The organism is uncultured Lutibacter sp. (assembly GCF_947495725.1).
In the GTDB taxonomy this organism is placed as follows: Bacteria; Bacteroidota; Bacteroidia; order Flavobacteriales; family Flavobacteriaceae; genus Lutibacter.
The window spans coordinates 402505-517847 of record NZ_CANLZZ010000004.1 but is presented as its reverse complement, the minus strand read 5'-3'; the positions used below and the strand labels follow the sequence as shown (position 1 = coordinate 517847).

General features: G+C 31.0%; 83 protein-coding genes and 1 tRNA gene (2 of these 84 only partly in view). 54 read left to right on the top strand and 30 right to left on the bottom strand.

Annotation, left to right across the window (positions count from 1 at the left end):
- The 3 genes from Q0776_RS11840 to Q0776_RS11830 form a co-directional block, all read right to left on the bottom strand.
- Window positions 1-483: the 5' portion of a bifunctional nuclease family protein gene (locus tag Q0776_RS11840; protein ID WP_298368450.1), read on the bottom strand. It extends 129 nt beyond the left edge of the window; only the first 483 of its 612 coding nucleotides appear in the window; it begins with the start codon at window positions 481-483; the stop codon falls past the left edge of the window.
- An 89-nt stretch (window positions 484-572) separates the two neighbouring features.
- Window positions 573-1538: an electron transfer flavoprotein subunit alpha/FixB family protein gene (locus Q0776_RS11835; protein ID WP_298368449.1), complete on the bottom strand. Its 966-nt coding sequence runs from the start codon at window positions 1536-1538 to the stop codon at window positions 573-575.
- Window positions 1539-1621: 83 nt separating this feature from the next.
- Window positions 1622-2362, bottom strand: a complete 741-nt coding sequence (locus tag Q0776_RS11830) for an electron transfer flavoprotein subunit beta/FixA family protein (RefSeq protein WP_298368447.1) — start codon at window positions 2360-2362, stop codon at window positions 1622-1624.
- 174 nt (window positions 2363-2536) lie between these two features.
- Here Q0776_RS11830 and Q0776_RS11825 point away from each other — a divergent pair, with 174 nt between their 5' ends.
- From Q0776_RS11825 to Q0776_RS11810, 4 genes are all read left to right on the top strand, one after another.
- Entirely contained in the window at window positions 2537-3517 is a 981-nt protein-coding gene (locus Q0776_RS11825; RefSeq protein ID WP_298368445.1) for a pyruvate dehydrogenase complex E1 component subunit beta, read from the top strand.
- Between the two features lie 61 nt (window positions 3518-3578).
- Window positions 3579-6065 (top strand): DUF5686 and carboxypeptidase-like regulatory domain-containing protein, encoded by a 2487-nt coding sequence (locus tag Q0776_RS11820; RefSeq protein ID WP_298368442.1) that lies wholly within the window; start codon window positions 3579-3581, stop codon window positions 6063-6065.
- 70 nt (window positions 6066-6135) lie between these two features.
- Entirely contained in the window at window positions 6136-6669 is a 534-nt protein-coding gene (locus Q0776_RS11815) for an inorganic diphosphatase (protein ID WP_298368441.1), read from the top strand.
- A gap of 124 nt (window positions 6670-6793) precedes the next feature.
- Window positions 6794-9175, top strand: coding sequence for a sodium-translocating pyrophosphatase (locus tag Q0776_RS11810; protein WP_298368440.1), 2382 nt, complete (start codon window positions 6794-6796; stop codon window positions 9173-9175).
- A 58-nt stretch (window positions 9176-9233) separates the two neighbouring features.
- Here Q0776_RS11810 and Q0776_RS11805 read toward each other — a convergent pair whose 3' ends face one another.
- The gene (locus Q0776_RS11805; protein WP_298368439.1) at window positions 9234-9653 is read right to left on the bottom strand and encodes a DUF6146 family protein; all 420 of its coding nucleotides are present in this window, start codon (window positions 9651-9653) and stop codon (window positions 9234-9236) included.
- Between the two features lie 117 nt (window positions 9654-9770).
- On the opposite strand from Q0776_RS11805, the gene ggt reads away from it, so the two are divergent.
- Window positions 9771-11450 carry a gamma-glutamyltransferase gene (gene ggt / locus Q0776_RS11800; protein WP_298368437.1) on the top strand — a complete coding sequence of 560 codons (1680 nt, stop codon included), beginning with the start codon at window positions 9771-9773 and terminating at the stop codon, window positions 11448-11450.
- Window positions 11451-11461: 11 nt separating this feature from the next.
- Window positions 11462-12025, top strand: a complete 564-nt coding sequence (locus Q0776_RS11795) for a DNA-3-methyladenine glycosylase I (protein WP_298368436.1) — start codon at window positions 11462-11464, stop codon at window positions 12023-12025.
- Window positions 12026-12061: 36 nt separating this feature from the next.
- Here the strand turns inward: Q0776_RS11795 and Q0776_RS11790 are convergent, their stop codons facing one another.
- Window positions 12062-13072 carry a GyrI-like domain-containing protein gene (locus Q0776_RS11790; protein WP_298368434.1) on the bottom strand — a complete coding sequence of 337 codons (1011 nt, stop codon included), beginning with the start codon at window positions 13070-13072 and terminating at the stop codon, window positions 12062-12064.
- A 66-nt stretch (window positions 13073-13138) separates the two neighbouring features.
- On the opposite strand from Q0776_RS11790, the gene Q0776_RS11785 reads away from it, so the two are divergent.
- Entirely contained in the window at window positions 13139-14056 is a 918-nt protein-coding gene (locus Q0776_RS11785) for an ion channel (protein WP_298368431.1), read from the top strand.
- Between the two features lie 226 nt (window positions 14057-14282).
- Complete coding sequence (locus Q0776_RS11775) at window positions 14283-14675, top strand: nucleoside triphosphate pyrophosphohydrolase family protein (protein ID WP_298368426.1); 393 nt, start codon at window positions 14283-14285, stop codon at window positions 14673-14675.
- Between the two features lie 43 nt (window positions 14676-14718).
- Here the strand turns inward: Q0776_RS11775 and Q0776_RS11770 are convergent, their stop codons facing one another.
- The 4 genes from Q0776_RS11770 to Q0776_RS11755 form a co-directional block, all read right to left on the bottom strand.
- Window positions 14719-17169 carry a hypothetical protein gene (locus Q0776_RS11770; RefSeq protein ID WP_298368423.1) on the bottom strand — a complete coding sequence of 817 codons (2451 nt, stop codon included), beginning with the start codon at window positions 17167-17169 and terminating at the stop codon, window positions 14719-14721.
- Between the two features lie 166 nt (window positions 17170-17335).
- The gene (gene nadB, locus Q0776_RS11765) at window positions 17336-18937 is read right to left on the bottom strand and encodes an L-aspartate oxidase (protein ID WP_298368420.1); all 1602 of its coding nucleotides are present in this window, start codon (window positions 18935-18937) and stop codon (window positions 17336-17338) included.
- A 10-nt stretch (window positions 18938-18947) separates the two neighbouring features.
- On the bottom strand, window positions 18948-19943 hold the full coding sequence (gene nadA / locus Q0776_RS11760) for a quinolinate synthase NadA (protein WP_298368418.1): 996 nt from the start codon (window positions 19941-19943) through the stop codon (window positions 18948-18950).
- A gap of 123 nt (window positions 19944-20066) precedes the next feature.
- Window positions 20067-21119: a branched-chain amino acid aminotransferase gene (locus tag Q0776_RS11755; protein WP_298368416.1), complete on the bottom strand. Its 1053-nt coding sequence runs from the start codon at window positions 21117-21119 to the stop codon at window positions 20067-20069.
- 278 nt (window positions 21120-21397) lie between these two features.
- Between Q0776_RS11755 and mnmD the strand changes: the two genes are divergently transcribed.
- Entirely contained in the window at window positions 21398-22060 is a 663-nt protein-coding gene (gene mnmD, locus Q0776_RS11750) for a tRNA (5-methylaminomethyl-2-thiouridine)(34)-methyltransferase MnmD (RefSeq protein ID WP_298368413.1), read from the top strand.
- Window positions 22061-22203: 143 nt separating this feature from the next.
- On the opposite strand, the gene Q0776_RS11745 is transcribed toward mnmD, so the two are convergent.
- Both Q0776_RS11745 and Q0776_RS11740 read right to left on the bottom strand, forming a co-directional pair.
- Window positions 22204-23331, bottom strand: a complete 1128-nt coding sequence (locus Q0776_RS11745; RefSeq protein ID WP_298368410.1) for a glycosyltransferase — start codon at window positions 23329-23331, stop codon at window positions 22204-22206.
- Window positions 23328-24266, bottom strand: a complete 939-nt coding sequence (locus Q0776_RS11740; RefSeq protein WP_298368408.1) for a lysylphosphatidylglycerol synthase domain-containing protein — start codon at window positions 24264-24266, stop codon at window positions 23328-23330. Before Q0776_RS11740 ends, Q0776_RS11745 begins: the two co-directional genes overlap by 4 nt.
- Window positions 24267-24290: 24 nt before the next feature.
- Between Q0776_RS11740 and ruvC the strand changes: the two genes are divergently transcribed.
- A complete protein-coding gene (gene ruvC, locus Q0776_RS11735) occupies window positions 24291-24845 on the top strand; it encodes a crossover junction endodeoxyribonuclease RuvC (RefSeq protein WP_298368406.1) in 555 nt (184 codons plus the stop codon).
- A 1-nt stretch (window position 24846) separates the two neighbouring features.
- Here the strand turns inward: ruvC and Q0776_RS11730 are convergent, their stop codons facing one another.
- Window positions 24847-25134: an antibiotic biosynthesis monooxygenase gene (locus Q0776_RS11730; RefSeq protein WP_298368403.1), complete on the bottom strand. Its 288-nt coding sequence runs from the start codon at window positions 25132-25134 to the stop codon at window positions 24847-24849.
- A gap of 114 nt (window positions 25135-25248) precedes the next feature.
- On the opposite strand from Q0776_RS11730, the gene hemW reads away from it, so the two are divergent.
- The 3 genes from hemW to Q0776_RS11715 all read left to right on the top strand — a co-directional run bounded on the left by hemW (window position 25249) and on the right by Q0776_RS11715 (window position 31435).
- Window positions 25249-26379, top strand: a complete 1131-nt coding sequence (gene hemW / locus Q0776_RS11725; protein WP_298368401.1) for a radical SAM family heme chaperone HemW — start codon at window positions 25249-25251, stop codon at window positions 26377-26379.
- A gap of 34 nt (window positions 26380-26413) precedes the next feature.
- Window positions 26414-27034 carry a DUF4230 domain-containing protein gene (locus Q0776_RS11720; RefSeq protein WP_298368399.1) on the top strand — a complete coding sequence of 207 codons (621 nt, stop codon included), beginning with the start codon at window positions 26414-26416 and terminating at the stop codon, window positions 27032-27034.
- Window positions 27035-27136: 102 nt separating this feature from the next.
- On the top strand, window positions 27137-31435 hold the full coding sequence (locus Q0776_RS11715; protein ID WP_298368396.1) for a hybrid sensor histidine kinase/response regulator transcription factor: 4299 nt from the start codon (window positions 27137-27139) through the stop codon (window positions 31433-31435).
- Window positions 31436-31491: 56 nt separating this feature from the next.
- On the opposite strand, the gene Q0776_RS11710 is transcribed toward Q0776_RS11715, so the two are convergent.
- Window positions 31492-32256 carry a hypothetical protein gene (locus Q0776_RS11710; RefSeq protein ID WP_298368394.1) on the bottom strand — a complete coding sequence of 255 codons (765 nt, stop codon included), beginning with the start codon at window positions 32254-32256 and terminating at the stop codon, window positions 31492-31494.
- A gap of 233 nt (window positions 32257-32489) precedes the next feature.
- Window positions 32490-33056: an alkylphosphonate utilization protein gene (locus Q0776_RS11705; protein WP_298368392.1), complete on the bottom strand. Its 567-nt coding sequence runs from the start codon at window positions 33054-33056 to the stop codon at window positions 32490-32492.
- Window positions 33057-33301: 245 nt separating this feature from the next.
- Between Q0776_RS11705 and Q0776_RS11700 the strand changes: the two genes are divergently transcribed.
- Entirely contained in the window at window positions 33302-34405 is a 1104-nt protein-coding gene (locus Q0776_RS11700; protein ID WP_298368389.1) for a DUF4407 domain-containing protein, read from the top strand.
- 9 nt (window positions 34406-34414) lie between these two features.
- Here the strand turns inward: Q0776_RS11700 and Q0776_RS11695 are convergent, their stop codons facing one another.
- Genes Q0776_RS11695 through Q0776_RS11680 form a run of 4 tightly spaced genes read right to left on the bottom strand, consistent with a single transcriptional unit; the run spans window position 34415 to window position 39286 of the window.
- A complete protein-coding gene (locus tag Q0776_RS11695) occupies window positions 34415-34633 on the bottom strand; it encodes a DUF6500 family protein (RefSeq protein WP_298368386.1) in 219 nt (72 codons plus the stop codon).
- 20 nt (window positions 34634-34653) lie between these two features.
- Window positions 34654-35973 carry a S28 family serine protease gene (locus tag Q0776_RS11690; protein WP_298368384.1) on the bottom strand — a complete coding sequence of 440 codons (1320 nt, stop codon included), beginning with the start codon at window positions 35971-35973 and terminating at the stop codon, window positions 34654-34656.
- Between the two features lie 5 nt (window positions 35974-35978).
- Window positions 35979-37697: a DUF885 domain-containing protein gene (locus Q0776_RS11685; RefSeq protein ID WP_298368381.1), complete on the bottom strand. Its 1719-nt coding sequence runs from the start codon at window positions 37695-37697 to the stop codon at window positions 35979-35981.
- A gap of 2 nt (window positions 37698-37699) precedes the next feature.
- A complete protein-coding gene (locus tag Q0776_RS11680) occupies window positions 37700-39286 on the bottom strand; it encodes an aldehyde dehydrogenase (NADP(+)) (RefSeq protein ID WP_298368379.1) in 1587 nt (528 codons plus the stop codon).
- A gap of 235 nt (window positions 39287-39521) precedes the next feature.
- On the opposite strand from Q0776_RS11680, the gene Q0776_RS11675 reads away from it, so the two are divergent.
- Window positions 39522-40364, top strand: coding sequence for a helix-turn-helix transcriptional regulator (locus Q0776_RS11675; protein WP_298368376.1), 843 nt, complete (start codon window positions 39522-39524; stop codon window positions 40362-40364).
- A gap of 9 nt (window positions 40365-40373) precedes the next feature.
- Here the strand turns inward: Q0776_RS11675 and Q0776_RS11670 are convergent, their stop codons facing one another.
- Window positions 40374-40730 (bottom strand): MmcQ/YjbR family DNA-binding protein, encoded by a 357-nt coding sequence (locus tag Q0776_RS11670; RefSeq protein WP_298368374.1) that lies wholly within the window; start codon window positions 40728-40730, stop codon window positions 40374-40376.
- Window positions 40731-40990: 260 nt separating this feature from the next.
- On the opposite strand from Q0776_RS11670, the gene Q0776_RS11665 reads away from it, so the two are divergent.
- The 10 genes from Q0776_RS11665 to Q0776_RS11620 all read left to right on the top strand — a co-directional run bounded on the left by Q0776_RS11665 (window position 40991) and on the right by Q0776_RS11620 (window position 59681).
- Window positions 40991-44125: a TonB-dependent receptor gene (locus tag Q0776_RS11665; protein ID WP_298368372.1), complete on the top strand. Its 3135-nt coding sequence runs from the start codon at window positions 40991-40993 to the stop codon at window positions 44123-44125.
- Between the two features lie 56 nt (window positions 44126-44181).
- Window positions 44182-45960 (top strand): RagB/SusD family nutrient uptake outer membrane protein, encoded by a 1779-nt coding sequence (locus Q0776_RS11660; RefSeq protein ID WP_298368369.1) that lies wholly within the window; start codon window positions 44182-44184, stop codon window positions 45958-45960.
- 53 nt (window positions 45961-46013) lie between these two features.
- On the top strand, window positions 46014-47642 hold the full coding sequence (locus tag Q0776_RS11655; RefSeq protein WP_298368366.1) for a hypothetical protein: 1629 nt from the start codon (window positions 46014-46016) through the stop codon (window positions 47640-47642).
- A 170-nt stretch (window positions 47643-47812) separates the two neighbouring features.
- The gene (locus tag Q0776_RS11650) at window positions 47813-48640 is read left to right on the top strand and encodes a T9SS type A sorting domain-containing protein (protein ID WP_298368364.1); all 828 of its coding nucleotides are present in this window, start codon (window positions 47813-47815) and stop codon (window positions 48638-48640) included.
- Window positions 48641-48843: 203 nt separating this feature from the next.
- Window positions 48844-50397, top strand: a complete 1554-nt coding sequence (locus tag Q0776_RS11645; protein WP_298368362.1) for an alpha-L-fucosidase — start codon at window positions 48844-48846, stop codon at window positions 50395-50397.
- 83 nt (window positions 50398-50480) lie between these two features.
- The gene (locus tag Q0776_RS11640) at window positions 50481-52712 is read left to right on the top strand and encodes a glycoside hydrolase family 3 C-terminal domain-containing protein (protein ID WP_298368359.1); all 2232 of its coding nucleotides are present in this window, start codon (window positions 50481-50483) and stop codon (window positions 52710-52712) included.
- Window positions 52713-52879: 167 nt separating this feature from the next.
- Window positions 52880-55801: a glycoside hydrolase family 2 TIM barrel-domain containing protein gene (locus Q0776_RS11635; protein ID WP_298368356.1), complete on the top strand. Its 2922-nt coding sequence runs from the start codon at window positions 52880-52882 to the stop codon at window positions 55799-55801.
- Window positions 55802-55910: 109 nt separating this feature from the next.
- Window positions 55911-57491: an alpha-L-fucosidase gene (locus tag Q0776_RS11630; protein ID WP_298368354.1), complete on the top strand. Its 1581-nt coding sequence runs from the start codon at window positions 55911-55913 to the stop codon at window positions 57489-57491.
- A 242-nt stretch (window positions 57492-57733) separates the two neighbouring features.
- On the top strand, window positions 57734-58849 hold the full coding sequence (locus Q0776_RS11625; protein ID WP_298368352.1) for a glycoside hydrolase family 88 protein: 1116 nt from the start codon (window positions 57734-57736) through the stop codon (window positions 58847-58849).
- A gap of 37 nt (window positions 58850-58886) precedes the next feature.
- The gene (locus Q0776_RS11620; RefSeq protein WP_298368350.1) at window positions 58887-59681 is read left to right on the top strand and encodes a carbohydrate-binding family 9-like protein; all 795 of its coding nucleotides are present in this window, start codon (window positions 58887-58889) and stop codon (window positions 59679-59681) included.
- 19 nt (window positions 59682-59700) lie between these two features.
- Here the strand turns inward: Q0776_RS11620 and Q0776_RS11615 are convergent, their stop codons facing one another.
- Window positions 59701-60561, bottom strand: coding sequence for an AraC family transcriptional regulator (locus Q0776_RS11615; protein ID WP_298368346.1), 861 nt, complete (start codon window positions 60559-60561; stop codon window positions 59701-59703).
- Window positions 60562-60716: 155 nt separating this feature from the next.
- Here Q0776_RS11615 and Q0776_RS11610 point away from each other — a divergent pair, with 155 nt between their 5' ends.
- The 12 genes from Q0776_RS11610 (at window position 60717) to Q0776_RS11555 (ending at window position 75434) form a co-directional block, all read left to right on the top strand.
- Window positions 60717-61736 carry a uroporphyrinogen decarboxylase family protein gene (locus Q0776_RS11610; protein WP_298368343.1) on the top strand — a complete coding sequence of 340 codons (1020 nt, stop codon included), beginning with the start codon at window positions 60717-60719 and terminating at the stop codon, window positions 61734-61736.
- On the top strand, window positions 61736-62410 hold the full coding sequence (locus tag Q0776_RS11605) for a cobalamin-dependent protein (protein WP_298368340.1): 675 nt from the start codon (window positions 61736-61738) through the stop codon (window positions 62408-62410). Before Q0776_RS11610 ends, Q0776_RS11605 begins: the two co-directional genes overlap by 1 nt.
- Window positions 62410-63783 carry a uroporphyrinogen decarboxylase family protein gene (locus Q0776_RS11600; RefSeq protein WP_298368338.1) on the top strand — a complete coding sequence of 458 codons (1374 nt, stop codon included), beginning with the start codon at window positions 62410-62412 and terminating at the stop codon, window positions 63781-63783. Before Q0776_RS11605 ends, Q0776_RS11600 begins: the two co-directional genes overlap by 1 nt.
- Before the next feature lie 91 nt (window positions 63784-63874).
- Complete coding sequence (locus Q0776_RS11595; protein WP_298368335.1) at window positions 63875-64768, top strand: GTP-binding protein; 894 nt, start codon at window positions 63875-63877, stop codon at window positions 64766-64768.
- 5 nt (window positions 64769-64773) lie between these two features.
- Window positions 64774-65478, top strand: coding sequence for a vitamin B12 dependent-methionine synthase activation domain-containing protein (locus Q0776_RS11590; RefSeq protein ID WP_298368333.1), 705 nt, complete (start codon window positions 64774-64776; stop codon window positions 65476-65478).
- A gap of 163 nt (window positions 65479-65641) precedes the next feature.
- Entirely contained in the window at window positions 65642-66793 is a 1152-nt protein-coding gene (locus Q0776_RS11585) for a cytochrome P450 (protein ID WP_298368331.1), read from the top strand.
- A 46-nt stretch (window positions 66794-66839) separates the two neighbouring features.
- The gene (locus Q0776_RS11580; protein WP_298368330.1) at window positions 66840-67148 is read left to right on the top strand and encodes a 2Fe-2S iron-sulfur cluster-binding protein; all 309 of its coding nucleotides are present in this window, start codon (window positions 66840-66842) and stop codon (window positions 67146-67148) included.
- Window positions 67149-67154: 6 nt separating this feature from the next.
- The gene (locus tag Q0776_RS11575) at window positions 67155-68411 is read left to right on the top strand and encodes an FAD/NAD(P)-binding oxidoreductase (RefSeq protein WP_298368329.1); all 1257 of its coding nucleotides are present in this window, start codon (window positions 67155-67157) and stop codon (window positions 68409-68411) included.
- Window positions 68412-68416: 5 nt separating this feature from the next.
- The gene (locus Q0776_RS11570) at window positions 68417-69535 is read left to right on the top strand and encodes a Zn-dependent alcohol dehydrogenase (RefSeq protein WP_298368326.1); all 1119 of its coding nucleotides are present in this window, start codon (window positions 68417-68419) and stop codon (window positions 69533-69535) included.
- A gap of 24 nt (window positions 69536-69559) precedes the next feature.
- Window positions 69560-72049 (top strand): glycoside hydrolase family 2 TIM barrel-domain containing protein, encoded by a 2490-nt coding sequence (locus Q0776_RS11565; RefSeq protein ID WP_298368325.1) that lies wholly within the window; start codon window positions 69560-69562, stop codon window positions 72047-72049.
- Window positions 72050-72054: 5 nt separating this feature from the next.
- Window positions 72055-72855 carry an alpha/beta hydrolase-fold protein gene (locus tag Q0776_RS11560; protein WP_298368322.1) on the top strand — a complete coding sequence of 267 codons (801 nt, stop codon included), beginning with the start codon at window positions 72055-72057 and terminating at the stop codon, window positions 72853-72855.
- A gap of 32 nt (window positions 72856-72887) precedes the next feature.
- Window positions 72888-75434, top strand: a complete 2547-nt coding sequence (locus tag Q0776_RS11555; protein ID WP_298368320.1) for a sugar-binding domain-containing protein — start codon at window positions 72888-72890, stop codon at window positions 75432-75434.
- Window positions 75435-75495: 61 nt separating this feature from the next.
- On the opposite strand, the gene Q0776_RS11550 is transcribed toward Q0776_RS11555, so the two are convergent.
- The 9 genes from Q0776_RS11550 to Q0776_RS11510 all read right to left on the bottom strand — a co-directional run bounded on the left by Q0776_RS11550 (window position 75496) and on the right by Q0776_RS11510 (window position 90410).
- A complete protein-coding gene (locus Q0776_RS11550; protein WP_298368318.1) occupies window positions 75496-78009 on the bottom strand; it encodes a sugar-binding domain-containing protein in 2514 nt (837 codons plus the stop codon).
- A gap of 16 nt (window positions 78010-78025) precedes the next feature.
- A complete protein-coding gene (locus Q0776_RS11545) occupies window positions 78026-79054 on the bottom strand; it encodes an L-rhamnose/proton symporter RhaT (RefSeq protein ID WP_298368315.1) in 1029 nt (342 codons plus the stop codon).
- A 9-nt stretch (window positions 79055-79063) separates the two neighbouring features.
- On the bottom strand, window positions 79064-80521 hold the full coding sequence (locus Q0776_RS11540; RefSeq protein ID WP_298368313.1) for an aldehyde dehydrogenase family protein: 1458 nt from the start codon (window positions 80519-80521) through the stop codon (window positions 79064-79066).
- A gap of 16 nt (window positions 80522-80537) precedes the next feature.
- On the bottom strand, window positions 80538-81302 hold the full coding sequence (locus Q0776_RS11535; RefSeq protein WP_298368310.1) for an enoyl-CoA hydratase/isomerase family protein: 765 nt from the start codon (window positions 81300-81302) through the stop codon (window positions 80538-80540).
- 168 nt (window positions 81303-81470) lie between these two features.
- Window positions 81471-83954: a sugar-binding domain-containing protein gene (locus Q0776_RS11530; RefSeq protein ID WP_298368308.1), complete on the bottom strand. Its 2484-nt coding sequence runs from the start codon at window positions 83952-83954 to the stop codon at window positions 81471-81473.
- Window positions 83955-83973: 19 nt separating this feature from the next.
- Window positions 83974-86076 carry a beta-galactosidase gene (locus tag Q0776_RS11525; protein WP_298368306.1) on the bottom strand — a complete coding sequence of 701 codons (2103 nt, stop codon included), beginning with the start codon at window positions 86074-86076 and terminating at the stop codon, window positions 83974-83976.
- 1 nt (window position 86077) lies between these two features.
- Window positions 86078-87913, bottom strand: a complete 1836-nt coding sequence (locus Q0776_RS11520; RefSeq protein WP_298368303.1) for a metallophosphoesterase family protein — start codon at window positions 87911-87913, stop codon at window positions 86078-86080.
- A 9-nt stretch (window positions 87914-87922) separates the two neighbouring features.
- Window positions 87923-89482, bottom strand: coding sequence for a sugar porter family MFS transporter (locus tag Q0776_RS11515; protein WP_298368300.1), 1560 nt, complete (start codon window positions 89480-89482; stop codon window positions 87923-87925).
- Between the two features lie 157 nt (window positions 89483-89639).
- On the bottom strand, window positions 89640-90410 hold the full coding sequence (locus Q0776_RS11510; RefSeq protein ID WP_298368298.1) for an IclR family transcriptional regulator: 771 nt from the start codon (window positions 90408-90410) through the stop codon (window positions 89640-89642).
- A gap of 100 nt (window positions 90411-90510) precedes the next feature.
- On the opposite strand from Q0776_RS11510, the gene Q0776_RS11505 reads away from it, so the two are divergent.
- From Q0776_RS11505 to Q0776_RS11455, 11 genes are all read left to right on the top strand, one after another.
- Complete coding sequence (locus Q0776_RS11505; RefSeq protein WP_298368295.1) at window positions 90511-91581, top strand: L-rhamnose/proton symporter RhaT; 1071 nt, start codon at window positions 90511-90513, stop codon at window positions 91579-91581.
- Between the two features lie 22 nt (window positions 91582-91603).
- Entirely contained in the window at window positions 91604-92755 is a 1152-nt protein-coding gene (locus tag Q0776_RS11500; protein ID WP_298368293.1) for an ABC transporter substrate-binding protein, read from the top strand.
- 4 nt (window positions 92756-92759) lie between these two features.
- Window positions 92760-93902: a CoA transferase gene (locus Q0776_RS11495; protein ID WP_298368290.1), complete on the top strand. Its 1143-nt coding sequence runs from the start codon at window positions 92760-92762 to the stop codon at window positions 93900-93902.
- 4 nt (window positions 93903-93906) lie between these two features.
- Window positions 93907-95052 carry a CaiB/BaiF CoA-transferase family protein gene (locus tag Q0776_RS11490; protein WP_298368288.1) on the top strand — a complete coding sequence of 382 codons (1146 nt, stop codon included), beginning with the start codon at window positions 93907-93909 and terminating at the stop codon, window positions 95050-95052.
- Window positions 95052-96287 carry a sugar ABC transporter substrate-binding protein gene (locus tag Q0776_RS11485; protein WP_298368287.1) on the top strand — a complete coding sequence of 412 codons (1236 nt, stop codon included), beginning with the start codon at window positions 95052-95054 and terminating at the stop codon, window positions 96285-96287. Before Q0776_RS11490 ends, Q0776_RS11485 begins: the two co-directional genes overlap by 1 nt.
- Window positions 96287-97360: a Gfo/Idh/MocA family oxidoreductase gene (locus Q0776_RS11480; RefSeq protein WP_298368284.1), complete on the top strand. Its 1074-nt coding sequence runs from the start codon at window positions 96287-96289 to the stop codon at window positions 97358-97360. Before Q0776_RS11485 ends, Q0776_RS11480 begins: the two co-directional genes overlap by 1 nt.
- A gap of 422 nt (window positions 97361-97782) precedes the next feature.
- On the top strand, window positions 97783-100794 hold the full coding sequence (locus Q0776_RS11475) for a TonB-dependent receptor (protein WP_298368282.1): 3012 nt from the start codon (window positions 97783-97785) through the stop codon (window positions 100792-100794).
- Between the two features lie 14 nt (window positions 100795-100808).
- A complete protein-coding gene (locus tag Q0776_RS11470) occupies window positions 100809-102338 on the top strand; it encodes a RagB/SusD family nutrient uptake outer membrane protein (RefSeq protein ID WP_298368280.1) in 1530 nt (509 codons plus the stop codon).
- A 146-nt stretch (window positions 102339-102484) separates the two neighbouring features.
- Window positions 102485-105850, top strand: a complete 3366-nt coding sequence (locus Q0776_RS11465) for a VCBS repeat-containing protein (protein ID WP_298368278.1) — start codon at window positions 102485-102487, stop codon at window positions 105848-105850.
- Between the two features lie 161 nt (window positions 105851-106011).
- Window positions 106012-107610 (top strand): hypothetical protein, encoded by a 1599-nt coding sequence (locus tag Q0776_RS11460; RefSeq protein WP_298368277.1) that lies wholly within the window; start codon window positions 106012-106014, stop codon window positions 107608-107610.
- Window positions 107611-107717: 107 nt separating this feature from the next.
- Complete coding sequence (locus Q0776_RS11455) at window positions 107718-108161, top strand: MaoC/PaaZ C-terminal domain-containing protein (RefSeq protein ID WP_298368274.1); 444 nt, start codon at window positions 107718-107720, stop codon at window positions 108159-108161.
- A gap of 50 nt (window positions 108162-108211) precedes the next feature.
- Here the strand turns inward: Q0776_RS11455 and Q0776_RS11450 are convergent, their stop codons facing one another.
- Window positions 108212-109612 (bottom strand): dipeptidase, encoded by a 1401-nt coding sequence (locus tag Q0776_RS11450; RefSeq protein ID WP_298368271.1) that lies wholly within the window; start codon window positions 109610-109612, stop codon window positions 108212-108214.
- A 125-nt stretch (window positions 109613-109737) separates the two neighbouring features.
- On the opposite strand from Q0776_RS11450, the gene Q0776_RS11445 reads away from it, so the two are divergent.
- The 6 genes from Q0776_RS11445 to hypD form a co-directional block, all read left to right on the top strand.
- Window positions 109738-109819 (top strand) — tRNA-Leu (locus Q0776_RS11445).
- A gap of 169 nt (window positions 109820-109988) precedes the next feature.
- Window positions 109989-110693: an NUDIX domain-containing protein gene (locus Q0776_RS11440; protein ID WP_298368269.1), complete on the top strand. Its 705-nt coding sequence runs from the start codon at window positions 109989-109991 to the stop codon at window positions 110691-110693.
- A 180-nt stretch (window positions 110694-110873) separates the two neighbouring features.
- Window positions 110874-111890 (top strand): UDP-glucose--hexose-1-phosphate uridylyltransferase, encoded by a 1017-nt coding sequence (locus Q0776_RS11435; protein WP_298368267.1) that lies wholly within the window; start codon window positions 110874-110876, stop codon window positions 111888-111890.
- 40 nt (window positions 111891-111930) lie between these two features.
- Complete coding sequence (gene galK, locus Q0776_RS11430; RefSeq protein ID WP_298368266.1) at window positions 111931-113055, top strand: galactokinase; 1125 nt, start codon at window positions 111931-111933, stop codon at window positions 113053-113055.
- Between the two features lie 136 nt (window positions 113056-113191).
- Entirely contained in the window at window positions 113192-114811 is a 1620-nt protein-coding gene (locus tag Q0776_RS11425) for a sodium/sugar symporter (RefSeq protein ID WP_298368265.1), read from the top strand.
- A 220-nt stretch (window positions 114812-115031) separates the two neighbouring features.
- Window positions 115032-115343, top strand: partial view of a trans-4-hydroxy-L-proline dehydratase gene (hypD, locus tag Q0776_RS11420; protein ID WP_298368263.1) — the 5' end (the start) only. It continues 2148 nt past the right edge of the window; the window shows 312 of its 2460 coding nt (coding positions 1-312); the start codon lies at window positions 115032-115034; its stop codon lies beyond the right edge, outside the window.

Here is a 115343-nt window from a genome sequence, read left to right as displayed (position 1 = left end):
AGTTTCTGGTTTTTCAATTATTTTTTCAATTTCAAGCTCATCCTCAACCGCAGGATTTAATTCATCTTTCATTTTAAGATAAATACCCGCCTTATCTAAAATGTTTTCATAAGTAAAAATTGGGGCGTTAAATCTTGTTGCAAGAGCAATGGCATCTGAAGTTCGAGTATCTATAATTTCTTCAATTTCATCGCTTTCACAAATTAAGCTTGAATAAAAAACACCATCAACTAATTTATGAATAATAACTTGTTTAATAGTAATTTTAAATCTATCCGCAAATGTTTTAAAAAGATCGTGGGTTAATGGACGTGGAGGTTTTATTTCTTTTTCTAATGCAATTGCAATAGATTGTGCTTCAAAAGCACCTATAACTATTGGTAATGTTCTATTACCATTTACTTCACTTAAAACCAAAGCATAAGCACCACTTTGTGTTTGACTATAAGATATTCCCTTTATATTTAGACGAACTAAACTCATAAGTTAAAATTAGCAAAAAAGGCTGTCTAATCAAAGGACAATTATGCCAATAATTAGACAGCCTTGTTAAGAGGCACAATTTAATAAAATTATGCGTTATTTGCTTTAAATTCTTTTAACTTTTCTATTAAATTAGGTATCACTTCAAAAGCATCTCCAACAATACCATAATCTGCGGCCTTAAAAAATGGAGCTTCGGCATCTGTATTAATAACAACCTTAACTTTAGAAGAATTTATACCTGCTAAATGTTGAATAGCTCCTGATATTCCTATTGCAATATATAAATTTGAAGCAACGGGTTTACCTGTTTGTCCAACGTGTTCACTATGAGGTCTCCATCCCAAATCAGAAACCGGTTTTGAACATGCAGTTGCAGCTCCTAATATAGTTGCTAATTCTTCAACCATTCCCCAGTTTTCAGGTCCTTTTAAACCTCTACCACCAGAAACAACAATATCGGCATCTGCAATAGTTACTTTTCCAGTTGTTTGTTCAACCGATTCAACTTTTATATTGCTTTCAGCTATTTCAGGAGAAAAATCTTCAGTTGTTCCTGAAACCAAATTTTCAACAACTCCGTAAGAATTTTTGGCCAACCCAACTATTTTAATTTCTGTAGAAATTGTACAATTGTTAAAGGCTTTATTTGAAAATGCTTTTCGTTTAACTGTAAAAGGCGAAACCGAACTTGGAATTTCCACCGCATTACTCGCATAACCTGCATTTAATTTTACAGCCACAATAGGCGCTAAATAAAGTCCATTAATGTTAGAATCAATTATTACTACCTTAGCGTTTTCTTTTATTGCGGCTTGTTTAATAATGGATGCATATGTTTTTGCATTAAAAGAAGTTAAATTGGTTTTAGAGACATTCAAAACTTTTTCTGCTCCATAGTTATATAATGAATCGTTTTCAGTGGCATTGATAGTTAAAACCACTAAGTTTGTTGATAATTGTTCTGCTATTTTTTTTCCGTAAGAAGTAACTTCAAACGAAGATTTTTTGAATTTTCCTTCCGAAGTTGATTCGGCAAAAACTAAAACTGACATATTTTTTTGTTTTAATTGTTTAATTGTTCAATTGTTGATTTTATTAAAGTTGATTAATTATTCAACCAATTAGACATAATATTTTATATTACTTTTGCTTCGTTATGCAATAAATTAACTAATTCATCTACATTATCTACAATTTTACACGCAGATTTTGCTGCTGGTTTTTCAAATGAATTTGTTGACGTTTTTAATTCGTTGTTTACTGGTTCAACTACTGTAAGTGGTTTTTTACGAGCCATCATAATACCTCTCATATTCGGAATTTTTAAATCTTTTTCTTCAACAAGTCCCTTTTGACCTGCAATAACAATTGGTAAATTGCATGATAAAAGTTCTTTTCCTCCATCTATTTCTCTTGAAATTGTTGCTTTATTTCCTTCAATTTCTAGTCCTATACAGGCATTTACAAAATTATAATTGAGTAACGTGGCGACCATTCCAGGAACCATTCCTCCGTTGTAATCAATAGATTCTTTTCCAGCTAAAATTATATCGAAACCTCCATTTTTTGCAACTTCAGAAATTTCTTTTGCAACTGCAAATCCATCAATTGCTTCAGTATTTACTCTAATAGCCTCATCAGCACCAATGGCCAATGCTTTGCGTAATGTGGGTTCGGTTGTAGCATTTCCAATATTTACAACTGTAACTGTAGCTCCTTGTTTTTCTTTAAACCACATTGCTCGTGTTAAGGCAAATTCGTCATATGGATTTATTACATATTGAACGCCGTTACTATCGAATTTTGTGTTGTTTTCCGAAAAATTTATTTTTGATGTAGTATCCGGAACATGACTAATACAAACTAATATTTTCATTTTGATATTTTTTTAGATTTTGAATATAAAATTAATGACTTACACATTTAATTTTTACGAATATACTACTTTTTTTAAAAAATACTATGCGCGCATAGTATTTTTTAAAAACAATTATTTTTTTGACAGTAATTATAGAATTGCTTACTTTTGCAATTCCTTAAAAATTATATAATGAAGACATTACAATTTAGAGAAGCTATTTGTGAAGCAATGAGTGAAGAAATGAGAAGAGATGAATCCATCTTTTTAATTGGAGAAGAAGTTGCGGAATATAATGGTGCATATAAAGCTTCAAAGGGAATGCTAGATGAATTTGGCGCAAAGAGAGTTATTGATTCTCCAATTGCCGAATTAGGTTTTGCAGGAATTTCTGTTGGAGCTGCTATGAATGGAAATAGACCTATTGTTGAGTTTATGACATTTAACTTTGCATTAGTTGGTATTGACCAAATTATTAATAATGCGGCAAAAATTAGACAAATGTCAGGTGGGCAATTAAATTGTCCTATTGTATTTAGAGGTCCAACAGGATCGGCAGGTCAATTAGGAGCTACTCATTCTCAAGCATTTGAAAATTGGTTTGCAAATACACCAGGATTAAAGGTTATTGTGCCGTCCAACCCATATGATGCAAAAGGTTTATTAAAATCTGCTATAAGAGATAATGATCCTGTTATTTTTATGGAGTCGGAGCAGATGTACGGAGATAAAATGGAGGTACCAGAAGGTGAATATTTAATTCCAATTGGAGTGGCAGATATTAAAAGAGAAGGTACTGATGTAACTATTGTTTCTTTTGGTAAAATTATAAAAGAAGCTTATAAAGCAGCAGATGTTCTAGAAAAAGAAGGAATTTCTTGTGAAATTATTGATATGCGTACAGTAAGACCAATGGATTTTGAAGCTATCTTTACTTCAGTTAAAAAAACAAATAGATTAGTTGTTTTGGAAGAAGCTTGGCCATTTGCTAGTGTTTCATCTGAAATTACTTTCCAAGTACAGGAAAATATATTTGATTATTTAGATGCACCAGTTAGAAGAATAACAACAGCTGATACTCCTGCAGCATATTCTCCAGTTTTAATGGAAGAATGGTTGCCAAACTTTAACGATGTTGTTAAAGCTGTTAAAGATGTAATGTACATAAAATAAAGGTATAAAAATTGCGTTAGTAATTCCTTTCAGGTTTCAATCTGAAAGGAATTTTTTATTTATGAGAAAAATTATATACACATTGGTTTTAATGTTTAGCACTGTTGTTTATTCACAGGTTAAAATAAGCGGAGTTGTTTTAGATTCTGAGAACCAGTCAATTCCTTTTGCAAATATTTTATTTGTTGGGTCTACTACAGGTACGGTTTCAGATGAAAATGGAAAATTTTATCTTGAATCTGATAAAAATTACAATGAAATAGAAGTGTCATTTTTAGGTTACGAGACTAAAACTATTGTAGTTAAAAGTCGCGATTTTAATTTAAAAATTGTTTTAAATGAATCCGCATCACAGTTAAAGGAGGTTTTTATTTATACTGGAAAGGTTAAGAAAAAAGGAAATCCGGCAATTGAGATATTGAAAAAGGTTTGGGAGAAAAAACGTAGAAATGGAATACACCTATTTGATCAATATCAGTACGAAAAGTATGAAAAGTTGGAGTTTGATATGAATAATGTGGATAGTGTTTTAATGAAAAATAAACTTTTTAAAGGAATGGAGTTTGTTTTTAATAGTATAGATACTTCTAGAATTACAGGAAAAGCTTTTTTACCAATTTTTATTAATGAATCTGTATATAATTCTTATGGTAAAAATAAGGATGGACATAAACTTCGAGAAGATTTAGTTGCAAATAAAAATTCAGGATTTAATTCAAATCAAAATGTAATTGCATTTATTAAAGATTTATATGTAGACTATGATATTTATGATAGTTATATTAAAATTTTCGACAAGAGTTTTGTTAGTCCAATATCAAAAGCATCAGGAGTTTCTACCTATAATTACGTGTTAACCGATAGTGCTTATATTGATAATAAATGGTGCTACAATATTTTATATTATCCGCGTAGAAAAAGCGAATTAACTTTTAAAGGAGATTTTTGGGTAAATGACTCAACTTTCGCCATAAAAGAAATTAATATGCAAGCCACTCGAAGCGCTAATATTAACTGGGTAAAAGATATTTATATTGAACAAGAATTTGATGTTTTGAATGACTCTGTTTTTTTATTAAAAAGAGATTATATGTTATCCGATTTTAGTTTGAATAAAAAAGATAAATCAAAAGGAGTATATGGAAGAAGAACAACTATGTACAAGGATTATAAATTTGACGAAGAGAAACCATCAAAATTTTATACAAAAAGTATAAATGTTTATGACGATAAAATTTATAATAAAAAGGATGAATTTTGGAAAGAAAGTAGGCAAGAGAAATTGAATAAAAATGAATTAGGTATCTACAAAATGTTAGATACTCTAACAACGGTGCCAAAGTTCAAAAAGATTTACAATGCGATTTCAATTTTAGGTTCCGGATATATTGAGTTTAACAAGTTCGATTTTGGATCCATTTATTCTACAATTGGAAAAAATGATGTTGAAGGATTGCGTTTAAGAGTTGGAGGAAGAACTTATTTAGGAGGTAACGAACCTTGGAGGTTACAAGGTTATACAGCATATGGATTTGATGACGACAAGTTTAAATATGGATTATCCGGTAAATGGATGCTAAACCCCAAAAGTAGGTTTATAATTGGTGGAGGAAATAGAAGAGATGTAGAGCAAATAGGAGTAAGTTTAACAACTACAAATGATGTATTAGGAAGGAGTTTTGCTTCTTCTTCGTTTTTTGCAAGTGGAGACAATAGTAAATTAACTTCTATTAATTTATCTAATTTTTATATGTCTATTGAACCTTGGAAAAACCTTGAGTTTAAATTAGGCGCATCATATAGAACATTAGAATCTGCATCTCCAGAAACATTTAATTTAGATTATTGGGTTGATAAAGCAAATACTATAAGTAAATCAGATGTTATACAATCCGAAGTTAATTTTTCAATTAAATATACGCCAAATAGAAAAACTATAGGTTATGGAGTTGAGCGTAACGAGGTAACAGATACATACTCAACATTATTTTTAAATTATTCTCAAGGAATAAAAGGGGTTATAAATAGTGATTTTGATTATCAAAGGATACAATTTTATTATAGACAGCCAATATTAATTGGTGGTTTTGGTAGAATGTTTACAACATTTGAAGTAGGTAAAACATTTGGAGAAGTTCCATTAGGGTTATTAAATGTAGTACCTGGAAATCAATCGTATTTTACTATTGAAAACACGTATTCATTACTTGATTATTATGAATTTGTAACGGATACTTATGCATCACTCCATATTGAACATAGTTTTAATGGAAGATTTTTGTCGAGAATTCCATTAATTCGAAAATTAAATTTAAGAGAAATTGTTGGTGTTAAGGGTGTTATTGGTGAAATTTCAGATAAAAATAGAGCTTTAAATGCTTCAAATATAAATTATGTAGCGCCAACAAAAGGATATTATGAATATAGTGTGGGAATAGGGAATATTTTTAAGGTCTTTAGAATTGATTTTAGCTGGAGAGGGAACCATAGAAATGTTCCAAATGCAAATAATTTTGCCGTAAAGGGTGCTTTTGGATTCCACTTTTAAAAATCGTTACAAAAATAAGTGGCAAAGAATATGATTTTTGTATTTTTGCACAAATTAAAAAATAAAAAAAATGACTGCTAAAGCAAAAAAAACAATAACATTTGATGTGTTAATTGAAATACCGAAAGGAAGTAGAAATAAATATGAATATGATTTTACACTTCACAAAATTAGATTCGATAGAATGTTATTTTCATCTATGATGTACCCTGGAGATTATGGATTTATACCAGAAACCTTAGCTTTAGATTCGGATCCATTAGATGTTTTAGTTTTAGGTCACCAACCAACATACCCAATGGTTGTTATGGAAGTTAGACCAATTGGTGTTTTTTACATGACGGATGAAAAAGGACCTGATGAGAAAATTATTTGTGTTCCTGTGTCCGATCCAATTTGGAGTAAGAGAGCAGATATTTCAGATTTAAATCCTCACAGACTTATGGAAATTGAACATTTTTTCCAAGTATATAAGGATTTAGAGAAGAAAAAAGTTGATACTGGTGGATGGGGAAATGCAGAAGCTGCAATTAAGATTTACAATGAATGTGTAGAAAGGTACGATAATAGTGAACATAAAAAGAAAAGAACCTTTACGATATAATATTCATAAGATTTTTTTAATAATATTGAACCATCTTTAATTTTTAAAGGTGGTTTTTTTTATAAGGTTCATTTTACTATTTTTAGCGAAATCAAATATTTAATTAAAACTAACAAATATTCAAATGGAATTATTAGTAAAATTTTTGCCCGTTTTCGGGTTAGTTGCTTTAGCTTTTGTTTTTATAAAAAATGCTTGGGTATCAAAACAAAATGAAGGAGATGCAAAAATGGCAAGAATAGCCAAAAATATTGCAACAGGTGCAATGGCCTTTTTAAAAGCAGAATATAAGGTTCTAGCTATTTTTGTTGTAGCAGTTGCAATCTTACTATTTTTTAAAGGAACAAATGAAACAGGTTCTAATGGAATGGTAGCAGTATCATTTATAGTTGGTGCTATTTGTTCGGCATTAGCAGGTTTTATAGGAATGAGGGTAGCCACAAAAGCAAATGTTAGAACAACAGAAGCAGCAAGGACTTCATTAGGTAAAGCTTTAGAAGTTGCTTTTGCTGGTGGTGCTGTAATGGGCTTAGGTGTTGTAGGTTTAGGTATTTTAGGATTGAGTAGTTTATTTATGTTATATCAATCAATGTGGTCTGGAGCCGAAAATTTATCAATGGTATTAAATGTACTTTCAGGATTTTCATTAGGGGCTTCATCAATTGCGTTATTTGCTCGTGTTGGTGGTGGTATTTATACCAAAGCAGCCGATGTTGGAGCTGACCTAGTTGGTAAAGTTGAAGCTGGTATTCCAGAAGATCATCCTTTAAATCCAGCCACTATTGCAGATAACGTTGGTGATAATGTTGGAGACGTTGCAGGTATGGGAGCCGATTTATTCGAATCTTATGTAGGTTCTATTATTGGTACAATGGTGTTGGGAGCTTTTATTTTAACACCTAATTTTGATGGTTTAGGGGCTGTTTACTTGCCCTTAGTTCTTGGAGCTGTTGGTATTGTAATGTCTATATTGGGAACATTTTTTGTAAAGGTAAAAGATGGAGGAAACCCACAGACAGCATTAAATATTGGGGAGTTTGGTTCCGCAGGATTAATGATTGTAGCATCTTATTTTATAATTAATGCATTAATACCACAAACTGTAGAAGGTTTACCTTTTGGAGCTATGGGTGTATTTTGGGCAACAATTGCTGGTTTAATTGCTGGTTTAGGTGTTGGTAAAATTACAGAATATTATACAGGAACTGGTAAAAAACCTGTAATGTCTATAGTAAAACAATCAGAAACCGGAGCAGCAACAAATATTATTGCTGGTTTAGGAGTTGGAATGATGTCTACAATGATTCCTATTCTTTTAATTGCAGCTGCTATTATGGTTTCTCATTATTTTGCGGGTTTATATGGTATTGCAATTGCAGCAGTAGGAATGTTAGCAAATACAGGAATCCAATTAGCAGTTGATGCATACGGACCAATTTGTGATAATGCTGGTGGTATTGCTGAAATGGCAGAATTACCAAGCGAAGTTAGAGAACGTACAGATAAATTAGATGCTGTTGGAAATACTACAGCAGCTGTAGGTAAAGGATTTGCAATTGCTTCTGCTGCGTTAACTGCTTTAGCTTTATTTGCCGCTTTTATGAAAACAGCAAATGTAAAAACTATTGATGTTTCTAGACCTGATATTATGGCCGGTTTATTAATTGGAGGAATGTTGCCATTTGTTTTTTCTGCTTTATCTATGAACGCTGTAGGTCGTGCTGCTATGGCAATGATTGAAGAAGTTCGTCGCCAATTTAGAGATATTCCTGAATTAAAGGCGGCCTTAGGAGTTATGCGTAAGTATGACTCAGATATGTCCAAAGCTTCTGCTGAAGATAGAAAAATATTTGATGCTGCCGATGGAGTTGCAGATTACGGAAAATGTATTGATATTTCAACAAAAGCATCAATTAAAGAAATGGTTTTACCAGGTTTATTAGCAATTGCAGTTCCAGTTGCAATTGGTTTTCTTGGAGGAGCAGAAATGCTTGGAGGATTATTAGCGGGTGTTACTACTTGTGGTGTGTTAATGGCAATTTTTCAATCAAATGCTGGTGGAGCTTGGGATAACGCCAAAAAAATGATTGAAGAAGATGGTAGAAAAGGAACAGATGCTCATAAAGCTGCAGTTGTTGGAGATACTGTTGGTGATCCTTTTAAAGATACTTCTGGGCCTTCATTAAATATTTTATTAAAGTTAATGTCGGTTGTTGCTTTGGTAATTGCACCAAGTATTGCTTTAGATTCAGTTAAATTAGCAGATTATTCATCTCAAAGTGATGCTACTGAATTAGTAGCCGAGCAAGTAACAAAAGAAGTAAAAGTTGAAATGGAATCTAATGATGATGGAACGGTAAAAGCTACTGTAGTTACAACTACTTCTGAAAATGGAAAATCTTTAGTTGAAGAGGTTGTTTTTGAAGGAACAGAAGAATCTGTGAAAAAACAAATAGAAGCTTTAAAAGATGTAAAAGTTAACATTAAGAAAGTAACAAAAGGGTAGTTACAAGAAATAATGCATAAAAGGAAAGCCAGCAATTTGCTGGCTTTTCTTTTTATATCTAAAAATTTCTAGAAATAGGGAAACGCTGTTTGTATTTGTATTCAACAAACTTAAAGTAATTATATAATTTGTAATTTACTTCTAAGCCATAGTCTGTAAAAAAATTATAGTCTATTTCATTTTCATAGATAGATGGATTGAATCGTTGAGGATTTCTAACTCTTATGTTCCATTCGGTTACATAAAATTTGTTTTTTGTTTCATAGAAATTTTGAGAATAAAAATTCATTGGTTTGGCAACAGAATTTAAATAAGTATCAAATCCTATATCAATAATTATAATTTCATATTCTAAACTATCGTTTGCAATTCTTACTGCATGTTCTGGTAGTTCTTTATCATTTTTAATGTTTTTTTTACTAGTTCCGCAAGCAAAAAGTAACATTCCTAAAGCGATGGTAAATACTATTCTTTTCATAATTAGTCAGTTATATATTTAAAGGTACAAATAGTGTTCCATTTTAAATAAACTTGAATTCAATTTTTTAAGTATTTTAACTTAAATTTGGGTAAATTCAATCAAAATTAATTCAAAATGAGATATTTACTAACTCTTTTCATTTCAATTATTGTTTTTCAAGGTGTTGCACAAGATAGACTTACAGGTTCAAATTTTGTAACTCGTTCAGAAGTTATTGCAAAAAATGGAATGGTTGCTACCAGTCATCCTCTAGCCACACAAATTGGGTTAGATATATTAAAAAAAGGAGGAACTGCCATTGATGCCGCCATTGCTGCAAATGCGGCCCTAGGTTTAATGGAACCAACGGGTAGTGGAATTGGTGGCGATTTATTTGCAATTGTTTGGGACGCCAAAACAAATGAATTATATGGTTTAAATGCAAGTGGTCGTTCGCCAAAAAGTTTAACATTAAAGTATTTTAAAGATAACAATTATAAAAAAATTCCTTCAATAGGTCCATTACCAGTTAGTGTACCTGGATGTGTTGATGGTTGGTTTGAACTACATAAAAAGTTTGGAAAATTATCAATGGAAGAAATTTTGCAACCTTCAATTAATTATGCCAATGAAGGATTTCCAGTTACAGAATTAATTGGGTATTATTTGAATAGATCTGTACCTTATTACGCTTCCAAATTCCCAAATGTTATGGAAACTTACGGGCTGAATGGAAAAGCACCTAAAAAAGGGCAAATTTTTAAAAATCCTTATTTGGCTGAAACATATTTAAAAATAGCAAAAGAAGGAAGAGATGCCTTTTATAAAGGTTCTATAGCCAAAACAATTTCAAATTTTATAAAAGATCAAGGTGGTTTTCTATCTTATAAAGATTTGGCTTCTCATAAATCGGAATGGGTTACACCAGTATCTACAAATTACAGAGGTTTTGATGTTTGGGAATTACCACCAAACGGACAAGGAATTGCAGCTTTACAAATGTTAAATATTATTGAGCAATATGATTTTTCAAATATTAATTATGGAAGTGCTCAACATATTCATATTGTTACAGAAGCTAAAAAAATAGCTTTTGAAGATAGATCTAAATATTATGCAGATATGGACTTTGCGAAAGTGCCTGTTGAAGAATTAATTTCGAAAGAATATGCAAAAAAACGCAAAAAAGAAATTAAAGATAGAGCAGGAGTGTATAAAGCAGGACAAATAAGTGCTGGAGAAACAATTTATATGACGGTTGCCGATAAAAATGGGAATATGATTTCTCTAATTCAAAGTAATTATAGAGGAATGGGATCTGGTATGGTACCTCCAAAATTAGGTTTTATGTTGCAAGATAGAGGAGAATTGTTCAATTTGGAAGAAGGCCATTTTAACACATACGAACCTGGAAAAAGACCTTTTCACACCATTATTCCTGCATTTATTACAAAAAAGGGTAAACCCTGGGTAAGTTTTGGTGTAATGGGTGGTGATTTTCAACCGCAAGGTCATACGCAAATTGTAATGAATTTAATTGACTTTGGTATGAATTTACAAGAAGCAGGGGATGCACCTAGAATGGAGCATACAGGTTCCTCATCTCCAACGGGTGAAAAGATTGAAGGAAAAGGGGAAATTAAATTAGAAAGCGGATTTGATTTTGAAGTGATTCAGCAATTAATTTCAAAAGGACATAAAGTTGGGTTTGGAGGTTATTTTGGAGGGTATCAGGCAATTATGTATGATGCTGAAAATAATGTGTATTTTGGAGCTTCAGAATCGAGAAAAGACGGTCAAGCAGCTGGTTATTAATAATAAAATGTATGGAAAAAAATAGATGTAGTTGGTGTGGAAATGATCCATTGTATAAGGAATATCACGATACAGAGTGGGGAGTCCCAGTTTATGATGATGATAAATTGTTTGAGTTTTTAATTTTAGAAACTTTTCAGGCAGGGTTAAGTTGGATAACCATATTAAGAAAACGAGAAAATTTTAGAGCTGCTTTTGATAATTTTGATTATGAAAAAATTGCTAATTATAATGAAGAAAAGTTTAACGAACTGATAAATAATGCCGGAATTGTTAGAAACAAATTAAAGATTAAAGCAACTATTTCAAATGCTGTGGCTTTTATGGAGGTTCAAAAAGAATTTGGTTCGTTTTCAAAATATATTTGGAGTTTTACAGATGGAAAACCTATTAAAAATAAGGCTAAAAGTTTAGGTGAAGTTCCTGCTACAACGGAACTTTCAGATAAAATTTCTAAAGACTTAAAAAAACGTGGATTTAAGTTTGTGGGTTCTACCGTCATTTATGCGCATATGCAAGCTACTGGAATGGTAAATGATCACGTAATTGATTGTTTTAGATATAACGAAGTATAAAAAAAGAGGTTTCAAATTTGAAACCTCTTTTTTATTTTATTCAATAGGTAAATATATTTCTGTAACCCAATGTGCTGGGTTTTCAGTTTCTCGTGGACTTACCAAATAAACTTCAAAAGGTTCGCTTGTATCAATAAATTTAAAACCTTGTTTTGCTAATTCCTGAAAAGCTGAATTCCAAGCTAGTTCAGAATATTTATAATTTCCTTTAAAAACAGTTTTAAATGTTTTTTGAGGTTTTAAATAACCGGTTAAAATGTCTCCAGTGGTTTCTAATCTTTCATTTATAGGATAACAAACAGAAAACATAGTAGTTTTATTTACTTCATCCCATTTATGTGTAATTAAAAATGGTTTTCCATACGATTGAATCTCGTTTTCTTTTACATAACCAATAACGGCAGTTAACATTTCTTGCATTTTTTTATCGGATTGTTCAATTTTGCAAGAAGTAGTTTGATATAGATAATAACCACCTCCGTGATCAACAGCTCCTTTAAAATCAAATGAGTGTTTATCCATTTCCTTTAGTAAATGGGCATCCAATAATTCTAAACCGCGATCAAACATAGGTTTTAAATTTTTTTCAATTCCGCCTTGAGTTAACCAATATATTTTTTCTCCAAAAGTACTTTTACCTTTCATTCCCCAAGTAACTTCATTCCCATAATCGGTTCTTGTTATATCCCAATAAACTTCAGATGGGCTTCCTTGAGAAAATTGAATTTCTTGAATTAGTTCTTTATTTGGAATTAATGAGAGCGTTTTCATTGAACCCGCTCCATCTTTTCCAGTCCAACTATATGAAGCACCTTCACCCGAGGTAATTTCTGGATAAGAAGCAACAATTGTAGAATCCATTTCATACCAAGGCCCCCAATCTTTCCAATTTTTAAAATCGTTAATGTTGTTAAAAATTACTTCAGAAGGAGCTTTAATTGTTTTTTTGGATTGGATATCATATTCTCCATTTAAAGTTGCAATATAAATAGAGCAGCCAATTATTAGAATTAACACTAAAAGAAGTATGTATTTTAAAGCTTTCATAATCAAAAAATTTAGATTGTTAAATTTAATTAATTTATTTTAGACCATTACTTTCAAAGTTTAAAAATGGAAAAAATAAAAGACCCCGGTTTTGGCTATTCTTCAAGCAAGAATTCCCAAAGTATGATTGACAAAAGCGGTAAATCCAATGTAATACATAAAAATAAAGCATTTAGTGTTAATGATATGTATGCTTTTTTAATTGATATATCATGGGGTAAATTTTTCTTTTTTGTTTTTATATCATATATAATTGTAAATCTGTTTTTTGCTTCAATGTATATTATTGTGGGTATAGAAGAAATAACACAACCAACAGGAAGTAGTTTGGATGATTTTTTTAATGCTTTCTTTTTTAGCGCACAAACTATTACAACTGTAGGTTACGGTAGTATTTCTCCACAGGGTTTTTGGGGGAATGTTATTTCAACTTTTCAAGCATTAGCTGGTTTATTAAGTTTTTCATTTATTACAGGTTTGTTATATGGTAGATTTTCCAAACCAAAAGCAGCTGTAAAGTTTAGCAATAATTTTATAATTAGAGATTTTGAAGATGGAAAAGCTATTATGTTTAAGCTTATGAATTATAGAGCAAATCTTATGATTGATCCAAATGTAACTGTAATTTTTGCAAAATCTGTTAATGATGGTTTAAATAATTTTAAGAAAGATTTTTTTAAATTGGACTTGGAAATAGATAACCTAAAATACTTAACTACCACTTGGACAATTGTTCACAAAATAGATGAAAATAGTCCTTTTAATGGATTAACCAAAGAACAAATTAAACACATTGATGCCGAATTGTATATTTTGGTTCAATATCACGATGAAACATTTTCACAAACGGTAAATCAAATACATTCTTATAAAATAAATAAATTGTTATTTGATGTTAAATTTAAACAATCATTTTCTTTTAATGAACAGGGGTATACTGTATTGGATCACAGTATTTTAAGTGATGTTGAGAAAATGAATTAGTGCATTGAAAAAGTAATTAAAGTAAAAATTGCAATTACTAAAAAAATAGCGATTAATATTATAAAGGTATTTTTATAATGTTTTTTATGAATTTTAATATCTTTTCTATAACTCCAAATCATTAAGAGTGTAAAAACAATAACAAAACAACCTGCAAATATTAATTGACCTTTTGTAAACATATTATTTGTGTATATTTAAACTCAAAAGTACATAAAATTTAAAGATGAAAAACAAATTAAAAGCAGTAGAGGAGTTTCATAAATCATTTGGATTAGGTGTCCAAAACAATCCAAAGGCAAATTTACCATTAGATAAAATAGAATTACGTTTTAATTTAATGGCCGAAGAAAATGAAGAATATTTGGAAGCTGCAAAAAACAATGATTTAGTTGAGGTTGCAGATGCTTTAGGTGATATGCTATATATATTATGTGGAACTATTTTAGAGCACGGAATGCAATATAAAATTGAAGAGGTATTTAATGAAATTCAAAGAAGTAATATGAGTAAGTTGGGTGCCGATGGAAACCCTATTTATAGAGAAGATGGAAAAGTAATGAAAGGTCCAAATTATTTTAAACCTAATATTTTAAAAATATTAAACTCAAAAGCATAATTAAATTTTGTGTTTACTTTTAAATTTAAAAAAGTAACTTTTATTATTCTAAAATTTTATATTGAGTTTTAACAACAATTGGAATACCGCTAGTTGTTATCCCTTCCAAAGTAATATTTACATCTGTAGGGACTTCGCTATTATAATAAGTTAATTTAGCATTACCATCCTTATCTGGGTGTACATATGGATTCCAATAAAGAGTGTTTCTAATATCACTTGCTTCATCCCAAGCCATTTCTGTTTTTTCAATATCATAGTTTGGAGAATAGAAGCTTCGAGCGTCATAGAAACCATCAATTATTTTAGTGGTAGTATGGAATTTTCTTTTTTCAGTAGGAATTCCTTCTCCAGTTTTAGTGTAAATTAAAATAACACCATTAACACCTCTTGGTCCAAAACCTGCAGCATTTGCTCCAATTAAAGCCTCAATTTTGGCTACACTATTGGCCGGAATTGAACTTAGGTCAGTCGATTCAGTTTCAATCTCATCAACAATAATTAATGCAGGAGCTCCATTATTTCTTCGAAAACTTATAGTATCACTAAAAACTACGGTTCCAGGTATTGAGAATTCTATTAAGTCATATATTCGGGTAAAGTTGGCATCTTCTTTTGTTGCATCATAGCTATAATCACTAAAACCAATTCCGTTGCGGTCTTCTTCAACTTTTTTCTTACCTACAATTAATACTTCATCTAGTTGATTGTTTAAAGGAACGTCAAATTCAACAAATTTTTTGAATAAGTTTTCTTTAAAAATCTCTTTTTTACTTTTTTCCTGAGCAATAGGTTTTAAATTTTTAAAATCAATTGGTAATGGAGCTATATTAATAGAATCCATAACAATCATACCTTTATTTCTATTCTTTTTGTCTTTTACACTAAACCTTAAACCAGTTTTGCCAACAAGAAGTAGGTTATTAAATTCAAATTTCCCAAGACTATCTGTAACATCAAATTTTAAGTTAGATTTTCCTTGATTTACATAATATAAATAAACATCATTGTCTTGTTTGGCAGTAGATGCAAATAATTTTTTTACTTTACCTGAAACACTAAAACCTTTTTCAACTTTATGGAATTTTTTGTTATATAAATTACCCTCTTTTTTCCAAATAAAATCTCTCCACCCTTGAGTTAACAATAGTAAATCTAGATTTTGAAGTCTATCAACATTTGAAGTATTAAAATAGTAACCAGGATTATATACTTTACCTTTTATATCTGATTGCATTAAAAAGTAAGAACAAATATTCATTCCATTATCCAATTTTGGATCTAAGTTATTAGAATCGGTTGCTGCAATTGAAAAACTAGCAGGAATCGCATTTCCTTCTTTAGTTTTTGCAGAAACAAGTAAGTTTACTTTTTCTTTAACATTATATTCGTTTTTATCCGCATTTACAGTAACATTAATATTATTGTTCTCATTATCAATATAAGTAAGTCGTTCTCCATGTGGTTTTCCTTCTTCATCAAATATGGTAACTTGGGCAATTCCCGAAGGAATATCATTGGTTGGTAAAAGGAAAACAGAATTTAACTTGGATACTGATACAGCACCTTCAAAATAAATTTCACCGCGTATTGAAAGAACAATTCTAAATGTAGAATTTGGTTTATTGTTTAACGTTTTTGCGTTAGTTTTTATAGATCCTATAATTTTTTTATCCAATTTACTTATACTAAGAGAATAACCATACATTTCTGTTGGAGGAAGTTGAACTGTTGTTTGGATATCATCAAAGTTTGTAGTTTCCGCAACATATATTTCATTTGGAGATGGAATAAATTTAAATTTTCCCATTCCATCATGTATTGATTTAAATGATGCAACTTTATTTTTATTACTATCAATTATATTTCCTTCAATGTTAATAGGAAAACCATTTTTGTCGGTTGCCTTAAAAGCAACGGTTGCAGGTACTCCTGATATTAGTGAACCTCCTTCAGGAAAAAATTGAAGATCAATAACTTTTTCATCTATAATAGCATCTTTTTTTTCGCTAGCTTTTGTCTTTTTTAGTGGTTTTAAATCTTCACTAGAGTTAAGTTCTTTTTTCTCATTTAAATTAACAATCTCAATTTCTTTTTTAAATACAAAATTATCGTTAAAATTTCGCATCCAATTTGTATATGCTCTCAGTTGATATGTTCCCGCAGATACTCCTACAGAATCGGTAAGCATAAAATCTCCGTGGCCAATACCATTATTTATGAAGGTTGTATTTCTTTTAACAATTGTAGAGTCTGAGGAAATTAATTCCACATATAACAAATTACTATGATTTAAAAGTTTGTTTTCCTTAGCTTCTGTTAAATAAGCCTTGTACCATAAAGACTCACCTAAATTAAAAAACGATCTATCCGTATGTAAATATACCTTTTCAATAATTGAAGGAATTGAGTCAGAGTTTTTGGCAACTATATTTTGACCAATAGATATAAATTGGCAACTAATAAACGCTATTATAAAAAAAACTTTTTTCATTAATTTTATTTTTAATGGTAGATTTTTGTTTGGTTAAACCTATAATAAAAGTAAAATATACGTTTATTACTTTAGAGACAAAAATAGTGACAACTTAGTTGCAAAACAATTTTGTTAACACTAATTAACAGTTTGTAAATGTTAGACTAAAATAGAGTAAGAGAGATTAAGTAATAAGTTTGTTATCAACTAAATCGGCGCTATAAAATCCACCACGGTTTTCTTTTCTGTTTTTTGAAAATTGGGTAATTAAATATGCAGTTGTAATTAAATTTCTTAATTCACATAAATCTGTTGAAAGTTCAGAATGATCGTATAAACGTTTATTATCTTCATATAAAACTCTAAGTTTTCGCTCGGCTCGAAGTAATCTTTCATTTGATCGAACAATTCCAACATAATTACTCATAATGGTTTTTACTTCATTTCTATCATGCGTAATCAATATTTTTTCCATATTTTTTACTACTCCACTGTCATTCCAAACAGGAATGTTGCTTGGTTCATCAATTTTATAAAATCTTTTCTTTAAATTGAAGCAAGCGTTATGTGAAAACACGATTCCTTCTAATAATGAATTTGAAGCTAACCTATTAGCACCATGTAAACCGGATCTTGTAACTTCACCCGAGGCATATAAATTTTTTATGGAGGTTTTTCCATTTTTGTTAATATTTACACCTCCGCAAATATAATGTTGTGCAGGAGAAACTGGTATGTAATCATTGCGAACATCAATTCCAAGAGTTAAACATTTTTCAGTAATATTAGGAAAATGCTTTTTAAATGCATTATAATCTAAATGAGTGCAATCTAAATATACATGTGGTGTACCACTTTTCTTAAGTTCATTGTCAATAGCTCGGGCAACAATATCACGAGAAGCAAGTTCTTCACGACTGTCATATTTTTTCATAAATCTGTCGCCATAAAAATCTCTTAAAATAGCGCCTTCGCCCCGCACTGCTTCTGAAATTAAAAATGCAGGATACTCACCAGGGTTATATAATGCAGTTGGGTGAAATTGAATAAATTCAACATCCGAAATTTCTGCTTTGGCTCTATACGCCATTGCTATACCATCTCCAGTAGCAACAACAGGATTTGTTGTAGTATTATAAACTTGTCCATTTCCACCAGTAGCAAGCATTGTTACTTTTGAAGAAAAGGTTTTTACAACTCCTTTTTTTTCATCTAAAACGTATGCACCGTAGCAAGTAATTTTTCCTTTTCTTTTAGTTTTTTTCTTTTTTATTTGATGTTCGGTAATTAAGTCAATTGCGTAGTGATGTGTTAAAAAGGTAATGTTTTTAGTTTCTTCAACTTGCTCAATTAGAGCTCTTTCAATCTCTGCTCCAGTAATATCTTTATGGTGCAAAACACGATCTTGTGAATGTCCACCTTCTCTTCCAAGTGAATATTTACCACCTTCTGTTTTATCAAATTTAGTACCCCATTCGATTAAATCTTTTAATCTATTAGGAGCATTTTCCACTACCATTTTTACGATTTTCTCATCGCAAAGACCATCACCAGCAATTAAAGTGTCTTTAATATGTTGCTCAAATGAATCAACTGTTTTATCCCAAACTGTAGAAATACCTCCTTGTGCATATTTAGTATTACACTCATTTTTTTCGTCTTTGGTAATAATAGTAATTGAAGAATCTTTAAATTCATTTGCCGTTTTTAATGCGAATGTAAGTCCTGCAATTCCTGAACCTATTACTAAAAAATCGGAGCGATGTATTTTTTTTTCAGCGTTCATTTGATTGTTGTTATTTTGAAAGTTCTAACATTCTTTCAATTGAAACTAAGGCTTTTTTACTTAATTCTGCTTCAACTTCAACATTTGGCAATTCATGTTTTAGGCATAAATACAATTTTTTCATAGTATTCATTTTCATATAAAAACATTCACTACAATTACAATTGTCGTCTTCAACTGGAGCAGGAATTAATATTTTATCTGGTGATTCTTGCCTCATTTTATGTAAAATACCAACTTCGGTAGCAACAATAAACGCTTTTGCTTCACTATTTTTAACATAATTTAATAAACCTGATGTTGATCCAACATATTTGGCAACTTTTAATAAATGCGCTTGGGACTCTGGGTGCGCAATAATTTCAGCTTCAGGATTTTCGGCGTGGAGGCTTAAAATTTTATCAATTGAAAATGCTTCGTGAACCATACAAGCACCATCCCAAAGTAACATGTCTCTTCCAGTTTTTTTAATTAGCCAAGCTCCTAAATTTCTATCTGGAGCAAAAATAATTGGTTGATCTTTAGGAATGGAGTTTATTATTTTTTCTGCATTTGATGATGTACAAACAATATCAGTTAACGCTTTAATTTCTGCCGAAGTATTTACATAAGAAACAACAATATGATTAGGGTGTTCTTTTTTAAAGGCAGCGAAATCTGCAGGCGGACAAGAATCTGCCAATGAACATCCCGCCTTTAAATCTGGTAATAATACTTTCTTTTCTGGATTTAATATTTTAGCGGTTTCAGCCATAAAATGCACACCAGCAAACACAATTACATCGGCACTAGTGGTGGCAGCTTTTTGTGCTAAAGCCAAACTATCACCAACAAAATCAGCAATATCTTGTATTGCATCTTCCTGGTAGTAATGGGCCAAAATAACAGCGTTCTTTTCTTTTCTTAACTTATTAATTTCTTTAACATAATCAATGTCTTTAGGTGTTTTAACATCTAAAAATCCTTTTTCTTGAATATTTTTTTTTGCTTCTTCTAATGTAGTCATACGTATGTTTTTAATTGGTTAAGACCAATAAATATGCCAAACAATCGGATGTGAATCCGATTGTTTTAAGATATTGCAATTTATAAAAAGTTATGTGTTTGGTCAAAATAATATTAAAATGAATTATTTAACCTTAAATCTCCATCCGAATTTATCTTCAGCAAGATTTCTTTGGATATCAGTTATGCTCTTTTTGATAAAGGATGCATAGCTATTTTCAACTTTCGGCAATTCAAATTTTTCATTTTTATGAGCGAATCCTAAAATTGGGCTAACAACGGCAGCTGTTCCTGCTCCAAACATTTCTAATAAATCGCCATTTTTAGCAGCTTCTACAATTTCAGAAACTTTAATTGGCCTTACTTCAACTTTAATACCTTTGTCTTCCGCAAACTGAATGATACTTTTTCGAGTTACACCATCTAAAATACGTTCGCTAGTTGGAGCTGTTAATAATGTATCATTTATTCTAAAAAATACATTCATTGTTCCCGCTTCTTCTAAATACTCATGAGTGGAAGCATCGGTCCATAATACTTGTTGGTAACCTTGTTTTGCTGCAAGTTTAGCGGGATAAAAAGAAGCTGCATAATTTCCAGCTGCTTTTGCAAATCCAACACCTCCATTTGCAGATCTACTGTATTTGTCTGCAATTACAACTCTAACTTCACCAGCATAATAGGCTTGAACTGGCGAACAGATAATCATAAATTTATATTTAAGTGATGACGATGCCGAAACACAATTTTCTGTAGCAATAACAAAAGGTCTAATGTAAAGTGAATTTCCTTCTCCTTTTTGAACCCATTCACTATCCAATTTTAGTAATTCAGTTAATCCTTCAAAGAAATATTCTTTAGGGAAAGCTGGCATATCAAGTCTTTCTGCAGAAATATTAATACGTGCTTGGTTTTGATCTGGTCTAAATAACCAAATATCATCATTGTCATCTTTATAGGCTTTCATTCCTTCGAAAACTGCTTGTCCGTAATGAAAAACTTTTGCAGATGGATCAAATGAAATTGGCTGATAAGGCCTAATTTTAGGTGTTTTCCATTCTCCATTTTCAAAATCGCATTCAAACATATGATCTGTAAAAATTTGACCAAATGATAAATTACTAAAATCAACTTCAGCGATTTTCGATTTTGCTATTTTTTCTATTTCTAAAGCCATTGCTAATGTAAATTTAGTTTAAACAAAATTACTTATTTTTTTTAAATAGTAATTTCATTTTCTATTGATTGTACTACCTTATTTTTAATATATTTGGGTAAAAATATTCATTTAAGTAGTAACAAGAAAATAAAATTGCGTTATTAGTATTTTATGCGCAAGTTATTTCACTTAAATATAAAAACTAAATATTTTATTGCGGGCTGTAATTTGCTTGTAATGAGTTTTGTAAGTGATGTTTTAATGATGTTTGTTGTTAATTTAAAATATAAAAAAAATTGGAAAGAAAAGTAATAATTACTTCTGATGGCTCTTCAACCATTCATTTGCCCGATTGGAATGAACAATATCATTCAAAACATGGAGCAATACAAGAAGCTATGCATGTTTTTATTAAAAGTGGGCTATCACTATTTTCAAATTCCGAAATTAGTATTTTAGAAATAGGATTTGGAACTGGTTTAAATAGTTTTATTACGTTTTTGGAAGCCAAAAATCTTCAATTAAATATAAAATATGTTGGAGTAGAAGCATACCCAGTATCTATGCAAGAAATTGAAAAATTAAATTATGTTGAAGAATTAAAAGCTTTAAATTTTGAAGCGGTTTTTAAAGATATGCATGAACAAGATTGGGGAATTAATGGAGAAATCTCGTCAGATTTTTTATTAACAAAAAGAAAGCAGTTTTTTAATGAAATAAATGATATAAATACATTTAATTTAATTTATTTTGATGCATTTGGAGCAAGAGTTCAGCCAGAGTTATGGACAGAAGATATTTTTAAAATTATGTTTGATGCGCTAAAGAAAGATGGAGTTTTGGTTACCTACAGTGCCAAAGGTAGTGTTAGAAGAGCGATGCAAACGGTTGGCTTTGAGGTTGAAAGGCTGCCTGGACCTCCAGGAAAAAGAGAAATGTTAAGAGCAATTAAAAAATAAGGTTTAATGGAAAATAGATTTAAAAAAAGAAAAAAACCTAACTATAAAAGAGGTCTAATACTGGTAATTTTACTATTGATAATTATATTTTTATGGTTTAATATTGAAGATTTAATAATAGGTTTTTTTAACCCTAAATAAAATTATTTTTTAAAAGTGCGTCCTTTCCAATTATAATTTATAAATAACGACATTGTACCAACAAAAACTATAAAAATTGGATAAAGTAAACTAATAAATAAAAAATATTTAAAAGGAAATTTATTATTTAAAAATAAGGTTGTTTTAGATAATAAAATAAAATCTACGCTTATTTTTAATATAAAAATAATAGCTAGATACTTGCTATTAATTGGCGCGATTAGAGTTAGTAAAGTAAGTATTGGAATTGTTAAATTTTCTAAATATACTATAAGAGCTACTATTTTTGAAAAGGTATTTTTGTACGATGTAGATTTAGAAGCCCAACGTAGTTGTTGATTAAAAAAAAGTTTCCAACTTACTTCTGAGTTTGTTTTAATTGTGGCCTCGTTCGATTTTAAAAAATAGACCTTTTTGGGATAATTTTGATGAAATTTTTCCAATAAAAAAATATCGTCTCCACTTGATATTTTATTATTTCCGCTAAATCCATCTACATCAAAAAATGCAGTTTTATTATAACACAAGTTAGCTCCGTTACATAAAAAGGGTTTTTTAATTCCAAATCCACCAATTGTACTTCCAATTAAACTGTTTAAATTTAATTTTTGAAAATTATGTAAAAAACAAGATTTGTTGTTAAAATCAACTGGTGCAGCAATAAATTTAGGTTCATTTTTTATAATAATTTGATTGAATATACGCAACCAATTTTTAGAAACAATACAATCAGCATCGGTAGTGATAATCCAGTTATATTGTGCTTTCATTATTGCAGTTTCAATAGCGTCTTTTTTTGGAGAATTGGATTTTCTAATATTGTTTAAAATAGTTAAATTTAAATTAGGGTAATTATTTTTAAATTTTTCAATAATAATTTCAGAAGCATCTGAGGAGTCGTCATTAATCAGTAAAATTTCAAATAAATCAGTTGGATAATTTAAATTTGAAAGAGATTTTAATAAAAGAGGTAAATGTTTTTCTTCATTTCTAAACGGAATAATTATAGAAAATGAATTTACTGGTTTAGTTTGGTTTAATTTTACTTGTTTAATCTTATTAAACCCAATTATAAAAGAACCAATTAGGATAATATATATAAGTGATATGGCAATAAAAAATATTATCATATTACTTTTTTTGAGTTAAATTTAAGTATAAAAAAGCTTCCAATAATTGCAGGGAAAACAACATTTAACAACCACATTAAAGTAGTTATAGTTAAAATAGTTAGTTCGTTAACTTGTATGTAACTAAAAAGCCAAACAGCTAATGAACCTTTAATTGCCCAATCAAAAATACTTAAACTTGGAATTGTTGAAGCTAAAAAATACATGCAAAAGAGTAAATTCATAACCGATAAATAAGTCGCTTCTATTTCAAATAATATTAATAAAAAATAAAATTGATGAGAGAAAACCACATATCTTAAAAACGAATAACAGAGTGTTTTGTATATAATTTTAGGGTTAATTGTTTTAAAGTATTTAAACAGTTTTGGTAGTTTAAGTTTTCTTCTAAAAAAAAGAATCAAAACAATTATAACTAAAATAATAAAAGTGTTTTGAAAATTTAATAAAACTGAAGGTAAGTTAAAATAACTAAAAATATAAACCATTCCAATAAGGCCAAATACAATTGTTATAATTAGTTGAGTTAAATTTCCAATTAGGTTTAAAAAAACTATTTTTTTTCTTTTTTCTTTTTCAAAATATAGTGCTTTAGCTCCATACTCTCCAATTCTGTTAGGAGTAATAATAGATACAGTTTGCGATGCCAAACATTGTTCATAGGCTTCTATAAAGCTTGTTTTTTTAATGGTCGACACCAAGGTTTTCCATTTAAAAATTTCTAATATCCAATTTGCATCGGTAAAAAAAAGCACTAAAATTAAAGTCCATAACTTATTTGAAAGTAAAAACGCAACTTGTTTTTTAAATAATTCAAAAGATAAAAGTTCGTTATATGCTAACTTTTGATAAATAAAATAAATGGCAGCCGATACAATCCCTAATTTAATAAGCCAACTAAAGTAAGGTTTGTATTTGTATAAGTTATTGTACATTTGGTTTTACAAATAAACGAATAATTGAATTCAGAAAAAATCATATTAGGAATTGATCCAGGGACAACCATTATGGGATTTGGATTGATTAAGGTTGTTAACAAAAAAATGGAGTTAATGCAGCTAGATGAGTTGATGTTGAAAAAGTATGATGATCACTACGTGAAATTGAAATTAATTTTTGAAAGAACTATTCATTTAATTGAAACATATCATCCTGATGAAATAGCAATTGAAGCACCTTTTTTTGGGAAAAATGTACAATCAATGTTAAAACTTGGTCGTGCTCAAGGAGTTGCAATGGCGGCTGGACTTTCTAGAGAGGTTCCTATTACAGAATATTCACCAAAGAAAATTAAAATGGCAATTACTGGTAATGGAAATGCAAGTAAAGAACAGGTAGCTAAAATGTTACAGAGTTTGTTAAAAATAAAAACACTTCCTAAAAATTTAGATGCAACCGATGGTTTGGCAGCAGCAGTTTGTCATTTTTATAACAGCGGAAAAGTTACAACCAATAAAAATTATACTGGTTGGGCGTCTTTTGTTAAACAAAACGGCAATCGTGTAAAAAAGTAGTTTAAATAACTACGTCGCATTCATAGGTTTCATATTTTTTATCAATTACCAATTTTCTATGTTCTCTAAATAATTGATACTCTTTAGAATTTTCTAGTTTAACACGATCTTCTTTTGAGTTCCAATATTCAACTAAAAAGTATCTGTTTTCTTCAATTCTATCTTTAAAAATATGAAAATGATCTAGGCCAGCTGGTTTTGCTTCGGTAAGTTCTTCAAACTTTTGCAGCTCAACAAAACTAATTCCTTCTCCTTCTTTTACTTTAAATGAAACTATATAAGTGTACATAATGTTTTGCTTTTTCTCAAATTTACAATAGAGTGCGCTTAAAAAAGGTAACAAAAATCACTTTTTTCATATTTTTTTATTGTTGTACTTTTAGCAAATACTAAAATTTAAGATTTGGCAGGGATTTATTTGCACATACCTTTTTGTAAACAAGCTTGTTATTATTGCGATTTTCATTTTTCGGCATCCTTAAAAAGAAAAGATGAAATGATTAATGCCATAAAAAAGGAATTGTTATTGCGTAAAGATGAATTAAAAAGTGATAATATTAAAACTATTTATTTTGGAGGAGGAACCCCATCACTATTATCAATTAATGAAATAAATTCCATATTTAATGTAATTTATAACAATTATAAAATAGTTGAAAAACCAGAAATTACTTTAGAAGCTAACCCAGATGATTTAACTCTAGAAAAAATTATACAATTATCAAAATCACCAATTAATAGGTTAAGCATTGGAATTCAATCGTTTTTTGATGACGATTTAAAGTTTATGAACAGGGCCCATAATGCAAGTGAAGCTCAAAGTTGTATAGAAAATGCTTCGAAATATTTTAAAAACATAACTATTGATTTAATTTATGGAGTTCCTAATATGAGTAAAAAAAAATGGCTAGAAAATTTGCAAAGAGCTTTTAATCTGGGTGTTCCTCATATTTCAAGTTATGCACTTACGGTGGAAGAAAAAACAGCTTTATATAGTTTTATTAAAAAAGGAAAAGTTGCTCCTTTAGATGAAAATTTAGCATTGGAACATTTTAATATATTGGTTGCAGAAACTAAGAAACAAGGTTTTGTTCAGTACGAAATTTCAAATTTTGGAAAACCCGAATATTTTTCAAAACATAATACTTCGTATTGGCTAGGAGAAAAATATTTAGGTATTGGGCCATCTGCTCACTCGTTTAATGGAGTTGAACGCTCTTGGAATATTTCAAATAATCCAAAATATATTAAATCATTGAACGCAGGAGAATTACCACTTGAAATAGAAAAATTATCATTAAATAATAAATTTAATGAATATATAATGACTGGTTTACGTACTATTTGGGGTGTTAATTTAAATAAGATTAAAAGTGATTTTGGTACTAGTTATTCTGAAAAATTATTAAAGAACATAAAACCATTCCTTCAAAAAAAATTATTGGATTTTAATATTGAAACTCAAACATTAACAACAACAAAAAAAGGAAAATTTTTGTCTGATGGTATTGCTTCAGATTTATTTATTATCTAAAAACTATGCTTATATTTGAATTAGAACAATAACTATGGAATTAATTTTAGGAACTTTATTGGGGGTTATGCTCTCGTATTGGGGAATGTCTTTTTTTAATAAAAAAAAGGGAGTTGAAAAAACAGAAAGACAATCGGTTATTTTAATTGAAAAAATTAAAAGTGTTTGTAAGTTAATTTCTGTTGAAGGCGATTTTGCTGAAATTTATCATTATGAAAACACGAAAAATCATTTTTTAAACCTTATAACTAGTAAAAAAAAGGCAATATTATTAATTAATGCTAAAGCACATATAGGTTACGATTTATCTCAAATTAAATTAGAATCAGATACTAATAAAAAAGAAATTATACTAACTCATTTTCCTGAACCAAAAATTCTAACTATTGAAACTGAAGTTAAGTATTACGATAAGGTTGATGGTTTTTTTAATAAATTTGATGCGTCCGATTTAACAGGTTTAAATAAAGAGGCGAAAACTTTTATTGTTGAAAAAATTCCAGAAAGTGGATTAATTGATGCTGCTAAAAAAGAAGCTTTAGATACTATTTTAATGATTGAGCAATTATTAGAAACCTCGGGATGGAGCTTAAATTATTCTCAATTAGTTTTGCCTTCAACTGAAACTAAGAAGATAGACAGTGAAAAAATATAGTAATTTTTTTAAGTCTTTTTTTCTAGGTTTAAAGCACATTCTTATACTTAATTAACTGTTGTATTATTTTTTTTCAAAGTTGATAAACTTTATTTTTGCATTATGAATAAAACAAAAAAAATCACTACTTCGTTTTTCATTTCAGGCATTCTCATTTTTTTAATAATGCCAAGTTTATACGCCCAAAATTCTGTTAGAGTTGAACATTTATTAACAGAGGATGGTTTATCTCAAAACGATGTTAATAGTATTTACCAAGATAGTAAAGGATTTATGTGGTTTGGTACACATGATGGATTAAATAAATATAATGGATATGAATTTGAGGTGTTTAAACCGAATCCAAATGATCCGGAGAGTATTAATAGTAATTTAGTCTATACAATTATTGGAGATAAAGATGATAATTTGTGGATAGGAACCACAGGAAATGGCTTAAATTTTTATAATAGGTTAACCAATAAATTTTTGCATTTTGAATATGACGAAAATGATGAAAATAGCTTAAGTAGCAACCATATTAATGCTATTTATATAGACAGTAGTAATAGGTTATGGATTGCAACACTAAAAGGCATCGATGTAATCGATTTAAACAATCCAATAGAAAATATTAAAGTTGAACATGTTAACATTTCAGATGATTACCCGTATGAGTTTCTTCTAGTAGGGTTTACTTCGTTTTTTGAAGATACAAATGGCCAATTATGGGTATGTGAAACAAATGGGATTAGCAAAATAATTAAAGATAAAAAAGGCGGTTTTATTTTTGAAAGTGCTAATGCTTATTTCAATATATACTCAAATAATAGAGTGGCTGTTCGTTCTATTGGAGAGGATATTTATGGAAATTTAATATTAGGTACTACAGGTGGGCTGTTTTTGGTGCATCAAAATAATGGAGTTGTTTCAAGAAAACTTATAAAATCTGGTGTATATAATAAAATTGTAACTTTTAAAAATCAAGTTTGGACAGGGACTCTTAATGGGTTGCATTTGTTTGAAACAGATGAAAACACGAAAAATCTAAAGGAATTAGAGCATTTTACATATGATTCAAATAATCCTGAATATAGTTTAAGTAAAAGTAGTGTAAAATCACTATTTGTTGATAGAACAGGAATTGTTTGGATTGGATCAAATGGTGGAGGTGTAAATAAATTAGATCCAAATAAAAAGCGGTTTAAGTATTTTAGTAAAACAAGTAATCCAAACAGTTTAAATTCAAGTTTTGTAAAATCAGTTTTCGAAGATAGTAATGGAACAATGTGGTTTGGAACTGAAGAAGGAGGTTTAAGTTATGTAACTAAAGAAAACAATGATGGATCCTATAATAATTTTAAGAGTAACAATTTAAAAGGAATAAGCCCTATTGAAATTATAGAAGTTGTACGTAACAATAAGAAGCAATTATTAGTAGGTGCTGCAAATTATGGTGGTTTATATACAATTGATATTTCTTCAGAAGGAAATTATAAAAAATTAGATTATTCAATTGATGAAAGTATAAGTAGAAGTGTTTTCTCAATTCTTGAAGATAAGGATTCTAATTTATGGATTGGAACTTATAATGGAGGTTTGTATAGATGGTTAAAAAGTGATAATAATGAATATAAAAAAGACATTCTTTTTCATAATGAAAATAATGTTACCAGTATTTCAAACAATATTATTAGAGATATTTTGCAAACTTCAAATGGAGATATTTGGTTTGCAACTGGAAATGGATTATGTAAACTAACAAGTGAAGAATCAATTAAAAGAAACCCAAAGTTTATTACCTACAAAAATGAAGTAGGAAATATCAATAGTTTAAGTCATAATTATGTTTTAACACTTTTTGAGAGCTCAAAGGGCGAATTATGGGTTGGTACTTTAGGAGGAGGGTTAAATAAGTATATTCCTGCTAAAGATGGAGAAAACGAACATTTTATAACTTATTCAGAGTCAAATGGGTTTCCCAACAATGTTATTAAGGGAATATTAGAAGATGAAAATGGAAATTTATGGTTGTCTTCAAATGGAGGGTTATCCAAATTTAATCCAGAGAGTTTTGAAATAAGTAATTACGACGTAAATGATGGTTTACAAAGCAATGAATTTAGTGAGTTAGCTTGTTTAAAAAAGCGCAATGGAGAAATGGTTTTTGCTGGAGTTTATGGATTTAACATTTTTTTTCCAGAGAATATTAAGGATAATAAAGAAATGCCTGAAACAGTCTTAACCAATTTGCTAATTTTTAATAAAAAAGTGGAAGTAGGCGAAGAGTTTGAGGGAAGAGTTGTACTAGAAAAACCAGTAGATATTACTAAAACTATAGATTTTAAGTATACAGAAAACAGTTTTTCTTTTGAATTTGCAGCGCTGCATTATTCAGCTCCATCAAAAAATCATTACGCATATAAATTAGAAGGTTTTAATAATGATTGGATATTCACAACTTCAAATAAACGGTATGCAACCTATACAAACCTTGAGCCAGGAAAGTATACTCTTAAGGTAAAATCCTCTAATAATGATGGGTATTGGGACGAAACACCGGTAGAATTAGAAATTAATATAATACCTCCTTTTTGGAGAACAGATTTAGCAAATCTTATTTACATTTTACTGTTTTTTGGAGGGTTAATTTTATTTAGAAGGTTTACTATTATTAGATCTACTAAAAAACATCAATTAGAACTTGAGCACATGGAACGTGAAAATTACGAACAAGTGCAACGATTAAAACTAGAATTTTTCACCAATATTTCACATGAGTTTAGAACACCACTTACATTAATAAAAGGTCCTCTTGATTATTTAAATAAAATGGATTCGGAGGTAATTAAACCAGAGGTTAAGGAGCAACTTGAATTAATGGATAAAAACACCAATTATTTGTTAAGATTGGTAAATCAACTTTTAGACTTTAGAAAAATGGATAAAGGTGTTATGGATTTAAAAGTTGGTAATAGCGATATTGTTAAGTTTATAAATTTAGTTGGTGAGCCCTTCCAGTTTTTAAGTCATAAAAAAAATATCGATTTTCAAATTAAAACAAAGGAAAGTTCAATTTTAAGTTGGTTTGATCCTGATGCTGTTGAAAAAATAATGAATAATTTACTTTCTAATGCATTTAAATTTACACCAGATCAAGGCAATATTGAAGTAAATATTTGCGAAGGAAAAGATTATGTTTCCACAAAGGGTAAAGAAAAAATTGAAAATAAATCAGATTATGTTTTTATTCAAGTAAAAGATTCAGGACCTGGAATTCCAAAACACAGAATTAAAATAATTTTTGAACGCTTTTATGTAGATCGTGATTTTCGAAAATTGAATTCGGAAGGAGCCGGAATTGGTTTAAATTTTACAAAGAAATTAATTGAATTACATAGAGGTGGAATAAAGGTACTTAGTGACGAAAAGGGCGGAGGATCAAATTTTGTATTTTGGCTTCCAAAGGACATGAAATATTACAAAAATGTTAAAGGAGTTAGTTTTTCAACAGAAGAAGAAAGTAAAACTTTTATAACCCAAACCAATGCCCAAACTCATATTAGTGGAGTAATTGATGATATAGTTGATGAAAATATTATAAAAAAGAGATCTAAATTACCAATTGTATTAGTTATTGATGATAATGCAGATATAAGATCATTTCTTAAAAAAGGCCTAAAAAATGAATTTGATGTATATGAAGCAGAAAATGGATTAAGAGGGTTTGAATTGGCCTGTAAGTTAATGCCAAATGTAGTTGTAACCGATATTTTAATGCCCGTTATGGATGGTATTGAATTTTGCGACAAATTAAAAACAACGCAAGAAACAAGTCATATACCTGTTGTAATGTTAACAGCCAAAACATCTCAAGAATGGGAAATAGAAGGGCTTAAAACAGGTGCAGATGCTTATATAAGAAAGCCTTTCGATATGGAAGTAGTTAAGTTAAAAATTAAAAACATTTTAAAATATAGGGGAGAATTACGTAAAAAGTTTAATAGAGAAATTACATTGCAACCTAATGAGGTAACCGTAACTTCGTCAGATGAGAAATTTTTACAAGATTCTATTGAAATTGTTGAAAAGCATATGATGGATAGTGACTTTAGTGTTGAAATTTTAGTTAAAGAAATGGCTTTAAGTAGAAGTACTTTTTATTTAAAAATTAAGGAATTAACAGGTTTGTCAACCGGTGAATTTATAAGAAATATTAGACTTAAGAGAGCTATGCAATTGTTAGAGAAAAGTAATTTGTCTGTAAAAGAAATTATGTTTATGACAGGTTTTAATACGGCTTCCTATTTTTCTAAATGTTTTAAGAAACAATTTGGGGTAATTCCGAGTAAGTATGTAAAACAAATTAGAAATGAAAATGGAATAGCTAATAATGACGGTGAGTTACAAACAGAAGATTAAAAAAAGAACAAGGCTTGCGATTGCGCAAGCCTTGTTCTTTATTAATATAATTAAGATTATTTAGCTCTTTTAAGTGCAATAATTTTATAAATACGAACATTTCTTTCTCCTACATAATTATTTTGCCAATCTTTAAAAAAGCCTTCTGGGAAATCTAAATCTACAAAATCATTTGGCCCTAAGGCGTCTCTAAATGTTGAAAAATAATCGTGAGATTCAGTTTTATATTTAAAATTATCAGATTTAGGAGTTAATATTAAAGAATTTCCCCATCCTTTAATTCTAGTTTTTCCATTTTTCATAGCTTCTTCAAAAAATGGTTTAACTTTTTGTGCTTCAAAATTTAAGTGCCACCAAACATCTTTCATGTTGTGGTAATTTATGCGAACATATTTATAATCTTTTTCAGGATTAATATTTGGACCAACTATATCATTTCCTAAATCTCGAAGGTAAAATTCGTCGGTATTTATAAAAAGATCTTCCATCATTAAATCTTTTAATTTTTCCTGTGGAAATAATTGTTGAATACTTTTCCAATTTACAGGTTTGTTTATGTCATTAATTTGTGTAATTAATAAAATATTTGGTTCGTCACGTAAATTTTCACTACCCACTCTTTGTAAAACAGCCCAAAATTTTAAATTTCCTTTATCAATTTCACTTTGGGAAAATTTACTCCAAAAATTAACTTCTTTATCTAAATATTCAGCTAAATTTTCTGGCGCAACTTTTCTGTACATATGAGTAGTAACATCTTGCGCATTTATAAATGAGAAACTCATTAATAACACTAATAAAACAGGAAAGGCTTTTTTCATAATAAGAAGAATTTAGGTTTGTAAATTATATGTTTACATTTCAATATAAAATATTGAAATTAGAACAACGAATAAATTGTTTACAATATTTTTAATGCAAAAAAAGCTAAATACCAGTAATTTAGTTGCATTTTTTCTATAATAAATATAACAAAAAAAAATGAATACTTAATTAATTATAAGTATTCATTCTTATGAAGCTCAAAATTATAGTTAAAAACTATAATGCGAGTTTATATTTTCTTAACGTAATCAGTAATAATTACAATTTGAGTTGGTCCAACTTTTCCTTCAATGTATTTTTCGTTATCGCGGTCCAAACTTATTCTTCTTACAGCGGTTCCTTGTTTAGCAATCATACTCGATCCTTTAACTTTTAAATCTTTAATTAGCACTACAGAATCTCCTGCTTGTAAAATTACACCATTAACATCTCTATGTACCACAGCATTTTCATCTTCTTCTACACCATCGCCCAAAGCTTTTGCCAATTCTAAAGTTTCTTCTTCCAAATATAGCATATCCAACAAATCTTGAGGCCAACCTTCTGCGCGTAATCGAGTTAACATTCTCCAAGCTACAACCTGCACTGCCGCAACTTCACTCCACATACTATCATTTAAACAACGCCAATGATTTGCATCCATGTTGTCTGAATTTTCAATTTGATCTATACAAATACTACAAGCTGCAATATTTTCTTTAGATGGTGCAACCTCAAAATCGTTTAAATTTTCAGTTGAACCACACAATTCACATTTACCACCACTTCTGGCATTTAACTCTTTCGATAAACTCATTTCATTAAATTTTTAAAAACGCAAAAGTAAGGCTATTAAATAGCAATCGCAATTTTTTGGGCGTTCCCTTTTAGGTCGGGCTGTACATTACAAGTCCTCGCTTATGCTGCGGGCTTTTCATTACCATCCCTAACGCAATAAGTGTGCATAAAACGACATTATAATGTTACCATATGCATTTTAACATTTCTTTATTATAATATTTTGGAAGTCCTTTCGTTATTTGTATAACCAACTACTATGTTATGTTAAAACAATTTTTTTGGATGTGCTCAGGAGCCGATACCAATATTTTACAAGATAGCTCTAAAGCTGAACAAATTAAATATGCAGGAATAGGCGGTACTGTATTTTTTACGGCCGTTATGGCATTTATAGCCTCTAGTTATGCCTTGTTTACCGTTTTTGATAATTATTATTCAGCAATTATTTTTGGACTAATTTGGGGATTATTAATTTTTAATTTAGATCGTTTTATTGTTTCTACCATAAAAAAAGGAGATAGCAAAAAGAAAGAGTTTTTACAAGCTACTCCAAGAATTCTTTTGGCTATTATTATTGCCGTTGTAATTTCAAAACCACTTGAGTTAAAAATATTCGAAAAAGAGATAAATCAGGTGTTATTAACTCAAAAAAACGAACTAACACTTCAAAATAAAGATCAAATTGCCAATCAATTTACCCCTAGAATAACCTTAATTGAAAATGAAATAACACAATTAAAACAAGAAATTGAGAAAACAGAGGCAGAAACAAACAAATTATACGATACCTATATTTCGGAAGCTGAAGGAACGGCGGGTACAAAAATTTTAGGAAAAGGCCCTGTTTATAAAGAAAAACGTGAAAAGCACGATGCTGCTTTGACCGAATTACAGCAATTAAAAACGGATAATAGATTAAAAATACTTGAAAAGGAAAATCAACTTAAAGCGCTTACAATTCAACAAAATGAACAGGTTATTGCAACTCAACCAATAATTGATGGTTTTGATGGGTTAATGGCGCGTGTAAATGCTCTAAATAAATTACCTTGGCTTCCTTCGTTTTTTATTTTTTTATTGTTTTTAGCAATTGAAACTTCTCCAATTTTGGCTAAATTAATTTCACTAAAAGGTGAATACGATTATAAATTACAGGATATAGAAGATGCTGTAAAAACTTGGGTTTCTCAAAAAGAAAATCAACGAGAAAAAGTTTTAAATACAGATTATGCTTTAAACGAAGCTATTTACAACGATCTTTCCGATGAAGAGGAGTTGTACAATTATAAAAAACAAAAAGCACGAGAAATTTTACAATTGCAAGCAGATGCTTTTCATAAAAGTCAACAAAACATAATTAAATAACTATTGTAATTAATTTAATTCTTCAATCATTTTTTTAATTTTAATAGCTTTTTCAAAATGGTTAAGTTTGTTTGTCATAATCCACCATTCAGCAACCTCCATTAATAATTTAGGATTGTCATTTTTATTAGCAAAAAAAGCATAAAATGAAACGCCAACATTTGTTCCTTTTTTTGCAATTTTATTATTACAAACCGAAATAATTCTTTGTTTTATTTCTTTGTTCATAGTAGTGTGTATTTTTAAAATTAATCTTCAAGTGGATAAATAGTTACACTATATCCTAGCCAATTTTGTAATTTGTTATAAATAAGTTGTTGATCTTCTTTTGAAAAACTCTTTATTCTGGTTTTGTGAGAACCTTTTTTTAGCACCATTTTTAAAGCATCAACATGAGGTTTTGGTTTTGGGGCACAAGCACCCCAGGTATCATATTCACCGTAAATATATAATATATTTTTTCCTTTGTTTTCAACAAAATCTCGCACTTCATTTATATAAGATGGATTATATGTTAAATCAACATTTTTGGGCGCAAAACGTGCGTTAGTAGGTTTATGAACAATTTTTAATAAATCTTTTACAGGTGTTGTATCAAAACCATAATAGCCCAATTCTGTTAAATGTTGATAATAAGAAGGCAATAAATTGTAAAACGTTTTATCGTTATAAAATCCAATCCCAACAATAGTATTTATATAATTAAACAATTCTTTAGCAGTTGCATTTTCGGTAGGAATGTCATCACATTTTCCGCCCCATTGCCAAAATGAAAAAGGGAATTCTAAAACAGCATATTCTAAAGCTTCTTCTATTGACAATTCGGTAAATTTCATTTCTTCGGAATTGGCATAATTAGAGATTTCAAATAAAACTGAATCTCTGTTTTTTAAAACGTATCGCTGAAAATTTGTTATTTTAGTTCTACAATCTTCACTTCCAATAGTATTGATGTGTTTTTGTGTTTTTGGGTCCTCTTGAGTATTAATTAGTGGTGCAACATAAGGTACAGCAACTTCAACATCCCAAGGATATTTGGATTTATAAATTAAAACGGTTTCTCCGCCTTTGCTAATTCCAGTTGAAACCCACTTTCCTGTGTATATTTTTTTAAGTTTGGTTACAATTTTGTGGTAATCTTCAATAGCCTGATCATTTTTTAAATATTTCCAAGGAATAGTGTCTGGGCGCGACTTTCCATAAAACCTGTACTCAACTTGTACCTGGTTTCCTTTTAAAATTCTGCTCATCTCATAAGTTCTAGGAACGGCGTTATAACCTTCTGTAACAATTACCGTTGGACTAGATTCGTCAATATGCGATAAGTATACATATTGTTTAAACGTACCAATAGTTGGGTTTTTATGATCTAATGGTTGTTCTAAAACAATTTGATAAGCCTTTGTGAAATGGTCGGTAAGTTCCATTTCGGATATTTCAGCATTTGGGAAAAGTTTTTCAATGTTTTGACGAAAAGTGAGAATTTCAACTGGTTCTAACTGAATTCTGCAGCCAATTATTGAGAAACTTAAACTTATAAAAACAATAAGGGGTTTCAAATATTTCATAGTTGTTATTTGTTGTTTTCAATATAATTATTAATTCTATTCTCTAAAATTGTCAATGTTACTGTTCCTTCTTCTAAAATAACTTCATGAAATTCACGAATATCAAATTTAGGTCCTAAAATAGCTTCAGCTTTTTTTCGTAATTCACGTATTTTTAATTCACCAATTTTATAAGAAAGCGCCTGTCCTGGCCACGATATATACCGATCAATTTCGGTGTTTACTTCGTGCAAAGATAATGCCGTGTTCGATTTTAAGTAATCAACAGCTTGCTCTCTTGTCCAGTTTTTAGAATGAATTCCAGTATCTACAACCAATCTGCAAGCGCGCCACATTTCGTAAGTTAATTTACCAAAGTTTTCATAAGGAGTTGTGTAAATTTGCATTTCATTTCCTAAAAATTCGGAATATAAGCCCCAGCCTTCACCATAAGCAGAAAGATAATAATTACGTCGAAATTGAGGAATATGCTCACCTAATTCTTTGGTTAAACTTATTTGTAAATGATGTCCGGGGACAGCTTCATGTAATGTTAAAGCCGGTAATATATATAATGGTCTACTTTTTAAGTTGTATGTGTTAACCCAATAATAACCGGGTTCTGTGCTGGAATTAGAGCCACTATATCTTCCTGCAGTGTATTTTGGAGCAATTGCTGCTGGCACAGGGGCTACTCCATACGGTTTTCGGGGTAGTGTTTTGAAAAATTTTGGAAGCTGTGCATCAATTCTTTTAGCAATATCACGTGCTTCTTTTAGTAATTCTTCTCCTGAAGTTGCATAAAATTGTTTATCGGTTCTTAAAAACAATAAAAAATCATCGAAACTGCCTTTAAAATTAAGGTCGTTAATAATTAGTTGCATTTCAGCTTTTATTCTATCAACTTCTTTCAATCCTATTTTGTGAACTTCTTCCGCAGTTAAATTTAGGGTTGTGTAATATTTTACTCGGTTTTGATAATATTCTAGTCCATTAGTTTGATTAGAGACACCTCCATTTTCTCTTGTTTTCTTAAAATATTCATTTTCGAAAAAATCTTTAATTATTTTATATTGTGGAATTACATTATTTTCAATGGTAACCTTTGCGGCTTTTAAAATTGAGTCTTTTTGATGTGTTGTTAATATTGTAGGTAAATTCTCGAAAGGAGTATAGTAATAGCTGTCTTTAAAGTTTTTAACCAAATGTCTATTATAAGTGTCTTCAAAATTATTAAATATTATTTTTGGCTGTGATATACCTTTTTCTAATCCTTTTTGCATTAAAACAATATGCTGTTCAACAAAAGAAGGAAATGCGTTTAACATTTTTAGATAATGTACATATTGTTTGTAGGTAACATAGTCGCGCACTTTATGTGGTAAATCAGTGTGAAATCCAGAATCGGATAGTAACGGGTTCAGATAGGCTTCATAAGTGTAGAAATCAATTGTTTCTTGTAATTGAAATTTCAATAATTCTGCTGAAATTTTATCAGTTTCAGGTAAGTCATCAATTTTTATACATCCAAAATAATCGAGTTGTTGTTTTGCAAATTCGGCTTCGGATTTATAATAATCTTCTGTGAATAAGCCTAAAGGATAGGCTTCTGAGTCATAACCTTTATGGTTTTCAACAGATTTAATAATAATATCCAATTCTGTTTTAGCAGATTCACACGTTTCGTTACTGTTATTGCAAGAAATTAACAGTGTTATTCCTAAAATTAAGTATACATATTTCATAATTATTGAATTGACTTTTTCGAATATTCTCCATCAATAATTCTTAAAATATTTAATGGATTTTCATTTTTTAATTCATTTGGTAACAAATTATTTGGCCAGTTTTGATAGCAAACAGATCGTACCCAACGTTTTATTGAATGTGCTCCTACAGCAGTAAACCGGCTGTCTGTTGTTGCAGGATATGGACCGCCATGAACCATTGAGTCACAAACTTCTACGCCAGTTGGAACTCCATTAAAAATGAGTCGGCCAACACGTTGTTTTAATAAGTTAATTAAATTGGTGTAATTTTCTTGTTCGTTGTTGCTAGCTAAAATAGTTCCTGTAAGTTGTCCTTCCAAGTTTGATATACAATTCTCAAGTTCGTGTAAATCTTCACATTGCACTATCATAGAAAAAGGACCAAATACTTCTTGGTGTAGATTTGGATTTTTTAAAAAAGCTTTCCCATTAATAGTTGCAATTGTATGTTTTCCAAAATTATCGGAAATAATACCTTTATTTTCAAAACTTACAGCAACATTCTTGTTTTTAAGTACGTTATTTTTATTTTTATTAAATGCCTCAAATATTTTTGGGTGAAGCATACAAGTTGGAGCTATTTTTTTAACTTCTTCAATTAATACATTTATAAATTTAGAAAGTGATTCGCTTTTTATTCCAAATATTAAACCAGGATTTGTACAAAATTGACCAGCTCCATTAGTTATTGATTGTGAATAGGTTTTAGCCCAGTGTTTATAATTATTTTCAACTGCGTTTGGAAATAGTATCACGGGGTTTACACTTCCCATTTCTGCAAATACAGGAATTGGTTCGTTTCGTTTAGATGCTAAATTATACAAAGCTCTTCCTCCATTTAAGCTTCCTGTAAATCCAACTGCTTTTATAGCTGTATGTTTTACTAAAAATTCGCCAACTTCATTACCGCTACTATTTAAATTTGAAAACACACCATTTGGCATTCCAGTTTTTTCGGCAGCATTAATAATTGCAGAAGCTACTAATTCACCTGTTCCAGTATGCATTGGATGCGATTTTACAATAACCGGGCAACCTGCGGCCAGCGCCGATGCAGTATCGCCTCCTGCAGTTGAATAAGCTAAAGGAAAGTTACTTGCTCCAAAAACAACAATTGGTCCTATAGGCGTTAACAATTTTCTAATATCACTTTTAGGAATTGGAACCCTACTTGGTTTAGCTGTGTCAATTGAAGCTTCTACCCAACTACCGTCTTTTACTAATTTGGCAAAAGTTTGCAACTGAAATAGTGTTCTTTCTCGCTCTGCAATAGCTCTTTCTTTTGATAAACCTGATTCTGAGCAATAGGTATCTATTAACTCTTCATCTAGTTTTATTATTTCGTTAGCAATTTCAAATAAAAAAATGCTTTTATCTATTCCTGAAGTTAATTGAAATTGTTCAAAAGCTTTAGTAGCTAAATCAATTGCATGTTCTATTTCAATAGTGCTAGCTTCGAAAAAAACAGTTTTGTTTTCTACATTTTTTAAAGGATTAAATGTTTTAAATGTTTTTGTTCCCGAGGAAGCACGAAGATTTCCTATGTAATTTTTACCAGTTATCATATTAGTTTTCTAGTAATATTAATTCCATTAAAAATGTATGTACGATTTTTGATAATAAACGTAAAAATGTTAATTAATGAATCTTTATTTTGTGAATGAACAAATTTAAACAATATTAGCGTTTTGTTTTCTAATTTATAAGCCAATTTTACTAGGAAATGTTTGTAATTAATATTATTTTATCCTATTGTGGTATTTATTTTGAAAATTAGATTAATTTTGCGATGATAAATTTATGAAAGTTTTACCATTTAAAATACCGAAACCAGAAAATGTAACCCTGTACTTACAGCATTACAAGGGCGAATCTTTTTATGAGAAATTACACCAACATAAGGAGATTCAGATTAGTGTTGTTTTAAAAGGTGAAGGAACTTTTATAATAGGTGATTGTGTTGGTACATTTAAAGAGCAAGATATTTTTGTGCTTGGAGAAAATTTACCTCACGTATTTAAAAGAGATGCCTCTTGCGTTAAAGAAACGGAGATGGTTACCTTGTTTTTTGCTAAAAATGCTTTTGGAGAACTTTTTTTTAGTTTACCTGAGTTTGAAAATTTTAAAAAGTTTTTTGAAAAATCAGATTTAGGCTATAAAGTACTTTCAAACAAAACAGAACTCTCAAATTTAATGTCTGGTATTGGATTACTTCCAAAATACAATCAATTTATATCATTTTTAGAAATTCTTCGATTAATATCAGAATCTGAAAAACAAAAATTATCATCTTTAATAAATTTAAAGAAGTACGCAGGAGATGAAGGAAAACGTATGAGTGATATTTTTCAATACACAATGAATAATTTTCAAAAAGAGGTAAGCCTACAAGATGTTGCAGATATTGCTAATATGACACCAAATGCATTTTGTAGATATTTTAAACAGCGAACAAATAAAACTTTTGTAAATTTTTTAATTGATATTAGAATTGGAAATGCTTGTAAACTCTTGGCTAAGAAAAACGATTTAAGTATAACAGAAATTTCATATAAATCAGGATTTAATAATTTAGCTAATTTTAATAGAAAATTTAAAGCTATAAAAGGAATAACACCATCCGATTATAGAAAAAAACATTAAATTTTAGTTTTAAATAAATCCTAATTCTTTTTGTCTTTTTTTTGAAAGACCCTTAACAACCAAATCATAAGAATGATCAATTAGTTCTTTTATTAGCGAACTAGACAAATTGCCGTCAATTTGTATAGTATTCCAGTGTTTCTTACTCATATGGTATCCTGCAGTAACCTCATTATAAAGGTCTCGTAATTCTATTGATTTTTCAGGATTACATTTTAAATTAACCGAGATTGGTTTGTTTTCCAGTCCTGTTAAAGCAAACATTTTTTTGTCCACTTTAAATACTAAAGTGTGTTGATCGAACGGAAAAGATTCTGTAACATGTGCTTTTCTTAAGCAGTAGTCTCGAAATTCTTCAATATTCATAATGGGCTTTTTTTAGTGTGTTTATTGGTTAAAAATAGTAATAATTTTCAAGTTAAATACTCCTGTATTCCCTTTAAGGGCTTCAGTTTTAATAATTTTTGTGAAAAATTGATAAGTTACTTAATTTGTGTGTTTTCCTTGTAAATTAGCTTGTTGAGGCTAAAAAATCATCCAATAGTTTTGTTTATTAGGACGATTGTTTCCCTTTAAGTGTTAAAGAATGTTAAAATTTGTAGCATCAAACTTAAAACAATAATAATATGAAATTCAATTTACTTGTTAATTGGAAACTCAAAGCTTATTTCGTAACGTTTATGTTATTTCTTAGCTTTAGTACAATTCAAGCACAATCTGTAACCGTGAAGGGTACAGTTACTGGAGATGGACAACCACTGCCAGGTGTGAGTGTTCTTGTTAAAGGAACATCGAACGGAGCAGTTACTGATTTTGATGGTAACTACGAGATTAAGGCGAATTCAAGCGATGTACTTATTTATAGTTACATTGGTTTTGACATTCAAGAGATTAAAATTAATGGAAGAACAAGCATTAATGTAGTGCTTAAAACAAATGTTGCAGCTTTAGAAGAGGTTGTAGTAATTGGGTATGGTACTCAGGTTAAAAAAGAAGTAACTGGTGCTGTTGTTCAAATTAAATCTGATGAATTAGCTAAAACGGCAACCTCAGATATTAACTCAGCTTTACAAGGGCAAATTGCAGGGGTAACAGTTGTTGCTAGTGATGGTTCTCCTGGTTCTGAAGCAAACGTTATGATTCGTGGTCTTACCTCTATTAATGGTGCAAACAAACCATTATATGTTGTAGATGGAATTCCTTTTGAAGGAGATCCTAAATTAAGTGTTAACGAAATTGAAAGTATTGATGTATTAAAAGATGCCGCTTCAGCTGCAATTTATGGTACTCGTGGTGCTGCCGGTGTAATTTTAGTTACTACTAAAAAAGGTAAAGAAGGTACTATGAAAATTAGTGCTAATGGCTATTATGGTATTCAAAACATTACTTCAGGTATTGCAATTATGGATAGAGAAGACCTATTATATTCTCACTTCTTACAATCTTGGGCGGTAAATGGAAATGTATACGGAAATACTTGGCATAGTGCAGAGCAAAATCCAAGTCAGTTAACAAACAATACTAATATTGTTGATTTTATTGAAAATGATTCTGCACCAATTGAAAATTATAGTTTAATGTTATCAGGTGGTAAAGCCGGTTTAACATATAATATTTCTGGTAACTTCTTTAGACAAGAAGGAACAATTATCAATTCTGGATATGAAAGATTTAACGTAAGATCTAATTCACAACTTAAAAAAGGAAATTGGAATATTACAAGTGGTTTATCATTTAGAGTTGAAGATAAGCAACATGCACCTTGGGGTATTTTAGCTGATGCTTATAGATATAAAGCTTTACAAGTAGATTTAGAAGATAACTTAGAGTCTATTGAAGATGCAGGAGATGGTAGTGCAGCTAGTAACTTATCTTACTTAGGTACAAAATTATTACAAGAAGATAATTCAGAGACTCAGTATTTTGATGGAAGATTAAGTGCAGCTTATAGTTTTAATAAAAACTTAAAGATTACCTCTAGAATATCTGCTGGTTGGGAAAATTCAACTAGGATAACTCTTAATCCTCAATTCGTTGCATATGACTGGGAAGGTGAAGCTTTACCAGGAGATCAATCGAAGATTCGTAATTTTTCTTCTAACTCAAAAAGGTTTTCTTGGGAAAATATTGTAAATTGGCAAAAATCATTTGGTGATCACAATTTAAATTTTGTAGGTGTGTATTCGGCTGAAAGATATAGTTATACATCATTTTTCGCTCAAAAATTTGATATTAATAGTAATGATATTACTGTTTTAAATGGAGCAACAGGTGATTCTTTAGCAGGTTCAGGTACTGGGCAATGGGGACAAGATAGAGAAAACACCCTTATTGGTATGTTAGCTCGTTTACAATACAATTACCAAGGGAAATATTTACTAAGTGCAAGTGTACGTAGAGATGGTTCTTCAAGGTTTAAGAATGATTATTGGGGAGTTTTCCCATCATTCTCTGCAGGTTGGAATGTAAGTGATGAAAATTTCTTTCAACCACTAAAAAATGCAATTTCATCTTTTAAAATTAGAGCAAGTTATGGTACAACAGGTAACCAAGGTATTGCAGATTATGCGTTCGCTTCTACTATTGTATTAGAGAACGATTATGTATTTGGAAATGGTGATGACCAAAATTTGGTAACAGGTGCAATTCAGCAGTCTTATGCAAATGAATTAGTGAGTTGGGAAACTTCAATTTCACAAAATATTGGTTTTGATTTGTCATTCATGAAAAACAGATTAACGTTTGCCGCAGATTTTTATAAAACAAATAAAGAAGATATGTTATTTCCTGTAACATTACCACCTTCTGTTGGTGCTGGAGACGGTAATGATGCAGCAGTTGTATTAAATGTTGGTGATATGGAAAATAATGGTACTGAATTAGCTTTAAACTACCGTAATAAAGGTAAAGTAAGATGGAATGCTGGTTTAAACTATACGCGTAATACAAATAAAGTTACGAAAATGACTGGGGCAAATAAAATTATTTATTTTACAAATAGTAATATTTCTGGTACTTCAAATGACCGTGATTATGTATCTGTATTGGCAGAAGGATATGAAGGTGGTGCATTTTTCTTAATTAAAACTGACGGAGTTATTCAAAGTCAAGAAGAGTTAGATGCTTATTTAACTGAATACCCTACTAGTCAAGCCAAATTAGGAGATTTGAGATTGATCGATGCATTAACAGTTGATACTGATGGTGATGGTGTTGCTGATGCAGGTGATGGAGTTATTGATGTAAATGATCAACAGTATATGGGTAGTGGTACACCAGAATTTGAAATAGGTTTTAATTCTTCTATTTCTTATAAAAACTTTGATGTATCTGCACAAATTTATGGTGCTTTTGGAGGAGAGATAATGAATGGTAGTAGAGCGGCAGCTTTTCAAAATGGAAATGCGCTAGATTTAGTTTACCAATGGTCTCCTCAAAATCCAACTTCTGAAATTCCAGTATTTAGAGGTCAATCTACACATAACAATGTTAGAGGTAGAAATGATTTTTGGTTAGAAGATGGAACATATGTTAGGTTACGTAATATTACTGTAGGATATAGTTTTCCTAAAAAGGTAATTGAAAAAATAAATCTTTCTAAACTAAGATTTTATGTTGCAGGTCAGAATTTAATTACATTAACTGACTATACAGGTTATGATCCTGAGGTAGGAAACAATGGTTTAAGTACAAGAGGTATTGATAAAGGTACTTATCCTGTTAGTTCTCAAGTAAGAGCTGGTGTTCAATTAGAATTTTAATCTAGAGCTTTATTATGAAAACAATAGATAAAAAAATTCAAAAAAAATATTTTAAGATGAAGAATAAAATAATAAGCAAACTAACCATAGTATTGTTTATGGTTGGTGTAATGGTTAGTTGTTCAGAAGATTTTCTAGAACAATCAAACCCAAACCAATTATCTACAGATAGTTTTTGGAAAACAGTAGATGACCTAAATACAGGGCTTGTAGCTACCTATAAATCATTTAGTAGTGATAATAATTATAAATTATTAAACGAACTTGTAAGAAGTGATATTGCTTGGGGAACAGGATATCAAAGACCATTTAATACAAATGAGTATTATTTGCAAACATTTAACGAAGCGTCTAAAGACCCAGTTCAAAAATGGTCTCAATTGTATACTACAATTTTTAGAGCAAATCAAGTTATTGAAGCTTGTGCAAATTTAAAAGGTACATTGCCAAACGCAGACAAAGAAGCTGAAGCAGTTGTAATAGATGGTCAAGCACGTTTTATAAGAGGATTTGCATATTTTATATTGAATGAATCTTTTAATAATGGAGAAGTAATTATTTGGGATAAAGTGCCTGGTGGTGAAGATGGATTCTATAAAGATTTAAGTACATCACAACAAGTTAAAGATTTTTACCGTGCAGATTTAGAATTTGCCAAAGCAAACCTACCTGCAACATGGGAGGGAAGAGAAAAAGGAAGAATTACTGCTGGAGCTGCTGCTGCAGTTTTAGGTCAGTCTTATTTATTTGAAAATGACTTCCCTACAGCGGCTACTTATTTTGCAGATGTAATTAACAATTATGGATATTCATTAACTCCAAATATTGGTAGTAACTTCACTACAATGGATGAATTAAATGAGGAATCTATTTTAGAAATTGTACGTTCTACAGATTATAAAAATGAATTGAATGAATGGGATTGGAGAGATACAGGAGCAACATCAATTCAGCAACAACTTACACCAATCCAAGGATGGTGGGGAGGAGTTGCCGCTAACTGGTTAATTAAAGAATACAGAAATGATCCTATGGATTATTCTGATCCTAGAAATATCATTACAGAAGAAGATGGTACACAACGTTTTAGAAAATTTAGTTTAAGAACATCTTGGTCTGTTGCTATTGTAGATGATGTAGATATGGAATACTATGGGTATAAAACTACTGGAGAAGCTGCAAACTTTAATGTGAATATGACTTGTTTCTGGAGAAAACATACAAATTGGGATTTAGGATTTGAAAGTGAAAACGCATTGTCTCCTGGAAAAGTGAGAAGTGGTGTTAACCAACGTTTAATTAGACTTGCTGAAATTTACTTACAATATGCAGAGTGTATGATTGAGATGGGTAACGTAGATGAAGCAATGCTTTATATTAACAAGGTAAGAAGACGTTCTGGACTTCAATTATTAGGTTTAGTAGGTACAGGAGAATATCCATTAAATGACCATGATAATAAAGCATATGATGCACAAAGTTTAATGGACCATTTAAGATTTAAAGAATATCCATTAGAAATGTCTTGTGAAGGTCATGGATTATCTAGAAATGTTGATTTAAGAAGATGGGGTATTAAAAAACAACGTTTCCAAGAACTTGCAGCACGAAGATATAGATCTGAACATTATGTGGTTACAAAAGAAGATGGTACAACTGCTACACGTTGGAACTCTATTGTATTAGAAGTAGATCCAAGTGATCCTGACGCTATGGATAATTGGAATGAGTTCCAAGAAGCAGCAGTAAATTATGTTGAAAGTGAACACGCATATTGGAAATTACCAAATAGTGAAGTTATTACTAATCCAATAATTGGTGGTACGGAAGAATAATCTTGCAAAGATTTCTTTTAATACAATTTATATATTAAAATAAAATGAAAAACATGAAAAATAAAATATTATTAGCCTTTGCATTTTTAGCAGTCTTTATTGGTTGTGACGATGACGAATATGAGGCGCCTAACTCATTTTCAGATGTTGGGTTTTATACAGGTTTAGGACAACAAAGCGATACTTTGCTATTAAATGTTTTCGACTATTTAACATTCTCTGATTTATCTCAAGGATATTTGGAACATAGTTGGATGATTGATAAAGGAAATAACTTTCTTGAAGGGCCAATTAATAGTAGAGATTCTATTTTAGAACAGTTTATTATTTACCCTGGTGACACTGTAACAGAAGATGAAACAATCCATGTATTGTTTAACAATCCTGGATTTCAAAAAGTGAGACTTTATGACGTTTTTAAGGACTCTGTTACCTTTAGAGGAAATAAGTGGTCCGATGCCCTAGGTGCAAAGTTTGATTATACTAAGGCTGCAGAACGAGTTGGTGATTTATGGGTGATTGATACAACATTTGTTGTTAAGGTTTATGATACAATTGTTCCTGAAATAGAAGTTAGACAGTATGGTGCTGTTGTAGATCATACAAGTACAGATACTATTTATGTTGAAGCGGGAGATGTAGTTCAATTTATTGATAAAACTACTATTGGAGAGCCAACAGGAAGATACTGGTCTGTACGTAAAACATTAGCGCCAGGAGCTGTTTCTTCTCCTAATGATGTAGTTGCTCAAAGTAGCGAAGAAGTTGCAGACATGATATTTAAAAAACTTGGACATTTTACGGCAAGAGTTAGTGTAAACAGAACTGGGCAAAATTTACCTGGAGATGGTGAAACATATATAATTCCAGCACCTTTCAAAGTAATACCTTCATCAAAACCATTTGTTTTAACAGGAGCTATTAAAGAGTTGGAAGATGAAACAATTCAAATTCCTTTCAATGGTGAATTTGCTCCATTTTTAAATAAAGAAGAATTCTTTAAAATTACTGTAAATGGTGTTGATTTCCCTGTAAATTCTGTGTCAATTAATGCAGATGATGCAACAATTTTAGATATTAAGACAGATAAAATTTACAGACCAGATGTTATAACTATCTCATTATTAGAGGGAAGTGGAATAGAATCAACGGACACACGTACACCAGTTTCATTTACAGATGTAGCAGTAGTTATGCACGATGTAAACTTACTAAATATAGCTCAGGCTGGATTAGAAGATGGCGGTGGTGCTTGGACTAAACATTGGAGTAGTGATGGTACAGGTGAAGTTTCAAATGAAATGCCATTATCAGGAGATTATAGTATTAAATTAGATTTAGTACCAGGGCAAAAAGAAGCTTCAATGAGTACTCCGGCATCAGAATTTACACCAATTCTTAATAAAACAGGAGAGCCGTTTGTGGTAACTTGGAAAATGTTTATTACAGAAGATTCTGATACTGCAGGAAGAGCAATGGGATTATTTAGATTCCCTTCTTGGGCTCAAACTTGGGTGAATTTAGCTGATAAACCTAAAGGTGAATGGGTAACTGTAACAGGAGAGTTTAATGCGTCATCTATTACAGGGTTTTATTTAAGAATTATTCACGGTAGTTTAGCATCTGATTTAACTGTTTACTATGATGATTTCAAAGTAATAGAAAAAGAAGAGCGTCCATAACAAGTAGATTAAAGTTTGGATTTTTAAAGCCCATTTGTATAATTACAAATGGGCTTTTTAATTTATGATATAACCTTATTGTTATACTTTTTTAATTAATCGTTGCTATTTAAATTTGAATATTTTATCTATTCTTGTAAACAGTTGTCAACCAATCAATTATTTTTTTTATGAATCAGAAAATTTCTTTAGTACTTATAAAAAGGTTATTAATATTTGTTTTTTGCCTAGCGACTACAAATTTTACACATGCACAGTATTCACAAGATTTTGAATCATCCACGTTAACTCCTATAGTAAGGGCCGGTACAGATGCTCAAGCTACAGCAGTAAATGCCTCAAACCCAGTGACCAGTGGTATAAACACTAGTGCAACTGCGTTTCAAATTACATTGACTGATACAGCTCCTGGTTGGAGGTGGATTGCTATAAACAACCCAGGAGGAACTTATGGTTCTGCTAATGGGACTTTTTATAAATTCAAATTTTTCTCAGCAAATGAAACCTCTGTTAATATTCAGCTTGAGCCTTGGTTTAGTAGTATTCGATACATTACAGAAGTTCAAACTTTTACTGTAAGTTTAAATACTTGGTACGAGGTTGAATTTGATTTCTCAAATGCTTTGCTTCAATCGGATGGTGTAACTGCCGCTGGTGCAGAACCAGGTTATTTGAGTAGATTAGATTTTAAATTTAATGCCACAGGAACTTACGATGGAGACATTTATTATATTGATGATATTTTGCAATTATCATCATCAACTTTATCTATTGAAGATATTTCATTAAGACATATTAAAATGTATCCAAACCCTACAACTGGAAAGATTTTTATTTCTGATTTAAAAGATGTTGAAACCATAACTATCCATAATGTTTTAGGGCAAGAATTAAAAAGTTTTAGTGCTCTAGATTCTATAGATATTTCAGATCTATCGAAAGGAATATACTTTTTACAATCGAACAACGGTTTGAATAGAAAAATAATTAAAAATTAACTTACATAAATTTAGTTTTTTTATAAAGCTCGTAAATTTTACGAGCTTTTTTTATGGTTGTGAGTAAGCATTTATGAATAGCTTTATTATAAACCATAAATAACTCAATTGTTGTTAGTTTTTAAACAATAGTTTCTTTTTAATTGCTCAATTATAATGAAATTTACAGAATGAAATTATTAAAATAGAAAATCAACCAACAAATGAAACCAACCAAAGCACTAGTATTAAGTATCCTTGCTACACTTTTTCTTTTAGTATCATGTAACACAAGCGAAAAATCATCAAAAGAAACAGCTGATGTTAAGGAACAAAAACTAACTTATGAACCAAATTGGGAATCAATTAAAGAACATTATAAAGATCCAGAATGGTTTAATAAAACAAAATTTGGAATTTTTATTCATTGGGGAGCTTATACAGTTCCTGCTTATGGATCGGAATGGTATCCGAGACAAATGTACATGGATACTGCAAATTTTAATGCGCAATTAGGTACTGGATCAAAAGGTCCAACTAAAGAATTTTTACATCACAAGAAAAATTGGGGAGATCAAAAAACATTTGGTTACAAAGATTTTATTCCAATGTTTAAGGCAGAAAAATTTAACGCAAATGAATGGATTGATTTATTTAAAAAAGCTGGTGCTAAATATGTTATTCCTGTAGCCGATCATCACGATGGTTTTGCAATGTACAAATCTAATACTACACGTTGGAATGCCTATGATATGGGACCAAAAAGAGACGTATTAGGAGAGTTATTTAAAGCGGGTAGAGAAAAAGGAATGATAATGGGAACATCTTCTCATTTTGCGTTCAACTGGTCTTTCTACAATAAAAAAGATCATTTTGATACTACAGATCCTGAATATGCCGATTTATATTCTTCAAAAGGAAAAGATTTAAGAGAGCCTGTTTCAGATAAATTTAAAGAACGCTGGTGGGCAAGAACAAAAGATGTTATTGATAACTATCAACCAGATATTTTATGGTTCGATTTTTACTTAGACATTCCAGATTTTGCTGATATGAGACCTCAATTAGCTGCATACTATTACAATAAAGGAATTGAGTGGGGTAAAGAAGTTGTTTTACAAGATAAAAACTTTTCTCACGAAGCTTTTCCTGAAGGAACTGTTGTTTACGACTTAGAACGTGGAAAATTACCAGGTATTAGAAAATTGCCTTGGCAAACAGATACTTCAATTGGAAAAAACTCTTGGAGTTATGTAACTAACTGGAAATCTAAAACAGCAAATCAATTGGTTGACGATTTGGTTGATATTGTTTCTAAAAACGGATGTTTATTATTAAATGTAGGTCCTAAATCTGACGGAACTATTCCAGAAGATCAAAAAGAAATTTTATTGCAAATGGGAGATTGGTTAGCAATTAACGGTGAAGCAATTTACGATACTAAATATTGGAAAACTTTTGGTGAAGGTCCAACAGAAGTTAAAAAAGGACATCACTCTGAAGGTGGAAATGAAAATCTTTCGTCAAAAGATATTCGTTTTACACATAAAGGAAATAAATTATATGCCATTGCTTTAGATTGGCCAAAAGATGGAAAAGTAGTTATTACATCACTGGCAAAAAACTCTAAATACGTTAAAGATTTAAATATTAAAAACGTTAGTGTTTTAGGAAGTGATTCTAAAATAGAATGGAAACAAACTGATGAAGGATTAATTGTAAATATGCCTTCAGAAAAACCATGTGATTTCGCGTATACAATAAGTATTTCTATATAATAATTTTTTTGAATTGATTGTTTAAAAGGGGTACATTTACACATTAAATGTACCTTCTTTTATTTTAAAAAATATATCATAAAATGGCATTAAAAAAACTATCGTTAATTAGAAGCTATATTCTTGTTGCTTCAATTTCATTAGTAACACTTTACAGCTGTAACGAACCTACTAAAAACGATCAACCTAGTACTCAAGAACAAGAACAAGTACAAGCAAAATTTAAATGGCAAAATCTTTCACTTTCAAATGAAGAAAGAGTTGATTTATTAATTGCTGAAATGACTTTAGAGGAAAAAACATCTCAATTATTGGATATTTGTCCTCCAATTGAGCGTCTAGATATCCCAGAATATAATTGGTGGAATGAAGCATTACACGGTGTTGCTAGAAATGGTAGAGCGACAGTTTTTCCTCAAGCAATTGCATTTGGAGCTACTTTTGACGAGGAATTAATTTTAAGAGTTGGAACTGCAATTTCAGATGAAGCTAGAGCAAAATATAACGAGGCAATTAAAATTGACAATCGCAGCAGATATGCAGGTTTAACATTTTGGTCGCCAAACGTAAATATATTTAGAGATCCTCGCTGGGGTCGTGGTCAAGAAACTTATGGTGAAGATCCATTTCTTACTAGTAGAATTGGTGTAAACTTTGTAAAGGGTTTACAAGGAACCGATTCAAAATATATGAAAGCTGCGGCGTGCGCAAAACATTATGCGGTACATTCTGGTCCAGAAGAATTTAGACATGAATTTGATGCTGTTGTTAATAAAAAAGATTTATTTGAAACATATTTACCTGCATTTAAAGCTTTGGTAACAGAAGCAAATGTAGAAGGAGTTATGGGAGCTTATAATAGAACCTTGGGAGTTCCTTGTTGTGGTAGCCCATATTTATTACAAGATATTTTAAGAAAAGATTGGGGGTTTGATGGTTACATAGTTTCAGATTGTGGTGCTATTGGCGATTTTCATAAATTTCATAAGGTAACACAAACGGCTGAAGAATCTGCTGCATTGGCATTAAAAAGTGGTACAACTATTAACTGCGGAAATGTTTATAGTGTTTTAAAAAGTGCTTTAGAGCAAAAATTAATCACTATTGAATTAATAGACCAAAGATTGAAGGAAAGTTTATTAACACGTTTTAAATTAGGAATGTTTGATCCAATAGGTTCAAATCCATATGATAATATTACTTCAGAAGTTGTAGATTCAAAAAAACATAGAGAATTAGCAAAAGAAGTTGCTCAAAAATCTATTGTATTATTAAAAAACAAAAACAATGTATTACCTTTAAAAAAAGATACAAAAACTGTTTATGTTGTTGGGCCAAATGCTTCTAACGAAGAAGTTTTATTAGGAAATTATTACGGATTAACGAGTAGTACTCAAACTATTTTAGATGGTATTGTAAGTAAAGTAAGTCCAGGTACAAGTATCAATTACAAATCGGGTGTTCTACCTTTTAGAGATAATGTAAATCCTATTGACTGGACAACGGGTGAGGCCGGAGATGCAGATGTATGTATTGCCGTAATGGGAATTTCAGCATTATTAGAAGGTGAAGAAGGTGAAGCTTTAGCTTCTGGTGACAAAGGAGATAGAACAAGTATTAAATTACCAAAAAACCAAATAGATTTTATTAAAAGAATTAAAGCAAAAAGTAAAAAACCATTAGTATTAGTGTTAACAGGTGGAAGCCCAATTGCAATTCCTGAATTACACGAGCTAGTTGAAGCCGTATTGTTTGTTTGGTATCCAGGTGAAGAAGGTGGAAATGCTGTTGCTGATGTTTTATTTGGTGATGTTGCGCCTTCAGGAAAATTACCAATTACATTCCCTAAATCTGTAGATCAATTACCTCCATATATAGATTACAATATGAAAGGAAGAACGTATAAATATATGAGTAAAGAGCCATTGTATCCGTTTGGCTTTGGTTTATCATATACTTCTTTTGAATACAGTAACTTAAAAATTGACAATAATTTTAATGTAACTGCTCAAATTACAAATACTGGTAAAATTGATTCTGAAGAAGTTATTCAACTGTATATATCTTCACCTTTAGCAGGAGAAAAAGATCCTATTTATGATTTAAAATCGTTTAATCGCGAATTTATTAAAGCAGGAGAAACTAAAACTATTACATTTAATTTAACAAAAGAAACCTTTAATCAGTTTAATGATGAAGGTAAGGAAGTTATTAGAGAAGGAGAATATACCATTTATGTTGGTGGTTCTTTACCTTCACAAAGAAGTTTGGATTTAGGAGCTTCAAAATCAATTTCAATAAAAAAGAATTTTTAAACAGAACGTGTTAATTGTGAAAAAAGGAGGTGTTTTCATTAGAAATCATCTCTTTTTTGTTTAAATAAACAATTCATTTAAATTTTAAAACATATGTTGTATTCAATATCTGTAAAGATGAGTAAGTTTAATCTTCGAAATTTAATTATAAAACAATTCTAATAAATATGCGCAATATTATTCAAAAATCAATTTTATTATTTTTTTTGGTTTCGTTAATACCAGACTTAATTAGTCAAAATTTACCTTTTGGGTTTCCAAATACTGAAAGAACAAAATTAAATTTAAATCAAAATTGGAAATTTCATTTAGGAAATCCAGATGCAAAAAACTATGAAGTTTCTGTTGATGATTCTAATTGGGAATCTGTTACTGTACCACACACTCTAAAGCTAACATCACTTACATTGGATGGATTACAAGATGAAAAAACTCAATTAATTTTTCATAGAGAAGTTGGTTGGTACAGAAGAAATATTGAGATTAACAATACTTCAAAAAAAATATTTTTAGAGTTTGAAGGAGCTCACCAAGTTACAGACCTATGGGTAAACGGAAAACATGTTGGTCAGTTTGCAGTTGGTGGATACTCTCCGTTTCACTTCGACATTTCAAAGTTTGTAAACAAAGGAACTAATCAAATTACATTATTAGTTGACAACAGAAGAAACGAAATTATTCCTCCAGATCCGGGACCTTTTGATTATGTAAAATTCAGCGGATTGTACAGGGATGTTTATTTAGTTGAAACCAATCCTGTACATGTTACTTTTAATTGGGAAACGTTAAACTCTGGTGTAAACATAACTACTCCAACTATTGATGTGGTTAATAAAAATGCTGTAATTGATATTAAAACTTCGATAAAAAATGAAAATTCTACAGCTGTTAATTGTGAATTAGTTACTCGATTAATTAATAAAGAAGGATTGGTAGTTTTAAAACTAGTTGATAATTCAGAAATTAAAAGTGGACAAGAATTTCAATTTAACCAAATTGGAAGCATTGAAGATGATGTGCATTTTTGGGATATTGATACACCTTATTTATATCGAGTAAATAGCGTTGTGAAAATTGATGGAAAAGAAATTGATTTTGTTGAAAATAAAATTGGTTTAAGAAAATTTGAGCTAGATCCGGTGCGTGGTTTTGTATTAAATAACAAACCTATAAAACTAATTGGTGCAAATCGCCACCAACAATTTCCTTATATAGGAGATGCTGTTCCAAATACGCTTCATTATAAAGATCTGTTGCAGTTTAAAGAGTACGGCTTTAATATTGTTAGAACTGCACATTATCCACATGATAATGCTTTACTTGATGCTTGTGATGAATTAGGTATTTTGGCTTATGAAGAAGCTCCAACCTGGGTTTCAATATCGCAAAATGGTGCTTGGTGGGATAATCTTGAAAAAGCTGCTAGAATTTTAGTTAGAAACCATAGAAATCATCCTTCAATTGTTATGTGGGGAGCTGGTGTAAATCACCGTGGTTACGTACCTAGAGTACATAATACCATAAAACAAGAAGATCCAACCAGATTAACAGCATCACAAGGTGCACGTTGGACAGGTTGGCAAACTTCTGGTTTAACAGATATTAATGCAAATATGCTATATGGTCCATTTATTTGGGATAGAACAGAGCCTATGTTTGCAATGGAAGGAAGACACGGAGCAAAGGGTGTTGCTCCATATATGAGAGATCCTTTAATGACAGGAATAATTTCTTGGACGGCACACGCTTATTACACTTTTCATCCAACTCATGCTAGAGCAAACGATAAAGTTGACAGAACAAGAAGTGGTATGATGACTATTTTTAGATACCCAAGACCTGAATTAGATTGGTACAAAACCGAATTTAAAAAAGAGCCTTTTGTTAAAATAGTTGAAGATTGGAAAGAAGGAACTGAGGAAGTTACTGTTTATAGTAATGCTCCAGAAGTAGAATTATTATTAAATGGAAAATTAATAGATAAACTTAAACCAAGTGAAGATACAAGTTATGTTGGTTTAAAACACGCTCCTTTTCATTTTAAAAATATTAATTATGAAAAAGGTGAACTAGTTGCCAAAGCACATTTTAAGGGTGGAAAAGTAGCAGAGACCAAAAAATCCACACCAGGAAAGCCATACGCAATTCAATTAAAAATTGATTCAGAAGGAAGAACTTTTACTGCCGATAATAATGATATAATTGTGGCCTATGCAACTGTGGTGGATAAAAATGGGAGTACAGTTAGTGATTTTAAAGAAAAAATTAAGTTTTCTATAAAAGGAGATGCAACTATAATAGGAGATAAAACAGCTATAAATGCAAACCCAATGTTTACTGAATATGGTGTTGCTCCAGCATTAATAAGAGCGGGAAAAACTATTGGTGAAGTCACGGTAATTGCTAAATCAAAAGGATTAAAATCGGCCAGTTCCACTGTTTCACTTATTACAAATAATTTAAATGAAATTCAGAAAAATGCGAAACCTATTTACGATTTTACTAAAGAAAGAGTTGATTTAGGTGCTGCAGATCAATTATTACAATTTGGTTGGAATGCTTGGAACGGAAACGATGAAACTAAAAATGAATATTCTTTCAAAATTTTTAAAGGTGTTAAGGCAGAATTAAAAAATGGTTCTTCTAATGGAATTATACGTTGGTTAGGCGAAATGAATGTTATTGGAAAGTTTGGTTTTGCTTTTGGTGAAGGTGTTATTTCAATAGATAAAGATGGAATGAATTTAGAATTGAAAAATTTACCTAAAGGAATTTACAAACTAAAAAGTTGGCACCATGCTCCTAGAACAAATTCAGATTTAATGGATCCAAATCAAGAAACAATGCGAGCGCAATCAATTTATAAACTTCCTTATGAAAAAGAAGTAATGGTAACTTCAAGTTCATCAATTAATGGTAACAAGATAATATCAAAAATAACTGAAGGAAAAGAGATGCAATGGGATTTACCTGGAATATCAGAAATTATAATTAAAGCTGATGGAACTAACCCGGTAATTATTAATTTCAACGGAAAAGGAAATAAAGGTATATGGTTAAATGCCTTTGAATTAAGTGAATGGAAGTAGTTCAAATATAAACAAAAGATTTATATACAAATCAATTGTGCTAGTTATTAATTCAATTGTTCTAGTTCTATAAAGGATTGTATTATATTTTTGTGTAAAAATAAGTATTATGATTAAAAATTATTTAACAAATTTATTAGCTGTTGTAGCTTTAATATTACTGGTAATTTCTTGCGGAGATGCGAAAAAAGAAGAAGTAAAAGAAGAGCAAGTTCAGAGTAAGTATTCGGCAGATTGGGAATCGTTAAAAAAACATAAAACTCCAGATTGGTTTTTAGACGCTAAGTTTGGGATTTATTGTCATTGGGGTCCATATTCTGTGCCAGCACATGAAACTGAATGGTATGCACATTGGATGTATGTAAATGCAGATAATCCTGAAGCAAGAAAAGGTGAAGCACATGAAATTCATGATTACCATGTAAAAACTTATGGAACATTAGACAAGTTCGGTTACAAAGATTTTATTCCAATGTTTAAAGCAGAAAAATTTGATGCAGCAGAATGGGCAGATTTATTTGAAAAAGCAGGTGCAAAATTTGCTGGGCCAGTTTCTGAACACGCAGATGGTTTTGCTATGTGGGATAGTGATTTAACAGAATGGGATTCTAAAGATATGGGACCTAAACGTGATATTATGGGTGAATTATCTAAAGAAATTCGTAAGCGTGATATGAAATTTATTGCTACTTATCACCGTCACTGGTTATTTGGTTGGTACCCAACATGGGATGAAACTACTGATGCTTCAGACCCAAAATACGCCGGATTATATGGTCCTAAATTAAAAAAAGGAGATAATAAAATGCCAAAAAGTAAGCACCAACTTGATAATGGTGATACGAGTTATTATCCCGTAGGAGATAAAGAATTTAATGATGAATGGTTGAACAGATTAAAAGAAATCATTAATAAATATGATCCTGATTTAGTTTGGTTCGATAACAAAATGGATGTTATTAGTGAAGAACATAGAAAAGAGTTCTTAGAGTATTACTACAATCACGCCGAAAAAAATAATAAAGAAGTTGTGGCCACTTACAAATTTTACGACTTTGCGGAAGGTTCTGCAGTTTACGATTTGGAGCGTGCCAGAATGAGTGAAAAGAAAGATTTTCCTTGGTTGACAGATGACTCAATTGATTGGAAAGCTTGGTGCCATATAGATGACCCTAATTATAAAACAACTAATAGATTAATTGATTTTTTAGTGGATGTGGTTAGTAAAAATGGAGCTGTTTTATTAAATATTACTCCAAGAGCCGATGGAACAATTCCAGAACCCGTTAAAGAACGTTTATTAGAAATGGGTGAATGGTTAAAGGTTAATGGAGAAGCTATTTACGGAACCAGAACTTTTGATATTTATGGAGAAGGTGATGCTGAGGTTGTTGAAGGGCATTTAAGCGAACAGAAAAACGCAGATAATACAGCTAAGGATATTCGTTTTACTACAAAAGGAGACATACTTTATGCAATAGTTTTAGATTGGCCTAAAGGAAACGAATTTACTATTCATTCTTTCAAAGAAGGAAACAATTTATTAACTTCTGATATTGAATCAATTCAATTATTAGGAAGTGAAGGTAATTTAGAATTTAATAGAAATAATAAAGGTTTAACCATTAAACTTCCAAAAGAAAAAGTTGGAAATCATGCATTTTCTTTTAAAATTACACCGAAGAAATAAATAATTATAACCCTAAAGCCAATTAAGGTGTAACTAATATTTTTTAGTTACACCTTTTTTTTAACTAGCATAGCACAATTAGTATGTTAGTTAAAACAATAGTCAATAAATACAATTTGCAGAAATAGAGAAGTTCTATGTAAACTTTTTTGCAAAAATTGAACTATTCCCTCTGAATATTTTTTTTAAATTAATACAATCGATTGTATTTTTAATATATTTGTTTAAATAAATTTTTGATTATGAAGTTTTATAAACACCTTTTAATTTTATTAGTATTGTTTGGAGTTACATTTTCAACACAATCTCAAACAATTAAGCCTATTGCCGTTAAAAAAGAAATGAAAAAAGTTGCCAATTGGCAAATTGAACATTTTAGAGAAACATATAGTGGTAGAAAAAAACCACATCACATTGCAGCTTGGACAAACGGAGCATTGTATGTTGGTATGGTAAAGTTGGCTCAAATGAAAGGCGGTAAAAAATATTATAAATGGTTGAAGGGAATAGGAGAAGAGCAAAACTGGAAATTACATAATAGAAAATACCATGCAGATGATCATACAATTGGTCAAATGTATTTCGAATTGTTTCGAAAATATGGGGATCCTAAAATGATAAAATCAACACAAGAGAGTTTCGATTTTATTTTAGAAAATCCCAGCAAACAACCAATAACATTGGATAATTACAAACACTTAGAACGATGGACTTGGTGTGATGCCTTATTTATGGCGCCTCCTGTTTTGGCAAAATTAACAACCGAAACTGGCGATAAAAAGTATACTGAATTTATGATGAAAGAGTTTGAAGCCACAAGAGAACATTTATATGATACTGATGAAAATCTATTTTATAGAGACAATAGTTATATTGGAAAATTAGATGATGGGAAAAAAATATTTTGGGCTCGAGGAAACGGTTGGGTTTTTGGAGGTTTAACATTAATTATGGATGAATATGAACCTGGTTCAAAAGAGTATGAATACTTTAAGGATATTTACCTTAAAATGGCAAATAAGTTAATTGAAATTCAAACTTTAGAAGGACATTGGGCAATGAGTTTGTTAGGGCAAGATAAATACCCTACTCCAGAAACTAGTGGAACTTCATTTTTTACTTTCGGTTTAGCCTGGGGCATTAACAATGGTTTATTAAATAAAGAAAAATTTCAACCTCATATAGAAAAAGCGTGGAACTCTTTGGTTTCCCATATAACAAAGGACGGAATGCTTGGTTATGTACAACCAATAGGAGCAGCTCCCGGAAAAGCTTGGGCAGATAAAACTGAAGTATATGGAACAGGAGCTTTTTTGGCAGCAGGATCTGAAGTATATAAATTAGTGAAAAACAAATAAAATAGGTTAATTTGTTCCTTATTAGAATCAATAATTTATGAATTCAAAAAATCTGGTTTTTAAATTTTACAAAATTGCGTTAATTTTTTGTGTATTAGTTTCGTATATATCTTGTAAAAAAGAATATAAACTATCATTAGATGATCGTCCACTTTTTAAAGTGAAGAAGACTGATAGAGCCATAGTAGCTGATGGTAAAATGGATGAAACTGATTGGACAAAAAGTGAGGTACGTACTTTTGATTATACATACAAAGCTGAAAAACCTGATGATACTCAAAAAACAACTTTTAGAATGTTGTGGGACGATGAAAATTTATACTTGTTTTTTGAATGCGAAGATAAATATATAACAGCAAGAGAAACTAAGAGAGATGGGATGCCGTTTTATGATGACTGTGCAGAGATTTTTTTAACTCCAGCTCCAAACAGTTCAAATGCGCATATTTGTTTTGAAGTAAATGTTTTAAAAGCAGTAAATGATATAGTTTATGTAAATGATTTTACCCAAGGTCTTGGACTTCCGGTAAAAGGATATAATCCAAATGATGTAAAAATAGGAGTGCAAATTAATGGTACCTTAAACGATAATTCGGACATTGATAAAGGGTGGACAATGGAATTTGCTATTCCAAAAGAGGCTTTTTTAGGTGCCGATAGACATTACCCAATTAAAGCCGGAACACAATGGGCTTTTTTAGCGTTAAGACAAGGTAGAAATGAAATTGAAGGAGAACGTAGAGTAACTTCAACCATATTTCCTGTAGATAATTTTATAGAAAAAGATGTACATCAACCAAATATGTTTGGGTTAATGGAGTTTGTTAAATAAGAAAAGATTAATTTTATAATTAAGACTTTACCTTCAGATACATTTTTTTAAAAACCAAAGGAGAGCAGTCCATAAATTTTTGAAACTGTCTATAAAAAAATGGTAAACTTTCGTATCCGCAATCATAAGCAATTTGACTTACTTGTTTATTAGTTTCAATTAAAGCTTTACAAGCAAGATTTATTCGATATTCATTTACATAAGTAAAAAATGATTTATTTAATGATTTTTTGAAAAATCTACAAAATGCTTCATCACCCATTGATACTAAATCTGAAACTTCTTTTAGTTTAATCTTTTTAGCATAATTTTCTTGAACAAAATCGTAAACTCGATCAATTCGATTGTTTGCTTTTAAATTTAAGCTTGGTGTAAAATCAGTTGAGGTAAGGGTTTTATAATCCTTTAGTCCACTTAAGTATTCTAGTAATTGAATGAAACTCAGTAACTTCTCTAAAGGGTTTTTAGTAACTATTGTTTTTAACTTTACCTCAATGTTTTTGGAAAAAGTTGGGTTAAACAAAACACCATTTGCTGCATTTTTTAGCAACGACCTTATATGCCTAAATTCATTTTTTTGAATCCAATTATCGCCTAATATGTCATCACTCCATTGAAATACAATAGATTTAACCATACCATTATTTTGAACAGAATCTTTCCAGCAGTGTGGTAAGTTAGAGCCAATTAAAACAAAATCTCCTGCTTCAAATTTTTCAACATTGTTTCCTACATACCGAATTCCTTCACCTTTGACAATATATGTTAATTCATATTCTGGATGAAAATGCCAAGGAGCATCAAAATTTTTATCTTCATAGATAAATGCGTTAAACGAACTGTCGGATGAAGAGGCTACTTTTTCAAAATGTGCTTTCAAATTTTTTGTGTTTAAGTTTTAAATATAATCAATTATATCTAATTAAGGTGTAATATGATAAAAATCATATCAAAATAAGGTATTATATTGTTAAAATCAAAGTAGATTACATAGAAATACTGAGGTAAATTTGTGTTAAACAAAATCTAAAAACAATGACAAAACGTGAGATTATAAAAATGGTGCTAAACCACGAGAAACCACCTTATGTGCCTTGGTCCTTTAAATTTACAAAAGAACCAAAAGAAATGTTAGAAGAACACTTTAAATCGGATGATTTAGATATAACTCTTGGAAACCATATTTTAAACTTAGGTAGCGATATTGGTTTTTTTGATGAGGTCGAAAAAGACCATTTTAAAGATGTGTTTGGTGTAGTTTGGGATCGATCAGTTGATAAGGATATAGGAATGCCAATTGAGGATATTATTAAAGAACCTTCAATTGAAGGTTTAGAATTTCCTAATCCACACGATCCTAGATTTTTTGATAATATAGAATCTGAAATTGAGAAAAAACCAGATTTATTTAGAGTGTTTCAAATAGGATTTTCTTTATATGAAAGAGCATGGTCAATGAGAGGTATGGAAAACTTATTGATGGACTTTTATATGTACCCTGACTTTGTACACGCTTTATTCGAAAAAATTGCAGATTACAACATTGCTCAAATTGACAAAGCGTTAGAATACGATATTGATGCCGTATATTTTGGAGATGACTGGGGACAACAACATGGTTTAATTATGGGAGCCGATTTATGGCACGAGTTTATGTATCCACAAATTAAACGAATGTATAAACGTGTTAAAGATGCAGGTAAAAAGGTAATGATTCACTCTTGTGGAGATGTGGATGAGTTATTTCCGTCTTTAATTGATGCAGGTTTAAACTGTTTCAATCCTTTTCAACCAGAAGTAATGGATGTTCACGAAATTCATAATAATTATTTAGGGAAACTTTGTTTCCACGGAGGTTTATCAATGCAAAAAACATTGCCGTTTGGAACCCCTGAAGAAGTTAGAGAAGAATCTGAAAAGCTTATAGAAATGGGTAAAAAAGGAGGTTATATTTTCTCTCCTTCTCATTCAGTTGAAAGCGATACTACATTAGAAAACATATTAACATTTATTGAAGTTGCAAAAGCACAACTTAAAAAAGAAGAACTAGCGTAATGGAAGATTTATTTAACAAAATATCGGATTGTGTAGAGTTTGGTAAAATTAACAAAGTTTCACCTTACCCACCAAATATGAAAGATCAAGATGGTGCTGATGAATTAACAGTACAAGCCTTAGAACAAGGTGCAAGTGCACGTGAAGTATTGGAAAAAGGCTTAATACTTGGTATGGAAAAAGTAGGTGTTAAATTTAGAGAAAACAAAGTATTTGTTCCTCAAGTTTTAATGTCTGCAAAAGCAATGAATACTGCAATGGAACATTTAAAACCATTGTTTGCTGAAGGAAATACAGATAAAAAAGGAGTATTTATTATTGGTACAGTCGCTGGTGATTTACACGATATTGGTAAAAATCTAGTTTCTATGATTGTTGAAGGAAACGGTTACGAAGTAATTGATTTAGGAACTGATGTTCCTGCAAAAAAATTCATTGATACAATTAATGATTTCCCTGATGCAATTATCGGTCTTTCTTCATTGTTAACTACAACAATGGCTAGTATGGAAAACATTGTAAAAGAAATAAAAGCAGTGCATCCAAACCAAAAAGTAACTATTGGTGGAGCACCTATTACACAAGAATTCTGCGACCAAATTGGAGCAGATAATTTTTCAGCAGACCCACAAGGTGTTGTTGAATTTATGAATAAACTTAAAATCTCAGCATAATGAAAGGTTTAGAACTAGTAAAAGCAGCTATGAAACGTCAGGAAGTGGAACGTGTGCCTTGGGTACCATTTGTTGGTGCGCACGCAGGACATTTGTTAGGCTTAAATGCTACCACTTATTTTAAATCTGAACAACATATTATTGATGGTGCGGAGGAAGCAATAAAAAAATACAACCCAGATGGTATTCCGGTAACGTTTGACCTTCAAATTGAAGCTGAAGTGTTGGGTTGTGAATTAAAATGGTCAGAAGATAATCCGCCGGCTGTAGTTTCTCATCCGTTAGCAGATGGAAGTTTAAAACTGGAAGATTTAAAAGTTCCTTGTCGTTGTAAAGGTAGAATTGCAACTGTAATGAATGCTACTTCAAAAATAAAAGAAGCGCATCCAGATATTGCTTTATACGGATTAATTACTGGACCGTTTACATTGGCATTGCATTTAATGGGTACAGATATTTTTATGAAATTATTTGAAGACCCAGAGTACGTAGGTAAAGTAATGGATTATTGCACCAAAGTTGGTAAAGCAATGTCTGATTATTATATTGAAGCTGGTTGTGATGTAGTTGCAGTGGTTGATCCAATGGTTAGTCAAATAGATCCAATGTCTTTTGAAATGTTTGTTTCTCCGTATTGTAAAGAAGTTTTCAGTCATATTAGAGAATGTGGAGCTTTGAGTTCTTTCTTTGTATGCGGAAATGCTACACAAAACATTGAAGAGATGTGTAAATGTGAACCAGACAATATTTCGATTGATGAAAATATTCCTTTAGATTTCTTAAAAGAACAATGTGATAAATACGAAATCAGTTTTGGTGGAAATATGAAGCTGACTTCTGTTTTACTAATTGGTACTCCAGAAGATTGTAAGTTCGAAGCAATAGAATGTATGGATATTGGTGGTAAAAAAGGATTTATTTTAGCTCCTGGTTGCGATTTACCAATGGCAACTCCTCCTGAAAATTTAGAAGCTATTGCAGAAATTGTTCACGATGAATATCAGCAAGATGTGTTAAGAACAAAAGGGCAAACAGCAAAAGATGTAGAGTTGTTAGATTTAGAAAATTACTTTACAAACGATAAAGTAAAAATAGATGTAATTACTTTAGATTCTGAAGGTTGTGCACCTTGCCAATATATGATGCAAGCAGTTGAATTGGCTGTTGAAGAAATTGGAGCTGATAATATTGAATATGTAGAGCATAAAATTAAAAACCAAGAAGGTATTCAAATGATGATGAGTTTAGGTGTTAGAAACCTACCAACTATTTGTATTGATGGAGAAATTGAATTTATTTCAATTATTCCTCCAAAAACTGAATTGGTAAAATGTATTCAAAAGCATTTAGATACTAAAGTTGTTGTTAATTAAATAAAAGTTATTGCGAATAATGAGTAGTAATCTCACGTTTGTCATTCTGAACAATAGAGAAGAATCTCATTATACTGATAATCAATAAAAAATGATAACAGACTTAATTCTTATTAGTGGATTTTTAGGCAGCGGAAAAACAACGCTGCTTAAAAATCTACTTTCTTTACATAAAGGAAAAAGAATTGCAGTTATACAAAACGAGTTTGCGCCAAGTGGTGTAGATGGTAAAGAATTAAAACTTTCTGAAGATAATTTTAAACTTGTAGAAATAAATAACGGCTCGGTTTTTTGTGTTTGCTTGTTAAGTAATTTTATTGAAAACATTTCAACCTTAATTGAACAATACAATCCAGAAATAATTTATTTAGAAGCATCTGGAATTTCAGATCCAATTTCAATTTGTGAATTATTAAATAAAGACGAGATAAGCAATAAGGTCCGTTATGCTGGGGCTTGGTGTGTAGTTGATGCTTTAAACTTTAATAAAAGTGCTGCTTTTGTACAAAGAGCAAAACATCAAGTTAGAGTGGCTGATAAAATTATTTTGAATAAAGCAGATTTGGTTGATAAAAACCAAATTGAAAAGGTTATTGAAAAAGTAAAAGACATAAATCCGTTTGCAGTAATTGAACAACATCAATTTTGCAATGTAAAATCAACGGAGTTAAATCAGGTAAACGAAATACCAAACATAACTTCCGAAGATACGCGACCTGAAGAAATAAAAACAGCTGTGTATAGAACAACTGATATTATTTCAGAAGAAAAATTAAACGTATTTTTAAAAGAATTAAGTAGCATAAGTATCCGAGCAAAAGGTTTTGTTAGGGTAGGAGTTAACGAGTTTAAATTGTTTCATTTAACCTATAATAATTACGAAATAATTCCATTAGAAAATTATACCGGAAGTTGTGAAATAATAGCCTTTGGTGAGCAAATGAGTTTAAGAACGTTACGAGGGTTATTTCAAAAAACAAAATAAATATAGTGAAAGGCACATATACATATAAGATAGATTTTTCAGAAATTGAACTTGAAAAAGAAGAAATTTCATCGTTTATGGGTTTAGGACCAGTTCCTGAAGAACCATTTAATAGTATGATTGATGCTGCTATAGAATTACTTTCAAATAATAAAAATATTGAAGGTGGATTTACCCTAAAACCTGTAACAGATTTTTCAGCTAAAGAAGGGTTTATTAAAGTTGAAGATAAAACATTTGAAACAGGAAGAATGATTACTTCATTTTTAAGAAATGCTGAATTTGCAGCTTTGTTTACGTGCACTGCAGGCTATGAAGTCGAAAAATTGAGTAAAAAGTTTAATGCTGAAGGAGATATTGTAATGAGTTATGTAGTAGATTCAACAGGCTCATTATTGGTTGAAGGTGCAATGGATCTTATTTATGAAAAATTAAAAACAATGGTAAGTTTAAACAACTTATCACTAACAAATAGATACAGTCCAGGATATTGCGATTGGTTGGTTAAAGATCAACAAAACCTATTTTCATTCTTTCCAAAAGGCTTCTGCAATGTTAGTTTAAGTGAAACTTCATTAATGAGTCCAGTAAAATCTGTAAGTGGAATTGTAGGTATTGGAAAAAACGTAAAATACCTTGGTTACATTTGTGATACTTGTAAAAATAATACGTGCGTTTATCGGGCTAAAAAAATGTACGTAAAACATTAAAGACGAATTAGTCTTTAATACCTATTTTGACTTAAAATCATCGTTATTTTGGTAATTCAGTCAAAATAGGCACTTTTATAGCTAATAAAGTTTATCATTTTTATACTTAGAATCTTCATTTTTGAAAAGATAAATTTAGTATACCAAATAAAGAAGAAATAGTATGAAGAAAAGTGAAATTTCAGATCCGTTTGAAAAAGCAAGACTAGAAAAAGGTTTTGGTGAAATGGACGATCAAAATGATCCTGTTGTTATGGCATTGCGTCATAAAGATGTTCGTAGGTGTGCACATAATTGGAAAACCTTTCAATCGGGAGCTGAACCAGGACGTATTGTAATTCCTTCAGAAGTTAATATTAGAGATATTCGTCAAATTCCTTTTGAATTAGACCCACCAATGCATGGTGATTATAGAGCAGTTGTTGAAAAATGGTTTAAACGTCCGTTAGAAGCAAATTATGAGGCAGGTTTAAAATGTATTATTGATGGAGTTGTGGATGAAGCTTTAGCTAAGAGTTCAGTAGAAGCGATTGAAGAGTTTTCATTGGTTTTACAGTCTAGGGCACTTACATTGTTATTTAATGTTCCGTTCGAGGAATCAGAAACTTGGATTTCTTGGGGAACTCATGTATTTAGAAGTAAAGATTCAGCATTAGATGCCGATAAAGCAAATATATTATATGATTATATAGATAACAAAATTGCTGAAAGCGAAAAAAATCCAGGCCAAGATTTCTATTCTGTATTGTTAGCATCAGACGTTAATGGTAAAAAATTAACAAAGGAAGAAATAAAAGGAGTATTGATGTTAACTTTTGCAGGTGGAAGAGACACGGTAATAAACGCAGTAACAAACTCTATTGCGTATTTTGCTGAGCACCCAAAATCATTAGAAAGATTAAAAAATGAACCCGAATTAATCAATTTTGCAATAGAAGAATTAATTAGATATTTTTCACCATTAACGCAAATGGGGCGTGTTGCTACAGAAGATACACAGGTTTGCGAACACGCAATAAAAGCTGATTCTAGAATTTCTTTAAATTGGGCTTCTGCAAATAGAGATGCTACTGTTTTCGAAAACCCAAATGAGGTGGTTTTAGATAGGAAAATGAATCCACATGTTGCATTTGGTTTTGGAACGCATAACTGTTTAGGTGCAACTCATGCTCGTCAAATATTAAAAGTATTAATTAATACCTTAATAGAGAAAGTGAAATCAATTGAGATTATTGATGCAAAGGAAAATATCGAAACTTTGGGAGAATTTAAACGTAAAGTTGGTTTTGACAGTATTAATGTGAAATTTAATTAAATAAAAAAAGAATAAACTATTACTACAACTATAAAAATAAATTAAAATGGCAAAAATAACATTTATAACAAGAGATAACGAATCAATAACAGTAGAAGGAAATTCAGGAAATGTAATGGAATTGGCTGTGCAAAATAAAATTAAAGGAATTGATGGTAACTGTGGAGGAGTTTGTTCATGTGCAACTTGTCATGTACATGTAGAACCTTCAGATTGGGCTAAAACGGGAGCTCCAAATGCGATGGAAAGCGATATGTTAGAATTTGATGAAAAAGTAAGTGACCACAGTCGTTTATCTTGTCAAATGAAAGTTACTGAAGATCTAGATGGTGTAGTTTTAAAAGTTGCGAACTAAAATATAATGTCAGAAAATACAACTTCAAATAAAATTTGCGTTGTCATTGGTGCTAGTCACGCCGGTGTAAACGTTGCTTTTTCATTAAGAAGAGAAGGTTGGGAAGGGGAAATAATCTTGTATGATAGTGATCCGGAAATGCCTTATCACAGGCCTCCATTATCAAAAGCATATTTATCTGCTGAAAATAATTCAGAATTAGATTTATTGTTTCCTGAACAAAATTACGCATCAGAAAATATAACTTTAAAGTTAGGTGAAACTGTTTCAGAAATAAATAATGAAGAAAAAACAATAACCTTATCTTCTGGGGAAATTCAATTGTACGACAAATTAGTTTTAGCAACAGGAGCAAGACCTTTTATTCCTCCAATTAATGGAATAAAAACAGCGAGTAATTTGTTTCCTATGAGAACTTTTGCTGACACGGTTAGTATTCAAAAAGCTATTAAAAATTCAGTAGAAAAAAGAGTAGTTATTATTGGTGGTGGATATATAGGTTTGGAAACTGCGGCTTCATTAAAAAAAATAGGTGCTAAAGTTGTGGTTTTGGAAAGAGAAGAACGTGTTTTAGAACGCGTTACAGCTCCTGAAATGTCAACTTTTTTTAGTAAACTACATCAAGAAAATGGTGTTGAGGTGTTACCAAATAAAAATGTTGTTTCAATAAAAACTTCCGAAGGAATAAATGAAGTTGTTTGCGATGATAATACTTCATATAAAGCAGATTTAATTGTTGTTGGTGTTGGAATTAAAGTAAATATTGATTTAGCTGAAAAGGCCGGTGTTGAGATTGAAAACGGAATTAAAGTTGATTCTTCAGCTAAAACAAGTGATGCTAATATTTATGCTATTGGAGATTGTACGTATCATTTCAACCCACATTACAATCGTTTTATTCGCTTAGAATCTGTTCAAAATGCCGTTGATCAAGCAAAAGTAGCTGCTTTAGCAATATGTGGTAATCAAGTTGAGTATAACGCTATTCCTTGGTTTTGGTCAGATCAATATGATGTGAAATTACAAATGGTTGGACTTTCAAAAGGTTATAATGAAGTTATTCAACGTATAGAATTAGACAATGATAAATGCCAATCTGTTTGGTATTTTAAAGATAACGAATTATTAGCTGTAGATGCAGTTAACAATGGGAAAGCCTATGTGTTAGGTGGTCGATTTATAAAAGGAAAACAAGAAATTGATAAGTTGAAATTAAAAGATGTTTCTATTCCAATTAAGCCAACAAGTTTCTTAAAAGATTAAAAAATATGAGTTTACAATGTAAAGCAGCTATTGCAAAAGGCGATGGTTCTTTTTCAATAGAAAATATAAAAGTTGAAAATCCTAAAAGTGATGAGGTTTTAGTTAAAATTAAAGCTGCTAGTTTATGTCATACAGACCACGATTCTTTAAATTGGGGAAAGCCAATTGTTATGGGACACGAAGGGTCTGGAATTGTTGAAGCCATAGGAAAAAATGTAACAAGTGTAAAAGTTGGAGATGCAGTAATTTTAAATTGGGCAACACCTTGTGGTGAATGTTTTCAATGCAAACACGAAAACGAGCATATTTGTGAAAATAATTCTCCAGTAGTTGCAGGAGCAAATGGTTACACGCCAGGTCACGCTCATAAAGAAGGAACAACTTGGAATGGTAATGCAATTGAACGTTCGTTTAATATTGGAACTATTTCAGAATATACGTTAGTTAAGGAATCGGCGGTTGTTAAAAATCCTATTCAAGATATGAATCATAGTTCAGCAAGTATTATTAGTTGTGGAGTTATGACAGGTTTTGGGTCGGCAGTAAATACTGCTCAAGTTGAAGAAAATTCATCTGCAGTTGTTTTAGGAACAGGTGGAGTTGGATTAAATGTTATTCAAGGAATTAAAGTTTCTAAAGCTTCAAAAATTATAGCAATTGATGTTAATCAGCAACGTTTAGATATGGCTGTAGAATTTGGTGCAACGCATACTATTTTAGCCGATAAAAATGACAAAGGATTGTTGAAAGCTGCCGAAAAAGTGAAAGAAATGACAAATGGAAGAGGTGCCGATTATGCCTTTGAATGTACAGCAATTCCTGAATTGGGAGCTGCTCCTTTAGCAATGGTAAGAAATGCTGGTACAGCAGTTCAAGTAAGTGGCATTGAACAAGAAGTTTTAATTGATATGGCTTTGTTTGAATGGGATAAAAAATACATCAATCCGTTGTATGGTAAATGCAATCCACAAACCGATTTCCCAAAAATTGTAAATCATTACAAAAAAGGAGAAATTATGTTAGATGAAATGATTACCAGAACCTATCCAATTGAAGAATTAGAACAAGCTTTTAAAGATATGCTCTCTGGTAAAAATGCCAAAGGTGTAATTGTATTTGAATAAAAAAAAATCTCAATAAATATTATAATGAAACAATTAATTTGTTTGTTAATAACACTTGTAACAATAAGTCTTTCTGCTCAAGAAATTGACTTATTAAAGAATTGGAAATTTTCTAATTACGATTATGGTAATGCATTTAAAGAAGATTTTGATGATTCTAGTTGGGAATCTGTAACAGTTCCACATGATTGGGCAGCGAAAGGAGATTTTAATTTTGCTCATGACGTTCAATTAACAATGGTTGTTCAAGATGGAGAAAAGAAACCAAGGTATAGAGCAGGAAGAACTGGCGCTTTACCTTTTGTTGGAGTTGGATGGTATAGAACAAATTATGCTGTTTCAGAAAATGATTTACAGCAAAAAGTTCAATTGCTTTTTGATGGAGCAATGAGTAATTCAAAGGTATATGTAAATGGAAATTATGTTGGAGAACGACCATTTGGTTATATCTCTTTCTATTTTGATATCACAAAGTTTTTAAAGCCAGGTGAAAATACAATTGCAGTAAGATTAGAAAATTTCAACAGTCAGTCGCGCTGGTATCCAGGTGCAGGTTTGTATCGTAAAGTATCTGTAATTAAAACAAATAACACGCATGTAAAAACTTGGGGAACTTTTATTACAACACCAAAAATTACCAAAAAAACAGCTCAAGTTCATTTAGATTTAGATGTTTTAGGTGAAGGAGAATGTACGGTAGTTAATGAAATTATAAACCCTAAAGGTGTTTCAGTAGCTAAACAAATTAAAGAAGTTACTATTAATAATGAACTTAAAATTACTGAAGATTTTGAAGTTAAAAAACCAATGTTGTGGGGATTAAAAACACCTCAATTATACACATTAAAAACTTCAATATTAAAGGAAGGAAAAGAAATAAATTCATATTCAACAACTTTTGGAATAAGGTCAATTAGATTTGAAGTAGATGGTTTTTATTTAAATAATGAGAAAATTCGATTCAAAGGTGTAAATATGCATCACGATTTAGGTCCTGTTGGAGCAGCATTTCATAAAGAGTTATTTGTACGTCAAATGAAAAAAATGAAAGAAATGGGGGTTAATGCAATTCGTTTTTCTCATAATCCACCTGCACCAGAAGCGTTGGATATTTGTGATGAAATGGGACTTTTAGCCATTGATGAAGCTTTTGATGAATGGCAAGTAGGAAAAGTAATGAATGGATATTCTGTACATTTTGATAAGTGGGCAAAAACAGATTTGACCGATATGATTATTAGAGATCGTAACCATCCAAGTGTTATTATGTGGAGTATTGGTAACGAAATTATGGAGCAGTATAAAGGAGACCCAAAAATTTGTAATTTTTTAAATGATATTGTTAAAAGTGTCGATACAACCAGAGCTACAACTGCTGGATTTAACAATCCTGCTGGTGCTTTTAAAAATGGTTTGGCCGAAACAGTAGATGTTGCAGGGTTTAATTATAAGCCTGGAATTTATAATGTAATTAGAAAAGAATATCCAAACTTAAAATTTTATGCAAGTGAAACAGGTGGAGCTGTGAGTGTTAGAAACAGTTATAAATTTCCTGTTGTATTTGATACGATTCATAATCCAAGAGGAAATTCTTTAAATACTAAAGTTTATTCAGATGGATATCCAGGGAATTTTGAAACAACAAATGTTCCTTGGGGTTATCCTGCATTTAAAGAGTTTGCTTCACTAGAAAAAAACATTACTGTTTATGGAGAGTTTGTTTGGACTGGTTACGATTATTTAGGTGAACCATCACCATATCACGATGCTAAATCAAGAAGTTCTTATTTTGCACCTGTTGATTTTGTGGGATTAGAAAAAGATAAATTTTACTTGTATCAAACACAATGGAAAAAAGATAAAGATGTATTACACTTTTTTCCACACTGGACTTGGCCTAAATTAAATGTAAAATCATTTCCTATAGTTTGTTATACTTCTTATGAAAAAGCTGAATTATTTGTTAACGGTAAAAGTTATGGAATTCAGACAAAAAAGCCACTAAAAAAACATTCGTACGAAAGCCCTACTCTCTCTAAACCAGCATCTGGTGGAGGTAATTGGGATTTAATGAATGCTTATGCAATTATTTGGAAAGATGTAGTTTACGAACCTGGTGAAGTAAAAATAGTTGCTTACAATAAGAAAGGGAAAAAAGTTGGAGAGGTTACAAAAGTTACTGCAGGTGATCCACATTCAATTAAAATTGAACCTGAATTAAATTCAATTAACAATGGTGAAGTAGGTGTTTATGTGATTTCTGTAGTTGATAAAGATGGTAATTTATGTCCGCACTACAATAAAAACATGAACATTGAAATTAGTGGTTCCGCAGAATTTTTAGCATCTGGTAATGGAGACCCAACAAATATGCAAAACCTTTCAAAGCCAATTAGAAAACTATTTAATGGACAAGCAGTTATTTTTGTTAAATCCAATAAAAAAGGAGTAGTTAAAATTAATGCCACTTCAGAAAAATTGCAAGGCTCTAATAATTCATTAATTGTAAATTAGTAGTTATGAAATCTAAATTTAGAACTACTGAAATATCAAATCCTGAATTTGAGAGTAATAATCTACGTTTTATAACTATTAAAACTTCAAACTTAAAAGGAAGAGGAGATATATGTGTATTTGTTCCTCCAGGAAAAGAGTTAAAAAACCTACCAATTGTAACATTGTTGCACGGTGTTTATGGAAGTGCTTGGATTTGGGCTCACAAAGCTGGTGTTCATTTTACGGCATTGAAAATGATTGAAGAAGGACTTATAAAACCAATGGTTTTAGCAATGCCATCAGATGGTTTATGGGGAGATGGATCGGCTTATTTACCGCACAATAATAAGAATTTTGAAAGTTGGATTGTAGATGATGTAAACCAAGCAGTTATTGAAAACATAGATTGTGTTAGTGAGCAGTCTCATTTATTTATTTCTGGTTTATCAATGGGAGGTTATGGCGCTTTACGTTTAGGTGCAAAATACCCTGAAAAGTATAAAGCTTTTTCTGGTTTATCTTCAATAACAAATAAAAATCAAATGCACTTATTTGTTGAGGAAAATGAAGCTAATTATAAGCAGGAAAATGCTATTAATGAAGATGTTTTTGAATTAATGCTTCAAAATAAAAACAATTTACCACCATTTAGATTTGATTGTGGAAAGAATGATTTATTAATTGAGCATAACAGAGTACTTCATAAAAAACTAATTTCTGAAAAAATTCCACATGAATATGAAGAATTTGAAGGGAAACATGAATGGAGCTATTGGACAGAACATATAAAAGACACCTTATTGTTTTTTAATAAAATTAAGTAAAATAAATAACTACCTTCTTTAAAACCAAATAAATGAAAAACCTTGTTTACGTATTAATGACTTTTCTTGTGTTAACTTCTTGTAGTCAAGAAGCCAACAAGTCAAGAATAGTTGAAGATTTTAATAACGATTGGAAATTTAAACTAATTAATAATAATAAAGCGTCAACTATTGATTTTGATGATGCCGATTGGAAAAAACTAAATGTTCCACACGATTGGAGTATTGAACTGGGTTATAGCAAAGAAAATACTGCTGCTAGTACTGGTTTTGTTCAAGGTGGAATAGGTTGGTATAGAAAGAATTTTAAGCTAACTTCAAAAGATAAAAACAAATTATTTAGTATTTTGTTTGATGGTGTTTATAACAATTCTAAAGTTTGGATTAATGGACATTTATTGGGTGAAAGACCAAATGGATATAGTTCGTTTTCATATAATTTAACCAACTATTTAAATTTTGATGGTAAAGACAATGTTATAGCTGTAAAAGTTGATAGAACGGCTTATGCGGATTCTAGGTGGTACACCGGATCTGGTATATACAGAAAAGTGCAATTAATAAAAACATCTCCATTACATATTGCACAGTGGGGAGTTAAAATTACTACGCCAAAAGTTTCTAAAGAATTTGCTGAAGTTTCAATTACTTCAAAATTAAAAAATAGCAAAAATGAATCTTTAGAAAATGTTACTTTAAAATATGCTATTATAGATAATAATGGTTTAAAAGTTGGTGAATCAATTGCAGAGTTAAATAATTCGCTTTCAAATATAACAACTATTAAAGTGAACAATCCAAAATTATGGGGAGTTCAATCTCCAAATATGTATTCTTTAAATGTAGAAGTATTTCAGAATGAAAAATTGATAGATGCTACAACTGAAAAATTTGGAATTAGAACGTTTAGATTTGATGCAAATAATGGATTCTTTTTAAACGGTGAAAATTTAAAAATAAAAGGAGTAAACTTACATCACGATGCAGGTGCAGTTGGAACAGCTGTTCCGAAAGGTATTTGGGAATATAGAATAGATAAATTGCAATCTATAGGTGTAAATGCGGTTAGAATGTCACACAATCCTCATTCTACAGAACTAATGGAAGTTTGTGATGAAAAAGGAATACTTGTAATGGCAGAAGCTTTTGATGAATGGTATGTGCCAAAAGAAAAAAGTAAAAACTATTTAGGAGATAACGCTGCAAAAGGTGGAATTGCAAAATCATACCCAGTATATTTTAAAGAATGGGCAGAAAGAGATTTGAAAGATTTGGTTCTAAGAGATTTTAATCATCCTTCTGTAATTATGTGGAGTATTGGTAATGAGATCGAATGGACATTTCCTCACTACTCAAAAACATATAATGATGTAAATGGAAAAACAGGCGCGCAAGGTTATGTAAATGTTCCAATTTATGATGAAAAATTAGTAAAAGAGGCTTTTGATAAGAATATAGATGGCAATGATCCATTAGCAACTACGGCTAAACAATTAGTTACTTGGGTAAAAGAAGTTGATTTATCGCGTCCGGTTACAGCTGGAAGTGTATTACCTTCTATTGGAATGGCAAGTGGTTATGGAACGGCTGTAGATGTGTTTGGTTATAATTATCGAGCTGCAGATTATGATGCTGCACATAAAGAATATCCAGATTTAAAAATTTTAGGTTCTGAAAACTGGGGAGATTATAATGAATGGAAAAGTATTAATGAGCGTGATTTTGTTGCAGGAATCTTTACTTGGACAGGTTTTGCTTATTTAGGTGAAGCGGGTCCTTGGCCAAGAAAAGGGTTAAATATTTCATTTTTTGATTATGCAGGTTTCAAAACACCAAGAGGTCATTTTTTTGAATGTCTATGGATAACTGAACCAAAAGTTTATATGGTTACTACCCCAGCAAGTGAATCAGAGTTTTCTTTTTCCGAAAAAGATGGTTGGAAGTATGAAATGCAATATACACCTGCTCCGGTGTGGAAAATGTTACGAAAATGGGAGTGGTATAAAACAAATTCAAAATGGAAGTACAATAACAATGAGAAAATTATTGTTCAAACTTATACCAATTGTGAGGAAGCTGAGTTGTTTTTAAATGGAACTTCATTAGGAAAACAAAAATTAGCTGATTTTAGCGAAACAGATAATATTATTAAATGGTTGGTTCCATATACCGCTGGAGAATTAAAAGTTGTTGGTTACAACAACGGAGTAGAAGTTGAAGAATATGAACTAAATACGACTTCAAATGTTTCAAATATAGTGATTGAAGCGACCCAAACTGAATTAGATTCAGATGGATACGATGTGACAATTATTACTGCAAAATTACTAGATGATGAAGGAAACCTTGTTGTTGATAAAGATCAAGAAATTGAATTTAAAATTTCTGGAGACGTTAAAAATTTAGGAGTTGATAATGGTTGGGAAATGAATGTGCAACCTCATAAATCTAATAAAATTGTAACGCATAACGGAAAAGCCATTTTAATTCTTCAATCAAATAAATCTAAAGGATCAGTAGAAATTGAAGTTATAAGTAATAATATTTCTTCAAATAAATTAAAAGTAGAGATTAATTGAAATTAAAAACCCCTTATTTAATTAAAATAAGGGGTTTTATTAAATTATAAGAATCTAAATTTTATTCAAATCCTCTAGTTTTTATAACATCAGTTTTACTTTCTAACTCTTGTTTGTTTTCTCCAGTCAATTTCTCAAAGAATCTATAGTAGTTCCCATAGGTGTAAATACCATTGCGTTCTCTAATTTTTTCTCCCATTTTTTTGAATTGGTCAGAAGCCTCTTTTTGATTTCCAATTAAGAACATATATTCATTTGAAGATAAAACAGTTCCTTTATCATCTGATAGTTCCATAGTAACGTAGAAATTCTTTTTTACGTTTTTAAGAACATTTGCTTCTAGCTTTACAAATTGTTTAGAACTATTTTCTTCAATTTTATTTACTTTAAAAGTGGATTCTTTCAGTACATTTTTGTCATCATCTAAAACCGAATATGAAACTTTACAATTTTTATATTGCTGATAGTAATCATTTACAATCCAAAATTCACCTTTAAAAGTTTCAGAATTTAACCATCTACGTTTTTTAAAGTTTAAATTAAGTAAAACAGGCTGATAGGCTGTTTTTACAAAGTCAAAAGAACGTTTTGGTTTTAAATAATTATCAACCATTCCCCATTTCATATCTGGCCAATAAGTAATAAAATGACATAAGGCAATTCCACTTGTTCTTGGTTTGTTTCTTCTGAAATGTTCGATTGATAATTGAAAAATTATTCCTTGAGCATCTTGAGTTGCATCAACAAACTCTTGTAAAGAACCTTTTTTCTCATCACCAAATGCATCAAAATTTTGAATTCTTAAACGGTCTAAATCTGCCCAATGATGTCCCCAACTTGGACCAGGTGGCCATAATTCATTTTCAGGGATAAATTTCTTTAAACTTTCAACATTTGGAACGGAAGTAATTGCTAATTCTGGTACAATTGGATAATCTAATGATTTATACCAATCTTCCATTAACCATCTTCCCATTTGATAAAAATAACCCAGTGCGTGTACAGCTTCTTTTTTCTTATAACCTGCTTCTATTGAGACATGACAAGTTAAAGGAGAGTCTGGTACATAAGGTAAATCTACTTGAGCCTTATATCGTTCTCCTAAAGTCACTAAGAAGTCATTTGCATATTTGGCATCGCTAGCTCTCAACAACATTTCTTCCCCACCTTCCATCATTATAATTGAAGGATTGTTTCTTCTGTTTTTAATTACATTTTCACCTTCTTGGTATATACGTTCTAATAACTCAGGGTCATTTGGAATATTACCAGTTCCTAAAGGGATAATGTCTTGCCAAACAGAAATTCCTTGTTCATTACATAGTTGATAAAATAATGGAATTTCAGGTGGATGCCATCCGAAAATACGAATGTTATTCATATTTGCTTCTTTAGCCAATGCAATTAACTTTCTATATTTTTCTTCTGAAGTTCTTCCAACAAAAATATCTGGTGGACCACCCCAACAAGCCGAACGAATAAAAATAGGTTTACCGTTTATTAAAGTAGTTCTTGGAAAACTCACTTCATCTTTTGTAAAGCCAGGATTCCATTCCATATCTACCCTGCGTAATCCATATGTTATTTCTTTAAAATCTTGATTTATTTTTCCTTCATCTAAAGAAACTTTTGCTTCATAAAGGTTTGGTTTTCCTAAATCCCAAGGCCACCATAATTGAGGGTTTTTAACTTCAATATTTTTTTTAATGATTTGTTTTCCTGGTTGCAACAATTGCTTAAAACTTATAGTTTGCTCCTTACCATCAAAGTTTTGTCCCTTAAAAGAAACTGTAATATTTTTTTCTTTTGCAATCTTTTCAGTATTTTCAATCTCAATTTCAAAAGTTACGGAAGCTTTCTTTTCATTTGTAACATTTGGTTTAGCATACACATCTAAAATCCTTGATTTACCGGTAAAAACTAAATCAATATTACCAGTAATACCAAATGGAATTAAATCTCTCCAATAATCACCAAACCAAGGTGTTTTTAAACCAGCAACACTGGCATTTACTTGCGGAGGAGGCGCCAATCTAATTACTAGCATATTAGTTGCCTTAAGCCAATGTTTGTTAGTTTGGATGGCTTCAGTAACATCGAATGAAAAGGATGAAAAGGAACCTTTATGGCTTCCTATTTTTTGTCCATTTAACCAAATGTCGGCTTCATGATCAATAGATTCAAAATCTAATCGAGCTACTTTATCACTCAAATCTTGATTTACTTTAAACTGAACAGTGTACCACCACTCATATTGCATTACCCATTGAGCCTTAACACTATTTCTTCCAAAATAAGGGTCTTCAATAGCCCCAACTTTCCATAAATCTGTATAAACATCACCTGGAACTTTAGCAGGATTCCAAACTAAAGTTTCTATATCTCCAGGAGGTAATTTATGTAATCCGTGTTTTATTCCTTCACCGGGAAGCATCATCTTCATTTTCCAGTGATAATTACTCAAACTAGTTTTTAACTGACTGTTTGAATTGTGGTTACTAATTGTGCTTGGTTGGGCAAATCCCTTCGTAAAGGAAAATAACAAAAGTGCACATACTACAATTTTAAATCTCATTTTTAAATTTTTATTATTAAATACCGTTTCCAACGGCTACTGTTATTATTCCAATGGTCATTATGGCAAGTCCACTATACAACCATTTTTTACTTTTTAAACCGGCGTTTTTCCACTCTCCAGAAAAGATTCCTAATAAGTTTGCTACCATTATACATCCTGTTTGAAAGATTGCAAACCCAACGGAAGTACCTAAAGGACCTAATTCATATGCTCCTAATCCATAAATAATTAATGAAGCGCAATAAACCACGGCCATAATTAATAGAAAAAGAATATTTTTTGAACTGTTTTTATGTTTGAAATTAGACCAGCTTTTATTTTTTGTAAGTTGAATGCTGAAATAGATCATAATTGCAATTCCACTACCAATAAATGAAGGAAGCATTACAGCTAAACGTGCTATCCATGGTTCATTACCAAATTGCTCTTGTGATATTTGGCCAATATGACCAATATTATCAGCAACGTGGTATGCTAAGTTAAAACCTGCGGCACAAATACCTCCAATTATGCAAAGGATTATTCCGTTACGCATAGAGTTTTTGTTAGAAGAATTTTTTTCTGAATCGCTATTCTCGTTCTTTTCACGTAATAATCCTGCTTTACCATTGGCTATGATTCCAAGCATAATTATAAAAATACCTGTAAGAATTACCATTCCACCTGTTGTTCCTAATTTTTCTGCACCTCCCATAAAAAAAGGTAGAATAGAACCAGATAAAGTTGCAACTCCAATTAATAATGAAAAACCTAAAGCCATTCCAATTTTTGAAATACTTATTCCCCACAGAAGATTACCAATTCCCCATAATATACTTAGCGCAAAAATGGTTAAGAAAATTGAATTTGGAACTTGTTTGTAAGTTTCTCCTAAATTATCAACCAATGCAAAAGTTGAAATTATTGGAACAACAAACATAGCCAATAACCAAAAGCCGCTCCATAAATTTTCTACCGCATAATTTTTAACAAATTTACTTGGATAGGCATAAAACCCTAACATTATTGCCGCTAGTAATACCCAAAATATTCCTATTCCCATACTATTGGTTTATTCGTAGTTTAAATAAATAGTTCTTTTTTGAAGATAATGATCTACACCATAAACTCCATCTTCACCAGCAGTTCCAGAAGTTTTATGTCCTGAATGATATCCTTGAATATTACCAATTATTTGTTGGTTGATAAAAATAGTTCCCACTTCTAATGAGTCAATTGCTCTTTGATGCAATCTGTAATCATTTGTATATAAATATGCTGAAAGACCTTCTTCTCTGTTATTAGCCAAAGCAACAGCTTCATCAAAACCGTTTACTTTTACAATTGGCATAACAGGAGCAAACAATTCTTCGCTAATAGTTGGATCGTCACCTTTTACATTTCCTAAAATAGTAGGAGCGTACCAGTTTCCTTTTTCAAAATATTCACCATCAGGAATATCTCCACCTAACAATAACTCTGCACCTTTATTTACGTTTTCTTTAACCAAATTATTTACACGGTCTAAACCAAATTTACTAACATTTGGTCCCATATGTACACCTTGGGCAAAAGGATCTCCAACTTTAATTTGTTGTGTTCTTTTTACCACTTTTTCGGTGAATTCATCTGCAATTTTTTCATCAACAAAAACCATTTCATTACAAATACAAACTTGTCCGCAGTTTGCATATCTTGAAATTACGGCAGCTTCAACAGCTTTATCAATGTCAGCATCTTCGCAAACAATAAATGGAGCTTTTCCACCTAATTCTAAAATTAATCCAGTAATATTTTCGGCAGCAGCTCGGTACATTGCTCTACCTGCTCTTGTGCTTCCTGTTAATGAAATTAATTTGGTGATTGGACTTTCAACTAATAATGAAGCAGCTTCAGCGTTTTTGGTTGAAACCATATTTATTACACCTTTTGGTAAGCTAGATTCGTCAACTAAACGACAAAATTCTGAAGCTGTTGTTGGCGTTAATTCGTGTGGTTTAATAATCATTGTATTTCCAGTTGCTAAAGCCGGACCAATTTTTCGACCAATCAAAGCCAAAGGATAATTGAATGCACATAAACCAACAGTTACTCCGTATGGTACTTTGTAAATAGACAAACGTTTATTTGGTTGTTCCGCTGGGAAAATAGCACCTTGAATTCTTCGAGCTGCTTCCGCAGAATACGTCATATACGTAATAGTATCATCAACTTCACCTAAAGCTTCAGGATACGTTTTACCTTGCTCCATCACTAAAAGCTTTGCAAAATGTTCGCGTTCAGCTTTAAGTTTGTTTGCAATTTCAATAATGTGTTGAGCTCTTGTATTTGCAGGTGTTAATGCCCAACCAATTTGAGCCTTTTCTGAAGACTCCAAAGCGTATTGTACATCGTCTTTAGTACAAGCCGTAACGGTTGCATAAACTTCGTTATTCGCAGGATTTTCTACCTCAATTACATCTCTTGCGTTATCGTCTAACCATTCTCCGTTAATATAGCAGGAATAGTGTTTTATGTCTGTTGAATTCATATTTGGTTAAGTTTATTTATTCAAATTTTGGTTCTCGTTTTTCTATAAATGATTGAAATCCTTCTTTAGCATCAAAGGTATCGTACAAGGTTTCAACCATTTTTGTTTCTAATTTAAGAAAATCTTGTGTGCTTTTTCCAACTCCTTCAGCAAAAGTTTGTTTTATAGTAGCCATTGCTTTTTTTGGACCTTTGGAAAGGTTTTGAGCATATTCCAAAGCTTCTTGTTCAGCAGTTTCTTCATTGTATAATTTATGAGCAAATCCAATTCTAAAAGCTTCTTCAGAATTAATAGGATTTCCTGAAACTACCATTTCAAAAGCATAGGAATGTCCAACGGCATTTACCAATCTTGGGATTCCTCCATTTCCAGGCATTAATCCTAATTTAACTTCGGGTAAACCTATTAAGAATTTTTTGTTTGAAGCTAAACGAATGTCACAAGCAACTGCTAATTCTAATCCGCCACCTAATGTATGACCGTTTAAAAAAGCAATAAATATTTTAGCACTAGTACTAATTAATTTGGCAACTTTATTTGCCATTGCAACCATTTCGTTGTTCTGTTCAACGGTGTTACTTGCAAAAACCTTGATATCTGCACCAGCACAGAAAAATTTAGGAATAGCGCTTTTCAGCAAAACAACTCCTATATCAGTATCATTTTCAATAGAGTTTAAAACTTTTTCAAACTCGTTGAAGAAGTGAATATCGTAACTATTAGCTGGGGATTTATCTAAAGTGATGAATCCTAAACGTTCTTTTTTTTCAAATTTGATCATTATATCTTTTATTACTTTAATACTTCTCGATACGATTTTCTTCACTGAGTTACGAAAATCACTCGAAGTGACGTTTCGTCTTTGAATATCAGGTCAGTTCGAGTAAAATTCTTTGGTGATTGAGTACTCAATTCACCAAAGAATTTTGTATCGAGAACCATTTCATTGTTATTTATCAAATCCTCTTGCAATTGGCATTTTTTGATCAGCTTCTAAATGATCTTCTTCAGCTCCAAGTCCAGGGAAATATCTAAAATAATTTGCCCAACCATATTTTTGCTTAATTTCAAAAGCTTCTAAACCAATGGCTCTTAATTCTGCTCTGTCTTTTGTTTTATCAGCAACAAGCATCATATAATCGTTTTCAGATAATACATTGTCTTCACCATCTACTAAAGTCATTTCAGCATAAAATTTATCTCCAATTTTACCTGGTACTTTACAAGTTACATCAATATATTTAGATGAGCTATCTCCATTGATTTCAGAAAAATCAAATTGTTCTTCTTTAATTACATTCTTATTATTATCAAGGAATTTTATAGTTGCTTTACAATTATTATAAGTTTTGTAATAATCATTTACCACCCATAATTCACCTTTAAATTCTTCGCCTGGTAACCAACGTCTATCATAATGTTTCATAGTTAATAAAACAGGTTGGTATGCTTTTTTCACATAATCAAAAGATTGTTTTTTCTCTTGGTAGTAATCTACAATTCCCCATTTCATATCTGGAGCAAATGTTATGTAGTGACAAATACAAATTGCGCTAGTTCTTGGTTTTCTTGTTCTGAAGTGCTCTAAAGCATATTGAAAAATGGCACCTTGAGCAACTTGTGTAGCGGTTACAAAACTTTCTAAACTATCTGTACTTTGATCACCTACAACTTCAAAATTAAGTGTTCTTAAAGCATCAAAATCTGTCCAGTGATGTCCCCAACTTGGTCCTGGAGGCCAAATTTCATCTGCAGGAATAAACTTCTTAATACTTTCAATATTAGGACAAGATGAAATTGCTAATTCAGGAATTACAGCGTAGTCTAAACTAGGAAAATAATCTTCCATTACAAATTCTCCTTCGCCATAAAATAAATCGTTGGCGTGGAAACTCTCTTTTGGTTTGAAACCTAAATTTAATCCAACTTCATCACTTAAAGGAGACGAAGGAATAAAGTTTAATGATGTATATGGCTTGATTGCTTCACCCAATTCATTTACAAATTGTAAGTTGTGTTGTGGATCTGAAGCTGTCATAAATAACTCTTCTGAACCTTCCAATAATACAATACTTGGATGATTACGTTGTGCTTTAACTGATGAAATTGCTTCAGCAAAAACAGCATCTTTAAATTCTTGATTTTTTGGTAATGATAAGCTAGCCAAAGGCAAAACATCTTGCCAAACAGTAATACCAGCTTCATTACATAGTTGGTAAAACAACGGAATTTCTTCTGGATGCCAACCGAAAATACGTAAGTTGTTAAAGTTAGCTTCTTTTGCTAATCTAATTAATTCCACATATTTACTTGGATGTGCACGACCCATAAAAATATCTGGTGGCCCTCCCCAAGTTCCTGAACGCATAAAATGGCGTTTACCGTTAATCATAACAGTCCAAGGATTTTCAACTTCATCTAACGTAAAACCAGGATTATGAACCATTTCAACTTCTCTAATTCCAAATGAAGTTGAGGTTGTATCTAAAACATTTTCATTGTTTTCTGAAACAGTAACTTTAGCAGTATATAAATTTTGATCTCCTAAATCCCAAGGCCACCATAATTTTGCATCATCAATATCAATGCTTAATTCTAATTTATTAGTTCCTTGAGCAACATTTGTCTCTTTATTTACAGTATAGATTTTTGATTCGAAATTTTCACCTTCAATTTCAATCTCAACATTTACATTGTTGTTTGTTGAATTATGATTTTTAAGTTCTATTTCTATATCTAATTTTGCTGAATTTTCAGATAATACACTTGGTTTAACATATGTATCTTCAATAGTAACTTGACCCATTGCTTCTAAATAAACAGGTTTCCAAATACCAGTAGGAGGCAAGGCTACCCAATAATCTCCGTGCCAAGCTGGTTTTCTACCTGCAACCTGACTGTAGCGTCTTGGAGCAGGATGCAAGCGAACCATTAAAACGTTGGTTCCAAAACGTAAACGCTCAAAACGAATGGTGTTTGAAACATCGAATTTGAATTGAGAAAACATTCCTTCGTGAGTTCCCAATAATTCTCCATTTAACCAAACATCACAGCCAAAATCTACACCATCAAAAACCAATTGAATGCGTTTTCCTTCCATTTCTTTTGGAACATCGAATTGGCGTTTGTACCACCATTCATTTTCTGGCACCCATTTAGCTTTTAAACTATTTCTTCCAAAGTGAGGATCTTCAATTCTACCTTGTCTCCAAAGATCGGTGTAAACATCACCAGGAACTTTTGCAAAACCCCAGTTAAATGAATCTCCAGTGATATCAAAATTTAATTCGTGGAAGCCAATTTTAACGCCTTCATCAGGTCTAATACCTTCCATTTGCCAATTGTTTCCAGATAGATCCAAAACAATTTTATCGTTAGAAGCTTCACCTTCACCTTGAAGATACTCCTTCTCGTCTTGACTAATATTTTTCATTTATATAATAATTTTATATCTAATTTTTTGTTCTATAATCGTACATTGAATACGTAGTTTCTTTAACTTTTTTAATTAACTCTGGATATGGATTGTCGCAAACATCTATAAATCCAACGTTGTAATTTTCACCATCAAAACGTCCTGTATTTGGTTCGTCTAAATATTGAAACCAATGCGCGCCAACTATATTTGGATGCCTTAATGCTCCTTGAATATAATTCTGATATAGTAGCCCTCGTTCTGCTTGATCTTTAGCTTTTTTAATTCCAACGTGAAAACTTCCTTTATCCAAAGCTCCAAAGTGAAATTCACCAATCATAACAGGTTTATCTACTCCTTTTGGAAGTGAGAAATCTTCGATAGAATATTCATATTTGTTGAAACTCATAATGTCTAAATATTTACTTGCAGCTGTTAAAACAACAGCATTATTTGCCCAAGCAAATCGGCAACCTAAATAATTTTGATTAGGAGCAACTTTTTTTAATTCTTCATTAATTGTTCTGAAATACGTTTCCGCTATTTTTTGATAAAAAGCAATTAAATCCTTTTCGGCATTTTCTTGATTTGGTGCTTCAGTTGAATTCAATAAAGTATCCCAAGAAGTATGGGTTGTTTTCCAAACCTTATTCAATTTATCGATTGAATTATATTTTGATTTTAAATCTTTTACAAATTCAATTTTTGCAGGTTGTGTTGCGTCACTTTTTAATGTTCCAATAGCTAAAGAACCAAGTTGTCCCCACGATAATTCGTTATCAACAAAATAGCCAATGCACCAAGGATCGTTGGCTCCTTCTTTTTGAGATTCTACAGATTCTTTTACAGCCAATCTAAAATTTGGATCAAATACATCGTGAAATTTACCCCAGAAACCTTGTGAACCTTCAATTTTTGGAGTGTTTCTAATCCAAATAGAACCTACATAAGGAGTTTTATGCATTCTTGTTGCTCCAAAATCAGAGACAAAACCAATGGTGTTCATTCCCCAATCTTTGATTCTTAAATGAGCCATTTCTTGAAATTTTTCTAACCAATTTTCACCATATTTTCTATATAAATTACTTTGGTAGAAGTTGTATGATTTATAGGGTAATTTGTCTTTATAAAAACCGTGAGATGCGTGCGTTCCTTTTCCGTAGAATTGATTTAAAACGTCATCTTCTTTTGGTAAATATTCAAAATAATTCTCTCTGTGAGAAACGCCTGTAAACACAGAGGTTGAAGCAACGCAATTTAAACCTGCAGTCCAAAATACGTATCCTTCAGGGTCTACAATCCACCATTTATTATCAACTTTTTCAGTTCTAAAAAATCCGGTAGCTTTTAATTTTGGGCCTTTTGTCCAGCCTCCATATTTCCCTATATTTTTAGGTCCGCTGCTATTTGCTAATAATTCTAATTCTTTTTTAGCAGCTTCTTTTAATTCCTCTTTGGAATGCATTTTCCCTTCCCAATCTTTATGCTTGTATTGTCCAAATTCATCTACAAAAGGGAAGAAGTTATCTGGTTTTTTTTCCTCTAATTTACCAACAGCTCTAACATTATCAATAGTAAATTGATTTGGTTGTGTTGCGTAACGAGAACAAAAAACTAGTTCTTGAATTTTACTAATGTCTGTTTTTAGAGTTCCTGGAATTCCTCGCATACCAACAATATCTAATTGAGGATTGAATACCCACGGAGTCCACGCTAAATCAACTGTAATTGTACCGCTTTCTCCAGGTTTTAAATCGATATAATCTGAACAATACCATCTTTTTAAACCATCAGGATCGTTACCAACAAACAATTCAACTTGGATAATTTCATCTCCAGTATTTGAAACATCTGCTTTTACTTGATGAAAACCATTTAAATCCCAAGGATTTTCTTTTGAACTTACCAATTTAACTCCAGCTTCTCTTAAAGTAAAGCCATTATTAACTTGTAAGTATGTATTTTCTTCTGTTACAATTTTATAAGTAGCATCTTGAGGTTTTACTTGAGATTTGTCAAAGTTTTCTTCAAAGTCAAATAATACAAGTTCATCATTATTAGTAGTTTCAGCTTGTTTTTTATTACAACTCCATAAACTAAAAGCAATGTATAATAGTGTAACTAGTTTTAAAGTTTTCATATTATAAGTTTATTTTAAAAGTAGATTTGTTTTTTAGTTTAGCCTCTACGTCTTGCAACTTTTTTTGGTTATTGCCTTCGCCAATAACAATAAAATAGTTTCCTGGGTGCAATACTTTTGGTTGGTATTGGTTTCCTTTAATACGAATAGACGAAACAACTTCTTTTGTAAATTGCTCTTTCACAGTAACTACTTGATTATTTTTTGAAATATTTAGGGTAGGTAATTGGTAACCCTTTTCTATTTTAAAATTATCGGTTTGAGAAATGGTAATTGGCCAACCAGGATATTGTTTTGTAGTTGGATTTGAAATGTCCACATTTCTAGCCCAACAATCAAATGTAATGGTTCTGTTTTTTTTATTGTATTTAACAACTCCAAAACCGGCTGCACGTGTAGATAAAAAACCACCTTCTTTAATTTCGGGTAAAGTTGGATTGGCAGCAGCCTTAACCGTAATTTTATTTTTAAATCCATCTAAATATTCCCCGGTATAAGTAGGGTCATTTTTTAACCTGTTTTTACCTGGAATTTTTGGATCCCACCAACGCAGCCAATAATTTGCAATTGCTGGTGTAGCAAAAGAATAACTAGCATCGTTCCATTTATCTATTCCATTTTGAAACAAAGTTCCTAAATGTGTATCTCCACAAACAGTAGGCGAAAAACTTTTTCTAATAACAGATAAAGCTCTATTTCTTCCAGATTGTGGCCAGCCATTTGAGTCAAAATCGGCTAATATTTCTTTGTCATATTTACCAGTGTAATTATCTACCATTGCAAAAGTAGTTTGAGATAATACTGTTTTCATTTCAGCATTTTCCCAATCGGTTGTCCATTCTTCTAAAAACTTTAATTGACGGTCTCCCAACAAAGAACCAGTAGGAACATCTAATTTTCGAGTATCTACTTTCGGGTCAAAAATAGCTTCGTAACCGCCATCAGGAAAAACATCTGGATTCTGCTTGACCATTTCGTCCAATCCATCTTTAAATTTTCGATCTTCAAGAATAGCAAAACTCATTCCTCCCCATTTTAAATCGGTATAATAAACACCAATTCCTTGTTCTACAGGAGTTGGGTCAAAAGGATCAGGAAGGTGACTTGTTTGCGCTCTTTCAACTTCTTTAATATATTCGGGAGACATATAATAGCCACCAGAAATACCTCTTCGAGAATCGGCTTTTTTACCACCTTGTCCCCAAAGATTTCCGTGACCTATATCGTGATCATCTGGGAGAATAATTGAAGGTGTATTTCGTAATATTTCTCCAAAATCTCTTCCAAACTTTAACCAATACAAATAATGTTCACTATGGTCGTAAACTTGATCACCTGAAAAGAAAATTAAATCTGGATTTAAGTATTTAATATTTTTTACTAAATCTTCTTTTGAAATATCTCCACCGTGATTTGGATATATTGAATTACAAGTTAACGCAGCCATTACAAAAGTATCTTTGTTAATTGGATTCTTTTTAATAATCCCTTCATAAAAAGCTTTGTTATCGTGATTTACACGGTACTTGTATTCTTTTGTGTCGTCCCAATTTTCAATTCTAAACGGTGCAGTGTACCCAGGGTAAATAATTGTTGTTTCTGCTTTTTTTACCCATTTTCCGTTTTCTTTTATTTCTAATGAAGCTTCGAACGACTCAAAATTTCTAATAGGATTAAATTGTGCCGTTAATTTTAATATGTTTTCGTGCACAGTATACATTGCAAAACAAATTCTATCTTTCGGTTGAATATTCGCAGGCAATCTCAATAGTTCATCATTTTGAGCATTAATTAAGTTGAAAAATAAAAAGCTTGTTATTAGAATATATCTTCTCATCAAAATAATTTATTTTATTAGTAATTCTTCCAATTCTTCTAATGATTTTCCTTTGGTTTCAGGAACTTTAAACCATATAAATGCAAAACCAATTACAGCAAAAATTCCAAAAAGTAAGAAAGTCATAGAGTTACCTAAAATAGAAAGTTCCCAAGGGAACAATAATTGTACAAGAAAAGCAACACCCAAATTTACGAGGCCAACAAATGAGATGGCAATTCCTCTAATTCTATTTGGAAATAATTCAGAAAAAAGCACCCACATTACTGGTCCAATAGACATTGCAAAAGCACCCACGAAACCAATTATTCCTATAAGAATTAATAGGGTATTCATTTTGGCAGATGCAGTTACAATTGTTGATTCATGTGTTTTTGCACTTTCTTCACCTAACGTATTTACAATTGCAGCTTTAAAATCAAGATCATTTTCAAATACTTTATCTTGTAATTGGGCAAGTTGATCTCTATCAATTTCTGTTGGTAAGTTAACTATAGCATCTTGGGAAAGCATATAGGTTGCGTCGTTAAATCCATAACTTAATAGAAATAAGCAAACTGCAATTCCTGCCATACCTATAATAAGTAATGGTTTTCTACCGAATTTGTCAATAGCGAGCATTGCAATTACAGTAAATCCTAAATTAGTTAAACCAACTAATGCCGCTTGGATAAAGGAAGCATCTGTGCCAATGCCGGTTTGTTCAAAAATCATAGGGGCGTAAAACAAAACGGCATTAATACCTACTATTTGTTGAAAAACACCAACAACCAACCCTATAATAATCACTTTTCGCATATTGGGTTTAAACAAATCGCTAAATTTTGACTTTGCTTTATGTTTATCATCAGAAATACTTTGTTCAACTTCCTTTAATTGAATTGTAGCTTCTTTTTCTGAAACTACTTTTTTCATTACTTCAAAAGCCTCTACCTTGTTATTATGAACCATTAACCATCTTGGGCTTCTAGGAACCATAAATAGACCTAAAAAATATAAAATAGCTGGAATTGCTTCTAACCCAAGCATCCATCTCCAATTCCATTTCCCAAGACCTAAAGCTAATGCCCAATCTGCATTAGAATTTCCCCATTTAAGAATTAAGTAATTTGTAAAAAAAGCTAATGATATACCAATTACAATGTTTAATTGGTTGAAAGAAACTAAGAAGCCTCTCTTTTCTGAAGGGGCAACTTCTGCTATATACATGGGCGCAATAATTAAGGCCGCTCCAACTGCCAATCCGCCAATCATTCTAAAAATAATTAGCCAAAAGAACGTTCCTGCCAAAGCAGATCCAATTGCCGAGATAGTAAATAATACTGCTGCATATTTTAATAATTTTCTTCTTCCATATTTATCACTCATTGGTCCTGCAATTAACATGCCAATGGCTGCGGTTAGCGTTATTGAGCTAACTGCCCAACCAAGTTGTATTTTTGAAAGATTAAATTCAGGTTCAATAAATTTTACAACTCCAGAAATTACGGAAGCATCAAAACCTAACAAAAATCCACCTAAAGCTACAATAATTGCAATTCTAATTACAAAACTGTTTTTTGAAGTCATATTACTTTATATCTAATTTATAGGTAAAAGTATTATTTAAATATGAATTATGTATTAAATTGTTCTAGACAATAACTGAACATTTGTCTAATTTACTCAATATTATAGTTGAAAGTTAGTTTACGGTATTAAATTAGGCTTAGATTACAAATAATGTTTATCCGCAAATAAATTGATTAATTTCTTGCTGTGTACTTTTAAGTTGTTTTAAAATACTATCTAAATTTTTATGTTCTTCTAAATTTGAAGTAAAAACAGATATTGCAAGAACGGCACTTAATTCTGAATCATTTTCACCAATTGGCACAGCAATATCTGTAACACCACTAGTTAATTTACTATTTGAAAAAAAGTAACCATCTTTTTGTGCTTGGGCTACATTATTTAATAATTCTGTTTGTTTTGTTTTGCTCCAAGTAGTATAGAACTCATCTCTTGATAAAATATCGAGTCTTCTTTTGTCCGAATACATAGAAAGCAATACTTTACCCGAAGTTGTTTTGGATAATGGGAAATGAGTTCCTTCTTCAATAGATAAGGAAACTGCACTTGGACTTCTCATTTGTCCAATTATAAGTAGCTGATTATTGTCGATTATACTTAAATGACATGACTCTTTTATTTTTTCTGATAAAGCCTGCATAGGATAGTAAGCAACTCGTTTTAATTCATCAAAAGGTGTATGTCTGTGAGATAAGCTATACATTTTTAGTGATAATCTATATTTTCCAGCATTTGCTCCTCTTATTAAGTAACCTCTTTCTTCAAGACAAACCAGCATTCTGTAAATTTCACTTGGAGTTTTATTAATTCCTTGTGCAATTTCAGCTTGCGATAACGGAATGCCTTCTTGCGAAAGTAATTCAATAATATCAAGCCCTTTATCAAGAGCTGGAGCATTATATTTAGTTGGATTATTTTCAGCCATTTTTTAGGTTTAAGATTACAAATTTAATAAAAGAAATTAGTTTCTTGCGTATTTCATATATAAAATATATTTTTGCATATGAAATTTAAAATAAATTAATATGGCTAATCCGTTATTGGGAACTATAATTCATGCAGTAGGAGGTGTTGCGGCATCAACTTGTTATTTACCACTTCAAAAAGTAAAAAAATGGTCTTGGGATACCTATTGGTTATTACAAGCGTCATTTGCTTGGTTTATTTTTCCATTTATCATAGGGTTTTTAACCGTACCAAATTTAATGGATGTTTTTGCAAAGGCTGATACTTCGGTTCTAATAAATGCAACATTATTAGGGTCTATTTATGGATTTGGAGGTATGTGTTTTGGATTGGCAATTAGACATATTGGTTATTCATTAACTTATACTATTTCAATTGGGATATCTGCAATTTTAGGGACAATTGTTCCTTTGTTAATGCATGGTGAGTTAGTTGAAAAATTTGATGCACCAGGAGGAAATATTGTGTTCTTAGGAATGTTTTTTGCCCTTATTGGAATTGTAATTTGCGGTGTAGCCGGTTATAAAAAAGAGAACGATTTAAAAGGGTTAAAAGTTAATGGTGCCGAGCCATTAACGTTTAATATGAAAAAGGGATTAACATTAACCTTAATTGCGGGTGTTTTATCTGCGGTGTTTGGTATTTCTCTTGAAGTAGGTGAGCCACTTTCTGCAATAGCTGACGCTAATGGAGCAGGACAATTTCAGGGTAATGCAAAGTTAATATTATCAACAGGTGGAGCTTTTATAACCAACTTAATATGGTTTACAATTGTTGGTCTTAAAAGAGGAACATTAAAGCAATTAGTTGATGTTAAAGGAATTGGTGTTAGCGCTTATTCCTTAAATGTTGGAATGTCTATTTTAACTGGAGCATTATGGTATGGTCAGTTTTTCTTTTATGGAATAGGGCATACTAATATGGGTGATTTCGGCTTTGCAAGTTGGGTAATTCATATGTCTATGTTAATATTCTTTAGCTATATAGTTGGTATTATAATGAAAGAATGGACACAGGTGACAAAAAAAACGAATACAATTTTAATTTTAGCTTTAGTTGTTTTAATAACATCGTTTGTTGTTATGGCATACGGAACTATGCTAGGTGAAGGAAATATTGGAGGACATTAAAAAAATATTGAAAGAAATAAAAATGAGTACAAAAACAATACAATTAAAAGGAATTACTTGGAATCATAGTAGAGGTTTTACATCAATGGTTGCAACTGCACAGCGTTTTTCAGAATTAAATCCTAATGTTGAAATTACTTGGGAAAAAAGATCGTTGCAAGCATTTGCAGATGAACCAATTAATGAATTAGCAAAAAGATATGATTTATTAATTATCGATCATCCATGGGCAGGTTTTGCCGGAAAAACAAAAGTGATTTTACCTCTTGATGAATATCTTCCTACAGAATTTATGCAAGATTTAGCAGATAATTCTGTGGGGCGTTCTCACGAGAGTTATTCTTCAAACGGACATCAATGGGCGTTGGCAGTTGATGCGGCTACTCCTGTAGCTTCAAGTCGTCCTGATATTCTTGAAGAAAATGGTTTAGAATTACCTAAAACGTACGATGATTTATTAGCACTTGCTAAAAAAGGATTGGTAATTATGCCCGGAATTCCACAAGATACATTAATGAATTTTTATATGATGTGTTGTAATTTAGGCGAAGAAGTTTGTACTTCAAAAGAGCACGTTGTAAGTGAAGAAATTGGTATTCAAGCATTAAAAATGTTACGTGAATTAGCTGTAGAAATGGATCCTCAAATTTTTGATTGGAACCCAATTAAAATCTATGAAGCTATGACACAAACGGATAAATATGCATATTGTCCTTGGGCATACGGATACACAAACTATAGTAGAAATGGATATGCACGTAAATTATTGCATTTCCACGATATGGTAGAAATTAATGGAGTAGGAGCAATTTCAACATTAGGAGGAACAGGTTTAGCAGTTTCAGCAGAAACTAAAGAATTAGAAACTGTAATGAAATATGTTGAGTATGTTGGTTCTGAAGAATGTCAGAAAACTGTATTTTTTGATAATGGAGGACAACCAGGTCACAGAAAAGCTTGGTTAGATGAGCATACAAACAATTTAACTGCGAACTTCTTTAAAAACACATTACCTGGTTTGGACAGGTCATTTTTACGTCCTCGTTACAACGGGCATATGTATTTTCAAGATAGAGCTGGAGCACCAATTAGAGAGTATATGATGAATGGTGGAGATGAAAAAGCGTTGCTTTCAAAATTAAACGAGTTATATATAAAATCATTAGACATTTAATAGTATGCGACCATTAGAAGGTGTTTTAGTTTTAGAATTTGCACAGTTTATGGCTGGTCCTTCCGCAGGATTAAAATTAGCAGATTTAGGAGCTAGAGTTATAAAAATTGAAAGACCAGGTAGCGGTGAAGCTGGAAGAGGAATTGCGTTGAAGAATTTATTTTTGGATGGTAGCAGTTTGGTTTTTCATACTGCAAATAGAAATAAAGATTCTTATGCTGCCAATTTAAAAGATCCAGAAGATTTAGAACGTGTTAAAAAGTTAATTGCTCAAGCTGATGTTATGACGCATAATTTCCGTCCGGGAGTTATGGATAAAATAGGATTAGACTACAATACTGTTCAAGAAATAAATCCAAAAATGGTGTATGCCACAGTTACAGGTTATGGAACTGAAGGTCCTTGGGCTAAAAAGCCTGGACAAGATTTATTAGTACAATCAATGTCTGGTTTTGCAAATTTATCAGGTGATAGGGATGAAGATCCAGTACCAGTTGGTGCTGCACTTTCTGATATTATTACGGGAACACATTTGGCACACGGTATTTTAGCTAGTTTGTTAAAAAGAGAAAAAACAAATAAAGGTTCGTTGGTTGAAGTTAGTTTGTTAGAATCTACACTAGATTTTCAGTTTGAAGTAATTACAACATATTTGAATGATGGAAATCAAAAACCAGTAAGAGCAAAACAAGGTAATGCACACGCATATTTGGGTGCTCCTTACGGAGTTTATAAAACTAAAGATGGTTATATTTCTTTAGCAATGGGCTCATTGTTAACCTTAGGCGAAGTTTTAAAATGTGATGCTTTAGCAGTATATACAGATTCTGATTCTTGGTTTACTAAAAGAGATGAGATTATGGATATTTTACGTTCTTTTCTTATTGAGAAAACTACGGATGAATGGTTGGCAATATTAGAGCCTGCAGGAATTTGGTGTTCTGATGTTTACGACTATAAAAAGTTGTTAGATCACGAAGCGTACAAAGTGCTTCAAATGGATCAGCGTTTACAATTACTTTCTGGCGAAGAAGTGCACACAACTCGTTGTCCAATTAGAGTAAATGATGAAAGATTGTTTGCAAGTAAACCAGCTCCAAGAGTAGGTCAACATACAGAAGATATTATTAAAGAATTTAATCTATAGTAAAATGAAACCATTAGAAGATATATTAATTATAGATTTAAGTCAGTTTTTATCAGCACCATCTGCAACATTAAGATTGGCAGATTTAGGAGCAAGAGTAATAAAAGTTGAACGACCAGAAACTGGAGATATTTGTCGTCAGTTATATGTTTCAAATGTTATTTTAAACGGAGAATCTTCAGTTTTTAGAGCAATTAATAGAAATAAAGAAAGTTTTCAAGCCGATTTAAAAAACGAAATAGATAAACAACGAGTTTTAAAATTAGTTGAAAAGGCAGATGTGTTAATTCATAATTTTAGACCCGGAGTTATTGAACGTTTAGGGTTTGATTATGATACTATCAAAAAAATAAATCCAAGTATTGTTTACGGAGATATTTCAGGATATGGTTCTGAAGGACCTTGGAAATCAAAACCAGGACAAGATTTATTAGTACAATCATTATCCGGTTTAACTTGGTTAAATGGTATTGATGGAAGCGGACCAACACCTGTTGGTTTGGCCGTTGTAGATATTTTATCTGGAGCACATTTGGTGCAAGGTATTTTAGCTGCGTTATTAAAAAAGGCTAAAACTGGTGAAGGAAGCAAAGTTTCGGTAAGTATGTTGGAGTCTATATTAGATTTCCAATTTGAATCAATAACAACTTTTTACCACGATGGTGGAGCACCAACTGTTCGTCCAAAATCGAATAGTGCACACGCTTATTTAGGAGCGCCGTATGGTGTTTACAAAACTCAAAATGGGTATTTAGCATTGGCAATGGGAGCAATTCCTTTTTTAGGTGAATTGTTAGGTTGTAATGAATTAACAAACTATCCAGAGCCTGCAAGTTGGTTTACTGAAAGAGATGCAATTAAAAAAGCATTGGCAGACCATTTAGCTACAGATACCACTGAAAAATGGCTGTCTATTTTAGAACCTGCAGATATTTGGTGTGCAAATATTATGGATTGGGATACGTTATTTGCTCAAGATGGATTTAAGGTATTGGATATGATTCAGAAGGTAACAATGGGTGATGGTTTTGAATACGAAACTACTCGTTGTCCAATTAAAATAGATGGAGAATACTTAACTTCAACATTAGGTTCTCCAATATTAGGAGAGCATACAAATTCAATTGTAAAAGAGTTAATTGAAAGCTAATGAGTTCAAACAAGTTTAGAATAGCAGTTCGTAAATTTGATGCTTTTGAATCTTCAATAGACAAAATATGGAAGCTTTTCTGTGAAAAAACTGGTTGTAAATTAGAGTTGGAAGCTATTCCTCTTGATTTGCATCCTTTGTATGATACTATTTTAAAAGAAGAAGGATTAAAAAATGGAACTTGGGATGTTTCTTTAATAAATACAGACTGGATTGCTGAAGCTAATGCAACTAATTCTGTAGAAGATTTAACTTCTTATATAGTAAAAGATGCACCTCAAGATTTTCCAAATGGATGGTCTAGATCGTTATTATACAAACAAGAGTTTGAAGGTAAAACAGTAGGATTACCATTTCACGATGGTCCAGAATGTTTAATTTATAGAAAAGATTTATTTGAATCAACTTCTGAAAGAGAGAATTTTAGGAAGCAATTTGGAAAAGAATTAGAAATTCCAAAAACTTGGGATGATTTAATGGAAATTGCTGAATTTTTCAATAGACCAGAAGAAAATTTATACGGTACAACATTCGCTGCTTTTCCTGATGGACACAATACAGTATTCGATTTCTGTTTACAATTATGGACCAGAAATGGAGAGTTATTTGATGAAAACAAAAACATTAAATTAAACTCTGAAGCTGCTATAGAAGGAATGGAATTCTACAGAAAAGCTTTGAAAAATACCAATGCGATTCATCCAGAGTCTCGAGATTTTGATTCAGTAAAATCAGGTTTAGCATTTGCTAATGGAAATTTAGCTATGATGGTAAATTGGTTTGGTTTTGCTTCTATGTGCGAATTTTTAGAAGATTCAAAAGTAAAAGGAAAAGTAGATATAGCAAATGTACCAGCAGGTCCAACTGGTGAAGGAACTTCATTAAATGCTTATTGGATGTATGTAATTGGTACTGGAAGTGAGCACAAAGATTTAGCCTATGACTTTATTAAATTTGCTGTAAATGAAGCGAACGATAAATTGTTAACTTTAGAAGGCGCAATTGGTTGTAGAAAATCTACTTGGCACGATGCTGATGTAAATCGAGAAGTGCCTTATTATCATAAATTAGAAGAGTTACATAAAAAAACACGATCACTTCCTAGAAAAAGTAATTGGTCTGAAATTGCTGATGTTATAGATCAGTTGGTTTTAGAAGTTATAAATACTTCCGAAGACATTAAAACAATTTTAGATAAAGCACAACAAGAAGTAAATCGTATCGAAAATATATAATGATGGAATTAAAATATAAACCAGAATTACCAAAAGAAAAACGTCCAATTTATATTATTGGAGCAGGAGGAATTGTTCGTGATGCACATTTACCAGCGTATAAAAATGCTGGTTTTGTGGTTGAAGGAATTACTAACAGAACAAAAAAGAGAGCAGAAGATTTAGCAGCATCATTTAACATTCCAAATGTGTATAATAATGTTGAAGAAATGGTTGCTGCAGCGCCAGAAAATGCAGTTTTTGATTTAACACTAATGCCAAATCAGTTTGTAGCAACGTTAGAATTGTTGCCAGATGAAGCTGCGGTTTTAATTCAAAAACCAATGGGAGATGATTATGAGCAGACATTGGCTATTTTAGAAGTTTGCAGAAGAAAAAAACTAAAAGCCGCAATTAACTGCCAAATGCGTTATGCACCTTATGTAATGGCTGCAAAGTATTTAATTGAACAAGGATTAATAGGTGAATTGTACGATTTTGAAGTCCGTTTGTGTTTATACACACCTTGGGAGTATTTTCCGAATGTGGTAAATCATCCACGTTTAGAAATTCAACAACATAGTATTCATTATATAGATTTAATTCGTTCGTTTTTAGGAAATCCAGGAAAAGTGTATTCTAAAACATTGAAGCATCCTGCAAAACCTATGTCCTCTACACGTACAACAACTATTATGGATTATAGTGATAGTATGAGAGCGATTATCAATACCAACCACGATCATAATTTTGGAGAGAAAAACCAAGAAAGTTTTGTGAAATGGGAAGGAACAAAAGGAGCAATTAAAGCAAGAATTGGATTGTTGTTAGATTATCCAAACGGTAAACCAGACTTGTTCCAATATTGTATTGTTGAAGAAGGAAAAGATCCAAAATGGGTTGAGGTAGAATTAGAAGGTTCTTGGTTCCCAGATGCTTTTGTTGGAACAATGGCTTCGTTAATGCGTTTTGTTGAAGGTTCTACTGATGAACTGCCAACAAGTGTAGAAGATGTTGTGCATTCAATGGCAATTGTTGAAGCCGCTTATGAATCTAATAATGAAGGAGGAGTTCAACCAAATTATAATATTTAAAAAGAATAAATTAGTTTTTTTATGCGGTTATGTTTCCTTTTTATTTAAATATAAGCTGTTTTTGTATAGGAGTATGTTAATTTTGTTATTTTTTTTTAGCTAAATTCATATATGAATTTCTATTCAGTTGAAATGCTATAATCTTTATAAAGTCCACTGCTTTATGTGTTTAGGTGTGCTTTTCGTTATTTTGTGCATAATTTGTCTAGATATAAAATATCCATGTCTAGGATTTGTCTAGGTATTTTTTTAACAATTCTTTTAGATGTCTCTTATATTGCATATCGAACTTTTAATTTATTTGTAATTCTGAATTAGATACTTAATCTTAAAATTTTTTGAGGATTCTTTATCAAATTGAAAAACAAATTACCTTATTATTAAGCAGACACTTTTATTATTAACTAAATTCAAACTTAATTATGACAAAACATTTTACACGAATTCTAAAGAAATTTTCCGTTTTTGGAGTTTTTTTAGCATTAATGAGTGTGCAGCAAATTTACGCTCAGCAAACTGTGACAGGAAAGATTACAGATGAAACCAATCAAGGTGTTCCAGGAGCAAACATTCTTAAACAAGGATCAAATGTAGGGGTCACATCTGATTTTGATGGTAATTACAGTATTTCGGCCTCTCAAGGTGATGTATTAGTATTTTCTTTTGTAGGTTACAAAACAAAATCAGTAACTGTTGGAAATAACTTAAATGTAAATATTCAACTAGAACCAGATGTGGCATCATTGGATGAAGTTGTAGTAATTGGTTATGGTACTGCTAAAAAGAGTGATCTTGCCGGTGCCGTTTCACAAGTTTCAGCAAAATCTTTTGAAGACCAACCTATGACTAGAGTAGAGGATGCCTTAAAGGGGAGAGCTTCTGGTGTTACTGTTGCTGGGAGTGGACAACCTGGTTCTCCTATTAAAGTAAGAATTAGAGGGGTTAACTCTATAACAGGGGACAACAACCCTTTAGTTGTAGTTGATGGTGTTTTTGGAGGAGATCTTAGGACCATAAACCCTAATGATATTGCGTCTATGGAAATATTAAAAGATGCTTCTGCTTTAGCGATTTATGGATCAAGAGCATCGAATGGTGTTATTTTAGTTACTACTAAAAAAGGACGTGGTGGTGATGCTAAAATTAGCGTTGATCAGTTTGTAACTATCTCTTCTTTGGCAAAAAGTATTGATAGATTATCATCTTCTCAATTTGCTGAGGCTATCAATTTAGAAACTCCGGGATCTTTCACGGCTGCGGAAATAGAAGCTTTAAGAGCAAACCCAAATGATTGGGAGGATTTAACTACGCAAACTGGTATTGTTTCGAATACACAATTATCTATTAGCGGTGGTGATGTTAAGTTAAATTATTTTGTGTCTGGTAATTATATAGATCAAGAAGGAACAATAATTAATACTGGCTACAAAAGAGGGGCATTTAGAGCTAACTTAGGAGCTGAAATAAATGATAAATTGAATGTTAATGTTAATTTATATGGAAGTAGAGATTATACTTTAAATGATCAGGATGCTTTTAACTGGAATGGTGGATTTTTGTTGAAGGCATTAACCTGGGATCCTACTGTAGCTCCTCAAGATGCTAATGGAGATTGGATTTATCGTGGAGAATATGCAAATAATGGGTGGAATCCTATGTTTGAATTATCACAAAGTGTAAACGAATTAGTTAGTGATCGTTTAAATGTTACAATAAATGCTAGTTATGCTATTAATGATAACTTGTCATATTCACTTATTGCAAGTGGTACACGAAATAATGCCAATACAGAATCTTTAAAATGGGCTAGAGATCCTTCCTTAGGAGTTGGATCCGATTTTAACAGTGCAGGTTTTAGAAATTTCAGACAAACCACGCATCAGGTAAGTAACGTATTGAATTGGAAAGAGTCTTTTGATAAGCACAATATAGATGTAACAGGTGTTTATGAATTTCAAGGAGCTAGAAGTACAACAAATAGTTATAATGCAAATGACGTTAATGTACCTGGATTTTATCATACAGATAATAGTGCAAGTGAGTTTTTTGCAAATAGTGGTTCAGAATCTTCAATACAATCTTACTTAGCGCGTGTTCAATACAATTTTGATAATTCATTTTACCTTACAGGATCTATAAGAGTTGATGAATCATCTAAATTCAAAAAAGGAAATAGAACTGGTACTTTCCCTTCAGTAGCTGCAGCATATAGTTTTAACAATTCTTCATTTGTAGAAGATAGTGACGTATTGTCAAACCTAAAGTTCAGGGCTGGTTGGGGTCAAGTAGGAAATGAGAATATAAATGCTCAAGCAGGTATTACACTAACTAATGATGCTGGGTTGTATTCTTTTGATGGACAATCTCCAGTTACAGGACAAACATTAACTCAAATAGGTAACCCAGACTTAAAATGGGAAACAACAACACAGCTTAATGTAGGGTTAGATTATGGTTTCCTTAATGGGAAAATTAGAGGTGCTATCGACTATTATAAGAAAGAGACTGAAGACCTTCTTTTAAGAAGAACTGTAACAGGAACTCTCTATAGTCAATTTGAAAATGTTGGGAGGGTAGAGAACAAAGGTTTAGATTTCTCAATTTCTGCAGATATCATTAATAATGATGACTTTACTTGGGATGCAACATTTAATCTTTCTTCATTAAGCAATGAGGTTACCGAACTGTATGATGGACTTGATCAAGTTCAAGGAAACAGCCAAATTATTGGTGGAACGCAAGAAAGAACTGATATTATTAAAGTAGGAGAGCCTTTAGGAACATTTTTAGGTTATACTTTTTTAGGTACATGGAAAACTAGTGAAGCGGCCGCTGCTGATGCTTTTGGACGTGTCCCTGGTGATCCGAAATTTTTAAGAGACTCTGATGGAGAATTAGTTCTTGGGCCAATTGGAAATGGGTTACCATCTACAACTTGGGGATTAAATCAAACTTTTACCTATAAAAATTTCACGTTAAATGTATTTATTAATGGGGCAAGTGGTTTTGATGTATACAACATGACACGAGGATTACTTGATGGAGGTACTGCTACAGTTAGAAATAGTGTGTCGCTAGAAAGATTAAATGCATGGACACCAACAAATGAAACTGAAATACCAAGAATAGGTCATGTTAATCTATTAAACTCAACTAGATGGGTTGAAGATGGATCATATATTAGATTAAATAATGTTAAATTAGGTTACACTTTTACTGAGTTAATTAGAGGTGTTGATAGACTTGAGTTTTATGCAAGTGGACAAAATCTGCTACTTATTACAGATTATAAAGGTTATGACCCAGAGGTTTCAACAAGAGCAAATCCTTATTCATCTGGAACCACAAATGGTGCTGATGTAGGAACTGGATTGGATGTAGGTTCTTATCCTAACCCAAGAACATACACTTTAGGAGTTAAAATTCAATTTTAAAAAAAACAGAAATTATGATGAAAACAAAAAATATATATAATTTATTTAAAAGACGCTATATAGCTACAATGGTTGTCTTAGTAACTGTTATTGGAGTAACCTTTAATAGTTGTGCTGATCTTGAACCAGATCCGCTTGAATTTAATTTACCACCTGAAGTTTTTGGGAATTTTGACGATATGGATAAAGCTGTAACAGGTCTTTATGGTAAAATTGTAAATGCTTCTAGATGGACAACATTTTATGCTCCTGCTTGGGCGGGTGATGACATTACTACTTGGTCTGCAGGAAATAAGGCAGATTTTAGAGAATTTGATCAGCGTAATGTACAATCATCTAATGGTAGATTATTGTCAAATTGGAATGCTATTTATGACGTAATTAATACTGCAAATTCAGTGTTAGATAGAGCTAATGGATTATTAGAATTGGATGTAGATCAAAATTTATTGAATCAATATATCGGTGAAACTCATTTTATAAGAGGTATTATGTTTTATCAATTGGCACGAGTTCATGGAAGAATAGCTTTGCCATTATCTGTAATACCAGATCCTAATATTTCTAGGTCTTCTCAATTAGAAGTATATGAGCAAATTGAAGCAGATTTAATGGAGGCAGAAATGAGATTGCCAGAAGTTTATCCTGGTGTTGAGCGTGGAGCTCCAAGACCAAATAAAGGATCTGCACGAGCAATATTAGCACGTTTATATATGGATTGGGCAGGTTTCCCCGTAAAGGACAACTCTAAATATGCTATGGCAGCCTCAAGTGCTAAAACAGTAATGGATAATGCTAGTACACACAATTTCAGTCTTGTAGATGACTTAGATGACTTGTGGACATTAGCAAATAAATTTAATGATGAATCATTATTTGCAATTGTTGGTTGTAATACTTGTGGTGATTTTGTAACTGCAAACTGGAAATATGGTATTTTAGGTTTACCAGGTAGTGAAGGTGGTTGGAGCGAAACTTTTGCTGAAATAAAATTCTATGAAGATATGCCTGAAGGGCCTAGAAAAGAAGCAACTTATAGAACAGATTTAGACTGGCAAAACTTTTCTGGGGCTAACGATCAGAAAAGTCCAGTATTTAAGAAAATAGCGAATACCGATTTACCCGCAGGATCATTTATTACTGCTAGAAACGATTTCTTTATGCGTTATGCAGAAATATTGTTAATATATGCGGAGGCTTCAGCTCGTTCAGGAAATGTAAATGCAGATGCTTGGGAATCTTTAAATATGATTCGTCGTCGTGCAGCAGGTTTACCTTATGCAACTCCAGATCCAAGTGTAGATGTAACTTCGGGTGATTTAGCAGAATTGGCTTTTGAAGAACGGAAATGGGAGTTTGCAGGTGAATATGTCAGATGGTTTGATCTAGTTCGAATGGAACGCGTTCAAGAAGCACTCGGAAACAGAGATCCAGTTGGTCCAATACCTGAACATAATCCTATTATTGGAAGTCTAGGAACTGATAACTATTTCTCACCTGTTCCTGCAGAGGCGATAAATAATAATCCAAATTTGGCAAATTAATAATTAAGTTAAGTTGAGTTTAAAAGCGGAAAGATTTATATAAATCTTTCCGCTTTTTTTTAATTTAAATTTTCAATTACGTATATTGTTGGTCATTGTGAATAGATACTTTTCCAGAATAAGTTATAACCAAATAATTTTTTAAAATGAGAATCATCAAATTATTCAAAAGAGCAAGCAACTTAATATTTTTTATTGCAATAATATTTGGAGTATATTCTTGTGAAGAATCAAAAAAAGTAGAGGTTAAAACCGAACCAAATGAAATAGAATTGAAGTTGTTTACAAGTTTAGACTCGAAGGATTCAGGTGTTAATTTTGTAAATGAGTTAGAAGAAACACTTGAAGCAAATTATTTTCAATATAACTATATGTATATTGGAGCTGGTGTTGCAACTGGAGATATTAATAATGATGGTTTAATCGATTTGTTTTTTACTTCAAATTCTGGGCAAAATAAATTGTATTTAAATGAAGGTAATTTTAAATTCAAGGATATAACTATTAGCTCAGGAATATTAAATAAACCTGGATTTGATACAGGTGTTACTTTTGTTGATGTTAATAATGATGGATTATTAGATATTTATCTTTCACGAGGAGGATGGATTGATACAGATAAAAGATTTAATAATTTATTATATATAAACAATGGCGATCTTACTTTTACTGAGAAGGCAGAAGAACTTGGTTTAGCTGATTCAAACAGAGCAATTCAAGCAATATTTTTTGATTATGATAACGATAATGATTTAGATGTTTTTATTTCAAATGCGGCCGATATTGTAAGTCGCAATCAAACAAATGCAATTGATTTAAAAAAGCTACAAAAGGATCCGAATACAATTAAGCTAAAGGGAAGTGATAAATTATATAATAATGATGGAACTGGCCATTTTACCGATGTTTCAATTACAGCTGGTTTTTTACCTGAAACAGGTTTCGGTTTAAATCCAGAAGTGTGCGATTTAAATAACGATGGTTGGTTAGATATTTATGTAAATAATGATTTTAATATTCCAGATTATGCTTATATAAATAATGGAGACGGAACTTTTAAAGAAAGTGCCGAAGAATTATTTAAGCATATGTCTTTCAATAGTATGGGAGGTGATGCCGCCGATATTAATAATGATGGATTTATTGATTTAATGACCTTAGATATGAATCCGGAAGACTATATCCGATCAAAAACCACAATGGGAATGACTTCTATTCCTCAGTTTGAAGATATGGTAAAGAAGGGATATCATTATCAATATATGCATAATATGTTGCAGTTAAATAATGGAAATGGAACTTTTAGTGAAATTTCAAAAATGGCTGGAATGGGGAATACGGATTGGAGTTGGGCTATTCTATCTGCTGATTTTGATTTGGATGGTTTAAACGACATGTTTGTAACTAATGGGGTTTTTAGAGATGTAATTGATAGAGATAAAAATAACGAAATAGTTGGGTTGCTTAGAAAGAACAATAGAAAACCTACCGATGAAGATTTTTTAAAGTATGCTAAAATGCTTCCACAGCAAAAATTAACAAATTATTTCTATAAAAACAAAGGAGATTTAACTTTTGAAGACACATCCGAAAAATGGATAAACTCTAAACCTACATTTTCCAATGGAGCCGCATACGCTGATTTAGATAATGACGGTGATTTAGATATTGTGGTCAATAATATTAACGATAAAGCATCTGTTTTAAAAAACAATGCTATAGAGTTGGATAATGGAAATTTTTTGAAAATAGCATTTAAAGGGCCGGAAAAAAACAAAAATGGTATTGGTACAATTGTAAAAGTGCACTTAAAAAATGGATCTCAAATGATTCGTCAGCTTTTTAATACACGAGGTTTTCTTTCTTCAATGTCGAATAAATTACATTTCGGTTTGTCAAAAAATGATACAATTAAAAATGTAGAGATTATTTGGCAAGACGGACATAAAGAATTGCTTTCAAATATTTCTTTGAACAATGAAGTTTTAGTTGATTATAAAAATTCAACAGTAGTTTCAAAAAGTATAGATAAAAAAGATGAAAAATTGTTTTTTGAAAAGAAAGAGTCAAAATATAAGCATATCGATCCTTATTTTAATGACTATGCCTACCAAGTATTGTTACCTCATAAATTATCTCAATTAGGGCCTGCGCTAGCAAAAGCTGATGTTAATAATGATGGAATTGAAGACGTTTTTATTGGAGGAGCACATAGTGAAGAAGGTCAGTTGTTGATTGGTACTAATGGAGGTGAATTTAAATTAAAAATAGTTTCAGATTTTTTAAAGGATAAGCAAAAAGAAGATATTGGGGCTTGCTTTTTTGATGCTGACAATGATGGAGATCAAGATTTATATGTGGTAAGTGGTAGTTATGAATTTTACAGAAACCCACGTATGTTGCAAGATAGGTTGTATTTAAATAACGGAAAAGGAGGATTTAAACTAGCACTAAAAAGTTTACCCGAAATGTTGGTGGCTGGGTCCGTTGTTGTTCCGTCAGATTATGATAATGATGGAGATTTAGATTTATTTGTTGGAGGTAGAGTAATTCCAAATAAATATCCGCACGCGCCAATTAGTTATATTTTAAATAATAATGCAGGTAAATTTACAATTGAAACTAAGAGTGTTGCTCCTGAATTAGAGAAAATAGGGATGGTTACAGATGCCGTTTGGTTTGATATTAACAATGATAAAACTGACGATTTAATTGTTTGTGGCGAATGGATGGGAATTGAAGTTTTTTTGAATGTTGAAGGCAAATTGGAAAAAAGTAATTATTACGAATCATTAAATGCAGCAAAGGGATGGTGGAATAAATTATTAATTGAAGATGTTGATAATGATGGAGATAAGGATATTGTGGCTGGAAATTTAGGATTGAATTATAAATTTCACGCTTCTAAGGATAAACCATTTCATGTGTATACAAGTGATTTTAATTTTGATGGAGTTGAAGATATATTCTTGGCGAAATATTATAATAATAAACAAGTTCCTGTTAGGGGAAAAGGATGTACAGCACAACAAATGCCTCATTTAAAAAATAAAATAAAATCGTACGAAAATTTTGCGAATAGAGATTTAGAAGGCATTATAGGGAGCGGAATTAAATCAGCTTTGCATTATGAAGTTGTTGAATTTAGATCTGGTATTTTTATAAATGAGGGTTCAAATAAATTTAATTTTGAACCATTTGAAATGGACGCTCAAAAATCACCAATTAACAGTATTCTTTTTAACGATTATGATGGTGATGGATTTAAGGACTTGTTATTGGCAGGAAATAATTACCAATCTGAAGTAGAAACTACAAGAGCAGACAGTGGAATTGGAGTTTTTATGAAGGGAGATAGTACGGGTTCTTTTAAAAGTGTCTCACATTTAAAATCAGGATTTTTTGCAGATAAAGATGTTAGAAATATGGTTGAAATTAAAGGGGAAAATGAGCGTCAAATAATTATTGTGAATAATAATGATATTCACGATGTTTTTTTAATCAATAAGTAATTATTTGAAGATAGTTTATGACATTAAACATATTCAATTGCGATTAATGTAAAAAGTTTTATTTTAGAGACTATATTAAAATAATAGATCAATTATATTTTACGATTCATAAGGTGATAATAAACAAATTTTTTCATATTAAAACGATTCAATACTTATTTGTGGTTGTAATTTGTTTAGCTCTAAATTCAACTAAGTTTTATGCTCAAAATGAATCAAATGATAACACTATAAAAAACATTATAAAAGTAGCAACTGAAGTACGTTTTAAAAATATAGAAAACTCCGTTAAATTTCTTAAAACAGAATTTGAAAAATATATAGAAAAAGGTGATACTATAAGTTCTGTGAAATTATTAATTGAAATAGCTAATAACTTCAGTCACGGAGCTAATTACAACAAAGCATATGATTATTATTGGAAAGCATTGCTGTTGGCCGATGAAGCTAAGAATGAAGAGTTAAAAGCGCTCTTATTTGTACGCATAGGTAGGTTATATGCATTTTATAGAAGAAAAGATATCGCCATTGATTATCTTAATAATTCAATTGCAATTAGAAAAAATCTTATTAAAAAAGGTATTGAAACTTCTGAAGTTTTGGTGGAAAATTATTATGAAAAACTTAAAACATATAGAGAGTTAAAAGAATTTGAATTAGCTGAAAAGTGTTTAGATAGTTGCCTGTTTTATTACAACGATGCTAGTATAATTCATAGAAAGCAAATACAAGTTGAAGAAGCCATTTTATTATCTGAAGAACATAAATTAAAACAAGCAGAAGACTTATTGTTGGATGCAATTCCCTGGTTTAAAGATAAAGACCCTTCTTATTGTGTATTGGTAAATACATTGTTAGGTGATGTTTATGCAAAAGATAATGATTTATCTCATTGTAGGTTTTATTATGAAAAGGCATTAGAAACTTCAAGAAAATACAATGCGCACATAGATTTTACCCCTTTAATTTATGAGAAATTAGCAAAAATTAGCATTAGGGAAAATAATTTTTATGAAGCTTATAAGAATACTGAAACAGCAAAAGAATTAGATGCGCTTTTTTTTGATAGTAGAAGTGAGAATAATAGACCTTTATTAGAAATTAAAGATTCTTTTAGAACAGTAAGGCAAACTCAAGAAGAAGTATTTAAGGAACAAGAAATTAAAAAATTAAAACAAGATGATGAAATTCTTTTATTGCACAGAGTAATTTTGTTAATAATTGTAATTTCAATATTAATAATTGGTCTTGTTTACTTGTGGTCGGTTAAAGTTCAGCATAAGACCGAGAAACAAATAATTAGAAAAAATAGAAAAAAAGAAATTAAAAAGGCAAAAGAAGCTTTAGAACTTCGTAATAAAGAATTAGCAAGCTTTGCTTTGCAATTAGCTGAAAAAGATGAATTCTTAAGGCAGTTGAAAAGTAAATTAAAAACAGGGCAGGACGACATTAGTATTAGAGAAATAAAACAACTTACAAATTCAATTACAATTAGTAATGTAAAAAGTTGGCAAGAGTTTAAACTCCGATTTACCTCAGTAAATAATAAATTTTATAAGAAGCTTACAACTGATTACCCAAATTTAAGTCAAAGAGATCAAAAAATATGTGCTTTAATTAAGTTGAATATTTCAAGCAAAAAAATGGCAAATTTATTAGGTATTTCTGTAGAATCAGTGCATACAATTAGGTACAGATTAAGAAAAAAATTGGAAATTACCAGCGAAGTGAATCTAGAGGAGTTTATTTCATCATTATAAAAATTATAAATTTTCAAATGAAATATTTAATCAAAACTAGTTCAGATTCTTATCTTAAAAAATTATTTTTGTAGTCTAAAACCAAAACTTAAAAAAAACAAGAATAAATGCATATAATATCTAGATTTTACGAAGACTACGAATTAGGAAGTAAAAGAGAAACCTTAGGAAGAACAATTACTGAAACTGATTTTGTTGTACATGCAGGTCATACAGGAGATTATTTTCCACACCATATGGATGCTGAATGGTGTGCAACACAACCATTTAAGCAACGAATTGCACACGGAACATTAACATTTGCAGTTGGAATTGGAATGACTGCAACAGAAATTAATCCTGAAGCATTTTCTAAAGGTTATGACCGATTAAGATTTGTAAAACCTGTTTATATAGGTGATACAATTAGAGTTGTAATAACAATTAGTGAGAAAAAAGAATCTAAACGTCCAGAATTAGGGCAAATTAATGAGCACGTTGAAATTTTTAATCAACGCAATGAATTAGTGTTGGTATGTGATCATATTTTGCTAGCTAAGAAAAAACAATAGCTGAGTTAAAATAAAAAAGAGGATAAAATTAATTTTATCCTCTTTTTTATTTATGAATTACCTTGTTTAGAAAGTTCAACAAAATATTTGTAAAATAAAGGAATAGTTTCTATACCTTTTAAATAATTGAATATTCCAAAATGTTCATTTGGTGAATGAATTGCGTCGCTATCTAAACCGAAGCCCATTAAAATTGTTTTGCTTTTAAGTTCTTTTTCAAATAAAGCAACAATAGGAATACTTCCTCCTGAACGTTGCGGAATTGCAGGAATTCCAAATGTTTCAGTATAAGCTTTGTTTGCAGCTTTGTAACCAATATTGTCAATTGGAGTAACATAGCCTTCGCCTCCATGATGAGGAGTAACTTTTACTTTTACTGATTTTGGCGCAATACTTTCAAAATGTTTTTGAAATAATTCTGTAATTTCTTTAGAAACCTGGTTTGGAACCAATCTCATTGAAATTTTCGCATAAGCTTTACTGGCAATTACTGTTTTTGCACCTTCACCGGTGTAACCTCCCCAAATTCCATTCACATCTAAGGTTGGTCTAATTGAATTTCGCTCGTTTGTTGTGTAACCTTTTTCACCATAAACGTCATCAATATCTAATGCATTTTTATAAGCTTCTAAAGAAAATGGTGCTTTTGCCATTTCGGCTCTTTCATCTAGAGAGAGCTCTTCAACTTTATCATAAAAACCAGGAATAGTTATGTGATTGTTTTCATCGTGTAATGAAGCAATCATTTTTGAAAGAATATTTATTGGATTAGCAACCGCACCGCCGTACAATCCAGAGTGTAAATCTCTATTTGGCCCAGTAACTTCCACTTCAACATAACTTAACCCACGTAAACCAGTAGTAATTGATGGTTGTGTGTTCGAAATCATTCCAGTATCAGAAATTAAGATAACATCATTACTTAATTTTTCTTGATTGCGTTCAACAAACCAAGCTAAACTACTTGAACCTATTTCTTCTTCACCTTCTATCATAAATTTTACATTACATGGAAGATTTTCATTACTTACCATATATTCCAAAGCTTTCACATGCATATACATTTGGCCCTTATCATCGCAAGCTCCACGAGCAAAAATTGCTCCGTCTGGATGTTTATCTGTTTCTTTAATCACTGGCTCAAAAGGTGGAGACGTCCACAAATCAATTGGATCTGCAGGTTGAACATCATAATGCCCATAAACTAAAACTGTAGGTAAATTGGGGTCAATTATTCTTTCACCGTATACAATTGGGTATCCAGGTGTTTCACATATTTCTACAGAAGTACATCCAGCTTTTTGTAAGGAATTTTTTATTGCTTCTGCAGTATCCAAAACATCTTGGCTATATGCACCATCTGCGCTTATTGAAGGAATTTTTAATAATTCAATTAATTCTTGAATAAATCTATCTTTATGTTGATTAACGTATGCTTTAATATTTTCCATTAAAATTTAGGATTTGTTTTATTCAAAAATACATAATTTTATTGGGTTTTTTCTGTAAAAAAATTTTTCAATAACTACTTTGCAATATTAAACTATTGTGTATATTTGCATCCACAATAATTAAAGCGGGCGTGGTGGAATTGGTAGACACGCTAGACTTAGGATCTAGTGCCGCAAGGTGTGAGAGTTCGAGTCTCTCCGCCCGCACAAAAAAAGCTTCTCAATTTTGAGAGGCTTTTTTGCTTTTTAAAGTTTCCTTTTCTTTAATTAATTTCTAAGATTATAGCTAAAAATTTAGTAAGTTAGCTACTCATTATTATTAATTGTAAAATTAACAGTTATTTTAAAGGTAACTGTTTCCCAAAAAAATAAATTTATGAGTTTGTTAAATACATCACTAATGTATCAGGGGCAAGAAAAAATTTTAGTGGCAGTTGATTGTATTATTTTTGGGTTTGACTCGGAGAAATTAAAATTGCTTTTGTTTAAACGTAAGGTAGAACCTTTAAAAGGTGAATGGTCTTTAGTTGGTGCTTTTATAAAAAATGACTTAAGTTTGAATAATGCAGCTAAGCAAATTTTGTTAGAATTATCTGGGCTTGAAAATATTTACCTTCAAGAATTGCAAACTTATAGTAAAGTAGATAGAGATCCGGGAGAAAGAGTAATTTCTGTCGCTTTTTTTAGTTTAATTAGAATTAGTGATTTTGAATTAAAAAGTGTAGAAAAATATGACGCACATTGGTTCGATTTTGATGATATTCCCGATTTAATTCTTGATCATAGAGAAATGGTTGATGATGCTTTTAAAAGATTAAGAGCAAAAGCAGCTAGGCAGCCTATTGGATTTGAATTATTGCCCGAAAAATTTACAATACCTCAATTACAAACACTTTATGAATGCGTTTATCAACGGAAATTAGATGATAGAAATTTTAGAAAAAAGATACTCTCCTTTGATATTTTAACAAAAACAACAGAAAAAGATAAGAGTGGTTCAAAGAAAGGGGCTTTTTTATATATGTTTAATAAGAAAAAGTTTGATGTTTTTCTTGCTAAAGGCTATAATTTTGAAGTTTAGTATAATACTTTTTAGTATTAAATTTTTAAAATAAAAAAAATAAATGTAAATTTGACGTTTATTAATAAGTCTTTGAACTTTAAGAAGGTAAGATGCAGAATAGGAGAGTTTATATTTTAAGACTATTTTTTAAATGACATTTTAAACCAAATTATTAAATAAAATTAAACCTAACTTACAATGAGTTCATTTTTGGAAGATCATCCACACAGAAGATATAATATTCTTACAAAAGAATGGGTACTTGTTTCGCCACACAGAAATAAAAGACCTTGGCAGGGAAAAACAGAAGATAGTGTTAAAAAGGAAGAAATAGCGTACGATCCAAAATGTTATTTATGCCCAACTAATGATAGAATTAGTGGCGAAAAAAATCCTGATTACCCAAGTACTTATGTATTTGCTAATGATTTTGGAGCTTTACTAAAAGATACTCCAAATTTTAATTACAATGAAGGCTTAATGAAAGCTGAAGGAGAAAATGGAATATGTAAAGTAATTTGTTTTTCACCAAATCATTCATTAACAATTCCAGATATGGAAATTCCAGCGTTAATTGATGTTGTTGAAACTTGGCAAAAAGAATATACTGAACTGGGAAGCTTACCTGAAATAAATTATATCCAAATTTTTGAAAATAAGGGTGCAATTATGGGTTGTAGTAATCCTCATCCACACGGGCAAATTTGGGCACAACACTCAATTCCGTCTGAAATTCAACTAAAAACAGATTCTCAAAAAGAATACTTTGAGAAAAATGGTAAAAGTTTATTGCAAGCTTATATTGAACAAGAAATAGAAGAAGGGACTAGAATAATTTCTCAAAATGATAGTTTTGTTACCCTGGTTCCTTTCTGGGCAAAATGGCCATATGAAGCTATGATTGTTCCAAAAAGACAAATGACTACTATTAAAGAGTTAACGGATAGTGAAAAAGCAGATTATGCTGAAGCATTGAAAACATTAACTCAAAAATTTGATAGATTATTTGATACTTCATTCCCATATTCTGCAGGTATTCACCAAGCGCCAACAGATGGAGGTGATTATAAAGAATGGCACTGGCATATGAGTTTTTATCCACCATTATTAAGATCAGCTACTATTAAGAAATTTATGGTAGGTTATGAAATGTTCGCAATGCCACAACGCGATATCACTGCAGAGTTTGCAGCTGATAAATTAAGAGCATTATAGATAAAAAACAACCAAATTAACCAAATAAATATAAAGAATTATGGCTACAGAATATGATTTAGTAGTTGATTCTCCAGGAAGAATTAATATAATTGGGGAGCATACAGATTACAATAACGGATTTGTACTTCCAACAGCAATTGACAAAATAATAAAATTTAGTTTTAAAAAGAACGGAAGTACTGACGAGTGTAACGTTCATAGCGTAAATTTCAACACAAGTTTTTCATTTAGTTTAAATGATGTTAAACCAAGTGATCAGCAATGGGCAAACTATATTTTAGGTGTTATTGCAGGAATACAAGAACTTACTGATAAATTGGAAGGTTTTGATTGTTCATTAGATAGTAATATTCCTGTAGGTTCTGGAATTAGCTCTTCAGCCGCTTTAGAATGTGGCTTGGCTTTTGGATTAAATGAATTATTCGATTTAGGATTGACAAGGTTACAAATGGTTAAAATTGGTCAAATGGCTGAGCATAACTACGTTGGAACAAAATGTGGTATAATGGATCAATTTGCATCTGTAATGAGTAAGGACGGACATGTTATTCTACTAGATTGTCAATCTTTAGAATATGAATACGTGCCAATTGCAATTAAACCATATAAAATATTATTATTAAATACCAATGTATCACATAATTTAGCTGACGGAGAATATAACAAACGTAGAGCTATGTGTGAAGCTGGTGTAGAAGTAATAGCAAAAAAATACCCAGAAGTAAAATCATTAAGAGATGTTTCACCAGAAATGTTGGCTGAGTTTAAAGGAGTTCTAGATGATGTAACTTATAACAGATGTTCGTATGTTGTAGATGAAAAAGTTCGTGTATTAGATACTGTTGAAGCACTGAAAAATAATAAGCTTGATGTTATGGGTGCAAATATGTACGCTACTCATAAAGGACTTTCTGAGTTATATGAAGTTAGTTGTGAAGAATTAGACTTTTTAGTAGATTTTTCAAAAGATTATGATGCCATTATAGGATCTCGTATGATGGGTGGTGGTTTTGGTGGTTGTACAATTAACATTATACACGAAGATGCAGTTAAGGATTTTACAGAAGCAGCATCAAAAGCGTATTTCGATAAATTTAATATCAAATTAACTGCTTTTGAAGCAAATCCTTGTGGAGGAACATCAATAAGTGAAACTAAATAAACAATCAGATTAAACCATAACACTTAGAAAATAAATCAATTGTTTCATTTTTAAGTGAAAAATTAATTGATATTTGTATTTAATAAGAGTTAGAATTTAATTTGAAATCAACAATAAACTAAACAAATATATTATTATGACAACAAGTTTTGGATTTTTAGATTACTTCATTTTTGTAGCTTATGCCATCCTTATTTTAGGTGTAGGTTTATGGGTTTCTAGAGACAAGAAAGGGCATGAAAAAAATGCTGAAGATTATTTTTTGGCAAGTAAATCATTACCTTGGTGGGCAATTGGAGCAAGTTTAATTGCTGCGAACATTTCTGCCGAACAATTTATTGGAATGTCAGGATCTGGTTTTGCACTAGGTTTGGCAATTGCATCTTACGAGTGGATGGCGGCAATAACATTAATAATTGTAGGTAAATACTTTTTACCAATATTTATTGAAAAAGGATTGTATACCATTCCAGAGTTTGTAGAAAAACGATTTTCAACAAATTTAAAAACCATATTAGCTGTATTTTGGATTGCATTATATGTGTTCGTTAATTTGGCATCAGTTCTTTATTTAGGATCTTTAGCATTAGAAACGATAATGGGTGTTCCTATGATGTATGGAGTAATTGGTTTAGCATTATTTGCTGCTGCTTATTCTTTATATGGTGGATTATCTGCCGTTGCTTGGACAGATGTTATTCAAGTAGTGTTTCTAGTTTTAGGAGGTTTAGTAACAACATATTTAGCATTAAATACTGTATCTGACGGAGAAGGTGTTGTAGCTGGTATGAAAATGGTTTATGAAGCAGCTCCTGATAGATTTGCAATGATACTTGATAAATCGAATCCTGAATTTAAAAATTTACCAGGAATAGGAGTTTTAGTTGGTGGTTTATGGGTTGCTAACTTATACTATTGGGGTTTCAACCAATATATTATTCAAAGAACTTTAGCGGCGAAATCGTTAAAAGAATCTCAAAAGGGTATTTTATTAGCTGCAGCTTTAAAACTAGTTATACCAGTAATTGTTGTGGTACCTGGAATCGCAGCATACGTAATGGTAAATGACCCTGAAATTATGGCTCGATTAGGAGATGCAGGTATGAAAAATTTACCATCTTTAGAACAAGCAGATAGAGCTTATCCTTGGTTGTTACAATTTTTACCAACCGGAATGAAAGGGATTGCTTTTGCAGCGCTTGCAGCGGCAATTGTATCATCATTGGCTTCTATGTTAAATTCAACTTCTACCATTTTTACAATGGATATTTATAAGCAATATATTAACAAAAATGCAAGTGATAAGGCAACAGTAAATATGGGTAGAATCTCTGCTGGAGTTGCTTTAGTTATAGCTTGTATTATGGCTCCTCTTTTAGGTGGTATTGATCAGGCGTTCCAATTTATTCAAGAGTATACAGGTATTGTATCTCCAGGTATCTTAGCAGTATTTATGTTAGGTTTATTCTGGAAAAAAACAACAAACAAAGCAGCAATTATTGGTGCTTTAGCTTCTATTCCAATTGCTGTTGCGTTTAAAGCAACAACAATGCCTTGGATGGATCAAATGGGATTAACAGCTGTGTTAACAATGGTTGTAATTATAATCGCTAGTTTAGTTCAACATAAAGGAAAAGATGATGAAAAAGGAATTGAAATAACTAAAGAGTTATTTAAAACAAGCCCATTATTTAATATTGGTGCTTTTGCAATAATGTTGGTATTAGTTGCATTATATGCAATGTTCTGGAATTAGTAAATAAAGAATATTTAATATTAAAAAAGAGAGTTGATGAAAATCAACTCTCTTTTTTTGTATATTTATGTAATGATTTCCAATAAGAACATATCTTTTCTTACCAAAACATACAGACAGTTGTTTGAGTGTTTAATGTTCTTTTCTATTTCATAATTAAACGCAGATTTATTGCCTTTTTAATCTTTCAGAAGTAATTCTGGAAAAATCTATTTTAATTATGAAAAAACCTACTTTTAAAGTTATAAAATCACCAGAACGCCCTTCAGAAGCAGAAGGGAATTTTTACAAACCACTTGGAAATAAAATGGGTCCAGGTATGAATGAAAGAGTTCAAAAACTTCGAAAATTAAGTTTCGAAACAGAACCTTCATTATCTATTGAAAGAGCTTTAATTCAAACAGAATTTTACAAAAAGAACTTCGGAAAATATTCCATTCCAGTAATGCGTGGATTGAATTTTTTAGAAATATGTAAGCAAAAAACTATTTATTTTGGTGAAGGCGAATTAATTGTTGGAGAACGAGGTCCA

Bases quoted from the DNA above. Each gene is read 5' to 3' on its own strand.
- Q0776_RS11680 (WP_298368379.1), bottom strand. From the start codon at position 39,286: ATGATAACTGGTAAAAATTACATAGGAAATCTTCGTGCTTCCTCGGGA.
- Q0776_RS11640 (WP_298368359.1), top strand. From the start codon at position 50,481: ATGGCATTAAAAAAACTATCGTTAATTAGAAGCTATATTCTTGTTGCT.
- Q0776_RS11540 (WP_298368313.1), bottom strand. From the start codon at position 80,521: ATGAATTCAACAGACATAAAACACTATTCCTGCTATATTAACGGAGAA.
- Q0776_RS11715 (WP_298368396.1), top strand. From the start codon at position 27,137: ATGAATAAAACAAAAAAAATCACTACTTCGTTTTTCATTTCAGGCATT.
- Q0776_RS11650 (WP_298368364.1), top strand. From the start codon at position 47,813: ATGAATCAGAAAATTTCTTTAGTACTTATAAAAAGGTTATTAATATTT.
- Q0776_RS11425 (WP_298368265.1), top strand. From the start codon at position 113,192: ATGACAACAAGTTTTGGATTTTTAGATTACTTCATTTTTGTAGCTTAT.
- Q0776_RS11485 (WP_298368287.1), top strand. From the start codon at position 95,052: ATGAGTTCAAACAAGTTTAGAATAGCAGTTCGTAAATTTGATGCTTTT.
- Q0776_RS11695 (WP_298368386.1), bottom strand. From the start codon at position 34,633: ATGAACAAAGAAATAAAACAAAGAATTATTTCGGTTTGTAATAATAAA.
- Q0776_RS11545 (WP_298368315.1), bottom strand. From the start codon at position 79,054: ATGGGAATAGGAATATTTTGGGTATTACTAGCGGCAATAATGTTAGGG.
- Q0776_RS11465 (WP_298368278.1), top strand. From the start codon at position 102,485: ATGAGAATCATCAAATTATTCAAAAGAGCAAGCAACTTAATATTTTTT.
- Q0776_RS11595 (WP_298368335.1), top strand. From the start codon at position 63,875: ATGATAACAGACTTAATTCTTATTAGTGGATTTTTAGGCAGCGGAAAA.
- Q0776_RS11550 (WP_298368318.1), bottom strand. From the start codon at position 78,009: ATGAGATTTAAAATTGTAGTATGTGCACTTTTGTTATTTTCCTTTACG.
- Q0776_RS11635 (WP_298368356.1), top strand. From the start codon at position 52,880: ATGCGCAATATTATTCAAAAATCAATTTTATTATTTTTTTTGGTTTCG.
- Q0776_RS11520 (WP_298368303.1), bottom strand. From the start codon at position 87,913: ATGAGAAGATATATTCTAATAACAAGCTTTTTATTTTTCAACTTAATT.
- Q0776_RS11690 (WP_298368384.1), bottom strand. From the start codon at position 35,973: ATGAAATATTTGAAACCCCTTATTGTTTTTATAAGTTTAAGTTTCTCA.
- Q0776_RS11675 (WP_298368376.1), top strand. From the start codon at position 39,522: ATGAAAGTTTTACCATTTAAAATACCGAAACCAGAAAATGTAACCCTG.
- Q0776_RS11660 (WP_298368369.1), top strand. From the start codon at position 44,182: ATGAAGAATAAAATAATAAGCAAACTAACCATAGTATTGTTTATGGTT.
- Q0776_RS11705 (WP_298368392.1), bottom strand. From the start codon at position 33,056: ATGAGTTTATCGAAAGAGTTAAATGCCAGAAGTGGTGGTAAATGTGAA.
- Q0776_RS11490 (WP_298368288.1), top strand. From the start codon at position 93,907: ATGAAACCATTAGAAGATATATTAATTATAGATTTAAGTCAGTTTTTA.
- Q0776_RS11665 (WP_298368372.1), top strand. From the start codon at position 40,991: ATGAAATTCAATTTACTTGTTAATTGGAAACTCAAAGCTTATTTCGTA.
- Q0776_RS11770 (WP_298368423.1), bottom strand. From the start codon at position 17,169: ATGAAAAAAGTTTTTTTTATAATAGCGTTTATTAGTTGCCAATTTATA.
- Q0776_RS11525 (WP_298368306.1), bottom strand. From the start codon at position 86,076: ATGAAAACTTTAAAACTAGTTACACTATTATACATTGCTTTTAGTTTA.
- Q0776_RS11605 (WP_298368340.1), top strand. From the start codon at position 61,736: ATGGAAGATTTATTTAACAAAATATCGGATTGTGTAGAGTTTGGTAAA.
- Q0776_RS11470 (WP_298368280.1), top strand. From the start codon at position 100,809: ATGATGAAAACAAAAAATATATATAATTTATTTAAAAGACGCTATATA.
- Q0776_RS11795 (WP_298368436.1), top strand. From the start codon at position 11,462: ATGGAAAAAAATAGATGTAGTTGGTGTGGAAATGATCCATTGTATAAG.
- Q0776_RS11505 (WP_298368295.1), top strand. From the start codon at position 90,511: ATGGCTAATCCGTTATTGGGAACTATAATTCATGCAGTAGGAGGTGTT.
- Q0776_RS11560 (WP_298368322.1), top strand. From the start codon at position 72,055: ATGAAATCTAAATTTAGAACTACTGAAATATCAAATCCTGAATTTGAG.
- Q0776_RS11830 (WP_298368447.1), bottom strand. From the start codon at position 2,362: ATGAAAATATTAGTTTGTATTAGTCATGTTCCGGATACTACATCAAAA.
- Q0776_RS11745 (WP_298368410.1), bottom strand. From the start codon at position 23,331: ATGATAATATTTTTTATTGCCATATCACTTATATATATTATCCTAATT.
- Q0776_RS11755 (WP_298368416.1), bottom strand. From the start codon at position 21,119: ATGGCTTTAGAAATAGAAAAAATAGCAAAATCGAAAATCGCTGAAGTT.
- Q0776_RS11600 (WP_298368338.1), top strand. From the start codon at position 62,410: ATGAAAGGTTTAGAACTAGTAAAAGCAGCTATGAAACGTCAGGAAGTG.
- Q0776_RS11815 (WP_298368441.1), top strand. From the start codon at position 6,136: ATGACTGCTAAAGCAAAAAAAACAATAACATTTGATGTGTTAATTGAA.
- Q0776_RS11790 (WP_298368434.1), bottom strand. From the start codon at position 13,072: ATGAAAGCTTTAAAATACATACTTCTTTTAGTGTTAATTCTAATAATT.
- Q0776_RS11710 (WP_298368394.1), bottom strand. From the start codon at position 32,256: ATGAAAAAAGCCTTTCCTGTTTTATTAGTGTTATTAATGAGTTTCTCA.
- Q0776_RS11585 (WP_298368331.1), top strand. From the start codon at position 65,642: ATGAAGAAAAGTGAAATTTCAGATCCGTTTGAAAAAGCAAGACTAGAA.
- galK (WP_298368266.1), top strand. From the start codon at position 111,931: ATGGCTACAGAATATGATTTAGTAGTTGATTCTCCAGGAAGAATTAAT.
- Q0776_RS11530 (WP_298368308.1), bottom strand. From the start codon at position 83,954: ATGAAAAATATTAGTCAAGACGAGAAGGAGTATCTTCAAGGTGAAGGT.
- Q0776_RS11580 (WP_298368330.1), top strand. From the start codon at position 66,840: ATGGCAAAAATAACATTTATAACAAGAGATAACGAATCAATAACAGTA.
- Q0776_RS11720 (WP_298368399.1), top strand. From the start codon at position 26,414: ATGGAATTAATTTTAGGAACTTTATTGGGGGTTATGCTCTCGTATTGG.
- Q0776_RS11620 (WP_298368350.1), top strand. From the start codon at position 58,887: ATGAATTCAAAAAATCTGGTTTTTAAATTTTACAAAATTGCGTTAATT.
- Q0776_RS11730 (WP_298368403.1), bottom strand. From the start codon at position 25,134: ATGTACACTTATATAGTTTCATTTAAAGTAAAAGAAGGAGAAGGAATT.
- Q0776_RS11645 (WP_298368362.1), top strand. From the start codon at position 48,844: ATGAAACCAACCAAAGCACTAGTATTAAGTATCCTTGCTACACTTTTT.
- ggt (WP_298368437.1), top strand. From the start codon at position 9,771: ATGAGATATTTACTAACTCTTTTCATTTCAATTATTGTTTTTCAAGGT.
- nadB (WP_298368420.1), bottom strand. From the start codon at position 18,937: ATGAACGCTGAAAAAAAAATACATCGCTCCGATTTTTTAGTAATAGGT.
- Q0776_RS11655 (WP_298368366.1), top strand. From the start codon at position 46,014: ATGAAAAATAAAATATTATTAGCCTTTGCATTTTTAGCAGTCTTTATT.
- Q0776_RS11610 (WP_298368343.1), top strand. From the start codon at position 60,717: ATGACAAAACGTGAGATTATAAAAATGGTGCTAAACCACGAGAAACCA.
- Q0776_RS11825 (WP_298368445.1), top strand. From the start codon at position 2,537: ATGAAGACATTACAATTTAGAGAAGCTATTTGTGAAGCAATGAGTGAA.
- Q0776_RS11455 (WP_298368274.1), top strand. From the start codon at position 107,718: ATGCATATAATATCTAGATTTTACGAAGACTACGAATTAGGAAGTAAA.
- Q0776_RS11685 (WP_298368381.1), bottom strand. From the start codon at position 37,697: ATGAAATATGTATACTTAATTTTAGGAATAACACTGTTAATTTCTTGC.
- Q0776_RS11775 (WP_298368426.1), top strand. From the start codon at position 14,283: ATGAAAAACAAATTAAAAGCAGTAGAGGAGTTTCATAAATCATTTGGA.
- Q0776_RS11785 (WP_298368431.1), top strand. From the start codon at position 13,139: ATGGAAAAAATAAAAGACCCCGGTTTTGGCTATTCTTCAAGCAAGAAT.
- Q0776_RS11835 (WP_298368449.1), bottom strand. From the start codon at position 1,538: ATGTCAGTTTTAGTTTTTGCCGAATCAACTTCGGAAGGAAAATTCAAA.
- Q0776_RS11515 (WP_298368300.1), bottom strand. From the start codon at position 89,482: ATGACTTCAAAAAACAGTTTTGTAATTAGAATTGCAATTATTGTAGCT.
- Q0776_RS11630 (WP_298368354.1), top strand. From the start codon at position 55,911: ATGATTAAAAATTATTTAACAAATTTATTAGCTGTTGTAGCTTTAATA.
- Q0776_RS11510 (WP_298368298.1), bottom strand. From the start codon at position 90,410: ATGGCTGAAAATAATCCAACTAAATATAATGCTCCAGCTCTTGATAAA.
- Q0776_RS11435 (WP_298368267.1), top strand. From the start codon at position 110,874: ATGAGTTCATTTTTGGAAGATCATCCACACAGAAGATATAATATTCTT.
- Q0776_RS11480 (WP_298368284.1), top strand. From the start codon at position 96,287: ATGATGGAATTAAAATATAAACCAGAATTACCAAAAGAAAAACGTCCA.
- Q0776_RS11500 (WP_298368293.1), top strand. From the start codon at position 91,604: ATGAGTACAAAAACAATACAATTAAAAGGAATTACTTGGAATCATAGT.
- Q0776_RS11740 (WP_298368408.1), bottom strand. From the start codon at position 24,266: ATGTACAATAACTTATACAAATACAAACCTTACTTTAGTTGGCTTATT.
- Q0776_RS11555 (WP_298368320.1), top strand. From the start codon at position 72,888: ATGAAAAACCTTGTTTACGTATTAATGACTTTTCTTGTGTTAACTTCT.
- Q0776_RS11670 (WP_298368374.1), bottom strand. From the start codon at position 40,730: ATGAATATTGAAGAATTTCGAGACTACTGCTTAAGAAAAGCACATGTT.
- Q0776_RS11450 (WP_298368271.1), bottom strand. From the start codon at position 109,612: ATGGAAAATATTAAAGCATACGTTAATCAACATAAAGATAGATTTATT.
- Q0776_RS11810 (WP_298368440.1), top strand. From the start codon at position 6,794: ATGGAATTATTAGTAAAATTTTTGCCCGTTTTCGGGTTAGTTGCTTTA.
- Q0776_RS11475 (WP_298368282.1), top strand. From the start codon at position 97,783: ATGACAAAACATTTTACACGAATTCTAAAGAAATTTTCCGTTTTTGGA.
- Q0776_RS11805 (WP_298368439.1), bottom strand. From the start codon at position 9,653: ATGAAAAGAATAGTATTTACCATCGCTTTAGGAATGTTACTTTTTGCT.
- nadA (WP_298368418.1), bottom strand. From the start codon at position 19,943: ATGACTACATTAGAAGAAGCAAAAAAAAATATTCAAGAAAAAGGATTT.
- Q0776_RS11625 (WP_298368352.1), top strand. From the start codon at position 57,734: ATGAAGTTTTATAAACACCTTTTAATTTTATTAGTATTGTTTGGAGTT.
- Q0776_RS11575 (WP_298368329.1), top strand. From the start codon at position 67,155: ATGTCAGAAAATACAACTTCAAATAAAATTTGCGTTGTCATTGGTGCT.
- Q0776_RS11440 (WP_298368269.1), top strand. From the start codon at position 109,989: ATGAGTTTGTTAAATACATCACTAATGTATCAGGGGCAAGAAAAAATT.
- Q0776_RS11535 (WP_298368310.1), bottom strand. From the start codon at position 81,302: ATGATCAAATTTGAAAAAAAAGAACGTTTAGGATTCATCACTTTAGAT.
- Q0776_RS11565 (WP_298368325.1), top strand. From the start codon at position 69,560: ATGAAACAATTAATTTGTTTGTTAATAACACTTGTAACAATAAGTCTT.
- Q0776_RS11820 (WP_298368442.1), top strand. From the start codon at position 3,579: ATGAGAAAAATTATATACACATTGGTTTTAATGTTTAGCACTGTTGTT.
- Q0776_RS11495 (WP_298368290.1), top strand. From the start codon at position 92,760: ATGCGACCATTAGAAGGTGTTTTAGTTTTAGAATTTGCACAGTTTATG.
- Q0776_RS11700 (WP_298368389.1), top strand. From the start codon at position 33,302: ATGTTAAAACAATTTTTTTGGATGTGCTCAGGAGCCGATACCAATATT.
- Q0776_RS11570 (WP_298368326.1), top strand. From the start codon at position 68,417: ATGAGTTTACAATGTAAAGCAGCTATTGCAAAAGGCGATGGTTCTTTT.